A 115,343-nucleotide genomic window follows, 5' to 3' on the forward strand; every position below is an offset into this window, starting at 1 on the left:
TTCAGAACACTCAGCGCCTTCTTTCAAAACAACAAACGCTTTTACAGTTTCCCCTCGATACGGATCAGGAACACCGATTGTTACCACTTCTTGCACCTTTTCATGTTCATATAACACCTCTTCTACTTCACGAGGATATACGTTAAAACCACTAGCAACGATCATATCTTTCTTACGATCTTTCACATAGAAAAAGCCATCCTCATCCATGTATCCTACATCACCTGTATGAAGCCAGCCATCTTGCAGTACAGCTGCCGTTTCTTCTGGCTTATTCCAATACCCTTTCATAATTTGTGGGCCCTTTACAACAATTTCACCAATTTCACCTGGAGGTAATGACTCTCCTGTCTCAAGTGACATGATGATTGCCTCTGTATCCGGCCACGGTACCCCAATACTTCCCGGCACACGCTTTTCCCACAAAAAATTCCCATGTGTAACTGGTGATGACTCCGTTAATCCATAACCTTCTACTAATTTACCACCTGTAACTCTCTCAAACTCCTCCTGTACTTCTACAGGAAGCGGTGCAGAACCACTAATACAAGCCTGAATTGAAGAAATATCATATTCTTTTAAAAGAGGACTATTTAATAGAGCAATATAAATGGTTGGTGCTCCTGGAAATAGTGTGACTTTATGTTTCTTAATTGCTTCAAAAACCATTTTCATATCAAACTTCGGAATAAGCACCATTTTATACCCTTGCATAATACTTAAATTCATTACAGCTGTCATCCCGTACACATGAAAAAACGGAAGAACACCAAGAATTACCTCTTCTCCTTCTTTACAATTATATAACCAATGCGCTCCCATTAAAGTGTTCGAAACGAGGTTTTTATGCGTTAACATAACCCCTTTTGGAAACCCTGTCGTTCCCCCTGTATACTGCAAAAGGGCTAGATCATTTTCAGGATCACATGGAACTTCAACATCAGCATTACTTTCCTTTTCTACCGATCTCCAAAGATGAATCGTTTCGCTTTCCGACACATTCACAACAAGATTTGCCTGCTTTTTTTGTACAAATGGATAAAGTAAATTTTTAGGAAATGGTAAAAAATCTGCAATACGGGTTACGATAATGTGCTCAAGCTTTGTTGCAGTTTGAACGTTAGTAACTCTCGGAAACACTAAATCAAGGCAAAGAATAACTTTTGCCCCTGAGTCATGAAGTTGATACTCAAGCTCTCTTTCTGTATAAAGAGGATTCGTTTGTACGACAATACCACCCGCAAGCAAAGTACCATAATAACCAATTACAGATTGTGGACAATTCGGTAACATAATCGCAACTCTATCGCCTTTTTCAATACCAAGCCTTTGAAGGTAATTCGCAAATTTCTTTACCTTGTCATGGAAATCTGAAAATGTAACATCTTTCCCTAAAAAGTGAAGCGCTTTCTTTTCTGGATAACGAGCAGCCATTTTCTCTAAATATCTATGAAGTGGCTGAATATCATAAGAAATCGTCCCTGGAATTTCATCTGGATAACTCTGCAGCCAAGGTTTTTCCACTCTCATTCCCCCTTCCAATACTTGTGAAAATAAATAAATGAATGTTCATTCATGATGGTTATTTTCATTATATTATAGTCATAACAGTGTTACAATCATAATATTCTGACTTTTATATAACTATGCTTTACTTCGTTAACTTCTTATTTTATGTATAAACTCTCTTAATTTTAAAAGAATAAGAGAGTTCACGTTACTTAGCTTAATCTTATAATCGTTAAAACTGCACCAGGTGTAGTCGTTGATAATGTTGCAACAGCTAACAATCCAAACAACTGCAAACTAATTGCACTACCCGCCGCAAGAGTCGTAATAATTGTTGCACTAAATGAAGTCGTCGCTAATGCAGGAGAGTTGATAGTCCCAGCAAGCGGTGCACCATTAATTGTAATTCGCGAACTAACTAATAATGAAGCCGTTATATTAATTGTATATGAAATATAATAATTCCCCGCATTTGCGGCCGTAAATACTGTGTTTCCCCCAGATACTGTAATTCCAGGTCCTATATTTTGATTATTCGGAAGTGCGACATTTGTCCCACCAAGTAATACTGATATTGCCGTACCCGATGTATTATTCGCAAATGCATACGTCGCAGTTATACTTGTACCTGTTACTCCCGTTGCTCCTGTTTCACCTGTTGCTCCTGTTGCTCCCGTTGCCCCCGTTGCTCCTGTTGCTCCCGTTGCCCCTGTTGCTCCCGTTGCTCCCGTTGCTCCTGTTGCTCCCGTTACTCCTGTTGCTCCCGTTACTCCTGTTGCTCCCGTTGCCCCCGTTGCTCCTGTTGCTCCCGTTGCCCCTGTTGCTCCCGTTGCTCCCGTTACTCCTGTTGCTCCCGTTGCTCCCGTTGCTCCTGTTGCTCCCGTTACTCCTGTTGCTCCCGTTGCTCCCGTTGCTCCCGTTGCTCCCGTTGCTCCCGTTGCTCCCGTTGCTCCCGTTGCTCCCGTTGCTCCCGTTGCTCCCGTTGCTCCCGTTGCTCCCGTTGGACCTGTTGGACCGAGCTTAGGAACTGTCCCATCGCAACTAAAACAGCATGAATCAACATGTACACCATTTGTATTATTACACCCACAGTATCCATTTGTATTATTACTCCATAAAGACATGTTGACCCCTCCTTCTTGTTCAATCTTTTAAGTACAGCCAACTAATTAGAAATATTTTTCTAATAAAAAATCAGTTTTTATTTTCCTTATCAACTACCCGATCTGGAACAAACCTTTTATAAACAAAGGTTTATTCCTTACATTCTAATAATTATTACATGCAATGCGCTCCCCTTTCGCTTGTACTTTCGCCTTCCTTCTTAAACGAATTTCCTCTCCTTCAGTCTTGATACACATCTGCATTTCAATACGATATATCAAAATCCATATAAATCGTTATTTTTCGTCGAAATTTTAAAAAAATATTGACCCTTAAAATATCCTCATAGTATGATTTTGTTGTTGTAATTGATAACGATTTTCAATATCGTACATTGCAAATAAAATAATTTATTTGGGGGGCATAAGATGAAGAAAATTCTTAGCATTTTCATGGTAGTTCTTCTATTCGTTGTCGGATGCGGACAACAGAAAGAGGAGAAAAAAGAAACAAAGGCGGACAATAAAAATCAAGCTATAACAATTAAACATGCTGAAGGGGAAACAAAGTTAGATAAACCAGCGAAAAAAGTTGTTGTACTTGAGTGGGTATATGCAGAAGACTTATTAGCACTTGGTGTTCAGCCAGTAGGGATGGCAGACATTAAGAATTATAATAAATGGGTAAATACAGAAACAAAACCAAGTAAAGATGTTGTAGATGTAGGAACACGTCAACAACCAAACTTAGAAGAAATTAGCCGTCTAAAACCAGATTTAATCATTACAGCTTCATTCCGTAGTAAAGCGATTAAAAATGAATTAGAACAAATTGCACCAACAGTTATGTTCGATCCATCAACAAGCAATAACGATCACTTTACTGAAATGACAGAAACATTTAAACAAATTGCAAAAGCAGTTGGAAAAGAAGAGCAAGGTAAAAAAGTATTAGCTGATATGGATAAAACATTTGCTGATGCAAAAGCAAAAATTGACAAAGCAGGCTTAAAAGATAAAAACATCGCAATGACACAAGCATTTACAGCTAAGAACGTACCAACATTCCGTATCTTAACTGACAATTCTACAGCTTTACAAGTTACAAAAAAATTAGGTTTAACAAATACTTTTGAACCAGGTAAATCTGAGCCAGACGGTTTCAAGCAAACAACTGTAGAATCATTACAAAGTGTACAAGATTCAAACTTCATTTACATTGTAGCGGATGACGATAACATTTTTGACACTCAACTAAAAGGCAACCCTGCTTGGGAAGAATTAAAGTTCAAAAAAGAAAACAAAATGTATAAATTAAAAGGCGACACTTGGATTTTCGGTGGTCCTGAGTCTGCAAAATCTTTAGCAACACAAGTAGCAGATGTAATGACAGCGAAGAAGTGATTACACGATGAATAGCTTACAACATACACTTCGAGCAAGTCTTGTATTCGGAGGAGGAGCAGCTCTCTTGCTCCTCCTTTTCTTTATTCATATCGGGCAAGGACAAGCAAACATTTCCTACAGTATGATTATCGATGCTCTTATCTCACCGAATCAATCGCTAGAGCATCAAACTTTAATCATGCTTCGACTCCCTAGAGCTGTAATAGCCATTTTAGCTGGAGGTGCTCTTGCTGCATCTGGAGTCATTTTGCAAACTTTAACGAAAAATCCACTTGCTGAATCAAGTACAATGGGAATTCATTCAGGTGCATATTTCTTTCTAGTAGCGGCTACAATTTTCTTACCGAAAGGTTTGCAAATTAACTCCCTTCTTTTCACATTTATCGGTGGTGCAATTACTGCTTTATTTGTATACCGTATTTCTGGTGGAAAAAAGGGAACCCCACTTAGAATGGCACTAGCTGGTATGGTCGTTACATTAATGCTTTCTGCCTTTACCGGAACGATGCAGCTTTTCTATGAAAATGAAACAGCTGGTTTATTTTTATGGGGAGCTGGATCTCTTATTCAAAATAACTGGGATGGCGTTCAATTCACTTTTCCATTTATTGTTATTTCTTTCCTAGTTTTACTATTCATGTCACGTAAGCTTAATATCCTCTTACTCGGCGATGATGTAGCTGTTTCACTTGGAGAGAAAACAGCAGTAACACGGTTTATCGCGTTCATCGCTGCAATTTTTTTAACAGCAGTAATTGTAACTGTTGTTGGACCGATTGGCTTTGTCGGCTTAGTCGCACCACATTTAATGCGCCTTATTGGTTACCGTCAACACTTTACACTTCTTCTCTCCTCTTTCTTATGGGGAGCAATATTATTGCTAGGAGCAGACGTTGTTGGTAGATTAATAGATCCAACTGGTGCCGAACTTCCTGTCGGAGCAGTTACAGCAATGATTGGATCACCTTGGCTTATTTATTTAGTGTATCGAATGATGAAATCGAAACAATATATGAATGATAATGGAGCTAATGCAGCTGGAGCTAGTTCTCGCTATTACTCTTATAAAAAGGTAATCATTATATCTATCATACTTTGTATTGTTACGATTTCTCTTGGCGTTGCAATCGGTAGCAACTCTTATATCGAAAGCATTACAAATGTCATAACAGGACAATTAACACAATTTGATAAAAATATGATGATGAATCTTCGTTTACCAAGAATGCTCGTTGCCGCTATTGCCGGAGCATGTCTTGCGATAAGCGGACTTGTTTTCCAAGGCATATTACGAAATCCACTTGCTGATCCATCTATTATCGGAATTTCGTCTGGAGCAGGTGTTGGTGCTTTAACCATTATGTATGTCTTCCCTGCACTTCCTGGTTTCTTCCTACCAATTGGTGCATTTATTGGTGGACTACTTGCAGTTGGAATTGTCCTCTTCTTCTCATGGAAATCAGGATTTAGCCCAACAGCTCTCGCTTTAATAGGGATTGGAATTTCAGCGCTTGGATCAGCGATTATTCAAATCTTTATCGTTAAAGCGAATTTGAATGTGGCTGCTGCTTTAACATGGTTGTCAGGTAGTACTTATGCAAGAGGATGGAATCACTTAGAAAATATCATTCTATACCCATCACTCATTCTCGTACCCATTATATTTTTCTTAATGAAACAACTCGACGTTCTCGTACTTGGAGACGATTTAGCAACCGGACTCGGGCAACCAGTAAATAAAACGCGCCTTGCTCTAATTGTATTAGCGACACTACTTGCATCAGTCAATATTGCTGCTGTCGGTACTATCGCCTTTTTAGGCCTTGTTGCACCGCACTTAGCGCGAATCGTTGTTGGCATGAATCATCAAAGACTATTCGTTTGTTCAGCACTGTTTGGGGCAATCCTTCTTTCCGTGGCTGACTTACTCGGACGAACAATTGCATATCCGAAAGAAATTCCTTCTGGGCTTGTTGTTGCTGTACTTGGAGCACCTTATTTCTTATGGTTGATGAGAAAAAGTGGGAAGAAGGTTAATTAAAAAGGAGGCTTCTTGTATTGGAAGCCTCCTTTTTATATACTAAATAAATTACTCTGATCTCACTAATTTCACAGATTCACTATCTCCCATAAACTCATGATATACATTTAATGTGTTCTCCTCAAGTTTCAAATCAGCTTTCTGCTTTCTTTCTCCCACTAAAAATACAAGCTCTACAGAAATAATTCCTTTGTTTACACTTAATACTCGGAAATCCCCTATAGTAGTCCCTTTCCCAAAAATATTATGTTCCATAAATTCTCCACCTGTTTTCTCACTATTAAATTCTATTTCCAAACCAACTGGTCTGCCTGTACTTTCTTGTGACATCCAAGACCCCTCTAGCTTTCCAATATCAGCCTCTTTTTTCTTTTCATTTTTTAATTCTTCCTCTTTTTTCTTTGCTTCTGCTTGTTGAGTTAGTATGTCATCGATTTGCGTATTCAGCTCTTTGGCCCGTTGATTTTCCGAAATAAATTGTTGATTTTGACCAGTATCATTAATAATTTTATTTACTATTACTTTAGCCTCTTCATATTTTTTATCATTCTTTAACTTCTCTGCCTTTTCCAATTGACCTATATATTGACCTTTTAACTCTTTATTCTCCATGAGCAAAGCTTTTTGTTCTTTCGCTTGATTTTGAAGAGTTGTAGAACCATCTTTCATTTTTTCTACTTCTTGAAACAACTCTATTGCTTGTTCTATATTTTCACTCGATTTCTCTTTTATTGCACGTATCATCTTAGTAGTTTGTTCTTGTAATACTTTTGCTTCTTTATCATTCTTTTTCTCTTCTAATGCCAATTCAAATGATGCTTGTGCAGTGTCATATTCTTTACTCGCTAAAGCCAATTTTCCTTGATCCATTGCCTTTTTATAAGTCTCATTGCTACATCCTGCCATTAAAAATAGAATTATGATTCCTAAAATCAATCTTTTCATAATATCCCCCTTGATGCTGTAAAATCTATACACTAAATTAATATAATTCCATATACACTCAATAATATCATGAAATTTATATATAACTCTTAAATACCATTATTAAAATATAAAGGAAACTATCCATTTCCCCACGAACTTAATCTATGAACATAAATAGGGGGGATAACAACAATGTACCAAACAATTGAAGGCTTTTTACAATCATGGAAATATGAAGCTGAGTCTACTCAAAAGATGCTCGATGCATTAACAGATGAATCTTTGTCACAAGAAATTGCACCTGAACACTGGACGTTAGGAAGAGTCGCTTGGCATATCGTTACTGCAATTCCTGTTATTCTATCAGGGACAGGGTTAAAGTTTGAAGGTGAAACAAAAGATTATCCTGTTCCAACTTCTGCGAAAACAATTGCAGATGAGTACCGTAAAGTAAATGCAGCTTTTGTTGAGGCACTTCAAAGCGAATGGACTGATAAAGACTTAGCTACTATTAATGACTTCTTTGGTCGTCCTATGCCGAATTCTATATTTTTAATGACACTCATTAATCATCAAAATCACCACCGCGGGCAGATGACTGTTTTAATGCGTCAAGCGGGCTTAACTGTTCCTGGCGTATACGGTCCTGCAAAAGAGGAATGGGCTGCTGCTGGAATGGAAGCTCCTAAAATGTAATGACAGAAAAAGACAAGATGTTTGCGCACCTTGTCTTTTTCTGTCACTTGTTTCATGTGAAACTATTTTTGCTAAATGGTTGTTTTATGGAAAAAATAAGTTGAAATGAATACATATTATGAGGAGGGGCAACCAAATTGAATACAAAAAATAAAAAAATAGCTATGGGAACTGTTTTACTAACTTCTATTATTGGAGTTATCAGTGTATCTCTTTACTTCACAAGTTATGGTACCCCTTGGGAAAAACAAACAGCAATTACAGAATCAAAAAATTATATTACAAAATACTTTAATCTAGACGCGAAAGTCAAAAATACTTCTTACGATGCTAAAATGGATAGCTATGCAATCGCCTTTGAAACAATTGAAGATGGCGAGTTTACTATCGAATATAAAAGCCCTAATAACTTTAACATTTCTCCAGGAGTCCAAGAGTATTTAAGTAAACACTACAAATTTACAGAGTAGTAACGAAGCATACATATACAAAAAAGAGTTGGTGTAACGCCAACTCTTTTTTACTTATTTTTGTCACGTTGTTACATCTTCCCTCTCAATATTTTTAATTCCATAATAAGCAATCGCAATACCAATTGCTGCAAATGTGAATTGTAGAGGGAGAAAAGTCGCTATAGAAAATACTGGCTGGTTATTAATTGCGATTAATACAACGATAATAGAAGAAACGATTGTAGCTGGCACAGAACGTTTACGCATCCCGAAATATAGAGGAATTAAGCTTATTCCTGCCGTGGCAATGGCTAAAGGAATAAGCTTTATCCCTTCTTGAATCAATTGATCTACTGTGAATGAATTAGGAAGAATTGAAAAATAACTATCTATCCCAAAGAAAATTCCTACTACTAAAATGTTAGATACAATAACTGTTATAAATGTTAATGTTGCTGTAATGGCCAACTTACTAACCATCATTTTCTTTCGGTTAATTGGATAAGAAAACATGAGTAATATTGTTTTGTTTTTATATTCATCAATTATTAACTTGGCTATTAGTACGCCACCAAAAATAATAAATGTTGCTCTTACTAACGCACTAGCCATCGACAAAATTATCTGCGGATCTCTTATTTCTGAATCTCCTTCTATTTGAGCAACGAAACTAACGAAAATTAGTAGTGCCAGTATAATGATATTTGCAATAACTGCTCTCTTCACATACCATCCGAGCTTAAACTTCTTCAATTCTAGCTTCATAAGACGTAGCATGATAGTCCCCCTTTCATTTTAAATTTAATTGATATAAATCGCCCCTGTTTTACTTAAAATCTTCACTTCGTTTTTTGCATCACCGATGGTTCCTTCTTTTACCTTTTCTGTATTTTTATCTTTCTTAAGTCCGTTTACATTCACCATTATGTCAGACGAATTACTTTTAGCCATAAGTTTCAAAGAAGTCGGAATACCCTTATACCGTACGCCAATATCCCCTGATTTTGTTTCTACAAATAATGATTTTCCTTCTGTCATATCTTTCAGTAATACTTCACCAGATGTTGAAGTGATGTTCATATTTTCATTTTTTATATTTTTCACATAATTATCGCCAGTAGTAGAAGTTATATTTACTTCTTGTAATGAACTATCTTTTAACATTAAATCTCCACTTTCGGATGTGAACTCACCCTTATCTGCCAATAGTCCTACAATCATTTCATCTCCAGACTTTCCTTTTGTCACGATACTTTTTACTACTATATCGCTTATTTTCACATCACCCGATTTATTATTTAATACAATTTTATCTATTTCTTTCTTCGGAACAGCTATAGATATACTATTTTTCTTCTTAAATGTAAAACCATTAAAAAATTTGGTCACCTTTTGTTTTTGCTTAATCACAATTTTATTTTCGTCATTTTCTATTTTGACGGGATCTATCTCTTTATCTACTCGTTGACCTTGGGCGGAAACTACTATTTTGTTAGCGTCTGTACTTTTAAATTCAATATCCCAGTTTTCATTGTCCACTTCTATTTCTTTTATATTATTTATCTCAAAAGACTTTTCTTTCTTAAAATCTTTTCCTTGAAATTTCTTAACACCAAAAACCACACTAGTAATTGTAAGAAATAAAATTGCAATTACTATTATTTTTTTCACTGCTCATACCCCAGTTCGTTGTTGTTTTAAGCTTGCTTCACGCCACATCAATCTTGTCGATTTTTCGATACGACAGATAACTAATAAAAATCCCTACTAAACAGAGCACTATTGGGATAGCTATAAAATTATAAAAACTTACTTGATTGTTTCCAATGTTACTGTTCATTATCATCCCGATTATTACTGCAGAAGTAATCGTTGTCGGTGCCGATTTCTTTCTCATCCCAAAAAATAAAGGGATTAAACTTATACCAGATATCATAAATGCATTTATAAAAGTAGCTGGAACGGTAGCTATTATTTCACCCATCGTAACAGGCGTTTCAATTACTCCCATCATTGGATTCATAAAAAATATGAGCAAACTAATAGTGAAAGTAGCGATAATCATGCTCACAAAGCAAAAACTAAAAACAATTGTTAATTTCGCCCTCATTACCGTTTTCCTTTGCAATGGATACATAAACAATAGTTGCATTGTTTTGTTCTTATACTCATCAATTACTAAACGTGATAAAATGACCGAACTAAAAATAAGAAATGTCATCCTAATAAAGATGTTTGCTAAAGTCATATATTTTGTGAAATCAGTGAGCGCCGCATCTACTTCACCTTTCGCTCCCAACCCTAAAAGACTTACCGCAGCAAAAATTGCTATAATACAAATGGCTACCCCTTTAAAATAACTAGATAATTGATGTTTTTTCCATTCAAGCTTCATTAATTTAAACATATAGACCACGCCTCCATTCCTTATATAACTATCTCTACGCTACTAACATTCTAATTCCAGCAGTAACTACGCTTAACATTCCTATCACTAGTAAAATTAACAACCATTTCCGCTCTGGTTTTCTATAATATAAAATCCCAATTATGAACATTACGATTAATCCGCTTACGAGATTCAACAACAATCCATTAAGCATGAATGCCCTCTCCATCCATTACATTTAAGAAATACTCTTCTAAGGAACTATGTTTCTTATTAATACTTTCTATCTCTATATCGTTCATAATGAGTGCTTTTGAAATGGCTTGCTGAGTCGCTGCCATTTCATACACACGAATCATATTTCCACTCATTATTTTGTAATTTTTTATACCGAGTTTATCTTCTAGAATATAAGCTGCACGTTTTACATCAGGAACAGTGATTTCAATGTACTCTGTTTGTTTTCCATTAATACTCTTCATTGAAACTTCTTTTATTAGTTTCCCATTTTGAATAACACCAATTGTATCTGCCATTTGTTCCATCTCGCCTAAAATATGACTAGAAACTAATAAAGTAATGCCATATTCTTTGCAGAGCATTTTAAATAAATCTCGCAATTCTTTAATACCAATTGGATCTAAACCGTTAATCGGTTCATCTAAAATGAGAAGCTCTGGTTTTGTCATGATTGCTCTTGCAATACCGAGTCGTTGTTTCATCCCTAATGAAAAATCTTTTACTTTTTTATTATCAATGCCGTGCAGTTTCACTAAATTTAAAGCATGATTAATTGCATTTTTATCGTAATAGCCCATATATTCACAATGTAATTCTAAGTTTTCCTTTGCTGTTAGCTTCTCATAAAAAACCGGATATTCAATAATTGTTCCCATTCTTTTTAATACTTCATAAGAAGTGTCTGTTAACTTCTCGCCGAAAATTTCAATATCACCGCTCGTCGGTTTAATTAAATTCGTAATCATTTTCATAATCGTTGTTTTACCAGCACCATTTGGTCCTAAAAAACCATAAATCTCTCCCCTTTTCACGTGCATATTCACACCAGAAATTACCTCTTTCTCTTTAAACACTTTCGTTAACTGGTTCGTTTTTAATATATATGTCACGTCACTTTCCCCTTTCGTACTACTCTATATTTCTATAATAGACAATGGAAATCTCTTTTTTCTTACCCGTTCCTTACAAATTCCTTACGTTCAAAAAAAGCTTGTAGAATCTACTTCTCTACAAGCTAAAACTGCATCTTTGTTAATACAACTGTAAAAATTGTTTTTTCATACGGCTTACTAGAAAGATGAATTTCTCCATCCATCGCTTCCACAAGTCTTTTCGTAATCGTTAACCCTAGACCGCTTCCTTGGTACAATCTATTTCTCGAATCTTCAAGTGTGTACATACGCTCAAACACTTTATCAATATGAGATTCATCAATTCCTTTTCCTTTATCCCATACATCTATATACACACTCGTTTCATCATCTCTTAAAGTCATACCGAGTGCCTTTCCATCGTCTCCATATGTAATCGCATTGGATATTAAATTATTTAACACCCTGCCTAATACTTCTGCATTTCCAAGTGCATATATATTTCTTTCCGGTATATCAATATGGACATGAAAACCTTTCGTCATCACTAAATCATAGAAAGATAAAACCTTTTCACGACAAACTTCATTCATATTTACTTTTGTTATCTCAATTGCCTTGTCACCAGATTCTAATTTTGCTAAATCAAAAAACTTATGAATCAGTTCCATAACTTCTAGTGTTTTCACATGCACCTTTTCAAGTAATATTTGCTGTTCTTCTTTACTTATCGTTTTATCCTTATTTAACATTTCTGTATATCCAAGAATAACTGTTAGTGGTGTTTTTAAATCATGTGAAATATTTGAAAGCATTTTTCTCATCGAAATTTCCACTTTCGCATGATCAGCATTCGTTTTCTGTTTTGCATCTAACAAATGATTAATAGCCACTAATAACTTTTGCAATTCTGTATCATCCGTCATAATTAATAGCTTCTCACCAGTTTGTTCTTTTACAATTTGATTTAACTTCTCATACGTATAGCGTAAATTCCTACTACTATTTTTCCTAATTTTATATTGCACGTAAATAACGATAAGCAATATAATAATCACCACTGTTAAAAATACAACCACACTACATCACTTCCAACTTATAGCCGATGCCCCATAATGTTTTAATATATTCTGGATTAGATGGATCACTTTCAATTTTCTCACGTAATCTTCTCATATGAACATTAATAACATTATCATCACCATAATATTCTTCATTCCAAACAAGCTTATATATTTGCGCTTTCGTAAAAACACGATTTTGATTCTTCACGAATAGCTTTAAAATCTCAAATTCTTTTAAAGTAAGTTTAAGCTGTCTTCCCTTTTTCTCCACAGTAAAATTAATTGGGTCAATTATTAAATCACCAATCTGAATGGCCTCATCTTTTGATTCCACAGCTGAATACTTTGTAGATCTTCGAATAGCAGCTTTTACACGTGCTGCTAATTCAATCATAGAAAATGGTTTACAAATGTAATCATCCGCTCCAAGCCCTAAGCCAATCGCTTTATCAACATCTGTATCTTTTGCCGACATCATTAAAATCGGAACAGCACTTTTTTCTCGAATGATTCGCACAACCTCTAAGCCATCTAACTTTGGCATCATAATATCGAGAATAATCAAATCAAATGAACCTTTTAAAAATGCGTTAACTCCTTCTTCTCCATCAGATGCGATTGTAACTTGAAAACCTTCTTTTACTAAATATGTTTCAACCATCTCTTGAATTGAGATATCATCTTCAACTAATAAAATATGATATGACATATTTCTATCCCCTTTTCACAAACATTAACAATTCAATTGTATCGCAACTGCAAATTAGTTGGTACAATTATATGAATTTTCAAACCAACTTCCCTTCCTTCCTTAACAATGATATGATGAAATTCACTACTATTGTTCATAATTAACTTTATATAAAGGAGACTTATCATGTCAGAAAACAAAAAAGTAAGCTTAGCTGATTTAATGCGCGAACAACTTGCAAAGAAAAAGCAAGGAAATGGAAACGGCTCAAATAATGGAAGTCAAAGTCAAGAAACGAAAAAATTACAAAACCAACAAACGAAGAAAACAAACAACCAACGTAGACGTACAGGTGTATAAATGAGCGGGCAAAAACGATCTAACGTCGCGCCAGGTCTTGCGGTTGATATTGTGTTAAAACAAGATCAACGTACAGGCAAGCTAACAAGAGGAATTGTAAAAGATATTTTAACTAACTCACCCTCTCATCCGCACGGCATTAAAGTACGATTGCAGGACGGGCAAGTTGGCAGAGTCCAAAATATCATTCAATAAGAAAAGGAGCTCATTTAAACTTGAGCTCCTTTTTCTTTATTAACCTTTAATTTTCTCGATGAAAACTACTTTTAAATAGTCTCCTTCTTTAAATTGATCAATTGTACGGAAATCTTCTGGTAAAGAATGTTCTTCTAATATTTTATATTTACCGTTCATTTCTTTGAATGCTGTATCGATAAAGCCATTAAACTTTTTCATATCGAATGCGCTACAATTTGTAGAAGCAACGATAATACCGTTATTTTCTGTAATCGCAATTGTTTCTTTTAATAAGTTTTTATAATCTTTCGCCGCACTGAACGTATATTTTTTTGAGCGTGCAAAACTTGGAGGGTCAAGTACAACCATATCAAATTTCATCTTTTTCTTAGCAGCATATTTGAAATATAGAAATACATCTTCTACAATAATATCTTGTGCTTCGTAATCAATTTCATTTACACTAAACTGCTCGATCGTTTTACTTAAGCTACGATTTGCAAGGTCAACACTTGTTGTTTTACTTGCGCCGCCAAGTGCTGCAAATACAGAGAAAGCTCCAGTATAAGAGAACATATTTAAAACTGTTCTTCCTTTTGCATATTTATCACGAATTTGTTTTCGAACGTTACGTTGATCTAAAAATACACCAACCATCGCCCCGTCATTTAAATATACAGCAAAGTTTACACCGTTTTCTTTTACGATAAGTGGGAACTCACCGCGCTCTCCTGTTACGAAATCATCACCTTCAATGTACTTTCCTTTCGTATCAAAACGTTTTTTCTCATAAATCCCTTTGAAGTTTGCTACTTTTTGAAGCGCTGCTACAATCTCATCACGGAAAGTATAAATCCCTTCACTATACCAACTAATTACGTAATAGCCGTCATAATAATCGATAATTAAGCCACCAAGACCGTCACCCTCACCGTTTACCACACGGAATGCTGTTGTATCATTTGATTTATAAAAATCTTTTCGTTTATGTAAAGCAGATTTTATTTTACTTTCAAAGAAATCCTGATTTATTTGCTCTTTCTCTTTTCTCGTTAAAATCCAGCCATACCCTTTATTTTGTTTTCCATAATAGCCTTTTCCGATAAATTGGTTCTTCTCATCTACTACCTTGATGATTGTCCCTTCTTCACGAATATCGTTTAAATTTTGAATCGCATCTTTTAAAATAAGCGGATATCCACTTTTAATTTCTTTTATAAATTTCGGTTTTATTTTTATAGTTACTTCAGATCGCATGTAATGTCTTCCTTTCCATTTGAATGCTTTCTAATTAGTAGGAAGCAATGTAAAAAATGAGGCTGAAAAAAGCCTCGTTTCACTATACCATATTATTGCTTTGCTCGTACAACTAGCTCATCCTCTCGCTTAATCGAAAAAAAACTTATATATTTTATCATTACCATTGACAATGATAATGATTTTCACTATCATTTAATGTATATGAAACGATGAAAATAATGATAGATTTATAGGAGGAATAAAGAAATGATTATTGTTACAAATACATCTAAAATTACGAAGGGTGACGCACATAAATTAATTGAGCGCTTTAATAAAGTAGGTAAAGTTGAAACGATGCCTGGTTTCTTAGGACTAGAAGTTCTTCTAACTGAAAATACAGTTGATTATGATGAAGTAACGATTAGCACTCGTTGGAATGCAAAAGAGGATTTCCAAGGTTGGACAAAGAGTACGGCCTTTAAAGATGCGCATTCACACCGTGGTGGATTACCAGATTTTATTATCGATAATAAAATCTCATTCTATGATGTTAAAATTGTTCGTATGCCAATTGCTGCGGCTCAATAACTTCGGTTTTAATAATTGGTATAGAAGTATGAGAAGTAATATATCTTCTCTACTTCTATACCTTTTCTTTTTTCAATTTCTTTTCACCAACTTCGCGTGCACGACTAGTCTACCAGCCTCTGAATCCAGTGCATAATCACATGTAGAAAGTGTTAAAATTTGATCATCCGCTGTCACTTTTGTATCTGTTTGATAGAGTGATCTTTCCTTAATTTTTTCTAGAAAAGATGCATAGTCTTCATCGCTTCCAAAATTCGTTTCAATATAATAGAAATCAGTTGTCGTTGTATATACTGAAAATACTTCTACATCATATCCTTCAAACAAAGTATCGTAGTACAATTTGCGATGAGACATGAAGAAATCTTCTTCTAATATTTTTTTAAGACTCCCAAACATAGAGCCGTCTTTCATACGATGTCCGTATAGAATCGTATTTCGATTTTGAGATTTTACATCGTTACGATGATCCATAAAAATACTGCCTGCCCTCATGTCCTCACCTTTATAATTACGGTATAAATAGTAATCGTTGTCTTTCGCTTGAACAATCGGATAATTAATTTGCGTATCATCCATCGTAATCCAACCAACTATTTCTGGATTAATTTTTTGTAAGGCTTGGAACTGTGCACGTACTGCTCCATCTGATGATTTTTCTTCCATCGGACTCCTTTGATAAATATCTTGTGCTTCAGCCATTACTTTGCGATTTTCATAGTAATCCATGAACATCCCGCCTAATTCATACACGGAGTAGAAAAAGATACCTAAAAAAGCAACTGTAAGTATTCTTTGAAAAAAGGAATTCTTTTTCTTTTCTTTCTTGCCGCTCAAATTATCACCTCAAAACGGATTACCAAAGGGATTTAGTCGCCTATCAAATACCCATTGGCACCATATACAATCCTGTATCTTCATCGTGCTTTACAACAACGTCTACACCATATATCGTCTTGATCATATCTTCCGTTACGACTTCACCTGGCTTACCCTTCATCACAATTTCTCCATCTTTCATAACGATAATATGATCGCTATAACGGATTGCTTGATTAATGTCATGTAATACCATAACAATCGTTAAACCATGTACTTCATTTAACTCTTTCACTAACTCTAATATTTCAAGCTGATAGTAAATATCTAAATACGTCGTTGGTTCGTCTAAAAACAGCATGGGCGTATTTTGCGCTAAAGTCATCGCAATCCAAACACGTTGCCTTTCCCCACCAGATAATGCATGTATTGGCTTATCACGCTTATCTTGTAGTCTCGTACACGTCAATGCTCTTTCTATTGCTTCGCTATCCTCATCCGTTTGTGTAGAAAAAATATTTTTATATGGCATACGCCCAAAACTCGTCAATTTTTCAACTGTAATATCTGCTGGCGCCTCATTTTGCTGATGAACGACCGCTAGCTTTCTAGCAAACTCTTTCGGCTTATACTGGCTAATAGCTTTCCCATCTAGCATTACTTCTCCGCTACGGGGATCATGATTTCGCGACATAACACCTAGTAATGTTGATTTCCCACAACCATTTGGACCAATAATTGTTGTAATTTTTCCAACCTCTATCTCACTACTAACAGACTTTAAACGATCCGTTACATTATCATAAGAAAAGGTTACATTTTTAATTTCCATGAACTCGATCACTCTTTCTAAGCAAGAATATTAAGAACGGACCACCGATGACTGCCATAATCGTCGCCGCTGGAATTTCATTAGGCGGTACGATTAGCCTACCAATTGTGTCTGCCGTTAAAATTAATAACGCACCTGCAAGGGCTGAAAATGGAATAAGTACTTTATGATCTGATCCAACCAGTTGCCTTGAAATATGCGGGATAAGTAATCCAACGAAAGCGATAACACCCGCAATTGCAGTTGATACAGCTGCTAAAAGAACAGCAATGACAGAAATAATAAGGCGTACCCTCGTCACGTGAAGTCCAAGGTTTTTAGCCGTTTTATCTTGTAGAGATAATAAATTACACCACGCCCCTACAAACAGTGCAAGTATAAGGCCGATTGATCCATATGTAACAAGTACTTCCACATCGCCCCATGTCTTCATCGTTATATTAGATGTTGTCGTCTGCTTAATACTTTTAATGAAATATCCGCAAATCGTAACGAAAGATTCATTTAAACCAGTAAACATCGCATTTATCGCTATACCGATCAAAATGATACGCAGCGGACTTAAACCTGATTTCCAAGAAAACGCATAAACGAGATAACAAGCAAACGCACCGCCTAAAAACGCGAATAGTGGTGTCCAGAAAAAGAACTGAGGGAATAGCGTAATGATAACAAGCGTCATAAAACTGGCCCCTGAAGATATCCCGATAACCCCAGCATCCGCAAGTGGATTTTTCATAACTGCTTGGAAAAGCACACCAGAAACAGCAAGCGCCGCTCCAGTGAAAAGTGCAATAATGATGCGCGGGAAACGTAAATCTTTAATGACTTCAACTTCTTCATTTGTCCCTGTAAATATACCTTGAAAAAGATCAATGACACCTATTTCTAAACTACCTTTCACAGCGGATACAGTAGTCATAATAACTAGTAATACTGTGACGATGAAGAAACTCCAAATTTTTTTATTCATCTCAATCTTCCTTTATCTATACATGCATCATGGATACATCATTTTCTTTAATTCATCTAAGGCTTCAATAGCTGCTAAATTCCCCGTCGTTCCAAATAAGCGCTCTTCTAAATCGTACACTCTATTATTTTTAACTGCGGCAAAATGCTTCCAAATGTCGTTCGTTTTAAATTCCTTATCGAACATTTTCACAACTTCATCTGGCATACCATGCGCTGCACGTAAAATAATATCTGGATCAGCTTTTTTTAAGTACTCTGTATTAGAAGCTAAATATTCTACTTTCTCACCTTGTACGATATTTTTACCACCTAGTTGTTTTACTAAATCCCCAATATAGGAGTGTTCTGTCGCAACTAAATAACTTCCAGGTACTCCAAGTAAAATAAGGACTGTCGGTTCTTTCTTCCCTTCCACTTGTTTTTGAATGTCTGCAACTTTTTTATCGAACTTTGTTACGACTGCTTCAGCCTGTTTCTCACGCCCATATGTTTTACCCAAATCTGTAATTGAATTTTGCATGTTTTTTAAACTCGTTAAATTTAAAAAGTTTGCCTTAATGCCTGCTTCATTAAAAACTGGCTTCAACTCATATTCAAGCGTCGTAACAGATAATACTTCTGATGGTTTCATTGATTTTACTTTTTCCATATCAGGACTCATCGGATTCCCAACTTCAGGTAAACCTTTATAGCGCTTTGGCAAAGTTTTAGAACTTGTAGGAATACCTGCTAAATCTACTTCTAATGCATCCATAATTTCAGTCACAGCAACTGTCGTTGCAATAACACGTTCCTCACTACTGCTCTTTACCTTTTTTGCCGTTTCTTTTTTGGGTGATGAGCACCCAGCTATACTAAATAAAAGAATGATAGCCATGAATACACTCGTGATTTTCTTCACTCTCAATCACCACTCCTTTCGGTACAATATGAAACGAGTCTTGATGCATGAAACCATGCATCAAGACTCCAAATTTTACAGTCTACCTGCTCTATATTTACGAACTAAGAAAGCAAGTGATCCTAGTAATAGCAACATATACATTCCAATCTGTGCTGTATCTGCTGTTTTTGAGTTTTTCTCTTTTTTCACATCATTCTTCGCATTTTCATTTTGCTTCTTACCGTCTGCATTTCGGTTGAAATCAGGATTACCGATTGTTTTTGCATTGTCTACTTTCGGTGTAATCACTGGATTTTTCGGATCATTCTTCGGATCGTTTTTCGGATCCTCTTTAATAGTTCCTACTGCACCAATATTATTTGTATCAAATTGAATTTGCACGTCGTAGAAATGATGATAGTTCATCGAATCAATATCTACTTTTACTTTCGCATTTAATTTCGCAAATAAATCATCAACCTCAAACTCTATCACTCTCGTATCTGCATTTTTATCTTCACTCACTACTTTTGCATCAACAAATGCACCAGCATTTTCTGTTTGGAACTTCGTAATCCACGCACTATTTTTCAGTGTCATCGCAACATATTTCTTACCATCTTTCACTGTTAATCTAGCTGGATTTACAACATATTGATTCATCATTGAAATCTCATCCGTTTTATCTTTTAACACTTTAAAAGCAACATCATATTGACCGTCTTTTAAATTTTTCGGATCGACTGTTATGTGTCCATTTTGGTTATTATTTCCGCCTTGATTATTGTTTCCATCTTGGTTGTTACTTCCACCTTGGTTATCGTTTCCGCCTTGATTATTGTTTCCATCTTGGTTATCGTTTCCGCCTGGAATGTTGTTTCCATCTTGATTACCTAAAGCTTTAATACTACCTTTATCAAATGCAAATTGAATATCATAGAAATGATGGTAGTTCATCGCATCAATATCCACTTTCACTTTTGCATTTAACTTTTTCGATAAGTCGTCTACTTCTACTTCCACTACTCTTGTATCTTGCTCTTTATTTGTACCTAATACTTTCGCATCGACAAACGAACTATTCTTTTCAAACTCAAACTTTGTAATCCATGAGCTATTCGTTACTGTGAAGGATACATATTTCTTACCATCTTTCACTTTTAATACGCCTGGACTCTTCGTATATGTGTTCATCATTGAAATTTCGTCTGTTTTATCTTTTAGCACTTTAAAACCGATACTGTATTCACCATCTTTAAGAGCATTTGGATCAATTGTTGTGTTATTGTCTTGGTTATTATTTCCGCCTTGGTTATTGTTTCCACCTTGGTTGTCATTTCCACCTTGGTTATTGTTTCCGCCTTGGTTGTCATTTCCACCTTGGTTATTATTTCCGCCTTGGTTGTCATTTCCACCTTGGTTATTGTTTCCACCTTGGTTATTGTTTCCACCCTGGTTATCGTTTCCACCTTGGTTATCTACTGGCTGAATGCTATCTTTATCAAATGCAAATTGAATGTCGTAGAAATGATGATAATTCATTGAATCAATATCCACTTTCACCTTTGCATCTAATTTTTTCGATAAATCATCTACTTCTACTTCCACTACTCTTGTATCAGCCTTCGTATCTGTATTTAATACATTTGCATCAACAAACGCACCATTTTTCTCAAACTCAAACTTTGTAATCCATGAGCTATTCGTTACTGTGAAGGATACATACTTCTTGCCATCTTTCACTTTCAATACGCCTGGGCTCTTCGTATATGTGTTCATCATTGAAATTTCTTCTGTTTTATCTTTTAACACTTTAAAACCGATACTGTATTCACCATCTTTAATTGTGTCAGCATCCGGTTGTTTATCTCCGTCTGGTTGTTTATCTCCATCTGGTTGCTTGTCTCCGTCTGGTTGCTTGTCTCCGTCTGGTTGCTTATCTCCGTCTGGTTGCTTATCTCCATCTGGTTGCTTATCTCCATCTGGCTGTTTCTCTTCATTTTTAATTGGTTCAAGTTTTTCTTGATCAAATAAAAGTTGTACGTCATGCGTTTGCTTGTAACCTTGTGATGCCACCTCAATAAATACTTTTGTATTTATTTTTTTAGATAAATCATCCACTTCAAATTCTACGACTCTTGTACCTTTTTCTTTATCTTCACTCACTACTTTTGCATCAACAAATGCACCATCTTTTTCCGTTTGGAAGTTTTTAATTAATGAGCTACTTTTTAGTGTTACGATTGCTTTTTTCTTACCATTCTCTACTTTCAATACTCCTGGATTTTCCATGTAAGTATTCATTTTAGATTCTTCATCTGTTTTATCTTTTAACACTTTAAAGGGAATGCTGTACGCACCATCTTTAATTATTTCAGCATCCGGCTTTTTATCTTCATCCGGTTGTTTCTCTTCATTTTTAATTGGTTCAAGTTTCTTTTGATCAAATACAAGTTGTACGTCATGAGTTTGCTTGTAACCTTGTGATGCCACCTCAATAAATACTTTTGTATTTATTTTTTTAGATAAATCATCCACTTCAAATTCTACGACTCTTGTACCTTTTTCTTTATCTTCACTCACTACTTTTGCATCAACAAATGTACCATCTTTTTCCGTTTGGAAATTTTTAATTAATGAGCTGCTTTTTAGCGTTACAATCGCTTTTTTCTTACCATTTTCTACTTTCAATACTCCTGGATTTTCCATGTAAGTATTCATTTTAGATTCTTCATCTGTTTTATCTTTTAACACTTTAAATGGAATGCTGTACGCACCATCTTTAATTGTGTTAGAATTTGGTTGTTGATCTGAGTCAGGCTTTTGGTCGGGCTTCTGACTTGGATCCGGATTTTCATTTGGATCTGGCTTATTAGCTGGGTCCTCTTTTTCATCTGGTTTTTCTACATGAATTGGTGTAATGCTATTTTGGTCGAATGAAATACGAATGTCATAGTAATGATGATAATTAAAAGCATCAATATCAACTTTTACTTTCGCATTTAATATTTTCTCTACATCTTCTACATCAAATTCTACTACTCTTGTATCGCTCTCTGTATCTTCACTAACTACATTTACATCAACGAATTGACTACCTTTTTCTGTTTCAAACTTCGTAATCCATGAACTATGCGTTAACGTAAAGGATACTTTCTTTTTCTCATCCTTTACTTTCAAAGTCCCCGGGCTTATAGAATATTGATTCATCATTGATTCTTCATCTGATGTATCTTTCAAAACTTTGAAACCAATTGAATATTCACCGTCAGCTAAAGTTGTAGCTGCTTGAACTGCAAGTGGTTGTAGCGTTGATACGAATGTAAAAATCGTTAGAAACATTGCAACAACAATTTTAAAATACCTGTTCAATAGAATGACTCTCCTTTTTAAAATTTATTTACTTAACTTCACTTTACGAACTAAGAAAACACCTGAGATTAAAACTAACGCTGCAAATAATCCGATACGTGCTTCGTCGCCTGTTTTTGGATTATCTATTTTTTCAGCTTTTCCACTTTCATTTGTTTCTTTTTTTGTATCTTTATTTGTTTCTTTGTTATCTACTTTCGTTTTCTCTTCTTTTACTTGGCCATCTTTTTTAGTTTGATCATCAGTTTTTGTTACACCAGCTGCATTGTTATCGCCGCCTACAGCTTTTACATTCGCATCAAACGCAAAGCGAACTGTGTAATGATGGTCGTAGTTTGCACTTGGTACAACAACATGAATTTTTACTCCTAACGGTTTAGATAAATCATCAACTTTAAATTCAACCGTTCTTTTATCTGCTGCTTCGTCTTTGCTAATTACTTTTGAATCAACGAAATTACCATTCTCTGGTGCTTTAAATTCTGTAATCCAAGCACTATGATTCATTGGAACTTGTACTCTCATCTCACCATTTTTTACAATTAACTTAGCTGGTTTTTCAAAATAATCATTTGCCATTGAAGCTGAATCATCTTCCGCCTTTTTGATAACGTAGTTAATATCGTAAGTACCATCAGCTAATTTTGCTGAGGCTTGTCCAGATGGTATTACGAGAAAAGCTAGCATACATACTAACGTTATAATAAATGCGGGTAATACTGAAAACTTTCTCATTTTACTTACTTCCTCCTTGTTTATCTTTCGTTTTATAATTTGAAAATGATAATTATTCTCAATTTATAAGAAAAAAAATAATCTCTTCTACCTTTATTTCATTGTCATTACTTTATGTAATGTAAGTATCGTTGATTATCATTCTCACTAAAGGTCAAAAAATATAATATCCCTCTATATTCCCTATAAAAAGCACTCTAAAATAATTCAATCTCTTTACTGATTATCATTCTCAACAGACCACAAAAAAAATAAACTACCTAATTCTATTGTTCTATCACCTCTTCTTCCAAAAATGATATAGTCATAGAAAACCTCTTCCCCTGCTCCCCTCACTTCCCTTCCAATATTTCCACAACTAAGTCAATCTTAGCCTAATGCTAATTTTATTGTCAACTATATTACGTATAATTTTTTTAATATCTAAATTTTTTTATATACGGCTTTTTCTACAAAAAAAGAGGCTTCCTTTCATAGAAAGCCTCTTTTCTCTATTTTTCTACAGCAATTTCTTGCTTTTGAAACTTAGAAACTATATAACCAATTCCTATACCGATCATACCTGGAACTAACCAACCAATCCCTACGCTATATAATGGGATTTTATTTAAAATAGGTGTTAGTGCAGCAATTTGAAGATTCGCATTGTGCAATCCATCAAAGAAGCTAATCGCAAATGACCCTACAATACCACCTACATACATCGCTAACGGAAGACGAACGTAGTTTTCAACGAGTGATAATACGATCAGTACGATACCAATTGGGTAAATTGCAATTAAAATTGGCAATGCTAATGCATTTAACTGAGTTAAACCAAGATTCGCTACCATAAATGCTAATACACAAAAAATGAAAACGACTTTTTGATAAGAAAGCTTTGGTAATAACGAAGAGAAATATTCTCCACAAGCTGCAACAATACCTACAGAAGTCGTTAAACATGCTGCTGTAATTGCGATGCCAAGTAATAATGTTCCGTAATTACCAAATAAATGATTTACGGCGTTTGTTAAAATAATTCCTCCGTTTGCACCCATTCCAAGCGAAACACTAGAAGCTCCAAGGTAAGCAAGCGCTAAATAAACAAGAAGTAAACCAAGTGCTGCAATAAATCCTGCAAAGATTGTTACTTTCGCAATGCTGTTCTTATTTGTGATGCCTTTTGATTTTAAAGCATTGATGACTACATTTCCGAATACAAGTGCTGCAAGTCCATCTAAAGTTAAATATCCGTCGATAAAACCTTTAAAAAGAGGAGCACTATATGCTTCTGTCGGTGCACCAAATTCTCCAATTGGTGTAATAAGTGCTTTACCTACAATAATTGCAATAACAGCTAACAAAATTGGAGTTAACACTTTACCGATGCGTCCCACTAATTTCGATGGGTTTAAAGCTAAATAGAAAGTTACTGCAAAGTAAATAAGTGTAAAGATAACAAGTGGATATGATTGACCAGCTATTTCACTTGGTAAAAACGGTGCAACACTCATTTCGTAAGCAACTGTTCCTGTACGTGGAACACTTACGAATACGCCTAAACATAAATAAATTGCAGTGATAAAAACAAGTGCGAATACAGGATGTACACGTCCTGCTAATTCATTAATATCTCCCTTTAGAGCTATAACAATAACTCCTAATAAAGGCAGTCCTACACCTGTTACGATAAAGCCAAATAACGCGATCCATACATCTGTTCCAGCACCTTGTCCTAACGCTGGTGGAAAAATCATATTACCTGCACCGAAAAACAGTGCAAATAACATTAAGCTTATTGCAAACATCTCAGAAAACTTTAAAGATGATTTCATTTCTACTAACCTCCTAAATAATTATCTGATTAACAAAATATTCTGAATTAAATCCCGTCACATATCCTCTTTCAAGCATACTTCCCTATAAAATAACGCAAAAAACACCCGTCCCTAACAAAGGGACGAGTGTTGAAATCGTGGTTCCACCCTTATTCTAATAAAATGAATTTATAACGAAATAAGCTCATTTTATAGCTCGTGTAAATTGATAACGGTTTTATCCGCCAAGAATTACAATGCATCACGCAGTTCACTCTTGAAGTTTAGAGGTGGTAAGTTTGTCTTTCCGTATTAGGAAGCTCACAGCCTAAGGCTTCCCTCTCTGAGAATCGTCAAAAACAACTCATGTCCTCATCATTACTTTTATAAAATATTTTGTCGAAACTTGTTGTTTTTTATTATATGGGCTATTTTCTAAAAAATCAATAGTTTTATTTTTTCTGACAAAAAAATATAGGGAGAAAACTTTTCTCCCTATAACTGCCCTATTAATATTTCTAATTCGTCAGCTGTAATGTTTCGCCATTTTCCAGATTCTAGTCCATTCAGCTCTATATTCATAATGCGTACTCGCTTTAGCTTTGTTACAGTAAACCCGAAAGCACGGCTCATTCTGCGAATTTGCCTGTTCATTCCTTGGGTTAAAACGATGCGAACTGTTGATTGATCGACTCTTATCACTTTACATGGCTTTGTTATTCCATCTTTAATCTTTACACCACTGGACATCATATCAATAAACCAATCTGTAAAAGGCTTATCAACCGTTACAACATATTCTTTCTCATGCTCATAATCACCGTGTAGAATTCGATTGGCAATCGTGCCGTCATTCGTTAATAAAATGAGTCCTTCCGACGCTTTATCTAACCGTCCAACAGGAAAGATTCGCTCTGGGTAATTGATATAATCAATAATATTATCTTCAATATGATCAGCTGCTGTACAAGTAATTCCAACTGGTTTATGAAAGGCGATATACACCTTTTCCTTCTCTTCTTTTGCAATAACCTGTCCATCAATCGTTACAACATCACCATCGCTCACGATTGTACCGTGCGTGCAAATTTCACCGTTAATCGCGATACGTCCTGCTTTAATAAGACGGTCTGTTTCGCGTCTTGAGCAGGATTTTACTTCGCTTATGTATTGGTTGATTTTCATGTTTTATTCCTTTTCTTATAGATTAAAAGCGTCAATCCATGGCAATATCATTATGCCAAGATTGACGCTCCTTTACTTCGCAAAAACAACTAAATAAATTACCCCAATCACCAAAAATATTCCGCAACAAGCTAACAATACTTTTGCAAGTTTGTCCATAAACATATAATGGTTTCCCCTTTTGTTTGGTTGTTTGCTATTTTAATTCGACAACTGTTACGCCTAGGCCTCCCTCGCCCATATCACCGTAGCGGTAGGTTTTCACGCCGCGATGTTTCTTCAAGTAATCTTGTACACCTTGGCGAAGCGCTCCTGTTCCTTTACCGTGAATAATTGACACACGAGGATAGCTTGCAAGCTGTGCATCGTCTAAATATTTTTCAACGCGCATCATTGCATCTTCATAACGTTCACCGCGAAGGTCTAGCTCTAACGACACGTGATAATCTCTACCCTTCACACTTGCGACTGCTTTTTTCTCAGTTTGCTTCGGTGTATTAATGTATTCCATATTGGATTCTTTCACTTTCATCTTCAGAATACCAATTTGTACGCTCCACTCTGTATCACTTACTTTTTTAAGCAATTGACCTTTTTGACCGAACGTTAACACTTTTACTTCATCACCTGGTCGTAATTGTTGTTTCGGCGCTGTATTTTTCACATTTACTTTTTGTTTCTTCACAAGCTCTGGCGCTGCCCCTTCTAGACGGCTCTTCGCTTCAATAAGCTCATGGTCTTTCACATTTACAAGCTGCGCTTTACGCAATTGACGAAGTTCATGAATAATGCCTTCTGCTTCTTTCTTCGCAGCTTCGACTTTTTCTTCCCCTTCTTTTTGCGCTTTTAATAATTTTTCATCGCGCTCATCGTTAAATTCAATAATTTGACGCTGTAATTCACGATGAAGTTTTTCAGATTGCTTACGATGTTCTTCCGCTTCTTTTCGTTCGCGCTCTGCATTTTTTTGGCTTTCTTCTAGCTTTGCAATCATATTTTCGATTTTGTTCGTATCTGTACTAATATGGTTACGAGCGCGATCAATAACGCGATCAGACAAACCAAGACGCTTCGAAATTTCAAAGGCGTTACTACGTCCTGGTACACCGATTAATAATTTGTACGTTGGGCTTAATGTATTCACATCGAACTCAACGCTCGCATTAATAACTTGCTCACGATTGTATCCATATGCTTTTAATTCTGGGTAATGCGTCGTTGCAACAACGCGAGCACCACGGTTACATACTTCATCTAAAATAGAAATCGCTAGTGCAGCCCCTTCTTGCGGATCTGTCCCAGCACCTAATTCATCAAATAGGACTAAACTTTCAAAATCAGCTTTTTCTAAAATATCTACAATGTTTACCATATGAGAAGAGAATGTACTTAAATTTTGTTCAATCGATTGCTCATCACCGATATCAGCAAAGATGTTTTTAAATACACATATCTCTGATTCATCCATTACCGGAATATGAAGACCAGATTGCGCCATTAAGACACAAATACCGACTGTTTTAAGTGTAACTGTTTTACCACCTGTATTCGGTCCTGTAATAACGATTGTTGTAAAGTCTTTACCAAGCATAATGTTATTTGGCACGATAATTTCCGGATCAATAAGCGGATGGCGTGCTTGTTTTAAATCCATGTAGCGTTCATTATTTACGATTGGCTTCGTCGCTTTAATTCGCTTCGCATAAAGAGCTTTCGCAAAAATAAAATCAAGATTTGCAACTACTTCTACGTTTGATAGAACGATATCAGCTTCCACTGCTACTTCTTCTGTTAGCATCATTAAAATGCGTTCTACTTCTTGTTTTTCTTTCACACGTGCTTCTTGAAGCGCATTATTTAATTCCACGATTACTTGCGGTTCTATAAATAACGTTTGTCCAGAAGCAGATTGATCGTGAACAATACCACCATATACGCCGCGGTATTCTTGTTTTACTGGGATTACGTAACGTTCGTTACGAATCGTTACAATTGCGTCTGATAACATTTTTTGTGCGTTTGAAGAACGCGTCATGTTTTCTAATTTCTCACGAATACGGCTTTCCGCAGTACGAATTTGGTTACGAATACCACGCAATTTGTCACTTGCGCTATCGACTACTTCACCGCCGTCACCGATACAGTTTGTAATTTTCTTTTCTAAATCATATAAAGATACAATTTGCGCGACATGTCCTTCTAGAATTGGAAGCTCTACGCCATTCTCAGCCATGTCTTCAATAAATCGTTTCATCTGGCGGCTACCATACATCGTACTTGCGATTTCGATTAACTCATGCGGACTTAACATACTTCCAATTTTCGCACGCTTAACATTTGAGCGAATATCAGAAATCCCTCCAAGTGGTACATGTCCTTTTAAACGGATAACTTTCGCTGCCTCATCCGTTGTTTCTTGCAGTTCCACAATTTCTTCAAAATCTGTGCTTGGCACTAAATTCTTCACTTTATCACGACCAAGTGAAGATGCTGTATGTTCAAGTAATTGTTCTTTTACTTTATTGTATTCTAATACACGCAACGTTCTTTCTAACATGTTGCAGGTCCCCCTTGTGTTACTTATTACGTTTAATATAGTCTAATAAACGTTCAATATCCCATGTGTTAATCACGTTATCTTTTTGAATCCAACCTTTACGTGCTGCCGCTACACCTGTTTCCATATCTTCTAACATTTCAAGTGTATGAGCATCCGTATTAATCGCTACTTTTACACCAGCATCTTGTGCTTGTTTTAATAATTTCGCACTTAAATCTAGACGGTTTGGATTTGCATTTAATTCTAAAACTGTATTTGTTTCTTTTGCGAGCTGGATTAATAAATCTGTATCTACATCGTAACCCTCACGGCGCCCAAGAAGACGTCCTGTCGGATGGGCAATCATTGTCACATGTTTATTCTCAAGTGCAGTGCGAAGACGTTTCATAATCGTTTCACGGTCTTGTGAGAAGCTAGAGTGAATGGCTCCAATGACATAATCTAGTTCTGCTAATACTTCATCATCAAAATCAAGTGTCGCATCTGGTAAAATGTCCATTTCGATTCCGCGCAAAATTGTAATGTCTGGATACTTTTCATTCATACGTTCAATTTCTTTCGCTTGTTCACGAAGACGCTCTTTCGTTAAACCGTTCGCTACTTTCAAGTATTGCGAGTGATCAGTAATTGCCATAAATTTATACCCACGAGCACGACATGCTTGTACCATTTCCTCAATTGAAAAAGCACCGTCACTCCACGTTGTATGCATATGTAAATCACCCTGTATATCAGAGAACTGAATTAAGTTCGGATACTCTTTAATTAATTCAATTTCTTTTCCATCTTCACGCACTTCTGGTGGGATGAATGGAAGACCGAAATGAGCGAAGAAATCCTCTTCCGTTTCAAATGTTTTCACTTCACCTGTTTCTAAGTTTTCTACACCGTACTCACTAATTTTCTCGCCTCTATCTTTCGCAATTTGGCGCATTTTTACGTTATGGTCTTTTGATCCTGTGAAATGGTGAAGAGTTGTAATAAATTCTTCTGGTTTTACTAAGCGGAAGTCAATTGAAATATCATATTCATATTGAAGACGAACAGATACTTTCGTATCTCCACTTGCAATCACTTCAATCATATTATCAAATTGTAGTAAATGTTCACGTACTACTGCTGGCTCTGTCGTTGCAATGATGAAATCTAAGTCCTTCACTGTCTCACGAACACGGCGTAAACTACCAGCGCGTGAGAAACGAATTATTTCAGCAACATTCGACAATTTCTCCTCTATTTCCCCGGCAATAGGCAATACCATCGCAATTGGTAAACGCTCTGGACGAGAGCCTACTTGATCAATTGCTTCTAATATTTTCTCTTCTGTTTTCTTACCGAATCCAGCTAAAGCTTGTACTTTATTTTCTTCACAAACAGCTTTTAACGTTTCCATATCAACAACACCAAGTTCTTTGTATAACTTGGCCACCTTCTTACCACCAAGGCCTGGTAGTTTTAATAGTGGTAATAAACTGCTTGGTACTTCTTTTTCAAGTTCTTGTAGTACTTCAGATGTTCCCGATTCTATATATTCTTGAATAACTGCTGCCGTTCCTTTTCCGATACCTGGAATCTTTGTGAAATCTTCAATTTCAGAAAGACTACGGTCATCACTTTCTAGTGCTGCCGCCGCTTTACGGAATGCAGATATTTTAAATGGATTTGCACCCTTTAGTTCCATAAACAGGCCGATTGTCTCTAGTAATTTGATAACTTGTTTTTTATTCACTTTCATCATTGCCCCGCCTTTCTTTCATAGAAAAAAACTTCTCTTTCCGAAAAAAGAGAAGTTACACTCTGCTACCTGTCTGCCATAGTTCCTTCACCTTTTCAGAAAGAATCGGTGTATCGTCTACAATTATTTTGCTAATTGATGATTTTTGTAATGGTGTTTGTATTTGTTCAATTGGAAGAATTGATCCAACAATAATTAAGACAAACAGAATGATATACACTTCTAAAAAGCCAAGAAGTGCCCCAGCAACCGCATTGACTTGCTTTAAAACTGGGATTTCTGCAAACATATTCAGTAAATTACCAAGTAGTGAAAGTGCGATTTTTGTAATAATAAATAATACGATAAACGCAATTGCTTGATAGAAGACACCCTCAATATTATTCGCATCTATCCATTCTGGAACAGAAACATTCTTATCAAATGGATACGGAATAATTTTCGCAAGTGCTGGCGCTAAATCTTTACAATACCAGTATGCAACGAGGTATGCGATAATAAAGCTTGTTAACTTTACAAGTTGCAAAATAAATCCTCTGCGTAAACCGAGGAAGAATCCCATAACAAGCAATAAAATGATAATAATATCAATCATGTTTATTCAATTCCTTTTTGTGTCATACTTTCTTTCAATTTCTCATGTTCTTCTTTTAATTTTATGTAATCGTGTATGACGTTTACCGCCGTCAATACCGCTAGTCTACTCGTATCAAGCGAAGGATTCTTGGCATTGAGTTCGCGCATTTTATCATCCACAATCGCTGCTACCATGCGGATATGACTTGTACTTTCATCGCCAACAACTGAATATTGTTGACCATATATTTCTACATTAATTCGACTTTTATTTCCCTTTTGTTGTGACAACTCACCGGCCTCCAATCACGTACAGAATCCTAAAGTTTATCATACCATGAACCATCATAATATGGAAACAGAAAGAACAATCCGATATGATAAAAATAACAACATAAAAAAGGAGCGACCATTTTGTCAAATTCTATCGTAATACAAACAAGTTCTACAGTAATTGAAGACATGAAACAACAATACAAACAAGCACTTAGCCCCAAAATTCCGCAAGGCGGTATCTTTATGGCAAAGGTTCCATCTTGCACAATTACAGCTTATAAATCAGGGAAAGTGATGTTTCAAGGTGGACGTGCTGAAGCAGAAGCTTCTCGTTGGCAAACCGTCTCTCAAACACCAAAATCAGCTGTAAAAAAATCGGTCAATTCACATCGTTATGCGCCGCCCGCTTCCATCGGCACAATGTCTATTTTAGGATCAGACGAAGTAGGTACTGGTGATTATTTCGGACCGATGACAGTAGTTGCTGTATATGTGGATGCGAAGCAAATTCCACTTTTAAAAGAACTCGGTGTAAAAGACTCCAAAAACTTAAATGATGCTCAAATTGCTGAGATTGCAAAACAACTCCTTCACGTTGTTCCTTACAGCTCTCTCGTTCTTCATAATGAAAAATATAATGAGCTATTTGATAAAGGAAACAACCAAGGTAAACTGAAGGCTTTACTGCATAATAAAGCCATCACAAACTTATTAGCAAAAATCGCGCCTACAACACCTGAGGGCATCTTAATCGACCAATTTACACAGCCTGATACATACTATAAATATTTAGCGAAACAAAAACAGGTACAGCGTGAAAATGTTTATTTCGCTACAAAAGGTGAAAGTGTCCATTTAGCAGTAGCCGCCGCTTCTATTTTAGCTCGTTACTCATTCGTAAAACAATTTGACGAACTAAGCAAAACAGCTGGTATGCAACTTCCGAAAGGTGCTGGTAAACAAGTTGATATTGCCGCTGCTAAATTAATTCAAAAAGTCGGTAAAGAAAGACTACCTGAGTTTGTGAAAGTGCATTTTGCTAATACAGAGAAGGCGTTTCGGTTACTGAAAAAATAACTACTTTTTAGTATCGACAGGATATGGATGAACTAAACAAGGCGAAAAGAATTGAATTCTTTTCGCCTTTTATGAATGAAAAATGGATAAATAGGATCTCACACGTTCCTATTTTTGCCGCACTTCTTCTCCATATCTATATATTTAAATTTAATCTGATATATATTCATTTACTATTCACCTAAAAAAGAGAGTCTCCATGACTCCCTTTTTATGTTTAACTTCGTTTCTGCTTCTTATTTGATGAAGGTACTTTATAAGAACCCGTTTCATGCGTAGTCGTTCCTTGTCCTTCCACTTCCGGAGAACCTAAGCTTGATCTAGAATGGTCTGTTTTCACTTTCTTACTCATTACAATCACCCCCAAGATTACTTTTCACTTAAGAGTAAAAAACTATTCAGCATAACCATCTGAACATATACTGGCTACCCTTTTATCCTCCTGTCTGTTTTTCACTAATGTCCCATAGACGTTTTGCGGCATCCTTATCCAAGGCGGCTTCAGACATTTTTCCTATTTGCTTATCGGCATAGTAATAACCACTATGATCAGTAAATTCAGTTGATTCTGCTAGCCATATTAGAGTTTCAGCACCTTTCTCGGGTGTACGAGAGAAAGGTTTCATTGCTGCCATAGTTAAGCGAGCAACCAGACCATTGTCCTGGTTAAAATTCGTATTCACTAGCCCCGGGTCAAAGCTATAAGCACTAACACCCGTTCCCTCCAACCGCTGTGCCAATTCAAAGGTGAATAAAATGTTAGCTAGTTTTGTTTGCGCATAACGCATTGTAGGACCGCCCATGAACTTCTTAACACCACGATACAGTTGTTCTGCATCTAGATCACCGAAATCAATTCCCTTTTTAGCCATTTTGTGACCGTGAGATGCGGTGGTAATGACACGAGCAGGAGCACTTTCTTTTAAACGCTCCAACAGCAAATTAGTGATTAGGAATGGACCTAAATGGTTAACCGCCCAAGTCATCTCCAAATCGTCCTCTGTAAGCTGCCTTGTTTGAAATAAAGCACCAGCATTATTCACTAATATATCTATTCTCGGACACCTTTCTAAAATATCAGTAGCTACCCGGCGTATAGATTGTTGGGAAGCCATATCAGCTAAAAATAAATCTATCATCACATCCCCATTCGTTACATCCTTAATTTGAGCAATAGCAGCATTCGCTTTTTCCTCGTTACGTGCAATGATTCCTAGCTTGGCACCGCGCTCCGCAAATGCCTTAGCTGCCGCTAATCCAATACCACTTGTTGCACCAGTGATTACTATATACTTGTCACGCAATGTCCACTTTGTATGACTTGGAATTTCCCCCATTGTACAAAAACCCCTTCCCTTGCCCATAAATATTTCATTCGTTTTACTATATGTGAGATATGAACGAACCTATGAACAACATTTTTCCAAACAAAAAAAGCGAGAGCAGTTGCTCTCGCTTTTTTCTATCTTAAAACTCTGAAGAACCTGGAGTTCTTGGGAATGGAATTACGTCACGGATGTTAGCCATACCAGTGATGTACATTAGGAAGCGCTCGAAACCTAGACCGAATCCAGCGTGTTTTGTACCGCCGTATTTTCTAAGTTCTAAGTACCACCAGTAGTCCTCTTCGTTCATACCTAATTCTTTAATTCTGTCTACTAAAACGTCCATTCTTTCTTCACGTTGGCTACCGCCGATTAATTCGCCGATGCCAGGAACTAGAAGGTCAGTAGCTGCTACTGTTTTACCATCTTCGTTCATACGCATGTAGAATGCTTTAATGTCTTTCGGATAGTCAGTTACGAATACAGGGCGTTTGAAGATTTCTTCTGATAAGTATCTTTCGTGCTCTGTTTGTAAGTCAATACCCCATTCTACTGGGTATTTGAATTCAGCACCTGATTCTTGAAGTACTTTAATTGCTTCTGTATAAGTGATGCGACCGAAGTCAGAGTTGATTACGTTGTTCATGCGCTCTAGAACTGTTTTATCAACGAAGCTGTTGAAGAAGTCCATTTCTTCTGGTGCATGCTCTAGTACGTATTTCATTGCATATTTCAGCATATCTTCTGTAAGATCCATTACATCACCTAATTCAGCGAATGCAATCTCAGGCTCAACCATCCAGAACTCCGCTGCGTGGCGAGTTGTGTTTGAGTTTTCTGCACGGAATGTAGGTCCGAATGTGTACACATCACGGAATGCTAATGCATAAGCTTCAGCGTTAAGTTGTCCACTTACTGTTAAGTTTGTTTCTTTACCGAAGAAGTCTTTTGCTTCGTCAACTTGTCCGTCTTCACCTTTTGGTACGTTGTTTAAGTCTTGCGTTGTTACGCGGAACATTTCGCCTGCACCTTCTGTATCACTACCAGTGATGATTGGTGTATGAACATGTACGAATCCACGCTCTTGGAAGAATTGGTGAATTGCAAATGCTGCGATAGAACGCACGCGGAATGTTGCAGAGAATGCGTTTGTTCTTGGACGTAAGTGAGCGATTGTACGTAAGTATTCAAACGTGTGACGCTTCTTTTGAAGTGGGTAATCAGAATCTGATAAGCCCTCGATATCAATTTTTTCTGCTTTAATTTCAAATGGTTGCTTCGCTCCAGGTGTTGCAATTACTTTACCTTCTACTTTAACTGAAGAGCTTAGTGGAAGCTTTGCAATTTCTTTGAAGTTCTCTAATTCTGTATCGAAAACGATTTGAACACCTTTGAAGAAGCTACCGTCGTTTAATTCGATGAAACCAAATGCTTTTGAATCACGTAAGTTACGAATCCAACCCGATACTTGTACTGTTTGATCTGCGTATTTATCTGTATCTCTATACAGACTTTTTACTAATGTGTTTTCCATAGTAAAATTCTCCTTTACTCATATATTTAAATACAAAAAAACCTTTCATCCATAAAGGGACGAAAGGTTAAACTTCGCGGTACCACCCAATTTGTCATAAAGACCAACTTTAACTCGTATGTAATACATACTTCCCGGTTTGTAACAGGCCGGATTCCCGTCTAAGTCTACTCTTGAATACAAGTTTCAATTTCGGTTAGCAACTCCAAGGTGTTCTTCACATATACCGCCTCATCAGGCTCTCACCGCCCCTGACTCGCTTTAGATTATAGTATATACTACTTTTCCTTATCATCGTCTTTCGTTTTGTTAAACTAAAATTAATGTACTACATTCGAGGGAAAGATGCAAGACGCCAGAAAATATATCAGCGATTTTTGCAATATATCGACCGCAACTTCAAATATATCAGCGATTTTTATAATATATCGACCGCAACTTCAAATATATCAGCGATTTTTATAATATATCGACCGTAACTTCAAATATATCAGCGATTTTTATAATATATCGACTTACCAACAACTTTCGACAATCGCATCATAAAAAAAAATTGCCGGAATTAATCCGGCAATCTTTTATTACTTACGTAACTCCGCACCAAATTTCTCTTCTACCGCTGTTAATACACGGCTATGTGCTTCTGTTACTTCTTCGTCTGTTAATGTACGTTCTGCATCGAAGTAGTTCATAGAGAATGCAAGTGATTTCTTGCCTTCTTCCATTTTTTCACCTTCGTATAAGTCGAATAGTGTTACTTCTTTTAGAAGTTCTCCGCCAGCTTCAGCAATTACTTGCTTCATTTCCCCAGCTTTTGTTTCTGCTGTTACTACAACAGCCATATCACGTGTCATAGATGGGAAACGTGGAATTGCTAAGTAGTAAGTTTCCTCAGCTTCTGCACCGAATACTTTTGCAAGAGATAATTCGAATACGAATGTATTTTTCACATCTAATTGTTTTTCTGTTTCCGGGTGCAGTTGACCGATGAATCCGATTGCTTCACCATCTAATACGATGTCAGCTGTACGGCCTGGGTGCATACCTTCACGTTTTGCTGGTGCATAAGTGATTTGGTTTGCAACGCCAAGTACGTCGAATAATCCTTCTAATACACCTTTAACAACGAAGAAGTCTACAACTTTCTTCTCACCTTGCCATGCATGGTGAAGAGCAAGACCTGTCATAACACCTGCAAGATGTTGTTCTTCTTTCGGAAGTTCTCCTGCTTCTGTTGGTAAGAAGATAGAACCTACTTCATATAAAGCAACGCTATCGTTTTTACGTGCAACATTGTATGAAACTGCTTCTAACAATTGTGGTACTAAGCTTAAACGAAGTTGGCTACGCTCTTCGCTCATTGGAAGCGCAAGATTTACAGGAGCTTTTTCGTTTGGTTCAACCATGTATTGTTTCGCTTTGTCAGCACTTGTTAATGAATATGTGATTGCTTCATATAAACCAGCACCTTCTAGGAAGCGGCGTACTTTACGACGTTTCGTTTGTGCTGATGTTAATTTACCACGTGTCATTGTTCCAGATGGTAATGTAACTGGAATGTGATCATAACCATACAGACGACCTACTTCTTCTACTAAGTCTTCTGAAATTGTAATGTCAGGACGACGTGCCGGTACATTCACATGGAATGTTCCTTCTACTTCTGTGAATGGGAATTTTAAGTTTGTGAACATTGTACCCATTTCACTCGCAGCAATATCTGTACCTAATACACGGTTTACTTTTTCAGCAGTAACAGATACTGTACGTTCTTGCACTTGTAAGTTATCAGCTTCTACTACACCTTCAAGTGCTTCTCCGCCAGCGTATTTTGCCATTAAAGCAGCTGCATGTTGAATTGCTTCAAATGTACGTGTTGGGTCGATTCCTTTTTCAAAACGTGCACTTGATTCGCTACGAAGACCTAAGTCTTTTGATGTACGGCGCACTGTTTGACCTGCAAAGTATGCAGACTCAATTAGAACGTTTACTGTCTCACTATCAACTTCAGAATCCGCCCCGCCCATTACACCAGCAACAGCTAAAGCTTTTTCACCGTTTGTAATAACAAGGTGGTGGCTTTGTAATTTACGCTCTTGATCATCTAATGTTTGAATCTTTTCATCTTCTTTAGCTAGACGAACAACGATTTCCTTTGAACCTAATTTATCGTAATCGAATGCATGTAACGGTTGACCGTATTCCATTAAAATGTAGTTTGTAATATCAACTACATTACTAATTGGACGAATGCCAGCTGCCATAAGGCGAGTTTGCATCCACATTGGTGATGGACCAATCTTTACGTTCTTCACCATTTTCGCAATGTATAACGGGTTTTCTTCTTTCGCTTCTACACTTACAGAAATGTAATCAGCTGTTTTTTCTGCTGATTCTTGTAAGTTGATAGCTGGAAGTTTCACTTCACGGCCGTAAATAGCAGCCACTTCATATGCAACACCTAACATGTTTAAGCAATCTGCACGGTTTGGTGTTAAACCAAGCTCAAGCACTTCATCATGTAAGTTTAAAATTTCAAGTGCATCTGCACCAACTTCAGCATCACTTGGGAAGATGAAGATACCGTCTGCATATTCTTTCGCAACGAATTTCCCATCAATACCAAGCTCTTGAAGAGCACAAACCATACCGTGAGAAGCTTCCCCACGTAGTTTTGCTTTTTTAATTTTGAAGTTACCAGGAAGTACAGCGCCAACTTTTGCAACTGGTACTTTTAAACCTTTTGCAATATTAGCAGCTCCACAAATAATTTGAACTGGCTCTTCTTCACCAATATCGATTAAGCATTTGCTTAATTTATCAGCTTCTGGGTGTTTTTCACATTCTAATACGTGACCAACTACAACACCTTTTACACCTTTATTTAATACTTCAACACCCTCTACTTCAATACCACTTTTCGTGATTTTATCTGCTAGTTCTTGTGCTGTTACATCTTTAATATCTACATACTCTTGTAACCAACGATATGATACGAACATATTTATCCTCTCCTTCCCTTACGCTCGTTTGAACTGTTGTAAGAAACGTACATCATTTGTATAGAAATGACGAATGTCATCTACGCCGTATTTCAACATTGCGATACGCTCTGCGCCCATACCGAATGCGAAACCTTGATATTCTTTTGAATCATAACCAGCCATTTCAAGTACGTTCGGATGAACCATACCTGCGCCTAAAATTTCAATCCAGCCAGTCCCTTTACAAGTGCCACAACCTTTACCGTGACACATCATACAAGAAATATCCATCTCTACAGATGGCTCTGTGAATGGGAAGAAACTTGGACGAAGACGGATTTCACGATCTTCACCGAACATCTTTTTCACGAATACTTGCAGTGTACCTTTTAAGTCACTCATGCGAATGTTTTTATCAATTACAAGACCTTCAATTTGCATGAATTGGTGTGAATGCGTCGCATCATCGTCATCGCGGCGATACACTTTACCAGGACAAATAATTTTAATCGGTCCTTTTTCTTTATTCTTTTCCATCGTACGTGCTTGCACAGAAGATGTATGTGTACGTAGTAACGTTTCTTCTGTAATGTAGAATGTATCTTGCATATCACGCGCTGGATGATCTTTCGGTAAGTTTAATGCTTCGAAGTTGTAGTAGTCTTTTTCTACTTCTGTTCCTTCAGCTACTTCATAACCCATACCGATGAATACATCTTCAATTTGTTCAACAACTGCTGTTAACGGATGGTGACAACCTGTTTCAACAGGACGACCTGGCAGTGTAACATCAATTGTTTCAGTAGCTAATTTCGCCTCAATTACTGCTTTTTCTAAGTTGCCAATTTTGTCTTCTAGACGCGTTTGAATCGCTTCACGTACTTCATTTACTAATGCTCCCATACGTGGACGCTCTTCTGCTGATAATTTTCCCATGCCGCGTAATACTTCTGTAATTGGACCTTTTTTCCCTAAATACGCTACGCGTACGTCGTTTAAGCCCTTTAGCTCTTTCGCTTCTTCAATAAGCTCTAACGCTTTTTGCTTTAGCTCTTTTAAACGTGCTTCCATTTGGAACCCTCCTAATTTTAAAAATAAAAAAACCTCGCTCCCAAAAAGGGACGAGGTAAATTCGCGGTACCACCCTAAATTGACAGAACAAGTCTGCCCACTCATTAGTTATAACGATCAATTCTGACCGGAACGCCTTTACATATAAATGGTCCTGGCGCCAACTCCAGAGGTGAATTCACTTCCATCTACCATAAGAATGCTTTCAGTCTACGGCACTCTCTCCCTATATGGCGATTTTGTAAGCTACTCTTCTCTATCAACGTTTTTCGTTATTTAACTTTTATTGTATGTTCATTACGAACATATACTTCAACTTATTATAAGAAGTTTTTTATTTGTTCGCAACTGGGCTTTGTAAATAATACGTTAAAATCCCTGCTGCAACCGCAACATTTAATGATTCTGCCCCTCCATAAATCGGAATATACAAGTTTTGATCCGTTTTCGCAAGAATTTCTTGGCGTACGCCACTTCCTTCATTTCCTACAATTAATGCAAAACTTCCAGCCCGGGTTACTTCACCAAATGGAACTCCATTTTCAAGAGCCGTTCCATATACAGGGACGTTATTTTCTTTTAACTTGTCTACCCATTCTTCTAAATTCCCTTTTACAACCGGTAAATGGAAAATAGAACCCTGTGTAGAGCGTAGTACTTTACTATTATAAACATCAACGCACCCTTCTCCAAGCACAACGGCATGAATACCAGCTGCATCAGCTGTACGAATAATCGTTCCCAAATTACCTGGGTCTTGAAGGCCGTCTAATAAAAGAAATTTCCCATCAGTAAGAGCTACTTCTTTCTCATGTTTCTCACAAACAGCAAATACGCCTTGCGTTGTTTCTGTTTCGCGAAGTACTTTTACAATTGCTTCAGGCACAATATACATTTCAACATCATTAACTGTCCAATCTTTCGGAAGATCTGTCTGATCTGAAACGATAAGTTCTGTTACAACTCCTGCCTTTAACGCTTCCTCTACTAAATGGAATCCTTCTACAAAAAATAAACCTTTGTTATCGCGCTCTTTTTTCGTCTGCAGCTTTTTCCACTGCTTCACACGCGGGTTTTGTACTGAATCAATGTTTTTCATAATATGTATTTCCCTCTCTTCTTGTCTTATCATTATAGCCTATTTTTCATACATATTTACATAAAAAAGAACAAAAACTAACGTCAGTTTCAATTCTGAAGAAGAGGTGAAGATAATGAGTTTTAATTTACGCGGCGCTGTATTAGCGAATGTATCTGGAAATTCACAAGACCAATTACAAGAAACGATTGTCGATGCAATTCAAAGCGGTGAAGAAAAAATGCTTCCAGGTCTTGGCGTTTTATTCGAAGTCATTTGGAAAAATGCTGATGAAAATGAAAAACACGAAATGTTAGGAACACTGGAGCAAGGATTAAAAAAATAAACAATAAAAGGTCACCTTAGAAAAAAAACTAAGGTGACCTTTTATGTCTATAAAATTTTTCTTCTCCTAAACATTTCTACTTTACTAACGCTGATTGATGGAGTACAATGTTCAAAATACATTTAAACCGATCGATTTTCTTCATATACATCATTAGATAAAGTGAAACTTTAATCAGTGGGGTTTTGTTCATCCCCACTGATTATTAGTTGAACCAATCGGGCTTTTACGGGCAGTCGATCTCCTACCTAACTTCCTCGCATTCGCCAAATTTTGAGGTGGGAGTCTTACTGCCCGTTAAATCGGGATAAAAGGAGTGAATGTTTTATGCACCGTATTACGCTTGAACAAATTTTTAAACATCACATTACGCAAAAATATGTAAACCGTTCTGGAATGGTCCACGCGATTGCTGTCGCTTACCATGCGTTTCACTTAGCCAAAAAGCATCACGCCTCAGTCGATGCTGCGACAAAGGCTGGCTTCCTTCATGATATCGGACATCATACGTGGTACACAGGCGGCGAATGGGACTATGACTTGTATAAAAAGAATGATATACATGCGATTAAAGGGGCAGAAAGATCTCATAAATTGCTTATTAGATTAGGAGAACATCCGAAACTAGCAAAAGAAATTTCTGTTGCAATTCTTCTGCACACTGATTCTTTCCTACTAGAACAAACACTTGAAAGAACACCTCTACAAAACGTTATTAAGTGGGCGGATGAAGCCGATGAAGAACCCGGTGGCGCACATCATTATAGAACGATTTCTTATGAAAAAGCATTGAAAGCAATTCAGCAATTAGACCGATTGGTAGAGCGTGAATTACAAATAGAGCAAAAGAAATCGAATGACAAGGCAGAACATAGTTATCAATGAGAAAGAGGCATCACTACAGAGTGATACCTCTTTTTATTATTTTATAACAACTTCAAAAGAAGCTAAATGCTTCTGAATAATACTTTTTATAAGTCCGCCGTACTGGTCGATAATAAAGTATAGTGCTTTTTCATTCCTTTTCCTTAGCTGATTAGCAACGTTCTCTTCTGTAATTTTCATATGTCCCCTCCTCTCTAACGTTCTCTACATCTATTAATTCGTATCGTTACTTCTCATTTCTATCAATTTATACATATTCATTAATAATGTCCAAAATAAACCTCATATAGTAAAATATAACTGATTTCATAGAAGGAGATTATATATGTTGAGCTTACTTTGGGTTGTTTATATGCCACTTCTTGTTTTATGCGGATTTTTCGGTGGTATTTTTTTAATTATTACTAGCATTAAACATCGTAAATTATTTGTTGGTTTAATGGGACTACTTAGCTTCTCCTTTATCACGCTACCTTTTGTTTTTTGGAGCATGGGGGTTAATGCCGATACAATCCTCCCTATTTCAACTACTTCATATTGGATACTGTTTTCTTTAACTGGATTATTGGCAGGATTAAGTGGATTACAAGCAAAAATTAAAGGTATACGTAACATGGGATTCATTATTTTTATCACTGGAATATTAGGGGTTATCTTCTGGGAACTCATGTCTATAGGTGATTCATTCTATATCTAATATTTTTTAGACAGCCACAAATCGGAGGTAATACAGAAGTGTTTGGAATATTAACTTGGACTATTTTGGCTCTTACTTTGATGTTATGCGAATTCATCGTTGGTATTTTTTTAATTGTTGCTGGAATTAAATATCGAAATTTTTTTACATTCATAGCAGGATTGATTTGCATATTGCTTATCGTTGTTCCTATCATTTGTATAGGTTATGGAATAGACATAGAGCAGATGATTCCAATTTCAGGAACTTTATATTGGTGTCTCTTCTCTTTAGCTGGACTATTAGCTATTATAAGCGGAAGACAAATATCAAGTATTCGTTCTATGGGGACGATTTTGTTTATAACAGGATTATGCTCTGTGAGTGGTTATCACCTTTTATATCTCACTCTTTAAAAAGATAAAAAAGCAGGGAAATTAATTCCCTGCTTTTCTATTTCGTTTATTGCCTGATGGTAAGAAGAACGATAACACCCAAGCAATACCGGCTAATATTGTTGCAATTAAGAAGGCATCATTAATACCGTTAATTGCAGATAGCTTTGAAATTTGTCCGAATAATAGTTGCGTGCTCATCGCATCTCCTGCTTGAGCTGATCCGGCTAATGCCGCTAAGCTTTGGCCCATACCGTGTACTTTATCAACTAAAATTGGGTTTGATGTTGTTAACATGTTGCCGTAATCCGCTACGTGAGCAGTCGTTTGTTGCGTCATAAGTGTGATTAATATCGCTGTTCCAATTGAACCAGCTACTTGTCTTGACGTATTTTGCGTTGCTGTACCGTGAGAAATTAATTTCATCGGCAGTGCGTTCATACCAGCTGTCATAATTGGCATCATAATGAATGACATACCAATTGAGCGTATAATATAATCCGTCATAATAACGCTATACGGTGTATCCATCGATAACGTTGTAAATTTATATGTCGCAAATGTTGTAATGGCTAATCCGACAATTGCTAACGGACGAATACCATACTTATCAAATAGTTTACCTGCAACTGGTCCCATAATTCCCATAATTAATGATCCTGGAAGAAGTAATAAACCAGATTCCATTGGCGTAAAGCCGCGAATATTTTGCAGATATACAGGAAGTAATAACATACCTCCGAATAAGGCCATCGTTACAATCGCGTTAATTACTAATGTGAAAGTGAACGTCGGATATTTAAATACTTGTAAATCAAGCATTTTATTGTCCGTTGTTAACTCTCTCCAAATAAATACTGCTAAACCAATGACACCGATGATCATTGTTATAACAACTTCTGCACTAGTCCAGCCATTATTTCCAGCTTCACTAAATCCGTACAATAAGCTTCCTAGTCCAATACTTGAACTAATAACACCAAATACATCTAACTTTGTTTTAGACACCGGCTGTGCTAGTGTGAAGAATTTTAAAGATAAGAACGTAATAATTAAACCGATCACAAACATACCGTAGAACATTAAGTTCCAGCTATAATTTTCAATTACCCAACCTGTTATAGTTGGTCCGATAGCTGGTGCTAAAATCATCGCTACCCCTAGTAACCCCATCGCTGCTCCGCGTTTATGAGGCGGGAATAATGTCATGAAGATATTCATACCAACTGGCATTAAAATACCTGCACCGACCGCTTGAATAATGCGACCCGTCATCATCATTGTAAAGTTACCTGATGTAGCACAAATGATAGATCCTACCGTGAAAAATAACATTGCCGCTACGAATAATTTACGATACGTAAATCGTGAAACTAAAAAGGCACTAATCGGCACTAAAATTCCGTTTACAAGCATGAAGCCTGTAATTAACCATTGGGCCGTTGAAGTTGATACGTTAAATTCGTTCATTAACGGAGGCAATGCAACATTAATGATCGTTTGATTTAAAATAGAAATGAACATACCGAGAATTAATACAGTTACAACTGCCTTTACATTCACATTCTCTACCGGCAATTGTCTCTTCAGCATTTCTTTTTCCTGTTTTACTTGCTCTTGCTTCCCTGTTTCTAATTCCACTACGTTAGAAGCTTCTGTTTCTTGTTTTTGTTCAATTTCTTTCTCTTCTGTTTCTAACTTACTTACTTCTATTTTACTTACGGCTGGGACTTGTTCTTCTCCCACGTTCGTTTTTTTCTTTCGTAAAAGACGATTTACAAGGAAGAAGACGATTATACAAAATAGTGCATATCCTACAATTGCAATTGAGGACATCTCATCTCCCCCTTACTTATGAATACGAACTGACACATTCATTCCAGGAACAATATTTACTGATTTACTATGGTCTAAAGAAATTTTAACTGGTACAACTTGCTTTACTTTCGTATAGTTCGCTGTTGCGTTACTTGATGGTAACATTGAGAATGTATTTGCTGTTGTTAATCCAACTTGTTCTACTTTTCCTGTTAACGTTGTATCTGGGTATGCATCTACATACACATCTACTGTTTGGCCTTTTTGAACATCATCAATAGTTGTTTCTTCAATGTTTGCTGTTACCCATAAGTTATTCATATCAAATGCATAAGCAATTGGGCTACCCGCTCCAACGAACGCATTTGTTGTTGCGTTTGATTGTACAACTGTTGCATTTTGCGGAATCGTTACGTCTACTGTTTGCTCACCATTTGCTCCTGCTACAGTAACAGCACCTAATTTATCGTTCTCATTGTAGTTTTTTCCTACTTCTGCTTTCCAGTCAGTTAATTTACCCGCTACTGGTGATGCAATTGGAATTACCTTCCCGTCAATTTTTGCATTGTCTGTTTTTAAATAGTTTTCCGTTTGATTGTAATAGTAATAACCGCCGATACCGCCGCCAACTAATACAATTAATGTGATAATGTTGATAATTATCATTCTTCGAAACTGATTCATTGCATTCCTCTCCTTATATCGCATATAATTTTTTTCTAAACTATTTACATCCTTAGTGTTTATATTGTTTAATTGTTAATTATATTAACCTTTAAACAAAAAAAGCACACCTTTTACGACGCAAACTATGTTTTGTCTGCATCCTAGCGGTGCTGATTTCTAAAGGACTATCGTTTATAATTATAAATAATTATCCCGAATCTACAACCAACAATTTAAACCTATATGTTGTTTAAACAACATTACACTACGCATGTGTTGTTTAAGTTAAAAAAATTAAACGAGGTGAAGTAAAAATGTCTATTAAAAATACAAATGATCCACGTGTAAAACGAACAAGACAACTCATACAGGATGCTTTTGTCGCTTTAGTAGGCGAAAAGGGCTTTGAAAATGTAACTGTGCAACATATCGCGGAACGTGCTCCTGTAAATCGCGCTACATTTTATAGCCATTACCATGATAAATATGATTTACTAGAAAAAAGCATAGAAGAAATGTTAGAAAAACTAACTGAAGTAATTAAACCACAAAAACGAAATAAAGAAGATTTTCAGCTCACATTCGACTCACCACATCCAACCTTTTTAGCTTTGTTTGAACATATAGCGGAAAATGTGAACTTCTATAACGTGATGCTTGGTGATAAAGCCGCTGGAAATTACTCTTATAAAATGATGAAAACAGTCCAAACACATTTAACATTAAGCTTATCTATTTCACAGCCTGATGATGAAGAACTCATGGTTCCTCGTGACATTCTTATTAGTTATGTTACAGGGGCTCATATCGGAATGATTATGTCATGGTTAAAAAGAGGCATGATTTATACCCCGCATTTCATGGCAATGCAATTAACTCGCTTAATTATTTTAGGCGCCCATACTGCAGCAGGATTAGAAAGACCATTTTAAAAATGGAAAAAGCGAAGGAAATTACCCTTCGCTTTTTTCTATTAATTAAATGTAATGTTATGTACAGCCTCTTTATCAAGACGTTTAATAACTTCTACAATTAACTTCACTGCGTTTTCATAATCATCACGATGTAACATCGCTGCATGAGAATGAATGTAGCGTGTCGCAATCGTAATTGCCATAGACGGAATACCATTTACAGAAATGTGAATTGCTCCTGCATCCGTTCCCCCGCCCGCTACAGAATCATACTGATATGGAATTTGTAATTCATCAGCAACATCAACAACGAAATCACGTAAACCTGTATGACCAATAACAGAAGCATCATATAGAATGATCTGCGGTCCATCACCCATTTTACTTTGTGCTTCTTTTGCTGTTACACCTGGTGTATCCCCAGCAATACCAACATCTACAGCGAATGCGATATCTGGCTTAATATAGTTTGCAGATGTTTTCGCACCACGAAGACCAACTTCTTCTTGTACAGTCCCAACGCCGTATACAACGTTTGGATGCTTTTCATCTTTTAATTGTTTTAATACGTCAATTGCAATTGCACAACCAATTCGGTTATCCCATGCTTTTGCAAGTAACATCTTTTCATTCTTCATCACTTGGAATTCGAAGTACGGTACAACTTGATCTCCTGGTCTTACGCCCCACTCCATCACTTCTTCTTGGCTAGAAGCACCAATATCGATGAACATATCTTTAATGTCAACTGGTTTTTTACGAGCTTCTGGAGGTAAAATGTGCGGTGGTTTTGAACCAATTACACCTGTTACATCTCCTTTACGCGTTACAATCGTTACGCGCTGTGCAAGCATAACTTGCGACCACCAGCCACCAACCGTTTGGAAACGAAGGAAGCCTTTGTCATCAATTTGCGTAATCATAAAGCCAACTTCATCTAAATGACCTGCAACCATAATTTTTGGGCCGTTTTCTTCCCCAACTTTTTTCGCAACTAAACTTCCTAAATTATCAGTAGAAAGTTCATCTGCAAACGGCTCAATATATTTCTTCATTACTTCACGTGGTTCACGCTCGTTACCCGCAATACCGCGTGCGTCTGTTAATTCTTTTAGCATTGTCAATGTCTCGTCTAATTTTATCATTGCCAACACCCTCCTTTTTCTTCAGTCACTTTATTATACAAAAGGAAATTGAAATATTCAAAAATTAAATTAGTATCCTTGTGTTTGACGCTGATGATTTACTTTATTTTTATCTAAATATGCTTTTTCAATTTCTTCTTGTTCAAATTCAAGCGCTTGTCCAAGGCGAAGATAGCTTGTAAATAATTCAATATAGTTCGTGATAGAAGGTTGATCTGTAAAACGAATTACTTTCGCATATGTGTCTAAGAAAATTTCCACTTGTGTTTTATTCGTTTGCGCACATTTATAGAATAAGAAGTTTTTATCAATTCCTAAATCGATTCCGATTGATAAAATAAAATGCAAACCATCTACGTATTCTTCTAATATTACTTCACGTTCTGACGCTGGTTTATTGCTCCAATATTTAAAACAACGTGTTTCATTTGCAAGTTCTCCAATTTCTACAAGAAGAGCTAACATTTTTTCTTTTAACAATTTCTTCGGTTGTAATTCATGCTCTTTCACAATACGGTCATCTAACTCTTTTTGTAATTTAAATAGTTGTAGTAAGTCCATTCTATTGTCCTCCTCCAACATCGCATTTTCCGTAACAATGTTGTTTCATCTCAAAGTTCATTATTATTTTTCGTTTCTTATTAACAAGTCAGCTACCTACATCTTTATAAAGATAGCTTGTCCTTAATTTGCAAATACGTTTCAATCATCACTCATAGATTGTTCACTTGATGAAAGTTCCATATCATCTTTCCATTATAGCAGTGTCGTTTCTGCTAGGAAAGATACACTTCCTCACGAATGAGTTCAAATAAAAAAAGTCAGGAGGATTCTCCTGACTTTATATGTATATTCTTTTATATCGCTATAGCTTTTATATTGATTTTGTCATATCTATAACGACACGTCCGTTAATCTTTCCTACTTTCATGTAAACGCTCCCTTGTTATCGTTACAAAAGTTCTTACAAGCACATCTTAATATACTAGAGAGAATTAACTCATTTAATTGTGACGACACGAAGCGGGAAATTTTACAAGTTATTGAATGGTTATGATGAATACAAATAAAAAAACCTTAGAAGAAAGATCTTCTAAGGTTTTAAACAATTAGTTAATGTTGTTTTTTGCAACTGTTGCTAATTCAGCGAAAGCTTTTTCGTCATGAACAGCTAAGTCAGCAAGCATCTTGCGGTTAACTTCGATGCCAGCATTTTTTAAACCGTGCATTAAGCGGCTGTAAGAAAGACCATTCATACGAGCTGCTGCGTTGATACGTGTAATCCATAATTTACGGAAGTCACGTTTCTTTTGACGACGGTCACGGAATGCATACATTAGAGATTTCATAACCTGTTGGTTAGCAACCTTAAATAATGTACTCTTAGAACCGTAGTAACCTTTTGCTAATTTTATAACTTTTTTACGACGTTGACGAGTAACTGTACCACCTTTTACTCTTGGCATAATATTACCTCCTAGTTTGTTCTATATATCAGCCGAACTTATTTTAAGTTGTCAAGCATTTGACGAATGCGTTTGAAGTCACCAGCGCTAACTACACCAGCTTTACGTAGTTTACGTTTAGCTTTTGTAGATTTGTTAGCGAATAAATGGCTTGTGTAAGCGTGAGAACGCTTCAGTTTACCAGATCCAGTCTTTTTGAAACGCTTTGCAGCGCCGCGATGAGTTTTTTGTTTAGGCATAGGTATTTCCTCCTCTATCTATTACTTATCGTTTTTCGGTGCTAAAACTAAGAACATACTGCGTCCTTCCATTTTAGGCTTAGATTCAATTGTACTAACTTCAGCACAAGCTTCTGAGAAGCGATCTAAAACACGTTGACCGATTTCTTTATGAGTAATGGCACGTCCTTTAAAGCGAATTGACGCTTTAACCTTGTCGCCTTTCTCTAAAAACTTGACAGCATTACGAAGTTTTGTGTTAAAGTCATGTTCATCAATTGTTGGACTTAAACGAACTTCTTTCATGCTAATTACTTTTTGATTTTTGCGCTGTTCTTTTTCTTTCTTCTGTTGCTCAAAGCGGAATTTACCGTAGTCCATAATGCGGCATACTGGCGGTTTCGCATTTGGAGCAACCAATACTAAATCAAGATTAAGACCTGCAGCTAAGTCTAAAGCGTCATTACGAGACTTGATTCCAAGTTGATCGCCGTTTGCGCCAACTAAGCGTACTTCACGTGCACGAATTTGCTCGTTAATCATCATATCCTTGCTAATAGTAAGCCACCTCCAAGGTTTTCTTAGAATACGTTTTGCAATTGTAGAACCCGAACAAAAAAAGTGCGGGCACACGGCACCCACACTTGTAATATCTTTAGTAAGAAATACATTTACCTGCTAACTGCGAATGCGTCCATCAGGTGAGAAGCGGGTGCTTCTACTTGTCAAAACCATATTCTATTATCCTTGATGAGTTTATCATAGGACATGACGTCTGTCAAGAAGACGCGATGTGTTTTACTAACAACAAGAAATATTGTAACAAACAACCAGCATACTTGCAATACTTTTTTATGATAAGTATCGTTTGGTTATTTTTTCTAGATTTTCTTTTTTATAATACATAAAAAAGCCGCGGTATACCGCGGCTTTTTCTTATCGTTTTCCTTCTACTTTAATCATGTCAACAAACGCATCTAATGCGATTGTTTCTGATTTTTGTTCACCATATTTACGTACGTTAACGCCATTTTCAGTAACTTCATTGTCACCTACTACAAGCATGTACGGAATCTTTTGCATTTGTGCTTCACGGATTTTGTAACCAATTTTCTCTTCACGAGTGTCTAATTCAACACGGATACCAGCACGTCGTAATTCATCTTGTACTTTCTTCGCATAATCTAAATGTACTTGCGGAGAAACTGGAATTACTTGTGCCTGAACTGGAGCTAACCAAGTTGGGAATGCGCCTTTGTATTCTTCAATTAAGAAGGCTACGAAACGTTCCATAGTTGATACAACACCACGGTGAATTACAACTGGACGATGTTGTTTACCGTCTTCACCAACGTAAGCTAATTCAAAGCGTTCTGGAAGTAAGAAGTCTAATTGTACAGTTGAAAGTGTTTCGTCTTTTCCAAGAGCAGTACGAACTTGAACGTCAAGTTTCGGACCATAGAATGCCGCTTCACCTTCAGCTTCATAGTAATCAAGACCCATTTCATCCATAGCTTCTTTTAACATACCTTGTGCTTTTTCCCACATCTCATCATCAGCATAATACTTTTTAGTATCTGCTGGGTCACGATAAGATAGACGGAATGAATAGTTTTCTAAACCGAAATCTTTGTACACTTCTAAAGTTAAGTTTACAACACGTTTTAATTCTTCTTTAATTTGATCTGGACGAACGAAAATGTGCGCATCATTTAAAGTCATTCCGCGTACACGTTGTAATCCAGATAATGCTCCAGACATTTCATAGCGGTGCATTGTTCCAAGTTCCGCAATACGGATTGGTAATTCACGGTAGCTGTGAATATCATTTTTATAAACCATCATATGGTGAGGGCAGTTCATTGGACGAAGAACTAACTCTTCATTATCCATTTCCATTGATGGGAACATGCCATCACGGTAATGGTTCCAGTGACCAGAAGTTTCATAAAGCTCTCTACTTCCTAATACTGGAGTGTATACGTGATCATAGCCTAAGCTTGCTTCTTTATCAACGATATAACGCTCGATAATACGGCGAATTGTTGCACCTTTTGGTAACCAAAGTGGTAAACCTTGTCCTACTTTTTGGCTATTAGTAAATAGTTTTAACTCTTTACCTAATTTACGGTGATCGCGCTCTTTCGCTTCTTCAAGCATACGTAAGTGCTCATCTAATTCTGCTTTCTTAACGAATCCAGTACCGTAAATACGTTGTAACATTTTATTATTGCTATCGCCGCGCCAGTAAGCACCTGCAACGCTTAATAATTTAAACACTTTAATCTTCCCTGTAGATGGAAGGTGAACACCACGGCAAAGGTCGAAGAATTCGCCTTGCTCATAGATTGAAATAACTGCATCTTCTGGAAGATCGTTAATTAAATCTAATTTTAACTCATCGCCGATTTCTTCAAAGCGACGAAGTGCTTCTGCACGTGGTACTTCATGACGAACGATTTCTAAGTTTTCGTTCACGATTTTTTGCATTTCTTTTTCGATTTTCTTGAAGTCTTCAACTGTAATTGCTTCTTCCATATCAATATCGTAGTAGAAGCCATTTTCGATTACTGGACCAATGCCAAGCTCAAGCTTAACATCTTTATATAAACGTTTTAACGCTTGTGCTAAAAGGTGAGCTGTTGAGTGGCGTAAAATATATAAGCCATCTTCAGAATCTAATGTAATAATAGACACTGCACCATCTTCTTCGATTGGTGTAACAAGATCGATCATCTCATCGTTTAATTTTCCAGCCACAGCTTTTTTCTTTAAGCCTGGGCTAATAGAAGCTGCGATTTCTTCAGTTGTTACTCCTTTTGGAAACTCCTTCACAGCTCCATCAGGGAAAGTAATTTTAACTACATCTGCCATCACTGGTCACTCCTCTTTTTTTTCAAAATAAAAAACACTCATCCCATAAAAAGGGACGAGTGTTGAATTCGTGGTTCCACCCTTGTTCCAATTAACCTTATTGTTAATTGCTCAAGTTCAACATAACGGTGTTGTCCGTTAGCAATTACTAGAAAAACGTTCACTGCTAAAGTTTAGAGGTGGTAAGTAATTATCCCGTACTAGGAAGCTCACACCCTAAGGCTTCCCTCTCTGAAAATCGTAGAAAACTACCCATGTCCTCATCATAACATTTCGATATATTTCATTTATGTAGGTAATTATATGCTCAAAAACTTAGAAAATCAAGGGCGTTACCTTTATTTTTTAAATTTTTCACGTTGCGCTCAAATTCATGTAATCCATGTAGTTGCACTCGTTCCTGAAATACATTTCGCAAAGTAATAATCATATTATGATCTTGTTCTTTCGTATATAAATAAATCTTTTTCGGCGAAATAGAAAGAAGTGGTGCAATTACTTTCGTATCAATATATACATCCTGTTTCTTTAATAATTCTTCATCTATATATTGAACCAATTTATCCTGTTTTAAACGTCTACCTTTATCATCATAGAAAATAAAACTTTCATCAAAAATAAGATGCACACAGGACAAACGTGATTTCCGGCTACTTACTTGTTGGCGAAGTGTCTCAATGAACATTTGATATTCCTGCTCCATCTTATACTCATCAATTGCAACTTCAGCAAGCCTAGCTATCATTTCCCTATATGTACGAAGACGAAAACGAACGTATGATGAAAACGAGAATGAGAGCGGATCACAAAGCCAATCATTCAAAGACGACGCAATATAAGATTCAAATTTTTGACGTGTTAAATCACGGGCTACTCCTTTTCTTCTTTCCTTTAAAATCTCATGTGCCATATGCAATATTTGATGACACTCTTCTTGTTCTTCATAAAAAAACTTTTCCTTTAAAATGGTATGAATCCATTCATTTTGTTTCACATTCATAATGAAATATAGTAATACTGGCAATAAAATCTTTTCAATATAATTCGATTCACATAATGGTATATGAATAACAACCTTTTGTTCGTTTAAATATACACTTGTTTCCTTATATAAGGATTCCGTTCTTTTCGTTAGTTGTCTGTATACGTGCACAGCATCATTTTTTTCTTCGAAGCAAATTTCAATCACTTTTGTCCCCCCTTTTATCCCCGCTCTAAAGGATTGCATCTATACGTTACAAATCCTATAAGAGTCCGACCTATGGAAGTTCACTCTTAGTAGAAACCTATCTCCCATTGTTAGAACATCCACTCGATATGGCTTGCTAATTTTATATATATTAAGGGAGGGAGAAAAAAATGATACAAGCTACTCTGAAAAAATGATTAAAATAAAGTGAAACTTTAATCAGTGGAGGTTTTGTCCATCCTCCACTGATTATTAGTTGAACCAATCGGGCTTTTACGGGCAGTTGATCTCCCACCTAACTTCTTTGTTTTACAGCCGAATTTTGAGGTGGGAGTCTTACTGCCCGTTAATGCGGGATAAAAAAGAGCAAGCTTCTCAGCTCGCTCTTTACTTATTACGACGGTTCTTCCCGCCAATTGGGATTGGCTTCGCTAAATATTTAATTCGTTCCATAATACGGGCCGCTTTCATCTCTTCTGCTTCACCGCGCTGTGTATACGTTAAATGATGTTCCAACTGTTTGAAATCAAAATTAGATGTAAAGAACGTCGGTAAGTTTTCCAACATACGGAACTGTAAGATTGCACCGAGTACATCATCACGTACAAAACTTGACATCGCTTCTGCCCCGATATCATCTAACATTAATACTTGTACACGTTTGACAGCATCAATCTTTCCGCTAATCGAATTATCTTGAATCGAACTTTTGATTTCACGTAAAAATTCAGGGAAGTATACGAGCATCGAACTAATTTTCTTTCGCGCAAGCTCATTTGCAATTGCCCCTAAAAGATACGTTTTCCCTACACCAAATTTACCGTACAAATATAAACCTTGTGCTTTTTTACCTGGTTCGTATGTGTTTAAAAATTCATTCGTTGCACCTATTGCATCAATACGTGCATCTAAATCTGAAGGATCTAAATTTTCCATAGTTGCCTGCAAAATGTCAACTGGCATATATACACTTTGAACAAGTTTTTCATATTTTTTTCTCTCATCATATGCTACTTTTCTAATACAACGATCATATTGAATATCAATCATCTTACCTTGGATGACGAGCTTCGGCTCATATCCTTGTAGCATATTTTTACATGACCCTAAATCTGGACAATCCGCACACCCTACACTTTGTCCAATATATTCATATAACTTCACAAGACTTCGTTCAATCATAGAAGTCGTTACTTCACCTTTATGTTCGTCTATAAATTCTTTCACACGAGGGTGCGCCATCACTTCTGCCTTTAAGACTTCATATCTATTTTTAAAGTTTTTATTTTCCATTAATTTCGTAAATGAATTTTGAATATGCTCCATTTTCTCACCTCAAAGAGCGTTCATTTTCTTTTATTAATCACGCTTATATTTTTTCAATACTTCTTCTAATCGTTTCCGTTCATCTTCTAACGTACTTGCATCTTTTTTCGCACTTACGTCATTTTTTACAGGTTCTTTCTCTTCTTCTTTCGACTCTTCTTTAAGCCAATCTGGTACCATTTCTTTTCGCACTGTTTTCTTCGCTGTACGACCTTTTTTCTTCGTCTCAGCCCACTCTTGATATTGACGATTCTCTTCTTTCGCTAGCGCCATCGCCTCGCCTACTGTACCGACCTTTTTTCGCGCCCAATGTCCAGCAATCTTCTCGACATACGTTTTAGCAAGCTTCATATCTGAGCGTAGCATAACGTAATAAATAAGTACATTCACAACCCCTGGCGTTAACTTTTGGTTTATCATTACATCCTCAACGATTTGCAAGTCCGCTTTCGTCGCCTCTGCACCGCCTGAAATCTCTTTCAATAGTTGTTTTGGCGAGATTTCCTCTAACTGCTTCATTAGCATCTCTTCTTTCGTAGATGGCTCTTTCTCTTTCATTGTACGAGCAGCATGAGGTTGCACTCTTTCACTTAATACAGGTAACGCTTGACCATTTTCGAATTGATACCAATCGCGTGCTCCCTTCCGAAGCCTTTCGATATCAATTGTTTGTATCTCTGTCACTGCGCCAAGAACGATATTTTGCATCGATAACACATCCACACCGTACACATAAGCGAGTGTAATGACACATTCTCTCACTTGATCTGTAATCGCCTTTTTAGGAACAAGCGCTGATAGTCCGTCTACAAATAAAGAGAAATCAAAGAAATCATTCCAAACTTTCGGAGCATCCCCATTCTCGTTACTTGGCATAATTGTCGTTTTCGGGATACGCAGTTCTTCTTGCGCATATTCAAACTGACCTGGGTTAAACGAATCAAATATATCGTTGAAGGAGCGCGTAACATTTTCATAAGAAGCAAAATCGAATTCTTCTTCTAAGAAATATTGTTTTACTTGGTTGTATTTTGTCCGACTCAAGCGATTATATAAAAAGATACTTAAAACAATATCATCAAAAAACTGCTTCGGAGATAAAGGTGGTTGCAATTCATATATAAACATTCGAATATCTTTTTCTTTCTTAATATATACATTTAAAAGACCAATCGCTTCTAATTTTACTCGTTCCCCATATATTTCAGGAAGTTGCATTTGCATAGTCACCATAAGGGAGTGATGTGTATTCTCTTTTCCAAATACACGATCTTGCTCTAACTCTCCCCATAGTGTCATGTATAAGCTAAAAGCTCTACTACCTATTAACGGCTGATACAACATCGTTAATACTTTCCGGTCGTAATTATGTAACAACCCTTTCGCACTTACTTTATAACGATCAATCGGCAATAGCTCCATCCATGACTGTTTTTCCATTCTTGCCTTTCCTTTCTCTCATCCAATCTAACCTACATTTCACTCGTTCTATCTTTATTATATAATTTATTAGCGAAAAAGAGCTATTAGCTTCCGCTTCTAGCTCTCTTATCTCGTTTACTTACAGTATATAAAGAGATTCCTTCTACTCTCTCTCTTTTTGCAGTATATCTTTTAATTCTTCAATAAATACATTTAAATCTTTAAACTGACGATACACAGAAGCAAAACGTACGTAAGCAACATCATCAATATCACGAAGTTCTTCCATAACAATTTCACCAATCATATCACTTTTCACTTCTGATATACCTAAGTTACGAAGTTCACGCTCCACACTTTGTGTTACTTCCTCTAACTGCCTTAAAGATACAGGTCTTTTTTCACACGCTTTAATTAAACCGCGTAAAATTTTCTCTTTATTAAACTCTTCTCGTGTTCCTTCTTTTTTAACAACGATAAGAGGTGATTCTTCTACTCTTTCAAATGTCGTAAAGCGACTTAAACAACTTTCACACTCTCTTCTTCTTCGAATAGAGCGCCCCTCGTCTACCGGACGCGAATCTAACACTCTTGTGCCATTATGAAAACAGGATGGACAACGCAATTCATTCACTCCTTTACACTATAATCTTTATTTCTTCGCTACTCATCTACATGTGAAAATATATATACAATATTATATAACTCATTCTTCTACACTGACCACTATAAGTTCATACATAGCATGGTCCTATTTTATATAAACTAAAAAAGAGGTGCATTATACACCTCTTTACATTTTAAATCAATTATGTTCTTTTTTAAAGAGCTTTTGTTTCTCTCTGCTTAATTTCGAAGCTACCAGTGCCTCGAGGAAGCTCGATGCTCTCACGCGTTTTCGCGTTTAAACCTTCTGCAATATATTCTGCAGCAACATTTGGATCAATACGATCCCCACAAGTATAAACATCAATACTTGCGTAACCGTGCTCCGGAAAGCTATGAATTGTTAAATGTGATTCCGAGATAATTACTACTCCACTTACACCTTGTGGTGCAAATTTATGAAAAGCAACCTCACGTACTTCAGCACCAGCTCTTAGTGCTGCATCCACAAATAATTGTTCAATATACGGCATGTCATTAAGCTTGTCGAAATCGCAATCCCAAAGTTCAGCGATTACGTGACGACCCATCGTATCCATAGTATCCATTCTACAGTTCCCCCTTGTAAATTTATTCTAACTGTTCGAATTGAAAACTAATTTGCAATTTGGCTTGCTCCACTACCACGGGGGAAAGTTAGTCCAGAGAGGTCCTAACCCTTTAAGTAGTGACTACGTACCTCAGCTCTTAAGTTTACGAGTGTTAGTATACTTTGTTTATTTTCATTTTGCAACAACAGTTTTTTCGATTTTCTGTCATAATTTCCTCTTTACTTTTCCCTAAAAAAAATAAATGATTCACAAATACAGTAATCACAACGTTTTTGGTCTGTCCACTATTTGAAAATATACCCATATAATTTTTTTCTTTTCAGAAAAAAATAAAAAAAGAGAGCAAATATTCACTTGCCCTCCCTCTATTTCACTTAAATATGTTGTACATTTTCTTGTTTTGCTAATTCATCAACAACTAACGTTACAAGATCTACAACACGACGAGAGTAGCCCCACTCGTTATCATACCAAGCAAGTACTTTCACTTTACGCTCACCCATTACCATTGTAGATAAACCATCAATAATAGCTGAGTGTGTATTTGTATTAAAGTCGATAGACACTAAAGGCTCTTCGCTGAATTCTACAATTCCTTTTAACGCACCGTTTGCAACAGTTTTGAATGCTTCATTAATATCTTCAACTGTTACATCACGTTTTACGTCTACTACTAAATCAACAAGAGACACGTTTGGTGTTGGTACACGAAGTGCCATACCATGGAGTTTTCCGTTTAAGTGTGGAAGAACTTTTGCAAGCGCTTTCGCGGCACCCGTCGTTGTCGGAATGATAGACTGTCCGCAAGCACGCGCTCTTCTTAAATCTTTATGTGGGTTATCAATATTTTTTTGGTCATTTGTATAAGCGTGAACAGTTGTCATTAAACCATTTTCAATTCCGAACTGCTCATCTAACACCTTTACAACAGGCGCTAAACAGTTTGTTGTACAAGATGCATTTGAAATAACGGTATGTTTTGTAATATCTAATTGGTCTTCGTTCACACCAACTACGATTGTTACATCTTCATTTTTACCAGGTGCTGTTAAAATAACTTTTTTCGCTCCAGCTTCAACATGAAGAATTGCTTTTTCTTTCGAGTTAAATTTACCAGTTGCTTCAATTACAACTTCAACACCTAGATCTTTCCAAGGCAATTCCTTTGGATCGCGGTTGTTTAAAAGGCGAATCATTTTCCCATCTACTAATAAGTGATCTTCAAATGCTTCCACTGTTCCGGCAAACTTACCGTGTACTGTATCATATTTAATTAAATGTGCTAACGTTTCGGACGGATAGCTTGCATTGATTGCTACAATTTCGAATGCGCTTTCTTTTATTGCTTGACGAAACACCATTCTCCCAATACGTCCAAATCCATTAATTGCCACACGAGTCATAATATGTTTTCCCCCTTGAATGCGTTATACTATTTATCTCCAATCCCAATAATAGTATAACACAAAAAGGAGATATGTCACTAAGCATTTTCATTAATTTCACAATTTTTTAATCAATAATGTTCCACTTCTTTAAAATCACCTGTAATTGTGTTTTCGTTTCCATAATTGTGCCATCATTATTTATCACTTCATCTGCATTCTTCACTTTTTCTTCTAATGGCATTTGAGATTGAATACGCACCGTTGCTTCTTCTTCTGAAAAGTTATTTCGTTTCATTAAACGTTCCAATTGCGTATTCGGTGTGACTGCTACAACTAAAACACGATCAACAAGATTTGTTAATTTACTTTCAAACAAAAGAGGGATATCTAACACAACCGCTTGCATACCTTCTTTTATGTACATTTCCTTTTGTGCATTCATTTCTTCACGCACTGCAGGGTGAACGATTTTGTTTAACTGCAATCGTTTTTCTTCATTATAGAAAACGACACTTCCAAGCTTCGGGCGATCCAGCTCCCCATCTTCTTGTAACACTTCCGTTCCAAACACCTCTACAATTTTGTTATATGCTGGTTTTCCTCGTTCTACAACTTCTCGCGCAATAATATCTGCATCAATAACCGGTATACTCATTTCACGAAACATTTCTGATACCGTACTTTTTCCGCTTGCAATGCCTCCTGTTAATCCAATTATTACTGTCATAATAATCCTCCTCATAATATCAAAGGCGCGAAACTAATGTTCCACGCCCATACTTACATTTTCCAAATTCCAATAATAATGAGTAATACTCCAGGCAGGAATGTAAATTTTTGTAACCATTTCATATTCGATAAAATCGTACCAAGCTTCATTCCAATAAATAAAAATAAAGAACTCATAACCGCGACTAATATCGCCATCATCGCCGGTGCATAACCTAATAAAGATGCACCGATTCCAGCACCAAACGAATCTACAGAAAGAGCGATGCCGAGAAGTAGCGCTTCTCCTGCAGAAATAGTTCCTGATTTATCAAAATCGGCAACAGTCGGCTTCCGCAAAATTTGAATCACTAACCCTAGAGAAGCAATTTCTAGTTTCCAAACCTTCTCTTCTTGCTTCGGTTCTTCTTTTTTATCACTTCGAAAAAATTGGTATAATACCCAAATCCCGATTCCAATAAGAACAAACCCACCGATACGCGTTGCGATAACAGGTGAAAATATTTTCGCGATCATATGTCCAATTCCCATGGAAACGAGCATGACAGCCGCTGAACAGATTCCGATAATTATAATTGATTTTAGTGGAATTCTTACACTTCTTAATCCGTATGTTAGCCCCACACTACAGCTATCTAAGCTTAATGTAAAAGCTAATAAAATAAGAGACAAATAAAGATACATCGGTAAGCTCCTCCCTTATACATAGCTCTGCTCTATGTATATGACAAATGCCTATCCGATGTTATCCCTTTTCTATATTCTAGGCTGACAAATTGGGCAGTAATGCGTTCCCCTTCCGCCAACAACTGTTTTTTCTAATAGCGTACCGCAAGTCACACACGGTTCTCCTTTTTTTCCATATACATTTAGAAGTTCCTGGAACGAACCAATTTGTCCTTGCGAATTAATATACGTTCTAATTGTACTTCCGCCACGCTTAACCGCTTCACCCAGCGTTGTAACAGTCGCCTCATAAATTCTTTCTACTTCTTCTTCTGTTAAAGATGCAGCTTCTCGTTCTGGATGAATTTGCGAACGGAATAATACTTCATCTACATATATATTTCCAAGCCCCACTAAAAGACGCTGATCTAATAATACAACTTTTATTTTGCGATTTGTCTTTTGCAATCTTTCTTGTAAGTACTGCGGTGTCAATTCAGCATCAAATGGCTCTGGTCCTAAATCAGCAAGAGGCATTTGAGCAAACTCTTCACCTTTCTTAAAGAGATGCATCGTACCAAACTTTCTCACATCTTTATAATGCAATTCAGTTCCATCTGTAAATAAGAAACGTACGTGTGTATGTTTATCAATTGGCTCATCCTCTTGATGAAGTAAAAACTTACCTTCCATACGCAAATGTGAAACAATTACATAGTTTGTTACATACAAAAGCAAAAACTTACCTCTTCGCTTTATATTCTCGATCATCTCGCCTCTTAGCATGTCTTTAAAGATTTCTGCATCGTCCGGTCGTTTCACTATTTTTGGGTAAGTGATAATTACATCTTCAATCACTTTCCCCGTTACAAGATTTTCAAGTGTCCGTCTAACATTTTCAACCTCTGGTAATTCCGGCATTTTATCACTTCCTTATTTCGCGTCGTACCAAGTTGGACCGTAAGAATAATCAACTTTTAACGGAACTGCTAGTTCAATTGCATGCTCCATTACTTCAGGTACAAGCTTCTCTAATTTTTCCACTTCTTCTTTTGGCGCTTCAAAGATCAATTCATCGTGTACTTGCAGAAGTAAGCGAGCTTGTAGGCCTTCTTCTTCTAAGCGATCCGCCATAATAATCATAGCCTTTTTAATAATATCCGCCGCACTACCTTGAATTGGTGTATTCATTGCTGTACGCTCTGCAAAGCTACGTAAATTAAAGTTACGGCTCGTAATTTCCGGAATGTAACGACGGCGATTTAATAACGTTGAAACATATCCTTTTTGCTTCGCATCTTTTACAATGTCAGCCATATATTCTTGTACTCCAGGGAAGCTTTCTAAATACCTTTCAATAAATTCCCCTGCCGCTTTTCTCGTGATTCCTAAGTTTTGTGAAAGGCCGTAATCACTAATACCGTATACAATGCCGAAGTTTACAGCTTTTGCTTGTCGTCTCATATTAGATGTCACTTCATCTTTTCCAACACCGAATACATCCATAGCTGTTTTCGTATGAATATCCATGTCATGTTGGAACGCTTCAACTAAACCTTCATCTTTTGCAATGTGAGCAAGCACACGAAGTTCAATTTGTGAATAATCGGCCGCGTACATAATCCATCCTTCTTCTGAAGGAATAAACGCCTGACGAATCTTCCTTCCCTCTTCTAAGCGAATCGGGATATTTTGCAAGTTTGGTTCCGTTGAACTTAGTCGTCCTGTTTGCGTTAACACTTGGTTAAAGCGAGTATGAATTTTAGATGAATCGTCATGTACAACTTTTAGTAACCCTTCAATATATGTAGAGTTTAGTTTCCCTAATTGACGGTAGTGTAAAATCTTCGGAATGATTGCATGATGATCCATAAGCTTGTCTAGTACATCAGCAGATGTAGAATAACCTGTTTTCGTCTTTTTAATAACAGGTAAATTTAAGTTTTCAAACAGAATAACCCCAAGCTGCTTCGGTGAATTAATATTAAATTCCGTTCCTGCAAGCTCATAAATCTCTTGTTCCATTTCCTTTAATCTACCCGCAAGCTCTTCTCCCATATTACGAAGACGATTCGTATCAACTGTAACACCTTTCACTTCCATGTCAGCTAATACACGAGCAAGAGGTAATTCTAACTCTGTAAATAGTTCATATTGCTCATTCTTTTCTAATTCTTCTACGAATGTTTGCTTCACATCGAATAATACATGCACTTTACGAGCGACATGCTCAGCTACTACCTCTTGCTCAGGAACAGCACGTTTCGCACCTTTCCCGTAAACTTCTTCGTCAGATTTTACCGCATGTGTTTCTTTCATTTTCGCAACAGCACGGAAATCTTTATCGGTATCAGCTGGATCAAGTAAATAAGCGGCAATTAATAAATCAAAGTCAATCCCTTGAATATCTACACCTTTCCACTTTAGGGCAACGATAGCACGCTTCGCATCAAATGTATGTTTTCTCATTTCTCCATTTGCAAGCCACTCTTTAAAAGCATCTGATTTAAGAGCAACATCGGCCGGAATGAAGTAACAACCATTTTCATTTTGAATACCAAAACCTTGAATATCGGCTTTATGATAGTTATCTTCTTGCACTTCAACAATAAGCGCACTATCTTGCTGAAGCATTTCTTCTGTAACTTCTTCTACAATATCAAATGTAATATCATCTAATTCAGCTGGAGCCGTTTCCTCCGGCGTAACACCTAATTTATTTAAAAGGGATGTAAATCCTAAATTCTCGAACATTGGAATCAAATCGCTTGGTTCATACCCTTTATATGCCATATCATCTACATGCACAGTAATCGGTGCGTCTGTAATAATAGTCGCAAGTTCTTTACTCATAAGGGCTTGTTCTTTATTCGCTTCTAACTTTTCTTTTAATTTCTTTCCACTCACTTGATCTAAGTTTTCATATACTGCTTCTACCGTTTCAAATTGCGTTAATAATTTAATGGCTGTCTTCTCACCAACACCTGGTACACCTGGAATGTTATCTGATTGGTCTCCCATTAAACCTTTCATATCGATAATTTGCTTTGGTGATAAGCTATATTTCTCAAATAAAGCTTCTTTCGTATATTCATCTACTTCTGTAATCCCTTTGCGAGGAATACATACGAGTGTATTATCTGAAACAAGTTGCAGTAAGTCTTTATCTCCTGAAATAACTTTCACATGAAACCCTTGCTCACTCGCTTCTTTCGCTAAAGTCCCCATAATGTCATCCGCTTCATAGTTTTCTAATTCATAGCGCGGAACATTAAATGCATCAAGTACTTCGCGAATAAATGGGAATTGCTCTGATAGTTCAGGTGGCGTCTTTTGACGCCCTCCCTTATAATCACTATACGTTTTATGACGGAACGTTGTTTTCCCCGCATCAAACGCCACAAGCATGTGCGTCGGTTTTTCTTCCTCTAATATTCTCATTAACATCATCGTAAAACCATAAATTGCGTTCGTATGTATACCTTTGTCGTTATTTAAAAGCGGTAGTGCAAAGAAAGCACGATACGCGATATTATTACCATCTACTAATACGACTTTTTTTTCCAAACTACAAACCTCCCCATACAAATTTGAAACGATTTTCCCACAGAAAAAAAACCGTTCCTATCCTCTCTCTATATTAACATGACTAATAGAGAGAAGAAAAATAACGGTTTTTTTCTATCATATATAAACAGACTTACATTGGCATAAAAGGGAAGTGACGAGAATAGCATAACTACTCTCGTCCAAAATTACTCCTTGGATGAAGGGGTTTTCATATATTATATTAACAGAGCTTTATTAATATTTAATTAAGCCATTGTTAATATATTGTAAATATCCTTCATCCTATTTTTCAGTAGCTGATTTTGGTAAAACAACTGTAAATGTTGTACCTTCTCCAACCTCACTATCCACTGTAATCGTACCTTGATGTGCTTCAACTAAATGCTTTACAATTGATAAACCAAGACCCGTTCCACCCGTATTTCTACTTCTCGCTTTATCAACTCGATAAAAACGTTCAAATATACGAGGGATTTCTTCTTTACTAATACCAATTCCAGTATCCGACACTTTTATATACGCATTATATTTATCCTCTAATAATTCAACTGAAACAACGCCTCCAGCCGGCGTATATACGATTGCATTATTAATTAAATTAATAAAGATTTGTTTTAAGCGGCTCGGATCTCCAATAACGGAAACTCGTTTCAATACATTCACTTGTAAAGAGATTTCTTTTTCACCCGCTTTATTATCAAGCACCATGTGAATGTCTTCAAGAAGCCCCTTCATATCAACCGTACCCATATTTAATCTAAACCCTTGCTGCTCGATTTTTGACAAATCTAATAAATCTTCAATTAATCCTTGCATACGCTCACTTTCTTTTAAAATGATATGCAAGAAATGTTCGCAGAATTTTTTATTATCCATCGCTCCGTCCAAGAGTGTTTCTGAAAAACCTTTAATAGAAGTAATCGGTGTCTTCAATTCATGAGAAACATTCGCTAAAAAGTCTTTTCTCATTTGTTCTAATTTCTTTAACTCTGTAATGTCATGGAATACGAGAACAATCCCTTTCCACTCATGGTTTGTCCCAATAATTGGCGCTCCGTATACTTCGAAATGCTTGCGCTCAATACCTAGCGGCAATAACATTTGTTTACGCACTTTCACTTCTGTCATAAAAATTTCTTCCACAAGCTCAATAATTTCCGTATGGTGAAACGATTCATAATATAAACGGTCTAAATATTCTTCATCTGTTACGTGGAAAGTCTCCTTATAAGAACGGTTTACAAGGTTTATATAACCACGGCTATCAATTAAAATCATTCCGCTTCCCATATTTTCAATTAATGTGTGCAAACGATCTTGTTGCATTTCTTGTTCGAGTGTCATCTCTTGTAAATTACGAGCTAAAATATTAATTGCTTTACTCAGCATTCCTGTTTCATCCGAATGACTTTCATATGCACGCGCTTTATAATTACCCTTCGCTAATTCAATCGCAACTTTCGTAACTGATTCAATCGGCCTAATATATTGTCCTGTAATTTTGGCACCTAGGAATACAACTACGAGACAAGCAATGACAAATCCGATAATTAATAATCCCCACGTTTTTTGGTGAACGTCCCTCAAAGTATCAATTGTACTTTTCACCAAAATGTATCCTTGTTTCCCTTCTACATCCTGGACGAACACAGCATGATAAAATTCATTCTTTTGATCTGTTTCTTTCGTAATGACTTTATTTTTTTGTTTTCCCGCTTCAGAAGAAAGTCCTTTAATCATCTCTTGATTAAATGCAGATTGTTTCCCTCCGCTATATTGAACTTTCTTTTTTTCATCCACAAATATAATAGAAGCTGGTATTTGTTCTTCTAACTTTTCAAATACATACGGCTTTTTTAAAACAGAATCAAACCCTTGCTCCTCTGCTAATACAGCAACATACCTTGTCTCTTTTACCATTCTTTCTTTAGCATGATCTATATAGTAATTTTCAAATACGGTTTCTAATAATACACCTAGTCCAACTAAAATAAAAACGATAAGAGAAACAAAAGTAAAAAGAAGCCTGGAACGAAATTTATTCATCCCCTTTTGGCTCCTCTAATTTATAACCTAAACCACGTATCGTTTTAATGTACGTCGGTTTTTTCGTATTTTGTTCAATTTTATCGCGCAAATGGCTAATATGGACATCAACAATTCTTGTATCACCGGCAAAATCATAATTCCATACAGCACTCAATAATTGGTCACGAGTTAATACACGACTTTTATTTTTTGCAAGATAAACAAGTAACTCAAATTCTTTCGGTGTTAGTTCCAGTTTCCTACCTTGGAAGTACGCTTCATAAAACTCCGGTAAAATTTTAAGCTCTGCAATTATGATACTATCTTCATCTGGCGTTTCCGAAACTTTTTCTTCTTGCTGTAATTTCGTGCGGCGCAAAATCGCTTTCACACGAGCAACAACTTCCCTTGGGCTAAACGGCTTCGTCATATAATCATCAGCCCCAAGCTCAAGACCCAGTACCTTATCAAATTCATCATCTTTTGCTGTTAGCATTAAAATCGGCGTCATAACACGCTGCAATCGTAATTCTTTACAAACTTCCATACCATCCATTTTCGGAAGCATTAAATCTAATATAATTAAATCCGGACGTTCTGTTGTCGCTTTTTGAAGCGCCATCTCTCCATCCATCGCTGTTATAACTTCAAAACCAGCTTGTTGTAAATTAAATTCAATTAAAGTTAAGATAAATTCCTCATCATCAACTACTAAAATACGATTGTTCATTCTTTTCCTCCAAGTTATAGACTTGAAACCTTCTTCATCCTAGTATTTTCCCCGTTATTCTCATCATACTAGAAAACAAGGTCTCCCTCAATATAATTGTCTATTCATGGAGCTCGTTTGTACTAGAGTTTCGGAAAATAAAAGCAATCGTAACTTCATTCCCTCTATCCGGTCGCTATCCAAACTTTATAGATGAATCTATCTTTTTTAAACTCTTTTTCCGTATGAACTATAAACTCTCGATTTTGCGCTAGGAAAAACGAAAGAGCATACGCTATTTTATAATCTGGTGTTTCATATCCATCAAATACTTTCCCGTACATTTCATTCGCGATTGAATCGGCCCACACTTCAGCTTCTCTTATCGTTTCAAAAATAATGTCTTCCCTTTCCCATTTCAAAGTTATATCACCCTTTCCAAACAAAAAGTAGCGCTAGCATACCCTTAATAAGAATATGACTAGCGCTACTTTTATATCATTCTAACTTTCATTTTTTAAAAATTATCTAATGCTTTTTCCATAATGGAAACAGATTTAAAAGGTGGTGTTACTGTTAATGAACCTTTTACAACAGCTTCTCCTTTTTCATCATGAGCAAATACAAGCATATCAATTGTATGTTCCTCCTCTGAAACAGCCACAACTTCAAAGTGGATTTGTAACGTTTCGTAATGGTGAACATGTTTCACGAACGTAAGGTCCTTCCTAGTAATATGACTACCTGGACCTGGTAAATATTTCGTAACCGCCGTTGTAATCAGCCCCGTTAGCATAATGCTTGGGACAATCGGCTTTTCATACGGAGTTTGGGATGCGTAATCATGCTGAATATATAATGGATTGGCATCATTCGTTAACCCTAAATACAATAACAAATCTTTATCCTCAATTTTTTCAGTGATAGATAATTTCTCTCCTACTGTAATTTCATCCATTTTACGACCAATTTGAACTTTTTTCTTTAACATGTTACAACCCCCTCCGATTTTTTCACCTTATTATCCTACTAAAAGCGATACCTTATCCGAAATTTACTATGATGAGGGCAATGTATAGTATAAGTCTATAGTTTCATTATAGGATACACCTAATGATAGCGTTTTCATATTATTTCAAAAAAACATTTCAATATATAGTAGAAAAAGATTCGGGGCCCCGAATCTTTTTCTACTATATTTAATTATTAAACAAGAACTTTCATAACGTTACGTACAGATTCGACAGAGCGATCTAACGCTTCTTTTTCATCTGCAAGAAGTTCTAATTCAATAATTTTTTCAATTCCGTTACCACCTAGAATTACTGGTACCCCTAAATAAATGTCACTATAACCATACTCACCTTCAAGGTATGCAATAGCAGGTAATACACGGCGTTGATCTTTCAAGATTGCTTCTGTCATTTCAACTAAAGAAGCTGCTGGCGCGTAATATGCACTACCGTTTCCTAATAAACCTACAATCTCGCCGCCACCTTTACGTGTACGTTCTACAATTGCCTCTAAACGCTCTTTCGGAATTAATGTTTCTAACGGAATGCCACCTGCATAGGAATAGCGTACAAGAGGAACCATATCGTCACCATGTCCACCAAGAACAAATCCTGTAATGTCTTTCACAGAAAGGTTTAATTCTTGTGAAATGAATGTACGGAAACGAGCTGTATCTAATACGCCCGATTGACCGATAACACGCTCTTTCGGGAATCCTGCTTCTTTAAATACAGAATATGTCATTGCATCAACTGGATTTGTTAATACAACAATAATCGCATTTGGTGAATGTTTTGCAATGTCGCGCGTAATACTTTTCATAATTTTAGAGTTTGTTGCTACTAAGTCATCACGGCTCATACCAGGCTTACGCGCAATACCTGCTGTAATAACGACAACGTCAGAATCAGCAGTATCTGCGTAATCAGATGTACCAATAATGTTAGCATCAAAACCTTGTACTGGGCTCGCTTCTAACATATCTAACGCTTTCCCTTTTGTTGGATTTTCCAGCTGTGGAATGTCCACTAATACAACATCTGCAAGTTCTTTTTGTGCTAATAAGAATGCTGTTGTTGCTCCTGTAAATCCTGCACCGATGACTGAAACTTTCTTGCGTTTGATTGTCATAATTTACCCCCCGCTTTAATTATGCGTTTTTGATTATCGCTACATCCATGTTTTTAATAAGTTCATTAGCGAACTCAGAACATTTCACTTCTGTTGCACCTTCCATTAAGCGTGCGAAATCATAAGTTACTACTTTTGATTCAATTGTTTTCTCAACTGAATCAGTTACTAAATTCGCAGCTTCGTTCCATCCTAAGTGCTCTAATAATAATACACCAGAAAGAAGAACAGAAGATGGATTTACTTTATCTAAACCTGCATATTTTGGAGCTGTACCATGTGTAGCTTCAAAGATAGCATGTCCAGTCACATAGTTAATGTTTGCACCAGGTGCAATACCAATTCCACCTACTTGTGCAGCAAGTGCATCCGAGATGTAGTCTCCGTTTAAGTTCATTGTTGCAACAACATCGAACTCACGTGGACGAGTTAAAATTTGTTGTAAGAAGATGTCTGCAATAGAATCTTTTACGATGATTTTCCCAGCAGATTCTGCTTCTGCCATCGCTTTATTCGCTGCATCTTTACCATCTTTTTCAACGATACGATCATATTCAGCCCAAGTAAATACTTTGTCGCCAAATTCTTGTTCAGCTACTTCGTAACCCCAGTTTTTGAAAGCACCTTCTGTAAATTTCATAATGTTTCCTTTATGAACTAATGTAACAGAAGAGCGTTTTTCGTTAATTGCATATTGAATCGCAGCACGAACCAGACGCTTTGTCCCTTCCTCTGAAATTGGTTTAATACCAATCCCTGATGTTTCTGGGAAACGAATTTTATTAACACCCATTGCTTCTTTTAAGAATGCAAGAACTTTTTCCGCTTCTGGAGAACCTTGTGCATATTCAATACCAGCGTAAATATCTTCTGTATTTTCACGGAAAATAACCATATCAGTATCTTCCGGACGTTTTACAGGTGAAGGAACACCTTCAAAGTAACGAACTGGACGTAGACATACATATAAATCTAATTCTTGACGAAGCGCAACGTTTAGAGAACGAATACCACCGCCAACTGGAGTTGTAAGTGGACCTTTAATTGCGATTAAATATTCACGAATTAAATTTAAAGTCTCTTCTGGTAACCACTCGCCTGTTTGGTTGAATGCTTTTTCCCCTGCAAGCACTTCTTTCCAAACAATTTTCTTCTCACCATCATATGCTTTCTCAACTGCTGCTTCTAGTACGCGAGATGCTGCAGCCCAAATATCAGGACCAATTCCATCTCCTTCGATAAATGGAATAATCGGATTGTTTGGTACATTCATAACACCATTAGTTACAGTAATTTTTTCACCTGTCTTCAATGTGATAACCCCCATGTTTGAAATTTCATATGTATGAAACTGAGGGAATAACCCCTCAGTTCAAACCGTTAGTCAAATTAAAATATTCTAATCATTATATCTTTCCGAAAAAATCAGACTTTTGAAAGCGTATTTTCACTATCAAAATAGTGTTTTTCACTTATCGTTGCGCAATCGGAACATACACTTGATGCGTAGGTCCATCATAATCAGCACGCGGACGGATTAAACGGTTGTTTTCATATTGTTCTAGAATATGAGCTAACCAGCCTGACATACGGCTAATCGCAAAGATAGGTGTAAATAGGTCATGGTCAACTCCTAAACAATGGTATACAGAAGCTGAATAGAAATCAACATTTGGTGGAAGACCTTTTTCTTTTGTTACAATGTCTTCAATTTTGATAGACATATTATACCATTTGTCTTCTCCTAAAAGCACGCATAATCTCTTAGACATTTCGCGTAAGTGTTTCGCGCGTGGATCACCATGCTCATATACGCGATGACCAAATCCCATAATTTTCACTTTATTTTGAAGAGCATTATGAATATATGATTCTACATTTTCTTCTTCGCCAATTTCAGTTAACATCTTCATTACATTTTCATTTGCCCCGCCGTGAAGAGGACCTTTTAATGCACCGATTGCTGCTGTAATACCAGAATACACATCTGAAAGTGTAGCTACGCAAACACGTGCAGTAAATGTAGAAGCGTTTAACTCATGATCTGCATGAAGTACAAGTGCCTTATCAAAAGCCTCAATTTCAACTTCATTTGGCTCACGATCATTTAACATGTACAAGAAGTTTGCAGCTAATGATAGATCTTTTCTTGGCTCAACAACATCTAAACCTTTGCGAATTCTTGCATAAGCCGCAATTAAAGTTCCGACTTGAGCCTGTAATTTAACCGCTTTCAAATAATTAGACTTTCCATCCATTATTTCAGCGCTCTCATCATATAATGATAGCATGGAAATCGCAGTTCGTAAAACCGACATCGGGTGCGCGATTTTTAAATCTACTTGTTTCAAATATGTTAAAATTTCACCTGGTACTTTATAGTATTCAGATACAGTTTCACTAAATTCCGCTAGTTCTTTTTCGTTAGGAAGCTTGCGGTGCCATAATAAGTACACTACTTCTTCGAACGTAGCATTCTCAGCTAAATCATCAATATTATACCCAACATAAGTTAATGTATCATCAATAATAGAGCTCACAGATGATGTTGTTGCTACTACCCCTTCTAAACCTCGAATAACAGTCATGACATTCTCTCCTTTTCCTGAAAATTCTCCCAACCTTGCTCCTTATATCTATTTGCTCCCCTTATAAATTATGAACGCTCGTTCACTCTTTAGGCAAGCAAAATGCACGTTCATGCAAATTTGTTGCGATGTTCCCCTCTAATTGTCCATTACTTACAGGGAAAGCATGAGCGTGAATGTCTCTCCGAATCCTCACGCTCAGAACAACAAGTTAGTGAGGAAAATGAATTCCGAAGAGTTTATGATAAAAACAACATAAAACAATATCATTATAAAATTGTTTTATGTTGTTTTTATTTTATCTGGTGTAAAGTCTCTGCTGTTATGTAACTTTTCAAAGTTTCTAATCCTATTATAAACAATTATCTGACTTTTGTGAACAGGAAGAATTCAAAATTTTTATATTACTATAAAATTCCTTATTTAAACATTTGTATAATACTCATAACTGCATAGGCAATTCCAGCCCCAATTAACGGACCTACAGCAACTCCATTAAATAAAGCTACAGCTATAATTGTCCCAAAAACAAGTGCGGTTGTAATATGAGGATCAGTCGTTAATAATTGCACCCCACCTTTCGCCAATAAAGCAACCGCTACTCCTGAAGCTAAAGCAATCCATGCATAGTATGATTTCGCCGCTTCTCCAAGCTGTTTAAACCCTATTTCCCCCGTCGCAATTGGGACAAGCACCGCAATTGTAATAACCGTCACACCGAGGTTAATTCCTTTCGTTTGTAAATAAGGAAAGACTTTATCGCCTAAAAACGTAAACTTCAATAAAAATAACACTCCAACAGCTACAGTAAGCGATTGGTTTTTAGCAATAAGTCCTATAATAAGTAGTATGAATAAAAATAACGTTGACTGACTAATCATGATTGCACTTCCTTTCTGAAAATAATGAACTTGTTTCCAAACAAAAATACCCTTAAACCTATCGTTATACATGCTATACCGATGCATATTTGACAATTATAATAAAGAAAAAAATTGATTTTCATATACATTCCAAAATTACAAACAAGACTTTAACCAGAAAAAAATAAAGCATGCATATACATTTAAAAGCGGATGTCTCTCCTTTCTTTTATAATAAGAAACAGGTAAAATAAAAAAGAGAGAAAATGAAGTTTTTACCATATAGTAGAAGCGTCACCAACAAGCTTCTGTAGTCATTAATCCGCTGCAAAAGCAGGCTAAATCCATCATTCCACTATAACATAAAGTGCAACTTTGATCAGTGAATCTCACTAGTTATAAGTTGAACGAATTAGGATAATCCAAATTGGAATGGGAGGTATACATCTTTGAACCGAAACTTACTATATATGATATTACGACTCATATTTGTCATTGCAGCAACGGTAGTTGGGTTCTATGCATTGCTGCACATGTCAGGCCTGATCTACCCTTTTATTATCGCTTTTGCATTCGCTTATTTGATTAATCCTGTCGTCAATTTCCTTAATCAAAAACTACAATTCCCTCGCGCATTAGCGGTACTCGTTAGCTTAATTCTCGTATTCGGAGCTATCGTCGGACTCGTTACATACCTTGTAACTGAAGCAATATCTGCCACAACATACTTACTACAAATTGTCACAGTGAAGTTTCCAGATATCGTTGCATTCGCCCAAGAATTTGCACTTAATCATATTATGCCTCTCTATGATGATTTAATTTCTAAATTTAATCATCTTGGAGAACCACAGCGATACACTATTACACAAAACATTCAAAACTTAGGCACCGGAGCAACGACACAAATGAAAGAACTTTTAACCGCCATTATAAGCGGATTAACAAATTTCATTAGTGCATTACCAACAACTTTAACTGTCCTTGTATTCGTCTTATTAGCCACCTTCTTCATTAGTTACGATTGGCACCGTCTTGCTCATAAAGTAAGAAAACTTCTACCTAATCGTGTACACGGATACGGAAAAACTATTTTTGTCGATTTAAGAAAAGCTTTGTTTGGTTTTGTTAAAGCGCAACTTACACTCGTATCTATGACAACTATCATTGTACTAATCGGCCTTTTAATATTACGCGTGCCATACGCAATTACTATCGCGATTATTACAGGGGTTGTAGATTTACTCCCGTATTTAGGAACTGGAGCCGTCTTCGTTCCTTGGGTTATATACGTATTTTTCACAGGTGATACTGCATTCGCCATCGGTCTTCTCATCCTATACATCGTCGTGATTGTCCAAAGACAAATCATGGAGCCAAAAGTACTTTCATCTAATATTGGACTCGATCCATTAGCGACACTCATCGCTCTATTTGTCGGCTTTAAGCTCTTTGGTTTTTTAGGATTAATCATCGGTCCAGTCATATTAGTACTACTTAATACATTACACAAAGCTCATGTATTCCACGATTTATGGAAATTCATTAAAGGCTCACCATCAAAATAATGTTTTCTAACTCATACACAACAAAAAATCAACTGTAATCAGTGGGAAATTCCCACTGATTATTCACTGTACTTTTTGCACTACTACATTTAAAAGGGGATTTCCTAAAAAAGGATAATTCTCTTATTTTTTTGCATAAAAACGCATATTTCAGGCCGGAAATACATTTTTATTCTATTTATTCTATAATTATTACTTACATTTATTACTTTTTATGTAAATGAATAAATATACAAAGCAAGGCAGGTGAACCCTTTAATCAGTAATTTTTCTTCTCCTATCTAACTTCTGCTCACTAGTCGAATCTTACTACATGCAAGAACATCACCCTAATGTAACACTTTTCATTCACAAGAACCCTCTGTATCCTATCGTTTAATAACTAACAATAATCCACCCCCAACAAGAAGCTAACAATTGACTATAAATAGCAAACAAAAAAAATAACGCGTAGATCGCTATAATCTACGCGTTATTTCTGAACAATAATAGTAGTTCTCTTTCTAAATTTCCAATCAATCCACTTCATAACAACCGGCTTCAATAAAGCCCTCGTTACAGGAACAACAAAGATAAAACCTATTATATCCGTCACATATCCAGGCAGTACTAAAAGAATACCTCCTACGAATATAAAAATACCATCTAGAACCGTATCACCGGGCATTTCTCCTCTATTTAACCTAAATTGAATCTCTCTAAGCACTTTAAACCCTTGTCGTTTCGCCAAATATACACCAACAATACCCATAAATACAATCATAGCGAACGTAGACCATAAACCTATTACATGACTCGATCCTATCAATACCGCAATCTCGATCGCCGGTATTACAATAAGTAAGAATAGTAACCACTTCACAGCTCCACACTCCTTCATATTTCATTCAAAAGGTGAAAGCATCACTTTCCACCATCCACCTTACAAAACCCCTTATGAGCCTCTTAAAACACTCATACAAGCTTTACAAAGGACGAATAACCCCCTTCCACTAAACATTATAATAAACGTTTTTCAAAGCGATTTCAGGCATTTAAAGCTAGCTCTATACTTTTTTGTGTAAAAAAAAAAGAGAAGGACTCCGATCCTTCTCTCCGTATTACTTCTTATAGCACTTCCGCATGTCCATTATAAACAATTCCGCGCGCTGCATCAACTGTTACTTCTTGGCCACTTTTTAAAGTTGTTGTTACGCCGTTTACACCAACGATAACAGGAATACCGATTGATACACCTACAACAGCTGCATGGCTTGTTAGACCGCCTTCTTCTACAACTAGAGCTGCAGCTTTTTCAATTGCAGGAATCATATCTTTATCAGTGCTTGTTGTAACAAGGATATCACCTTTGTTTACGTTCGCTACAGCTTCAGCAGCTGTTTTCGCTACAACTACTTTACCTTTTGCAGCTTTACGACCGATTCCTTGTCCTTTAGCAACTTCTTCACCAACAACGTGGATTTTCATTAAGTTTGTTGTACCAGTTTCAGCAACTGGAACACCAGCAGTGATTACTACAGTATCTCCAAGTCCGATTAGACCCGCATCCATACCTGTTTGAATTGCTGTATCTAACATTTCGTCAGTAGAAGCTGCACGTTTTCCAGCCATAAATGCTTGAACACCCCAAACAAGTGCAAGACGACGTCCTACTTGCTCGTCAGATGTTACAGCTACGATTGGAGATTTCGGACGGTATTTAGAGATCATTTTCGCAGTATGTCCACTTTCTGTTGGAGCTACGATTGCAGCTACATCAAGAGCAAGTGCTGTGTGCGCAACAGATTGGCTAATTGCATCTGTAATTGTTGGAGTGAACTCTTTAATACGTTTTTTGAACATATCTTCATATTGTAATGATTTTTCAACACGTACCGCAATGTTAGCCATCATTGTTACAGCTTCTACAGGGTATTGACCCGCAGCAGTTTCACCTGAAAGCATGATTGCATCTGTTCCATCAAAGATTGCGTTTGCTACGTCACTTGCTTCCGCACGAGTTGGACGTGGGTTACGTTGCATAGAATCTAACATTTGTGTTGCAGTAATAACTGGTTTGCCTAATACGTTACATTTTTTGATTAGACGTTTTTGTACTAATGGTACTTCTTCTGGTGGAATTTCTACACCCATATCACCACGAGCAACCATTAAACCGTCAGAAACTTCTAAGATTGAATCGATGTTGTCGATACCTTCTTGGTTTTCGATTTTTGGTACGATTTGGATGTATTGAGCGTTATGCCCTTCTAATAATTCACGAATTTCTAATACGTCAGATGCTTTACGTACGAAAGATGCTGCGATGAAATCAACTTTTTGCTCGATACCGAAAACGATATCTTGTACGTCTTTTTCAGTGATACCAGGAAGCTTAATGCTTACGTTTGGTACGTTAACACCTTTTTTATTTTTTACAGTTCCGCTGTTTAATACTTTTGTACGGATGTCTCCGTCAGCTTTCTCGATTACTTCTAGTTCGATAAGACCGTCATCGATTAGAATACGAGAACCTGGATCAACATCATCATAAAGACCAGCATAAGATACAGAGAACTTCTCTGCAGTTCCTAATACTTGTTCAGTAGAAAGAATTACTTCTGCACCTGTTACAAGCTCAGCTTGTCCGTCTACGAAGTCATGTGTACGGATTTCTGGACCTTTTGTATCAAGTAAGATACCAACTGTTTTACCAGTTTTCTTTGAAGCTTCACGAATATTTTTAATACGAGCTCCATGCTCTTCATGGCTACCATGAGAGAAGTTTAAACGAGCAACGTTCATACCCGCTTCCATTAATTGCTCTAATTTCTCAATACTTTCACTAGCAGGACCTATAGTACATACAATTTTAGTTTTACGCATATTGCACCTCCGAAAATTATGAAACCGTTCCCAAATACAAGGCATTAAGCCGATTAGATAGATAATTCTTTAGATAATTGATACATATCTTTATCGATTGTATGCTTTTGAGCTAACGCTTCGATAATGTCATGATCAACAAGTTTATTATTTTGAATACCAACACAACGTCCGCCATTACCAGCAATTAACAATTCAACTGCTCTTGCGCCAAGACGACTAGCTAATACACGGTCTTGTGCACTTGGTGATCCACCACGTTGCACGTGACCTAATACAGTTACACGAGTATCAAAGCTTGTTGCTTCTTCAATGTGCTTACCGATGTCAATTGCACTTCCAACACCTTCAGCTACAACGATAATACTGTGCTTTTTGCCACGTTCACTACCTCGTTTCAGACGAGCGATAACATCTTCCATGTCATACTTTTCTTCTGGAATTAAGATAGTTTCTGCACCATCAGCTAAACCAGCCCATAATGCGATATCTCCAGCGTGGCGTCCCATTACTTCGATAACATATGTACGTTCATGAGATGTAGCTGTATCACGGATTTTATCAATTGCATCAATAACAGTATTTAAAGCTGTATCGAAACCAATTGTGAAGTCTGTTCCAGGGATATCATTGTCGATTGTACCTGGTACACCTACACATGGGAATCCTTGCTCAGTTAATTTTTTTGCGCCTTGGTAAGAACCATCTCCACCAATAACAACAAGTCCTTCAATACCATGTTTCTTTAATTGCTCGATTCCTTTTAGTCGTACTTCTGGGTCTTTAAACTCAGGACATCTTGCTGTATATAATTTTGTACCACCGCGGTGGATAATATCGCCAACAGAACCAAGTTCTAATTTTTCAATATGACCAGAAATTAAACCAGCGTATCCATGGTAAATACCATATACTTCAATATCATGGAAAATCGCTTTACGAACAACTGCACGAATGGCAGCATTCATACCAGGTGAATCTCCACCACTCGTTAATACACCAATACGTTTCATTTGTACTCACCTCATAAAGATTATTTGCCTTATAATAAAATAACACGAAAAAATACAAAAACACAATGGAGAAGATGTGTCTTTTCATAATAAAAACGTGCATTCGCGAAGAGGAACGCACGCTTTTCTTATTTTATCCCAATGGAAGCGTTTGAAAACGAAACTTGCCCAATTTTCATATATTTTTCATAACGTTTTTCGATTAATTCATCTTTCGAAATTCCGCTTAATTGTTCAAAAGTTTTCTTAAGCATTAAATCTATATTTTCTGATTGTTTCAAAACATTACGATGCGCTCCGCCTTTTGCCTCTGGAATAATTTCATCAATTACACCTAATTCTTTCAAATCTAATGCTGTAATTTTCATCGCTTCTGCAGCTTCTTTTGCTTTACCAGCATCTTTCCAAAGAATCGCCGCCGCACCCTCTGGTGTAATAACAGAATAAGTGGAATTTTCTAGCATATGAATGTAATCTCCTACTCCAAGACCTAACGCACCACCGCTACCACCTTCACCGATAACAATGCAAATAACAGGTACAGTTAAACCCGCCATTTCAAATAAATTACGAGCGATAGCTTCACTTTGTCCACGTTCTTCAGCTGCTTTACCAGGATAAGCTCCCTTCGTATCGATGAAACAAATAATGGGACGATTAAACTTTTCCGCTTGTTTCATTAGACGCAGTGCTTTTCGATATCCTTCTGGATGAGGCATCCCAAAATTACGACGAATATTTTCTTTCGTATCTTTTCCGCGTTGGTGCCCAATTACAGTTACAGGCATCCCCTTATATTTCGCAATGCCGCCGACAATCGCTGCATCGTCGCCAAATAGGCGATCTCCATGACATTCAAAAAAATTAGTAAATAAGTGCTCAATATAATCGAGCGTTGTCGGTCGTTCTGCATGACGAGCAATTTGAACACGGTCCCATACTTTCATATTGCCGTATATATCTTCCTCTAGTTTTTCTAGCTTGTCTTCCAAAATACGAATCTCCTCACTGAAGTCCATCTGGCTGTTTTTCGTATAGTCTTTCAGTTCACGAATCTTATTTCTTAGCTCAACAACTGGTTTCTCAAATTCTAGCTCTGCCATACAGCCATTTCCCCTCCTTGATGAACTTCTAAAATCTTACGGAGTGATTCTCTCATATCATCACGATGCACCACCGCATCTAATTGACCGTGCTCTAGTAAAAATTCTGCCGTTTGGAAATCTTCTGGCAGTTTCTCACGCACTGTTTGTTCAATTACGCGTCTACCAGCAAATCCGATAAGTGCACCTGGCTCTGCAAGATTGTAATCACCAAGTGAAGCGAAACTCGCTGAAACCCCGCCCGTCGTCGGGTGAGTCATAACAGAAATAAATAACCCTCCTGCATTACTATGCTTTTTCAAAGCTACGCTTGTTTTCGCCATTTGCATTAAACTTAATATCCCTTCTTGCATACGGGCACCACCCGACGCAGTAAAGATAATAAATGGAACCTGTAAGTCGTATGCCTTTTCAACCGCACGAGCAATTTTTTCTCCTACAACAGAGCCCATGCTGCCCATTCGAAAACGAGAATCCATTACTGCAACAACAACAAGCATGTCATCAATTGTTCCTTCACCAGTTACAACCGCTTCATACAATTCAGTCTTCTTACGATCGTTTTCTAGTTTCTCTTCATATCCCGGAAACTCAAGTGGATTTAGTGAAACCATCTCTTTGTCATACTCACGAAATGAACCTTCGTCCAATATACTATCAAGGCGTTCCCATGCATTCATCGGATGATGATATCCACAATTCACGCATACTTTTAAATTTTTAAGAAGCTCTTTCGTATACATGATTTTTTTACATTTCGGACATTTTGTCATAACGCCATCTGGTACATCTTTTCGTATTTGTTCTGAAGGTATTGCAGCGTACTTTTTCTTTTTCACGAATAAATCTCTTAGCACAATTTGACCCCCTTCGTTGAGAGCTAAGGTTAGCGTAAGAAGAAAATGGGGCTAACACCAATGTTTGATGTTAGCCTTATCTTCTCAATCTGTCTAATAACCTCTCTCTTTACGTTTAACTTTAACCGCTATGCGGTAGAATGTTTGTCATAACGTGTCATGGTCATTTCGACAAATTTTATACATTACGAGTGAAACTGTATATTCTCTACTAATTCATCGTAAATTTTTAACGCATCATTTTCTTGTTTCACTTCCAAAGTAGCATAAAGCTTTCTATAGATTTCGATAGAATCTCCTGAAACTTCACAAGAAAGAGTTGCAACGTAATCATTTACGATCATCCAAATGCGATAGAGTAAATAATTATCGAATTGTTCAATAAGTGTTTTAAAGAACGTTTGATGAAGCACCGGAATTGAGCTTTCATTTTCTTCAAGCACTTGGTGTAATTTACTTAGTACTTCAGAAAACGTTTCTTTCGGTAAATTACATACAAGTCGAATCATATCTTTCTCAAGCAATCGTTTTGTTTGTAATAAATCACGAATTGTTTTCTCATCTTGCAGTAGAAACGGAGCAATTAATTGTACAAGACCGTTATCGTAAAAGTTTCGAATAAACGTCCCCTCACCACGTCTCGTTTCAATTAATCCTACCAGTTCTAAAGCACGTAATGCTTCTCTTACAGAGGAACGTCCAACATTTAAGCGTGAACTTAACTCACGCTCAGATGGCAAACGATCCCCTGCTACTAAACAATCCTCTTCCATAATGGATCGGATTTTTTTTACAATTTCGAGATATACTTTTGTATTTGATGATGTCAATGGAAATTCCTCGCTTATTCTTTACCAATCAGCGCTAATTGTTTTGTTTTCTCAGCGACTTCATTTGGATCTACTTGACGGCGAGCTACTCCTGTCTCCATTGCTGCTTTCGCAACGTAAGCCGCTACTTGAGGCGCTACACGCGCGTCAAATGGCGCTGGAATGATATGGTCTGCATTCAACTCATCCTCTGATACAAGCTCTGCAATGGCTTGTACAGCTGCCATCTTCATTTCTTCATTAATTTGTGTCGCATGTACATCAAGTGCGCCGCGGAAAATACCTGGGAACGCTAGTACATTATTTACTTGGTTCGGGAAGTCAGAACGACCTGTTCCAACAACAGCTGCGCCCGCTGCTTTTGCCAATTCTGGCATAATTTCTGGAACCGGATTCGCCATTGCAAAAATAATTGCATCGTCATTCATTGTACGAACCATCTCTTCATTTAATGCACCTGCTGCAGATACACCAATGAATACGTCCGCACCTTGTAAAACGTCAGCTAAAGAACCTTCGATACGATTCTTATTTGTATATTTTGCAACTTCATCCTTCACCGGATTCATACCGACAGGACGACCTTCATAGATTGCACCTTTACGGTCACACATAATAACGTCACGTACACCATAGCGATATAAAAGTTTAATGATTGCAATACCTGCTGCACCTGCACCATTTGCGACAACTTTAATGTCGGACATTTTCTTTCCAACTAACTTCAGCGCGTTCACAAGACCTGCTACTGTTACGATAGCTGTTCCGTGTTGATCATCATGGAATATCGGAATGTTTGTCTCTTTTTTCAAACGTTCTTCAATAACGAAGCAGTTTGGTGCTGCGATATCTTCTAAGTTTACACCGCCAAAAGTTGGCTCCATTAATTTTACAGTTTCAACAATTTTATCTACATCGTTTGTATTTAAGGCAATCGGGAATGCATCTACGCCAGCAAAGCTCTTGAATAATACAGCTTTACCTTCCATTACTGGAAGAGATGCTTCAGGTCCAATGTTACCAAGACCAAGTACAGCCGTTCCATCTGTCACAACTGCTACCATATTTCCCTTCATTGTATATTCATATACCTTACTTTTATCGTCATAAATTTCTTTACAAGGCTCTGCAACCCCTGGAGAATATGCAAGACTTAAATCTTTTGCATTTTCTACTTTTACTTTTGATACAGTTTCTAATTTTCCTTGATGCACTTTATGCATATGAAGTGCTTCTTCACGAAGTGTTGACAAACTATCCACTCTCCTCAAATTATTCTGGCTGATATCAACTTCTCCAAGTGGTCTGACCACGAACACTACTACTATAATAATCGAAGTGTAGGGAAATTGTCCATTATATTTTCACAACGACATTTTCGTCCCCGACAATTTCACGAAGTGCTCCTAAGCATTCTTCACTTGGATGAATCGATAAACTTCGAGATAATTGTACCATTTTATGTTCCTTTTCATAATAAATTAGTACTTTCGTAAAACCTGAATAGTCAAACAATATTTTCGTAACTTGATTTACAAGCTTTTTTTCATATTGAGACGGCAATTTCACGTAAACAGATGCTTCTTTCATTCCTTCATAAACATCCATTTCTTCTAGCGGATATAGTCCATTCACGATCCATTGCAACTTATGATTTCTTTGCTCAATCGTACCATCAACTAAAACAATTTCCCCTTCTTGTAACCTGTGTGAAAAATGTATATACGTTTCTGGAAAAATGACGGCTTCCATTTCATCATTTTGATCACAGAATGTAATAAACGCCATCTTTTGCAACTTTTTCGTACGAATAACTTTCACACTTGTTATATATACGATTGCTCTTTGTACTTTTTTCTTATGTCGCATCGCCTGAGCAAGAGATGGGATTTCTAATTCTTTTCCTAACTCCGCATACTGCGCTGTCGGATAGCTAGATAAATAAAAACCGAGTGCTTCCTTCTCCTTATTTAACTGTTCAATAAAGGATAGCTCTTCTCCTTGTACATATTTTGATTTCGGAACAGCATCCCCTAAATCAAAGTCACGTGCAAGATTTGCATACTCTAACGCTCCTTTAAGACTTTTCCATAACGTCGTCCTCGAAACACCAAAATCGTCAAAACATCCAGACCAGACAAACGCTTCTAAATTTCGCTCTGTTACAAATTTTGATGGCATACGAAGACAAAACTCAAATAAATCTTCGAACATTTTTTTCTCTCGTTCTTCGAGTAGCGCAGTCACGGTAGCCATTCCGATATTCCGAATCGAAAGTAAACTATATCGAATCGCATTCCCTTCTATTTGGAAGTTGTAACCACTTCTCTGAAGAGACGGCGGTAAAACGTGAAAACCTTTCCGCTTCGTTTCTCGTACATACTGCACAATCTTATCTTCATTTCCAATTGCGCTTGATAATAACGCAGTCATAAATTCCAGCGTATAATTCGCTTTTAAATATGCAAGCTGATATCCGATCATACTGTAAGCTACAGCGTGACTTCGGTTAAAACCGTAATTCGCAAATCTTACAATTAAATCGTAAATTTGTTCTGAAGATGTCTCATCGTATCCGTTTTCCAAACAACCTTGAACAAAGTGCTTGCGTTCTTGATCTAAAATATCACGATTCTTTTTACTCACAGCACGGCGCAGTAAATCCGCTTCTCCAAGCGAAAATCCAGCTAACTTCGATGCGATTTGCATTATTTGTTCTTGGTATACGATTACGCCGTATGTTCGTTCTAAAATGGGCTTTAAATCCTGATGTAAATATTCAATTCGTCTTTCCCCATGCTTCGATTCAATAAAGGTTGGAATTTGTTCCATCGGTCCTGGTCTGTATAAAGAGTTAACAGCAACTATGTCTTCAAATTCATTCGGTTTTAACCCGCGAAGTACATTTCGCATACCACCTGATTCAAGCTGGAATACACCTGTTGTATCCCCTCTTCCTAACAATTGAAACGTCTTTTCATCTTGAAGAGGTAAATTTCTTATATCAATTTGTTTCCCAGTTTTTTTAACAATAAACTTTATAATATTTTCAAGTAACGTTAAATTACGTAAGCCTAAAAAATCCATCTTGAGCAAGCCAAGTTCTTCTAGTGCATCAGCTGGATATTGCGTAACATAAACATCGTTATGCCCTTCTTGAATCGCTATACTTCCCGTTAACGGTTCTTGGCTCATTATAACGCCAGCTGCATGAATAGACGTATGACGCGGTAATCCCTCTACACGTTTTGCAATTTCAAACACACGCTCATGCAAAAGATTCCCTTGTATAAACTCACGGAGCGATTGCGATTCCTCATATGCATCTTTTAACGTTATACCAAGCTTTGATGGGATAAGTTTTGAGAATATGTCGATATCTCTTGGCGGGAGCCCCATTACACGAGCAATGTCTCTAATTGCGGCTTTCGCTGCAAGAGTTCCGAACGTTACAATTTGAGCGACACGAAGCTGACCATATTTATCTTTCACATATCGAATCATCTCATCACGTCTTATATCTGGAAAATCAATATCAATATCTGGAAGTGTCACACGTTCAGGGTTTAAAAACCTCTCAAATAATAAGTCATATTCAATTGGATCAATATCTGTAATTTCCAATACATAAGAAACGAGTGAACCCGCTGCCGATCCACGGCCTGGCCCAGTTAAAATACGATTTTCATGTGCATATTTCATAAAGTCCCATACGATGAGGAAATAATCGCTAAATCCCATACGAGAAATCACATGTAATTCATGATTCAAACGCTGTATATGCACTTCTTTTGGCGTACCATATCGTTTACTTAAGCCTTCTTCACAAACACGGCGCAAATACGTATCATTCGTCTCGTTAGATGGAACAGGAAACTTCGGTAGTTGATTTACATGGAAAGGAATTTCTACTTGGCAACGTTCCGCGATTGTTATTGTATTTTGAACCGCTTCCTCAGCATGAGAAAAGAGTGCTTCCATTTCATCCGATGACTTTAAATAATACTGATCCGTTTTCATTCTCGGCCTATCTGGATCAGTCATTTTCGTTCCGCCTTCAACAGATAATAAACATTCATGAACAAGTGCGTCACTTTGATTAATATAGCGAACATCATTTGTTGCAACGACTGGAACGTTTACCTTATTAATAAATTCAGGCAGTTTTTCTTGTAAAAGCAGTTCATCTTGAATCGCATGATGCTGCAAACTTATATAAAAATTGCTGAACATATTTTGATACGTATGAGCTACTTCTTCAGCCTGACTCTCTTTGTCTTCTAATAATAACTGTTCAATTTCTCCGTCTTTCCCTGGTGAAATTGCAATTAATCCTTTCGCATAATGAGCAAGCCACTTCTTCGGAATACCTTCTTTTGACTTCGTCATAATGCTGCTAGAAATCTTTAATAAATTTTGATAGCCTAGTTCATTCTCAGCAAGTAAGACGAGTGGATAAGACCTTTCTTCTTCTTCACTAAAAATAGAAGCTGTTAAGCCGATAATAGGCTGTATACCATTTTTCTTGCATGCTTTATAAAACGGAATAACTCCATACATAACATTTTCATCTGTAATGGCCAGCGATGAAAATCCAAGCTCTTTCGCCCGAATGACAAGCTCATCAATTTTGCAAGCACTTTTTAATAAACTAAAAACGGTTTGACATTGTAAATGCACAAACTTCACTGTTGTACCCTCTCTTTACCTATTTGACTACTTTTATTATAGGTGATGAGGAAAGCGGAAATCAAAACATACTTCTCATACTTTGTCCATATATATGAAGAAGAAAGGGGAATGACGATGGATGTAAGAGAACATACTTTTTTCTCTCTGCTTATTATTAGTTACTTTATTGCTTTTGGAGTTATACTTGGTGGTTCATTAATTGGCGGATTTGGTGCATTTCTCATCGGAAAACCAGCTCTAACTTATATTAGTCAATTTGCTCAAAATTTAAGGATTTGGGCACTCGTTGCAGCAATTGGCGGAACGTTCGATACCTTCTATAGCTTTGAAAGAAGCTTCTTTGGCGGAGATATGAAAGATATCGTAAAACAAATTCTCCTTATTTTTTTCGCAACTGGTGGTATGCAAACTGGTCTTATTATTATTAAGTGGCTTACACAGGAACATGTATGAGAGTACCGAGTGCCAATACAGCCAAAAGGTGGTATTTAGTTTTAGCTGGTGCTGCTGTTGGAGGGATTTTGAGCTGGTTTATTTTTTTGTACATATACGGTGTTTTTCAGCAGGAACAAGCTAGTAAAATAGCAGAACAAAAAGAAATCATCGAAAAACAAGAAGCAAAACTCCACGTCCTTCTCGAAGACCAAGAGAAATTGAACACAGAAAATAAACGACTCTTAACAATTCAAGAAATCAAAATAAAAATTATAAATCGAAAAAAATATGATTTAGACAATCTTACACTTGAAAACATGACCACTTCTATCCATAATGATCTCCAGCATCTTTTAACGAAAAACATTCAAAGCATCGCAAAAAATAAAGACCTACTCAAAAAAGTCATCGAAAATAAAACGTACAAACATTACGATCGTATATACCGCTTTAAAGTAGACACAGTCTCTTTTGATACCGTACTTGAAATTAGTATTGATATAGAGAAAGAAAAATAAAAAAAGGAGGGCCTCAGCGCCTCTCCTTCTCTTTCGTTCAACATACAACTTCTTATTTACACAGCTCACGTAAATCAGCAAAAAGGCGATCCGCTTCTTCCCAAGAAGATGCTTTTGCACCAGAAGCCATCGGATGTCCTCCGCCATTATATTGCATTGCTAATTTATTAATAACTGGTCCTTTTGAGCGAAGACGAACACGAATAACATCATCTTCCTCTAAAAATAGAACCCATGCCTTTAATCCATCAATATTACCAAGCGCCCCGACAACACCAGATGCTTCAGTAGAAAGTACATCAAACTCTTCTAGTACCTCTTTCGTTAATTTAATGTATGCTGCGCCTTCTTCTACCATCGTGAAATTTTGTAAAATATAACCGTTTAAACGAGCAATCTTTTCTTTTGTCTTATACATTTCATTGTATAAATCTGTGAATTTCACGTCCATATCAACAAGCTCACTTACGTAACGAAGTGTTTTCGCTGTTGTATTTGGGAATAAGAAACGACCTGTATCACCGACAATACCCGCTAAAATAAGGCGAGCTGCTTCTTTTGAAATCGTTAATCCTTTATCTTTTCCATAAGAATAAAACTCATAAATCATTTCACTTGTAGAACTAGCTGTCGTATCCACCCACGTAATATCTCCGTACGGGTCTTCATTCGGATGATGATCAATTTTAATTACCATCTTTCCTTTTGCATAACGCTGATCACAAACACGCTCTTGATTTGCTGTATCACAAACGATAACAAGTGCATCTTCATATACACTATCTTCAATATCATCCATTACTCGTAAAAACGATAAAGAAGGCTCGTTGTACCCAACCATATAAATATTTTTCTCTGGAAACGATTCTTGCAGAATTGTACCAAGTCCGCACTGAGAACCTAACGCATCTGGATCCGGACGTACATGACGATGAATAATAATTGTATCAAACTCTTTAATTGCTCCTAAAATTTGCTCATGCATATGTATAATCTCCTTTTTATTCAACTTCTTCATTTTATCCCACATTAACGTGTAGTAAGACTCCCACCTCAAAAGTATTAAAAACAATGGGGCAAAATTAATTTGGAGCCCGGATGCACGTAAAAGCCCGATTGGTGAGGGCTAATAATTAGTACGTGGGATCTCCCCACACTAATTAAAGTTTCACTTTATCCCCCATTATAACGGAAAACATTTCATACATGCGAACAATTGCTTTATAATAAAAATTAGAAAGTTTAGATTTTTCTTTTTTCTAAATTGTTATTTTTATACCAATCGATGGGAGCGTGTATTATGCCAGTATTCGTCTTTTGTATTATCATCTCATTTGTGTTGTACCTCTTCTACAAAACAAAATTCTTTCGTACAAACCGTCCAATGGAGAAAGGTTGGCTCTCAGGAAAATCCGCAATGGCACTCGGCTTATTCGTCCTATTCTTTGGGATAAACCAATTCTTTTTAGAACTTTCAACTGCACGCATTATCGTTGGTGTTTTGTTTATTTTACTTGGCAGCGCGAGTACATTTAATGGATTCCGCCAATATAAACATTTTTTACCATTAGCAGTCAAAGAAGCCGAATCTTATAAAACAACGTAAAAAAAGCATCAATATTGTGATGCTTTTTTACGTCCCTTCACTTTCAAAATCGTATATGCAACAAACGCAGATGGTATATTAAAGAGATTACCTTGCACGTGAAAATGTAATTGTTCTTCTTCAAAAGACATCTGTTTGTATAATTCTTGTTGAGATAATCCTGTTCTTTTCTTTTTTTCATGCAATCCTTGTAAATATAAATATTGAATTGGTATCATCACAAGAAAGTAAAAGAGTGCGATACCACCAAAAAAGAGTACTTCTGATGACATATGGTATACCACCTTCCGACATCTATTATCTTATAATACAGTTATAACATAGTATAAACTGAAATTAAATTAATATTCTGTTTTTTAACCATATAATTACGTCTCCGCATATATATCCTGCTAAAACTCTTCCACATCTTTAGCAACAGCTTCAAAGCCCAATAAAACAAAAAAGATGGAACAAACCAAAGCGATTTGTTCCATCTTTTTATTTATCGATCAATTGCACCATAAGTAACGCTTTCCCGACAACATTACCTTCATGATGCACTTCTACATCAACTTTACCAAATTTACGGCCAATTTCTAATACTTTCGGATGAACCGATACAACATTATCAATTTGAACCGGCTTTACGAAATAAATTGTTAAGTTCTCAACAATTGAATCGCTCTTCTTCTGCGCACGAATGACGCGGTTTGTTGCTTCTGTCACAATTGTTGTGAATACACCGTAAGATAACGTCCCGATTGAATTCGTCATTTGTGGTGTCACTGAAAATTGATATAAATGCTCATTTTTTGCTTCTTTCGGCGTCATAAATTGATTCGTTACAATGTCATCAATCGTTTCACCAACTTGTGGTTGACGCTGAATCATCTGCAAGGCCTGAAGTACATCTTGACGACTAATGATACCTTGCAATTTATTTCCATCCTCCACAACAGGAAGTAATTCAATACCTTCCCACACCATCATACGTGCTGCAGCTGCGACAGACATTTTTCCATTTACCGTAATAGGGTGTTTCGTCATCACTTTATCAATCGGTGTATCTTTCGCAACACCAATCATATCTTTCGAAGTTACGATACCTAACACCTTTTTATTTTCATCCACAATTGGATAGCGTCCATGCATCGTCTCTTCATTGTACTCATGCCATTTCTGCACTATGTCACTAGGCTTTAAATATAGTGTTTCTTCAATTGGTGTTAAAATATCTTCAACTAGTACAATTTCTTTCTTAATAAGTTGATCATAAATTGCACGGTTAATTAACGTTGCGACCGTAAATGTATCATAACTACTCGAAATAATTGGCAATTTCAATTCATCTGCTAACTTTTTCACATGCTCTTCTGTATCAAATCCACCTGTAATTAATACAGCAGCCCCTGTTTCTAATGCTAATTGATGTGCGTTCGTACGGTTACCGATAATAAGTAAGTTCCCCGCTTCTGTATAGCGCATCATCGCTTCTAATTTCATAGCCCCAATAACGAATTTATTTAACGTTTTATGTAGTCCTTCTCTGCCCCCAAGTACTTGGCCATCGACAATGTTAACGACTTCTGCATATGTCAGTTTTTCGATATTCTCTTTCTTCTTTTGCTCAATTCGAATTGTTCCGACACGTTCAATTGTACTAACATACCCTTTATTTTCTGCATCTTTAATTGCACGGTAAGCGGTCCCTTCACTTACACTTAAATCTTTCGCAATTTGCCGCACAGAAATTTTATGCCCTACTGGCAGGCTATTAATATGTTCTAAAATTTGATTATGTTTGGTAGCCAAATGGTTTCACCATACTTTCTTTTCCCTAAATTCTTCATGTGTTGTATTTTCAGTATACTATATTTCCAAAACTGTTACACTCTCTCTTTGTATGTCTGTACTATTTTTTTTATAACAAAATGCTCCTTACATTACACCAGTCATTCTATTACAACAATGTAATGGTATTGTCATCTCGTTCGATGGTTTGTCCACACGCTTCAATATACAATTAAGACAAGAAATGAAACAAAGGAGTGGATACATTATGAAAAAATTTTTAGAGGTTGTAGGTGCTGTATTTTTAGCTTTCGTAGACGGGAAAAAAGTTGCAATGGAGTTGAATGAAACACCCGAACAGCCACGTACAAAAAGAAAAGAATTACCTAAACAAATACAAACTTTAAAAACTGTACTACACACATAAAAAACCCTTCACTTGTCGTTTCAAATGAAGGGTTTCTTTTTTATAGTGTAATACTTTCTCCAGCTTCTAATACTTTCCCTGTACAATTTTGTAGCTTTTCTACAAATTGATATGGATCTTGTTCAATAACCGGGAACGTATTATAATGCATCGGTACAACTGTTTTCGCACCAGTCCATTTTGCAGCTAAAACAGCATCTTCTGGCCCCATTGTGAAATTATCGCCAATTGGTAAAAATGCTACATCAATATTATTAAGTTCTCCAATTAACTTCATATCAGAGAATAACGCAGTATCTCCTGCATGATATACCGTTTTCTCCTCTGCCGTAAACAAAATACCAGCTGGCATACCTGTATATGTAATCGTCTTATTTTCTTCATCAATATAACTAGATCCGTGGAATGCTTGTGTGAATTTCACTTTACCAAAGTCAAATACATGTGAACCTCCAATATGCATTGGATGTGTATTTACACCTTGCCAGCCTAAAAATGTCGCTAATTCAAATGGTGCCACAACGACCGCATTATTTTTCTTTGCTAACGCTACTGTATCCCCAACATGATCACCGTGTCCGTGCGATAAAATAATCGCATCAACTTTTACATCTTCAGCCTTTAAATCTGTTTTCGGATTTCCTGTTAAAAACGGATCAATTAAAATAACTTTTCCATTCGTTTCAATCTTTACAACTGAATGCCCGTGATAAGATACTTTCATCATTACATTCCTCCCCTATTCACATTCTCACTTTTTATTCTACATGATTTCTCAATTACCTGTCTTTTCTAACATCTATTTACTTGTCATAACGCTTTCATCCGATGTAAAGTTATATTTGTAATTAAATATCTCGGGGGTGCCAATCGATGAATGCTAGATTAGAAAATTTAATGCAATGGCTAAAAGAAAAAAACGTAGAAGCTGCGTTCTTAACTTCTACACCGAACGTTTTCTACATGACGAACTTCCACTGTGAACCGCATGAAAGACTACTTGGTATGTTTGTATTCCAAGAAAAAGAACCTATTTTAATTTGTCCTAAAATGGAAGAAGGTCAAGCGCGTAACGCTGGCTGGGCACATGAAATCATCGGATTTACTGATACTGACAGACCATGGGATATGATTGCAAAAGCAATTAAAGATCGTGGTATTGATGCAAATGCAGTTGCAATTGAAAAAGAGCATTTAAACGTAGAGCGCTACGAAGAATTAACAAAATTATTCCCAAATGCAGCTTTCAAATCAGCTGAAGAGAAAGTTCGCGAGCTTCGCTTAATTAAAGATGAAAAAGAACTTTCTATTTTACGTGAAGCAGCTAAAATGGCAGACTATGCTGTTGAAGTTGGTATAAATGCAATTAAAGAAAATCGTAGTGAGCTAGAAGTATTAGCAATTATTGAGCATGAATTAAAAACAAAAGGCATCCATAAAATGTCATTTGATACGATGGTATTAGCAGGTGCAAACTCTGCTCTTCCACACGGTATTCCAGGTGCAAACAAAATGAAACGCGGCGATTTCGTACTATTTGATTTAGGTGTAATCATTGAAGGTTATTGCTCTGACATTACACGTACAGTAGCATTTGGTGATATTTCTGAAGAACAAACTCGCATTTACAACACTGTACTTGCTGGACAACTACAAGCAGTTGAAGCATGTAAACCAGGCGTTACATTTGGTGCAATTGACAACGCTGCTCGCTCTGTTATCGCAGATGCAGGTTACGGAGACTTCTTCCCACACCGCCTTGGTCACGGACTTGGAATTAGCGTACACGAATATCCAGATGTAAAAGAAGGCAATGAGTCTCTATTAAGAGAAGGTATGGTCTTCACAATCGAGCCAGGTATTTACGTACCAAACGTAGGCGGTGTTCGTATTGAAGATGATATTTACATCACAAAAGACGGATCAGAAATTTTAACGAAGTTCCCGAAAGAATTACAATTTGTGAAATAATAAAAAAGGTAGCTTGATCGCTACCTTTTTCTATTTCTCTACTAGTTCAAATTTCTCTACAATCATTTTTGCTGGGTAGCTTTCAAGTATTTGAGAAGACCATACATTTATTTTATCCCCTGTTTTTAATTGATCATATGCGTTTTTATCCTTAAAGCTCAAGACTGTATCTGATGGATGCTCTTTATTCATTTGTTGTTCCATATAATTTTGCAACTCTACTTTTGTTTCAAACGTTTTATCACCGACAAAAAACACCGTGTCATTTCTTAATATGACATACCCTTTATATTGCCCCGTCCGATTTTTGCTCTCTCCAGAAAAAGTAACATACGAATTCGAACAACTTCCTAAAAAGAAAATACTAATAAAAAAGAATAATGCTCTCTTCATAATGACTCTCCATTCAAAAGCACTTATTTCTTGTCTATTCCTTCCTCTCATTATACTATTAATATACAGAATTTTCTAAATTAGGAGGATTTATATGTTACAACAACAGTTAGAAGAAATTCGTACTAATAATTACATAATGGCTAACACAATTCATATTGATTCCTTAAGTTCCAGTATGCTTCAACATATCGGTGTTACCGATAGCTATTTAAGAGACAAACTCATTTACTCTACTTTTTATCATCTAATCAAGAAGGACTATATTTCACACACCCACTTACAGAAACTATTATCAGAAAGCATCAGTGAAAACTATTTATTCTATAAAATTCATACAGATGACGATGACGATGACGCTGTATTTACCCGTGCATTTACAACATTATTAATCGCCCTCATTATAGATGCGGATACAAATCATAATTTCTTATCACAGACTGATATTTCAAATGTAAAAGATAAATTAATTCTATATATGAACAAAGAGCATGACTTACGAGGCTATGTCCAAGAACGTGGCTGGGCACATAGTGTCGCTCATGCTTCAGATACATTTGAAGCGCTTGTTAATAATCCTAAACTGGAAACTTTACATCATGAAGAAATACTACAAACTTTATTAAACAAAGTTTGTGTCCATTCCATCTATTACAAATATGAAGAAGATGAGCGTATCGTTTATCCGATTGTCGCAATGCTACAAAATGGTCTAGAGGAAGAGGTACTCATATTAGCCCTTCATAATTTAGTAGCTCAATTACAAGTTCAAAAACCAACACTACATATTAAATCGTACGAATTTCTATACGGAAATATAAAATCTTTCTTGCGCAGCTTATTTTTCAAATTACGTACAATGTCTATATGTAAAAAAACTGAACGTGAAATTGAAAAATCACTACAAGAACTTCATAAATATTATTACTAAAAAAGAAGGCCACTCAAAAAGTGCCTTCTTCTATTTCACTAATATTTATTTGAAATTTCACGATCCAAACTGAGAAAAGGTGGACAAGAAACGCAATCACCATACATGCTCCGCTCAAAAAGGTTAATACAGGATGCGAATACACATGCCCTAAACCATAAGATGCTCCTACGAAAAATATTGTTATGTAAATATAAATTGCTCCATGTATTTGCCTCATATAAGCCTCCTTTTCCCATATTATAACACGAGTTTTCTGATTATTCATATTAATTAATTGTAATCAATATTTCTCAACTGTTACGCCTCTTACAGCCGCCTTAATATATGGTGCTCCTTGTAAACCTTGTAAATCCTCTGTTTTCCCTGTTACGACTACACCATATATTGGTAAATCTTTTGGGTTGGTGTTTTTTACTTCTTTATAATATTGTTCAAAATAATCACTTGGTATACCTTCACTATTTTTTGCTAAATACTTCATTTGGTACAGAAACTCTTTTGAATTTATTGTTAAATCGTTTTTCACATCTTCTTTTGCCTTTGCATAACTTCCTGCAAACCCAAAAACATTACCAGCCATTTCAGCATTTAGTATTGCACCACTTTTAGGATCTTTTAACCCTACATAAGAATCGCTTTTCTTTTCATTGTATGTATCTACCCAAAACCAAACTGTTTGTATATCTTTTGGAAGCATCTCAACAATTTGTTCAGTTGAATATGGTTTATCAAAAGATAGGGCCACTTCTGCAACCTTATTTTGCAACTCCCCGATATTTTTCAGATCATCTACATAATTTTTATAAGTAACAAAAGGTAGATAAAATCTCATCTCCCTTTGCATTGTTTGTACATTATAATCTGGTATCGCAATAGCCTCTTCATCCCTTTTCTCCTCATCTAAACTAACAAGTTCACCATTATAGTGCTTCATACTATAATCCCAGATACCTGATTCGTATATATCATTTATCCATTTTACTGGTTGACCGGCTATATTTTTATAAGAATTATATATTACCGTACTTCCTGTCACACCGAGACTTAAATACATGCTCCCACTGAAACGAATATTAGGGCCTTGAACCTTATGTAGTGCATTCATTTCTCTTTCCATTTTTCTAAACGTTTGTTGAGAAAAATACGTTGCTCCCAAAAACAGACCTACTATAACAATCATGGACGCACAAATAGAAATAAGCCAGTTTCGCCAAAACTGCTTCCTCTTCGCTCTCTTCATCAAAGTCTTCATCTGCTTATCATCCATATTCAAATCAAAGTCCTTCCGACTCATCATTTCTCCTCCTATACAATTTTTTAAATTGATTTCTTGCACGGTACAAACTTGTTTTTACTGTTTCTTCTTTCATACTTAATAAAATGGCAATTTCTTTATAAGATAGTTCATACTCATATTTCAGCAATAACATATGACAATAATCCTCTGTCATCGTCTCCAATATTTCCTGTACCTCTCCTTGTAGCTCACTTGTTAAAAGCACTTCATCTAATGACTTTTGACCAATAAGAACAACAGATTCAATCGCAATTGGATTTAGTCTTTTTTCTTTCCGGTGTAAATCTCGGTGCTGATTGATCGCAACTCTAAATAACCATGGTGTTAAATGCTCTAACGGTATTTCCTCCATAAGTAGTAAAGCTTTATACAACGTATCTTGCACAATATCTTCCGCTTCTTTTCTATCTGCCCCAATCTTAATTAAGTATCCAAACACAGCTTTTGATTTCTCTATTAATAACGATTCAAACGTATCATGGCTCATTCTGCTCTCCTTTCTATATACTCAACGTTTGAGAGCGTAAAATGTATACAGCTTTTCTAAAAAAATTTCATAATAATAAGCACATCCATTTTGATGTGCTCCTCTCAAAAATACTATTTTATTATTTCATCGCTTCCTTCACAACATCTTGAATCATAACGACTTCTGTTTTCATATCAACAGACGGCGCTTCCTCATCAATACATTCATACCAAAACTCCAAATGCCTTTTATCAATTTCATGATGAGAATTTTCGACAAGAGTCCCGCCTTCTCCTTGCACAGAATACCAATATAAGTACTCTTCTCCATCTCTTATTTCCCGGAAAATTGTCTCTACATACATCTTTTCGTCGTTTAATGTCAAAAGCACTTCTTTCATATTGTCATTAAGAAGCTGCATCCATTCATCTACACGATGACTTTTACCTTGTTTCACTTTAAATCTCGTTAACTCCACATTCATTTTTATTCCCCCGTTCTCTTACGTACAAACAAACTATATTCTATTGGATTATGAAAACTTAATTTACTAGCTAATTTTTGCGAAGGAATATTGTCTACATTACAATCCCAGCACGGTGTAATATCGTTTTGCATGCAATGTTCAATGAAATGTGTTGCGACAGCTTGGGCTAACCCTTTCCCTTGATGCACTTCATGCGTTGCAATATCAATTTCAGCAAAACTATTCCCTCTAAATATTGAGACGCATTCAGCTATAATTATCCCATCTTGTTCTATACAAAATCCAAAGCCATTATTCAAAAACACTTCTTTTGATCCCCAATATTCTTTGTAATAATCCTCTGTAAATTCATTACTTCGTTCTATATCACTTTTATCAATACGTTTAATTTCATATGTATTTTTGTTTAATTCTATTTTTCTATCTTCAAAAACTTCTCTTTGAAATTGAAATGTCGTTCGTGGGATGTTCCGAAATGCATTACTAAAGTATTCTTCAATCATCATTTCCCACTCTTCACTCGAAGTGAACAGTGTAAATCGTTTCTCTGTTTTTTCAATGGCTGTTTTTATATACGAAAATAAATCTTCGTTATAACTTTGGTCTTGAGTGTCACCAAACAAATAATAAATACCATTAGTGGTGACGATTAGTCCTGCTGTTAACTTCTCATTTATAAAAATCTCACCATTTATGTTTTGATCACAAACTGAATAAGCAAAAGTTGTTGTTCGTTGATTCTCTTCTAAAAGTGAACTTACTTTATCGTATTCTTCAATCTGTAACCTTCTCATACGACCTCCACAATTACTGTATCCGCCTCTACATTTTCAAAACAAAGATTTACCGTTCTCTTCAACGCTCTCGTTCTATGAATTGTACATGCTGGAATTAAAATAGAATCATTCGGCTTTAAAACTGCTGTCTCTCTATCTTGAAAATCGATAAGTAATTCTCCCTCTAACACAATGAATAATTCATCCGAATTAGAATGATAGTGCCAATCATATTCACCAGTAAATATGGCGATTCGTAAGCAATGATTATTTATATTTGAAACGACGAAGTTTTTATGTTGGTCTTGAATGTCCTTTGTTAATTCTATTAAGTTCACAGTTTCCATATTTCGTCCCATCCTTTCATTAGTCGTTCTTCTGAAAAAACTAATTTAGTCTCCACCACCCCCGCAATCTCCTCCACCGTCACTTGAGCTGCTACAATCGTTGCTACTGTAGTCACCAAATCCACTTGATGAACTTGAATAATAAGACGAATATCTTTTCTTTTTTTGTATTTTCTCTCCACCATTCTTATTAGTTGATAGTAACTTTCCAAACACTAAAATATATACGGAAATGGCTAAAATTAAAAAGAGAATAAGTACAAACACATATAAAGATAAAGTTGAAATTTTTAACTTTATTAAGTTAATAAAAATAATACCCATTACAATAAAATACATAGTACTCGCTGCATCTATTAAACCACTTTCAAATTTAGACCTATGCCTCTTTTTCGTAACTACTAGCTTAGGTTTACTCCTTATTATTCCCCTTTGTTTTTTGTGCTTTTTCCGCTTACTTTTTCTTCCCATCCAATCCCCCTCTTTAAAGTTTATATAATTCTAAATTATCATAATTACCATTCGTTAACAGTAATCTACAACAAATTTTTACGATTTATTCCCCCATAAAAAAAAGACCTTCCTCATAAAGGAAGGTCCCGAATGTATCTCTATTATGATAAAGCAGGAGCTTTTTCAAGAAGCTCTTTCGCATCAGCGTATTGTAAGCCGTGCGCTTCTGCAACTGCTTCGAATGTTACATAGCCATCTAATGTGTTAATACCTTTTAATAATGCAGCGTTGCCTAGGCAAGCTTCTTTGTAGCCTTTGTTAGCAATTTGTACTGCATATGGTACTGTTACGTTTGTTAATGCAAGAGTTGATGTACGTGGAACCGCACCTGGCATATTTGCAACTGCATAGTGAACAACACCATATTTCTCATAAGTTGGGTTGTCATGAGTTGTAATACGGTCAGTTGTTTCGAAAATACCACCTTGGTCAATCGCAATATCTACAACGACAGAACCTGTTTCCATTGATTGAATCATTTCTTCTGTTACAAGTTTTGGCGCTTTTGCACCTGGGATTAATACTGCACCGATTACAAGATCAGATTCTCTTACAGCTTCTGCAATGTTGTACGGGTTAGACATTAACGTTTTTACTTGGTTTCCAAAAATATCATCTAATTGACGAAGACGTTCTGCACTTAAGTCGATGATTGTTACATCTGCACCTAAACCTACTGCAATTTTCGCTGCGTTTGTACCAGCTTGACCACCGCCGATAATTGTTACTTTACCGCGTTTAACCCCTGGAACACCTGCAAGTAAAATACCTTTTCCGCCTTTGTTTTTCTCAAGGAACTGTGCACCGATTTGCGCAGACATACGACCTGCAACTTCACTCATTGGTGCAAGTAATGGTAAAGAACGATTGTCTAACTGTACTGTTTCGTATGCAATTGATACCACTTTGTTATCAATTAATGCTTTTGTTAATTCTGGCTCTGGAGCTAAGTGTAAATATGTGAATAAAATTAAACCTTCACGGAAATAACCGTATTCACTTGCAACTGGCTCTTTTACCTTCATAACCATATCTTGCTTCCATGCTTCTTCAGCAGTTTCAACAAGTTTCGCACCAGCTTGTACGTATTCTTCATCTGTAAAGCCTGATCCTACACCTGATCCTTTTTGAACAAAAACTTCATGACCATTTTGTACTAAATGTACAGCTCCCGCTGGCGTCATTGCCACGCGGTTTTCATTGTTTTTAATTTCTGTTGGAATACCGATACGCATTATTAGTTCCCCCTTGAGTTATGAAATGACCCCTGAATCATTTTTTTAAAGCGCTTTCTACGCTCTTATATTCTAACATAATATCTCAATATTTGACAAAAAATAATACAAGTTTTCCGATAGATTTAATCTTACATTAAAGGACAGTATTATCCGTACCTCTCAGTATAAAGGATAAACTGTCCAATTATTCGAAACTTCACTTTATTTAATTCTATCGATGTCTATGAATAACATCAACAGCGCCGGTTACTTCAATAATCGTACCAGTAATCATATCGGAATCTTCTTCACATAAAAACGAAATGGTTCTTGCAATATCTTCGCCTGTTCCAGATCTACCAATCGGTGTGTTACTACCTTTCAGATTTCGCGCTTCTTCAATCGTTGCTTCTTTCATTTCACCAATTATATCACCAGGGCAAACCATATTCGCAGTAATACCATATTCCGCCTCTTCGTAAGCTACTGTTTTCGTTAATGAAACAAGTCCTACTTTCGCAGCCGCAAAGGCTGAACGATAAATCCATCCAGGTGCGCTATCTGCCCCTTGAAATCCATAGTTAATAATACGGCCAAATTGCTGGTTTCTCATAATCGGTACGACAAGTTTTAATAAATGAAACACCGCTGTTAAATTACCCTGGATCATTTCATTCCATTCGTCTTCTTCGTAATCGACTAATTTTTTCCTTTCAAATACGTAAGGACCAGCATTATTAATTAAAAAGTCAATTTTGCCAAAACGGCTCATCGCTTCTTCTACTATTTTATGTAAATCTTCCTTTTTCGTGACATCAGCTTGCACGAACTGTAGACGGTCTTCCATATTTTTATATGTTTCTTTCATCGTTTCCATAGCACATATATCGCTATGATACGTTACTGTTACTGAATATCCTTTAGCCAATAGCTTTTCTGTTACTTTCTTTCCTAAACCTTTCGTACCGGCTGTAATGAGCGCATGTCTCACAAAACTGCCTCCTTTTAAATTGCCATACTTCATATGTAACAAGTTCTCGCTCCAATTACAACTAAAATGAATTGAAACAAAGTTTTCAAAATTCTGTAACGTTTTAACAGGCACATTACCATAATTTGTTTTATAATTAAGTTGTAAACAGTTATAAAAATGATTGGGAGGAATTTACTATGAATAATACATATACAAATATTTTAATCGCGGTGGACGGTTCTAAAGAAGCAGAAAAAGCCTTTAAAAAGGCAATTCAAGTCGCAAAACGAAACAATGCAACATTAACAATTGCTCATATCGTTGATGTAAAAGCATACTCAGCAGTAGAGGCGTATAGCCGAGCAATTGCTGAACGTGCAAATCTATTTGCAGAAGACTTATTAGAAGACTACAAAAAAACTGCGCTTGAAGCTGGCCTTGAAAACATTGAAACTGTATTAGAATTCGGTAATCCTAAATCTAAAATTTCAAAAGAAATTGCTCCAAACAATAAAGTAGACTTAATTATGTGTGGTGCAACTGGTTTAAATGCTGTTGAGCGTTTCCTAATTGGTAGCGTCTCTGAACATATTATTCGCTATGCGAAATGCGATGTCCTTGTTGTTCGTGGTGATGAGGAGCAAGGTGATCTTTAATTTATAATAAAAAAACACCAAGTCCACATGGGCTTGGTGTTTTTCATTTCACATATTTCACTACAAATACGAAACAAGCTACAACAACAATGACAACTGCAAACACATAAGGCGGAAGGAACTTCAAAGACCATAGCGCCATCATTAACGTCGCTATCGCTAAGTATGCTTGCTTTGCATCTTCTGTCATTTTTTTGCGAAGCAAGAAAACATACAAATAACCAATTGGCGGCGTAATAAAACAAATAACATATATGATTTTAGATTTTAAATACCACTTTTGTTCCCCAAGTTTCTTTATTTCCTCTTCTATTCTCTTATGCTCTTGTTCTCTCGCTTCTTCTTCAATAGGATCTTCCTCTTCTCCTCGCTTTTCTTTCATATAAGGAAGAAAGTGCATGAAAAAATAACATGCAAATACAATTGCCCAAAATTCAATATCCAATCTTTCTAGTGGAATATGCTCACTAAAAAATGCAGCAGCAATCACTAAAGAAAAACAATACGTTGTCATCCAAAATGAACGTTTTCTCTTTTTCCGTTCTATTTCTTTTTTATCTTTTACTTCTTGTACTTTCTTTTTTCTAGAAAGCCATACAGAAATACAGCAATCTACTACAAATAAAGTAAAGATAAATATTGCTATATGTATTGTTTTTACATTCTCAAATGTAAATATTTTTGGGAATGCAACGTGTAATACAATTAGCGTATACAAAATTAACCCTACAAAATAAATACGTCTCATTTTCCATTCCTTTCTTATTTTCTAACATTACACTAACATACATTTTTTAGTAATAGACGGACAAAATATATGTGTTTAGAAAAGGAGGGTGCTACATGGATGATTATGAACGTATTATTTTAGATGTGAATGGGAAAGAAATCGAAATGTTAGATACGATCCGCACACATTTTAAAGAGAAACATGGTGTGGAAGTAAGTAATGGTGCATTACTTAGAGATTTGATGGATATTGAGTATATTCGAATTACGGAAGGTCGACATAAGTATGATTAATCGATGAAACTTTAAGCCTAGAACATATTGTTCTAGGCTTAATTAAATCCATACGAAAAATGTTATAATTAGGAAAAAGAATGGAGGATACCAAAATATGCAATCTGAAAATATCTCAAAACATTTTCATACATTACATGTGCAAAGAAACCAGTTCCTTCCTAAGCTTCATTCACTTTCACACGAACAACTATGGTACAGGAAAGAGGACGGAAAATGGTCTATTGGTGAACACTTTTATCACTTATATTTAATTGCAAGAATGCTAAAAGTAGCGATTAAATTCTCTTTCACTCTTATCCCTTATGCCAAACTAAGAAAAAACGCCCCATTTGCAACTGACATACATGATATTTATGCCGAATATAAAGAAAAACACGGCAAAGGAATGAAAGCTCCTTGGATTTTAATCCCTTCAAAAAAAGTCTATTACTCTATGAATGTAAACGAATTAGAAGAATTACTTTCAAGTGAAACAGATGAAATAAAAAAACTAGTTCAAAATATAGAAGAAAATATTGCAGGACATATCGTATTTTTAGATCCAATTGCTCACTACCCTAACCTTATTCAATCTATCCAACTATTAGCGATTCATGAGAAGCATCATTTTATGATTATGAAAAACAATTATGAAATGATAGATACATACCTAAAAATCTAAATACAAAAAGGTAAGGTACTTTCTAAAAAAGCACCTTACCTTCTATATCATACATCATTTAACTTCCAACAAACTCTATGGCTAACCCCTTCGCCTTCTCCAAAGCTTTTTCAATTTGTTCAAACCCTGTCCCGCCAGCACTGTTACGACGCTTTACAGCTGCATAAGGTGAAAGAACTTCATATAAATCTTCTTCAAATAACGGACTCATTTCTTTATACGTTTCAAGTGATACATCTAATAAATAAATTCCTTTTTGTGTGCAATGTAGAACTAACTTCCCAACAATTTCATGAGCTTGACGGAACGGTAGTCCCTTGCTTGCTAAATAGTCAGCAATTTCTGTTGCGTTAGAGAAGTCTTGCGTCACAGCTTGCCCCATTTTTTCTTTGTTTACAGTCATCGTTTCAAGCATGCCTGCCATAATATGAAGGCATCCTTCTACTGTTTTCACTGTATCAAACATGCCTTCTTTATCTTCTTGTAAGTCTTTATTGTAAGCGAGCGGCAATCCTTTCATTACTGTAAGTAAGCTAAATAAATTGCCATATACTCTGCCTGTTTTTCCGCGAATAAGTTCCGCCATATCCGGATTTTTCTTTTGCGGCATAATGCTGCTACCTGTCGCGTATTGGTCGCTCATTTCAATAAATTGAAACTCTTGACTACTCCATAAAATAAGTTCTTCGCAAAAGCGTGATAAGTGCATCATAAGCATAGATGAGTTACTTAAAAACTCCAGTATGAAATCACGATCGCTTACCGCATCTAAACTATTTTCATAGATTCCATTAAATCCAAGAAGCTCCGCACTATATTCTCGGTCAATCGGGAATGTTGTACCAGCTAGCGCTCCTGCTCCTAATGGTGAAATGTTAATACGCTTTAACGAATCTTCATAACGATTCACATCACGCTCTAACATCCAAAAGTAGGCCAGGATATGATGAGCAAACGATATAGGCTGTGCGCGCTGCAAGTGCGTATAACCAGGCATAATGGTTTCAATGTTATTTTCCGCTTGATGAACAAGAACAGTTTGCAATTGTTTTGTAGCTTTTATAATATCTTCTACTTTTTCTTTTAAATACAAGTGCATATCTGTCGCTACTTGATCATTACGGCTTCGGCCTGTATGAAGTTTCCCTCCTACTTCACCGATTCTTTCAATTAACATTTTTTCAATGTTTAAGTGAATATCCTCAGCTTCTACCGAGAAATGAAGTTTATTCTTTTTCGCTTCTTCTAATAAATATTGAAGCCCTATCTTGATTTTCTCTGCTTCCTCTTTCGTAACGATGCCTTGCTTTGCTAACATCGTAACGTGTGCAATACTCCCTTTTATATCTTGGCTAACCAATTGCTTATCAAAGGAAATAGAAGCTCCGAATTCTTCTACCCATGCTTCCGCTTCTTCTGTAAAACGTCCGCCCCAAAGTTTGCTCACGCTTCCACCTTCTTTTGATTCACTTGGCTGTATACTTTTGTAGGTAAACCGAATAATGAAATGAAACCAACTGCTGCATCATGATTAAATTCATCCTGGGCAGTATACGTTGCAAGTTTTTCATCATATAAAGAGTACTCAGATTTACGTCCTTCTACAATCGCATGACCTTTAAATAATTTCACACGCACTGTACCTGTTACATTTTTTTGCGTTTCTTGTAAGAAAGCATTGAGTGCTTGTTTTAAAGGTGAGAACCATAAACCGTTATAAATTAATTCTGTTAGTTTTTGCTCAATCATCGGTTTGAAATGAGCGACCTCTTTCACAAGTGTTAAATCTTCAAGTTCTTTATGCGCTGTTATTAATGTCATTGCCGCTGGGCATTCGTACACTTCACGAGATTTAATACCGACAAGGCGATTTTCTACATGATCGATACGTCCAACGCCATGTTTTCCAGCAAGTGCATTTAACGTTTTAATTAATTCTGAAAGTGAATATGCAGTGCCGTTTAAAGTCGTCGGTACTCCTGCTTCAAAACCGATTTCTACAAACTCTGGTTTATTCGGTGTATCTTCTAATGCTAATGTCATCTCGTATGCTTCTTCTGGCGGTGCTGCCCATGGATCTTCTAAAATTCCACATTCGTTGCTGCGTCCCCATAAGTTTTGATCGATTGAAAACGGGCTATCTAAATTAATTGGAATCGGTATATCATTTTCTTTTGCATACGCAATTTCTTCTTCACGTGACCATTTCCATTCACGTACAGGCGCAATAACTTCTAAATATGGATTCAACGCTTGAATAGAAACTTCAAAACGAACTTGGTCATTCCCTTTCCCTGTACATCCATGTGCAACTGCCGTTGCGCCTTCTTGTTCTGCAATTTCCACTAATTTTTTCGCAATAAGCGGACGAGATAATGCAGAGACAAGAGGATATTTCCCTTCGTATAACGTGTGAGCTTGCATCGCTATCAATGCATATTCATTCGCGAATTCTTCTTGAACATCAATCATATATGATTTAATTGCACCTACTGAAAGTGCTTTTTCTTTTACAAACGCTAAGTCTTTACCTTCCCCTAGATCTAAGCAAAGCGCGATAATATCATAATTCTTCTCTTGTAACCATTTAATTGCAACGGAAGTATCAAGACCTCCGGAATATGCTAATACAACTTTTTTCTTCTCCATTTTGCATCCCCCTAAAGAATAAATATTCATCTTTTCTTATAATAATTCAAACTTTATCACCTTTCATAAAATGAATCAAGGGGAATTTATAATTTTTTTCAAACAATTCCGTCGAACTTCTTTCTTTTTTTATGTAAAATAGAGGCAGGAAAATGGAGGGGTGTCTATGAAAAAGTATTTTATATACAATGAGCATCTAGGAATTGAAGTGCCGAACATACAAGAAAAATGGGAAGACATCTCTGAACAAGCGCAGCATTCTATTTTATTAAAATGGGAGCAGGTTCGCGGAAAAATACCTGATCGTATAAAGGAACTTGAGCACCATATTAACGCTAAACAACACCACTTAAATAACGAAGAAGACTTCGAAATTTCTTGCAAGCTAAATTCAGAAATTGCCGATCTTGCTTCAATTATTAACGATCTTTGGCTTTGGTATCGTCTAACCCAAAACGTATCTGAGGGAAAAGCACACCAATGAAAAAAGCATGCCCCTCATTTACTTTGGGTCATGCTTTTTTATCGTAACAAGCTTTGCAATATATTTCTTGCGCCGTTTTTGCTAAACATACATCAAACGGGCCTACTAATATACTTCTTTCTTTCGGCAACTTCACAAAAGCAACAAGTTCTTCTTCATATTGAATCTTTTTCTCGCAAATTGCACATACTAATTCCTTTCTCTTGAACATATCTTTGAACATGATTCATCATCCCCTTTTATCTATTTATATTAATATAATCTCACAACAAGTAATCCTTGTAAAAAATGACACATCACAAATCATCTCGTTCATATACTAATGAAACGTATTTATGAATGAAAGGAGGCCTTTAATGTATGCGAGCTTTCATTATTATCGCTTTAACTTTTTTAAGTGTTATTAGTTGGGATGCATTTTTTAAAGATAAAAGTGACGAAAAAAATACAACTGAATAAACAGCTATCTTTTCTTACTTATTGGACAAACTTCTAAAAACTGCCCAATCCTACAAAATAACTTAGGCTTTTCTACAAAAATATTTAAACATAACAATTTTTGTAGATTCCCTCCGGTTATTGTCGGTTTCCATCCGCATACATTTTTTGAAAGTATGATATAATAATATAAATCTTGAAGGAAGGGATTTTGATATCATGATCGCTCGAAGGAGCATGTGGCATCGTATTGACGAATCATACACGTAGCGTATTTTTCAGCTCAGATACTTTAGTCTAGCGAAAAAAATACGAGAGTGGGGAAATTATGATTGCCCGAAGGATAATTTGGCAAAAAAAAGACTCTTCTTACACATAGCGTTTTGTTTAGGACTTAATTGTTACTAGCTAAACAAAACAAAGAAGAGCAGGATTGCTAAATGAAGAATTCTACTCCACGTTTTGTTTAGTCGCTTTAAGACTTAAACTAAAACGAAGGTAGGGAGAATTGATGGACGAGAGGATTATTCGTTATTTCTTCAGCGACATATAGCGTAGTTAGTTTTACGTAAACTAACTGAAAGCTACATGTGAGCTCGTAGTTAGTTTACAACACCAAAAGGACTACTAACTACGGAAAGAAGGAATAACGATGAGGAACATCCAAAGTCGACAAATTATTAAAGAAGTTTTTATGGTTTTAATCGGTTCATTTATTTTAGCAGCAGCGCTATATCACATTCACTTCCAAAACCACTTAACAGAAGGTGGCTTTGTAGGTATTGCACTATTTATCCAAAATTTTTATGATATTTCACCATCTATTTCAACTGTAGTAATGGATATCCCTATTATTTTACTATGTGCTTCATTTTTAGGTAGAAAAATGGTTGGCTATTCATTCTTAGGTTCACTTTCATTCGGAGTATTTTATTCCCTTATGGAAAATTATTCTCCTTTTACGGTAGATTTATCAAATAATTTATTTGTAGCTGCAGTAGTTGGCGGTGCGTTAGCTGGTATTGGACTCGGTTTTATATTGCGATTTGGCGGTGCAACCGGTGGAGACGATATTTTAACAATTATATTAAGTAAACGAACTCGGTTTACAATTGGGCAAATTTTCTTCGTCTTTGACGCGATTGTTCTTGCGCTTTCATTATATTATTTAAATTGGACAGAAATTGCTTTTACTATTCTTTCGATTGCCGTACAGGCAAAAACATTGGATTTAATTTACTATCCAAAAACAGAAAAGAAAGCAGCAAAGCAACCCGTTTCTATTCCAATGTCCAAAAAACATGCGACAAACTAAAAAGCGAAAGGCTTCGGCCTCTCGCTTTTTTTCATGCTCTCTTTTCTTTTTCTAATATGTAGCGTACTTGATAAAACTTATTTGCAAATTCAGTAACATTCCTCGTTAAGCGATAGTTCACTGTAGATCCAATTGCCATTCCAAGTACAGGAATGCCTTGGAATAATTTGCGACGAAGAGCATAAATCGAAAATGTCTTCAAAATTTGTTTTAACACAACCTCAGTAGAAGCTGGCTTTAACACCTCTTCGTCTCCTTCATAAAAGAATGAATCTTCTTGCTCAAGTTCTCTCAGTAAATTGTACCATGCATATTGCTGAAGTCTCGCCGGCAATAATGCTGCATGGAATACCTTTAACGCAAGCATCATTTCATACGGCTTGTTCACATCATGCCCAAATGATGTCGCAATAAGTTGTACAGCCTTCACATTTAATGCAATCATAACCGGAAAATCAGCCGTTAATAATAATAGACCGCCAGCACCTGTTGCTCCGCCTTGTACGAATGAATATAGACGATGACGTGCTGTTTGCTGCTCTGCTATGTATGTTAATTGATCAATAGATAACGCCTTCAAATCTTCAAGTTGCTCAATGGATTCATCAAATAATCTCGACGTTCCTAAAATACGATTACGTGCATCTAACTGTGATTGTGAACTTTGAATAAGTGCATGCAAATGAAAGAGCCATCCATCTGCTTTCGTAAAAAAGTCTTTTCGTTTTTTCTCAGGTAGTTTTGCAACTGTAGTATGCAACCACTTATCAAACATCTTTTGAAAATCGGTCGCTTCTTGCTCTACTAATTGCCCTTCCCACTCTTTTATATTTTCTAAAATGGCTTGTTCTCGCTTCGATCGCATCGCAACAACCACCTCGTTCGATTTTTTTCTATTGTATCATATTTGCAAATATGCTTGTACATGGCATGTTCTTTATTTACAGCCTAAGTCCAAACATCTATCCGAATATATGTTATCAATTTCTACTTAGCTACACTATAATCATCCTTATACAAAACAAATAAGGAGCGATTATACATATGTATCCACGTGCAAAAGCTTTTGGCATTGCTATACATCAAGAGCGACTTCTCGTACAAGAATATCGTACAGGCGACGAAACATATTATCGTCCTCTTGGCGGTTCAATTGAACTTGGTGAGAAATCAGCAGATACCATTATTCGAGAATTTAAAGAAGAGCTTCATGCAGAAATAGAAGTTACCGATTATTTAGGATGCTTAGAAAATATTTTTTATTCGGGTGAGGAAATTGGTCATGAAATCATTCAACTATATTCTTTACGCTTATTAGACACATCACTATATGAAATAGAGATACTGAATATAAAAGATGAACAAACAGCCTCATATGCAAAATGGATTCCCCTCACTGCATTCATTCAAAAGGAAAAAATACTATATCCAGATCGAATTTTAAAATATATACAAAAAAAAGACGAAATCCTTTAGGATTTCGTCTTTTTCATGCATATATTAACCAATATCTCCAAGACGTAATACGTCACGAGCAATCATAACTTCTTCGTCAGTTGGAATTACGATAATTTTTACTGGAGAGTGTGGGAAGCTGATGAATGCTTCTTCACCGAATACGTTATTGCGTTTTACGTCGAAGTATACACCCATGTACTCAAGGCCTTCTAATACGCGCTCACGAATAACTGCACTGTTTTCACCTACACCAGCTGTAAAGATGATAGCGTCAACGCCTTTCATACGAGCTGTGTAAGAACCGATGTATTTATGGATACGGCTTACGAACACGTCAAGTGCTACTTTCGCACGGTGGTCGCCTTCTTCTTCTTTCGCAATGATGTCACGTAGGTCACTAGAGTAACCAGTAAGACCTAACATACCACTCTTCTTGTTTAATACGCTAACTACTTCTTCTACAGTTTGGCCTGTTTTTTCCATGATGTATGGAATTAACGCAGGGTCAATGTTACCAGAACGTGTACCCATTGTTACACCAGCAAGTGGAGTGAAGCCCATAGAAGTATCGATAGACTTACCGCCTTCTACTGCTGCGATACTTGCACCGTTACCTAAGTGACAAGAAAGTAGGCTTAAGCCTTCAATTGGACGACCTAATAATTCAGCCGCACGCTCAGTTACGTATTTATGAGAAGTTCCGTGGAAACCGTATTTACGGATGCCAAATTTCTCATAGTACTCATATGGTAAGCTGTATAGGAATGCAGATTCCGGCATTGTTTGGTGGAATGCTGTATCGAATACTGCTACTGCTGGTACGTTTGGTAGTACTTCTTGGAATGATTTAATACCAACAAGGTTTGCTGGGTTGTGAAGTGGTGCTAAATCGCTTAAGTCTTCGATATCAGCTAATACTTCATCATTAATTAAAACAGAATCAGCAAATTTTTCGCCGCCGTGTACAACACGGTGACCGATACCGCCAATTTCATCAAGAGATTTTACGATTCCGTTTTCAGTTAATTTCTTAAGAAGCATGTTAACTGCTACTGCATGATCTGGGATGTTTGTAATTTCTTTTTGTTTTTCGCCATTTACAGTAATTGTGAAGACACTATCTTCTAAACCGATACGTTCTACTAAACCTTTTGTTAATACTGTTTCACTTGGCATTTCAAATAATTGGAACTTTAAGGAAGAGCTTCCTGCGTTAATCGCGATGATTTTTGACATCTAGTCTTTCGCCCCTTTTTCTCTTGGTAGTTGTGTGGATCATTCCACAAACCGCTCGATTTTATCTAATTAAATTCACTCATTATGAAAACGTTTCATCATTAGTAAATTTTATACTCACGATTTTAATTTAAACATCGTCCGACATATATTTCAAGTGAAAAAATTGTAACACCAAGAAAAAAAATATATTACAGATTTCAAAAAGATTCAGTTAAATCTTGTATATATTAAAAAATATTCCATATTATATACAACTGTACTACATTAATCACTAACCCTGTTACATATATCTGGCATTACTTATGTGTTGCAAACCACGTATTTAGTTGATCCATCATGTTCTCCATAGCCTTCATGTTGGAGAATTTAGGTAATTCTACTAATAGTGCCTGTTTCGGCATTATTACATCCTGACCTTTCTTTTGGAGAACAAATATACTTTTTGCATTTTTCTCGTTTTTAAACATGGAAACAGGTAGCTGTAACAATCCTTGAATAAAGCATGTTTCTTTAATGAATGCATGTAGCTTTGGCGCTTGATCACTTTCAAAAATGAAGTTTGGTACTAAGAAGAATAAATACCCGCCTTCTTTCGTATGTTTCACACTTTGTTCAATAAATAAGTGATGCGCATATGACATTCCTTCATCTGCTTTTAATGTATATTCACTTGCACCGATTTCATTTGGATAGTAACCAATTGGCAAATCTGAAACAACTGCATCAACTGGATCAATATAAAGTGGCGCTAGTCCATCTTGATGGAAGAATTCGATTGCATGCTTTTGTAAATTCGCATTTACTAAAGCAAGTTTAATTAGCACTTCATCCACTTCTACACCAAATCCACTCATTGCTAGTTCTTCTTTGGCGCTATTAAACACTGTAGTCATTAAGTTACCCGTTCCAATTGCAGGGTCTAAAACTGTAATTTCTTTTTGACCTTGCATAAATTTATGGAATAAGTAGCTCACGAACATTCCAACTGCATCTGGCGTCATTTCATGATTCGCTTGCACGCCTTCTTTCATTCCTTTTAAAATGGCTAGCTGAAATGCTTTACGAATTTCTTCCCCTTTATATGTTTCTTCATTAAACGTACTATATTCACGATTCAACCTTTCAATTGTTGATTCGGATAATTCCTCTTGTAAAATCGCTCCCTCAAACAAGTTATCACCTGTTTCTACAAGCGCCTCTAAATATGTTACATCTAATTCTTTACGTAAAACTACCGTAGAAGAATCAAAAATAGAAAATAATGTTTCTACTGCCTGACTCACGTACATTCCTCCTTCTCTCATTTACACATAACTTATATCATACCACAAAGTGATTTTTTCCAAAAAGAAAAAGCGACCTCCTGTAAAGAGCTCCCTTTTAAGTTATATATGATATAACGTTTTTTCTCATATATTGGTACCATTGAGCAGCAATATATGAGAAAAAACGACCTCTTTATAAGAGGTCATTTCCTTCACATTATTACTTTGCAGATTTAGCTGCTTCTAATGCTGCTTCATAGTTTGGATGGCTTGTACCTTCGCTTACGTATTCTACGTAAACTACTTTGTCATTGCTATCTACTACGAATACTGCACGAGCAAGTAAACGAAGTTCTTTCATTACTAAGCCATAAGCTTCACCGAATGAAAGGTCACGGTGATCAGAAAGTGTCGCAACATTTTCTAAACCGTTAGCTGCACACCAGCGTTTTTGAGCGAATGGTAAATCAGCACTAATTGTTAATACTTTCGTATTTTCAATACCTGCTGCATCTTCGTTAAAACGACGAGTTTGTGCATCACATACACCTGTGTCGATTGAAGGTACAACACTAATTAATTTTACTTCACCTTTGTATGTTTCTAAACTTACTGGAGATAAGTCATTTGCTAATACTTGGAAGTTAGGCGCTTGATCGCCAACTTTAACTTCTGTTCCAACTAAAGTCATTGGGTTACCTTTAAAAGTTACATTTGCCACTTGAAAATCCTCCCTTATTTAAACAAAATATGTACAATGTAAATGATAGTTTGTCCCTATCGATAATGCAAATAAAATCGCTTTATTTACAAAAAAATAAAGAAGCTAATCCATTGATTAGCTTCTTTACTCGTTAAATTTGAAATTCCGGATCATCTTCTTTTCGTTTATCCATCATTTCTTTCACTTTATCAACAGCTTGTGGCGCTAATTCAATTATTTTGTCAATGACATGTGTTTGTTTATCTAAATGTAAAACTTTCACACCATCTCCATTTATAACGAGAAAGGCAACAGGATTAATGGAAACCCCACCACCGCTACCTCCTCCAAATGGATGACGGCCTGAATGCTCTACTTTGCCAAATTCACTTCCACCAGCAGCAAATCCAAAACTTACTTTCGAAACGGTAAGAATTACACTTCCATCTGCCGCTTTAATTGGATCACCAACAATTGTATTTACATCAGTCATTTGTTTTAAATGCTGCATTGCGGTTGTCATTAAACCTTGAATTGGATGGTCCATTCTATATCCCCCCTATGCTTGAACAGATTTATCTGTCATACCAGACTTTTGTTTTCTCATAAACATGAGTAGTTTTACCGCTGTTTTCACAGTACGAAATATATGAAAGGAAGCTGTTAATTCACATCTTGATGCAAATCCCTTTCCTTGAAAAACAGGTGTAATTTCAAATTCTGGTACGTCGACAATATGCATATATTGTCCTACAACTCCAGCAGCCATTCCTTTTGTCCCCCATGCATATCCAGTGACAATTCCAGTACTAGCTGCGTCGCCTGCTCCAATTTGTGAATGCCATTTCCAACCATTGATTTTCACTCGTTTGAGAAAATCTTTAACAATAGTATGAACTTCTTGAAGCTTTTTTATCAGTTCTCCAATGCTATCAAGTTGGGCCATAATTTTATTATCTATTCCGCCATCTTTCTCAGCTTTTTCGATTTTCTGCCCTGTCTTTTTCTGCTGTTTTTCAATTCTTTCCAATACATCAAACGTATATCGAATCATCCATATTTTCACTTGAAATAAACATTGCTTTTCCATTTCTGAATATAAAAACGTCACCTTAAGCGATATTTTCGATAATAGTATTAGCAAAATAAAAAGTAGAAGAATTATCATTCCAATTACGAGCCATTTCATTCGTACCATCCTTTCACTCCATACCCATTATCGACAAGTTTATTCATCATTAAACAACCTTTGATAAAATTGAATATAAAAATTTTTCTAAAAATAAAAAGGGATTTTGACATTTCATATCGAAATATACTATTTGAGCATATTATTCAGAATGAAATCTGATGATATGCAGCACTAAAACTAGAAAATTTAACTGCAGTGGAGGGATACATAATGGCAAATCGTCGCAATTTATTTTTCTTTTATGGTGATGACAAAGTAACACTCGTTGAAAAAATGAAACCAGTATATCGTATTTTAGAGGAGAATGGATTTACCATATTAGATCATCCAAAAAATGCAAACGCTATCGTCAGCGTTGGAGATGATGGAACTTTCTTACAAGCCGTTCGTAAAACTGGCTTTAGAGAAGATTGCTTATACGCAGGTATTTCTACGAAAGATGAAATTTCTTTCTACTGCGATTTCCACATCGATCACGTTGATACAGCCCTTCAAGAAATTACAAAAAACGAAATTGAAGTGCGAAAATATCCAACAATTAAAGTAGATGTAGATCACGGTACATCTTTCCATTGTTTAAATGAATTTTCATTACGCTCTAGCATCATTAAAACATTTGTCGTAGATGTACACGTCGACAATTTACATTTTGAAACATTTAGAGGTGATGGATTAGTTATCTCCACACCAACAGGAAGTACCGCTTACAATAAATCATTACATGGTGCCGTTGTCGATCCACTTATCCCATGTTTCCAAGTAAGCGAACTAGCATCTTTAAATAACAACACATACCGTACACTCGGATCACCGTTTCTTTTAAATCACGAGCGTACGTTAACTTTAACACTTAGACCAGATGGCAATGATTACCCTGTTATCGGAATGGATAACGAAGCACTTAGCATTAAACAAGTGGAGAAAGCCGTTGTTCGTTTAAGCGATAAACAAATTAAAACTGTTAAATTAAAAAACAATTCCTTCTGGGAAAAAGTACAGAGAACGTTTTTATAGTAATAAAATAACCGTCGAATTATGGGATTTCCATAATTCGACGGTTATTTATTTCCCCCGATTGGTGTGGGCAGCCATCTCTTACTATGCAGTCGCCATTATTGTCAGCTTTTGTCGGTAAATCGATATATTTTAAAAATCGCTGATATATTTTGAATTGCGGTCGATATATTTCAATAATCGCTGATATATTTCGAGTTGCGGTCGATATATTCCGAAAATCGCTGATATATTTTCACACGTCTTTTCTATAAACAATCTCCCCATCAATGACGGTCATTTCTGCCTGTACTTCTTTTATTTCTTCCGCCTCAATTTCAAAAACATTACGGTCTAATATCGTAAAGTCTGCTTCATATCCTTTTGTAATTTGCCCTCGATTTGCTTCTTTTCCAATTGCATACGCACTTCCTGTTGTAAATAAAGAAACAGCCTCATATACCGTTAATCTTTCTTCTGGCATATAGCATACGCCGTCAATAAAGCTTCTACGTGTAACAGCACTATATATACCTAAAAACGGATTCACTTGTTCAATTGGAGCATCAGATCCACCGTTGCAGTGCAATCCTGCGCCAAGTAATGTCTTCCAAGCGTACGCGTAACGAAGACGATGCTTTCCTAGTTTTTCAATCACTGACGGAAAATCCGATGAAACAAAGACGGGCTGAATATCAATAATTGCTTGCAAACTCTTCATTCTTTCAATTAATTCTTCACGGGCAAGCTGGCAATGAATAATGCGGTCACGTAATCCTTCTGCTGGTGGATATAATTCAAGCGCATCAATGACATATTCTAGTGATAAATCACCGATTGTATGAATCGCAACTGGCATATGTAAATCACGTGCTTTCTTCACTAACCCTGCAAGCTCTTCACGTGAGAAAATCGCAACTCCATTCGTTTCCTGCGCATCTTCATACGGCTCACTTAATAAAGCTGTTCTTCCGCCAAAAGAACCGTCAGAAAAAATCTTCATCGCCCCAAATTCAATATAGTGCTCATTTTCATATTCTTTTCGCTCATTCGCTACTTCATGATGAACGAGCAAATGTGCTTTAAATGGCATTTCTTTTATAACGTGTGAAAACGCATTGTACGTTTTTTGAAAGCCACCATAATAATTTAAGTCTTCCGTGTGCCCGCCAACTAATCCGTATTGCCAGCAGTCTGAAATCGCTGTTTGCAGAGCCCTTTGCAAATACACTCCATCTATTTCAGGCTGAACATGTTTAATTAACTCTTGTCCTTGCTCATATAAAAGTCCTGTTAATTTATTTGATGAGTCACGACCAATTTTTCCGCCCTTTGGATCTTGCGTCGCTTCCGTTATGTTCGCTTCTTGCAATATGTATGAATTCACCCATGTCACGTGACGACAAACGCGCTTTAATAAAATCGGATGTTCTTTAGAAATCTCATCTAAATCACGTATATGAACATGTTTTGTATCTGTAAAATTATTTTCATTCCATCCTTCTCCGATAATCCAAGAGCCTTTTGGTGCTTCTTCTACTCGATTCTGAACAAGGGTAAGCACTTCGCTATAAGATTTGCAATTTGATAGATCTAGACGAAGTAACCTCTCCCCATGCCCAATAAGGTGCATATGGCTATCAACAAGCCCTGGAATCATCGTTTTCCCTTGTAAGTCACACGACTTCACTTCCGAATATCGATTTTCTAATTCATCTTTATTCCCCACATCAACAATGATGCCATTTTCAACGTAAACGGCGTCCACTTTTTCATTCTCTTCTCGCATCGTATAAATGCTTCCACCATGCCAAATTTCTCCCATATACTCATCCCCTTTTTACTTTAGTCTACGAGATTAAAGTGTATAAAAAAAGCACCATTTCGATTAAAAATGGTGCTTTTCTAAAAATTATTTTTGTTCAGTAGGGTTCGTTGTAACTTGCCATTCAATATTAAATTTATCTTTCAATTGTCCGTATGCTGGGCTCCAAAAAGTTTCTTGAAGTGGCATGATAACTTCTCCACCTTCTTGTAACTTATCAAATACTTCTTTCGCTTTTTCTGCGTTATTAATTCGAATTGCGATTGTTACTTGAGATCCGATCGCATGCCCTTGACCTGGGAATGTATCAGAAATCATAAGTTCCGTATTACCAACTTTTAAATGAGCATGTAAAACGCGCTCTTTTGCTTCAGCTGGAATCGGGTATTCTGGATTTTCAGGCATGTCACCAAAAGTTTGCATCACTTCTACTTTTGCATCTAACGCCTCTTTATAAAATTGTACAGCTTCTTGCCCACTACCATCTAAAACTAAGTAAGGATTAATACCTAAAATCATACGGACACCTCTTTTTCAAATTTATAAAATCGAACTTAT

At 36.3% G+C, this 115,343-nt stretch carries 116 protein-coding genes, 1 pseudogene and 5 other annotated features (1 of these 122 only partly in view); of the genes and pseudogenes, 27 read left to right on the top strand and 90 right to left on the bottom strand.

Annotation, left to right across the window (positions count from 1 at the left end; all coding sequences use genetic code 11):
• On the bottom strand, positions 1-1,524 hold the 5' portion of the coding sequence (locus MHI07_RS21210) for a long-chain-fatty-acid--CoA ligase (RefSeq protein ID WP_340826094.1). It extends 162 nt beyond the left edge of the window; 1,524 of the gene's 1,686 nt are visible here — the first part of the coding sequence; its start codon is at positions 1,522-1,524; its stop codon lies beyond the left edge, outside the window.
• 197 nt (positions 1,525-1,721) lie between these two features.
• Complete coding sequence (locus MHI07_RS21215; protein ID WP_340826096.1) at positions 1,722-2,633, bottom strand: BclA C-terminal domain-containing protein; 912 nt, start codon at positions 2,631-2,633, stop codon at positions 1,722-1,724.
• Positions 2,634-3,041: 408 nt separating this feature from the next.
• Here MHI07_RS21215 and MHI07_RS21220 point away from each other — a divergent pair, with 408 nt between their 5' ends.
• Positions 3,042-4,016, top strand: a complete 975-nt coding sequence (locus MHI07_RS21220) for an ABC transporter substrate-binding protein (protein WP_340826098.1) — start codon at positions 3,042-3,044, stop codon at positions 4,014-4,016.
• Between the two features lie 7 nt (positions 4,017-4,023).
• Positions 4,024-6,060 carry a Fe(3+)-hydroxamate ABC transporter permease FhuB gene (fhuB, locus tag MHI07_RS21225; RefSeq protein WP_340826100.1) on the top strand — a complete coding sequence of 679 codons (2,037 nt, stop codon included), beginning with the start codon at positions 4,024-4,026 and terminating at the stop codon, positions 6,058-6,060.
• A 48-nt stretch (positions 6,061-6,108) separates the two neighbouring features.
• On the opposite strand, the gene MHI07_RS21230 is transcribed toward fhuB, so the two are convergent.
• Positions 6,109-7,005: a hypothetical protein gene (locus tag MHI07_RS21230; RefSeq protein ID WP_340826102.1), complete on the bottom strand. Its 897-nt coding sequence runs from the start codon at positions 7,003-7,005 to the stop codon at positions 6,109-6,111.
• Between the two features lie 174 nt (positions 7,006-7,179).
• Between MHI07_RS21230 and MHI07_RS21235 the strand changes: the two genes are divergently transcribed.
• Together MHI07_RS21235 and MHI07_RS21240 are read left to right on the top strand one after the other, a co-directional pair.
• A complete protein-coding gene (locus MHI07_RS21235; protein ID WP_340826104.1) occupies positions 7,180-7,683 on the top strand; it encodes a DinB family protein in 504 nt (167 codons plus the stop codon).
• A 137-nt stretch (positions 7,684-7,820) separates the two neighbouring features.
• The gene (locus MHI07_RS21240; RefSeq protein ID WP_340826107.1) at positions 7,821-8,153 is read left to right on the top strand and encodes a YfjL-like protein; all 333 of its coding nucleotides are present in this window, start codon (positions 7,821-7,823) and stop codon (positions 8,151-8,153) included.
• A gap of 63 nt (positions 8,154-8,216) precedes the next feature.
• On the opposite strand, the gene MHI07_RS21245 is transcribed toward MHI07_RS21240, so the two are convergent.
• The 7 genes from MHI07_RS21245 to MHI07_RS21275 form a co-directional block, all read right to left on the bottom strand.
• Positions 8,217-8,912 carry an ABC transporter permease gene (locus tag MHI07_RS21245; protein WP_340826110.1) on the bottom strand — a complete coding sequence of 232 codons (696 nt, stop codon included), beginning with the start codon at positions 8,910-8,912 and terminating at the stop codon, positions 8,217-8,219.
• 24 nt (positions 8,913-8,936) lie between these two features.
• Complete coding sequence (locus MHI07_RS21250) at positions 8,937-9,806, bottom strand: DUF4097 family beta strand repeat-containing protein (RefSeq protein ID WP_340826111.1); 870 nt, start codon at positions 9,804-9,806, stop codon at positions 8,937-8,939.
• Between the two features lie 37 nt (positions 9,807-9,843).
• Positions 9,844-10,542, bottom strand: coding sequence for an ABC transporter permease (locus MHI07_RS21255; RefSeq protein ID WP_002199230.1), 699 nt, complete (start codon positions 10,540-10,542; stop codon positions 9,844-9,846).
• A 34-nt stretch (positions 10,543-10,576) separates the two neighbouring features.
• The gene (locus MHI07_RS21260; protein WP_340826114.1) at positions 10,577-10,738 is read right to left on the bottom strand and encodes a hypothetical protein; all 162 of its coding nucleotides are present in this window, start codon (positions 10,736-10,738) and stop codon (positions 10,577-10,579) included.
• A complete protein-coding gene (locus MHI07_RS21265) occupies positions 10,731-11,654 on the bottom strand; it encodes an ABC transporter ATP-binding protein (protein WP_340826117.1) in 924 nt (307 codons plus the stop codon). The genes MHI07_RS21260 and MHI07_RS21265 overlap by 8 nt, the downstream gene beginning before the upstream one ends.
• 125 nt (positions 11,655-11,779) lie before the next feature.
• Positions 11,780-12,715 carry a HAMP domain-containing histidine kinase gene (locus MHI07_RS21270; protein WP_340826119.1) on the bottom strand — a complete coding sequence of 312 codons (936 nt, stop codon included), beginning with the start codon at positions 12,713-12,715 and terminating at the stop codon, positions 11,780-11,782.
• Position 12,716: 1 nt separating this feature from the next.
• The gene (locus tag MHI07_RS21275) at positions 12,717-13,409 is read right to left on the bottom strand and encodes a response regulator transcription factor (protein WP_002112137.1); all 693 of its coding nucleotides are present in this window, start codon (positions 13,407-13,409) and stop codon (positions 12,717-12,719) included.
• 168 nt (positions 13,410-13,577) lie between these two features.
• On the opposite strand from MHI07_RS21275, the gene MHI07_RS21280 reads away from it, so the two are divergent.
• Both MHI07_RS21280 and MHI07_RS21285 read left to right on the top strand, forming a co-directional pair.
• Positions 13,578-13,751, top strand: a complete 174-nt coding sequence (locus MHI07_RS21280; protein ID WP_002015431.1) for a hypothetical protein — start codon at positions 13,578-13,580, stop codon at positions 13,749-13,751.
• The gene (locus tag MHI07_RS21285; RefSeq protein ID WP_002160297.1) at positions 13,752-13,946 is read left to right on the top strand and encodes a YwbE family protein; all 195 of its coding nucleotides are present in this window, start codon (positions 13,752-13,754) and stop codon (positions 13,944-13,946) included.
• 39 nt (positions 13,947-13,985) lie between these two features.
• Here MHI07_RS21285 and MHI07_RS21290 read toward each other — a convergent pair whose 3' ends face one another.
• Positions 13,986-15,185, bottom strand: a complete 1,200-nt coding sequence (locus MHI07_RS21290; RefSeq protein ID WP_002112143.1) for a class I SAM-dependent rRNA methyltransferase — start codon at positions 15,183-15,185, stop codon at positions 13,986-13,988.
• 249 nt (positions 15,186-15,434) lie between these two features.
• Here MHI07_RS21290 and isdG point away from each other — a divergent pair, with 249 nt between their 5' ends.
• Complete coding sequence (gene isdG / locus MHI07_RS21295) at positions 15,435-15,758, top strand: heme oxygenase (RefSeq protein WP_002112144.1); 324 nt, start codon at positions 15,435-15,437, stop codon at positions 15,756-15,758.
• Between the two features lie 72 nt (positions 15,759-15,830).
• Here the strand turns inward: isdG and srtB are convergent, their stop codons facing one another.
• The 12 genes from srtB to zapA all read right to left on the bottom strand — a co-directional run bounded on the left by srtB (position 15,831) and on the right by zapA (position 31,520).
• Entirely contained in the window at positions 15,831-16,595 is a 765-nt protein-coding gene (gene srtB / locus MHI07_RS21300) for a class B sortase (protein ID WP_340826122.1), read from the bottom strand.
• A gap of 43 nt (positions 16,596-16,638) precedes the next feature.
• Positions 16,639-17,409 (bottom strand): ABC transporter ATP-binding protein, encoded by a 771-nt coding sequence (locus MHI07_RS21305; protein WP_002199223.1) that lies wholly within the window; start codon positions 17,407-17,409, stop codon positions 16,639-16,641.
• Positions 17,399-18,382, bottom strand: coding sequence for a FecCD family ABC transporter permease (locus tag MHI07_RS21310; RefSeq protein ID WP_340826124.1), 984 nt, complete (start codon positions 18,380-18,382; stop codon positions 17,399-17,401). Before MHI07_RS21310 ends, MHI07_RS21305 begins: the two co-directional genes overlap by 11 nt.
• Before the next feature lie 27 nt (positions 18,383-18,409).
• A complete protein-coding gene (isdE, locus tag MHI07_RS21315; RefSeq protein ID WP_002160292.1) occupies positions 18,410-19,291 on the bottom strand; it encodes a heme ABC transporter substrate-binding protein IsdE in 882 nt (293 codons plus the stop codon).
• A gap of 69 nt (positions 19,292-19,360) precedes the next feature.
• Positions 19,361-22,639, bottom strand: a complete 3,279-nt coding sequence (locus MHI07_RS21320) for an NEAT domain-containing protein (RefSeq protein WP_340826127.1) — start codon at positions 22,637-22,639, stop codon at positions 19,361-19,363.
• 24 nt (positions 22,640-22,663) lie between these two features.
• Positions 22,664-23,374 (bottom strand): heme uptake protein IsdC, encoded by a 711-nt coding sequence (gene isdC, locus MHI07_RS21325; protein ID WP_340826131.1) that lies wholly within the window; start codon positions 23,372-23,374, stop codon positions 22,664-22,666.
• A gap of 491 nt (positions 23,375-23,865) precedes the next feature.
• Positions 23,866-25,191, bottom strand: coding sequence for a branched-chain amino acid transport system II carrier protein BrnQ6 (gene brnQ6 / locus MHI07_RS21330; RefSeq protein WP_002160287.1), 1,326 nt, complete (start codon positions 25,189-25,191; stop codon positions 23,866-23,868).
• 118 nt (positions 25,192-25,309) lie between these two features.
• Positions 25,310-25,561, bottom strand: a binding site (T-box leader).
• 107 nt (positions 25,562-25,668) lie between these two features.
• Positions 25,669-26,358 carry a 23S rRNA pseudouridine(2604) synthase RluF gene (locus MHI07_RS21335; RefSeq protein ID WP_340826134.1) on the bottom strand — a complete coding sequence of 230 codons (690 nt, stop codon included), beginning with the start codon at positions 26,356-26,358 and terminating at the stop codon, positions 25,669-25,671.
• A gap of 196 nt (positions 26,359-26,554) precedes the next feature.
• Positions 26,555-28,915 carry an endonuclease MutS2 gene (locus MHI07_RS21340; RefSeq protein WP_002160284.1) on the bottom strand — a complete coding sequence of 787 codons (2,361 nt, stop codon included), beginning with the start codon at positions 28,913-28,915 and terminating at the stop codon, positions 26,555-26,557.
• Positions 28,916-28,934: 19 nt separating this feature from the next.
• Complete coding sequence (gene polX / locus MHI07_RS21345; RefSeq protein WP_070129045.1) at positions 28,935-30,653, bottom strand: DNA polymerase/3'-5' exonuclease PolX; 1,719 nt, start codon at positions 30,651-30,653, stop codon at positions 28,935-28,937.
• A 55-nt stretch (positions 30,654-30,708) separates the two neighbouring features.
• Positions 30,709-31,248: a CvpA family protein gene (locus tag MHI07_RS21350; RefSeq protein WP_002015450.1), complete on the bottom strand. Its 540-nt coding sequence runs from the start codon at positions 31,246-31,248 to the stop codon at positions 30,709-30,711.
• A gap of 2 nt (positions 31,249-31,250) precedes the next feature.
• Positions 31,251-31,520: a cell division protein ZapA gene (zapA, locus tag MHI07_RS21355; RefSeq protein ID WP_002112165.1), complete on the bottom strand. Its 270-nt coding sequence runs from the start codon at positions 31,518-31,520 to the stop codon at positions 31,251-31,253.
• Positions 31,521-31,643: 123 nt separating this feature from the next.
• On the opposite strand from zapA, the gene rnhC reads away from it, so the two are divergent.
• Positions 31,644-32,582 carry a ribonuclease HIII gene (gene rnhC / locus MHI07_RS21360; protein ID WP_002160282.1) on the top strand — a complete coding sequence of 313 codons (939 nt, stop codon included), beginning with the start codon at positions 31,644-31,646 and terminating at the stop codon, positions 32,580-32,582.
• Between the two features lie 217 nt (positions 32,583-32,799).
• Here rnhC and MHI07_RS21365 read toward each other — a convergent pair whose 3' ends face one another.
• The 6 genes from MHI07_RS21365 to MHI07_RS21390 all read right to left on the bottom strand — a co-directional run bounded on the left by MHI07_RS21365 (position 32,800) and on the right by MHI07_RS21390 (position 40,628).
• Complete coding sequence (locus MHI07_RS21365; protein ID WP_002112167.1) at positions 32,800-32,934, bottom strand: YuzL family protein; 135 nt, start codon at positions 32,932-32,934, stop codon at positions 32,800-32,802.
• Positions 32,935-33,016: 82 nt separating this feature from the next.
• A complete protein-coding gene (locus MHI07_RS21370) occupies positions 33,017-33,919 on the bottom strand; it encodes an SDR family oxidoreductase (RefSeq protein ID WP_215579796.1) in 903 nt (300 codons plus the stop codon).
• Positions 33,920-34,049: 130 nt separating this feature from the next.
• A complete protein-coding gene (gene asnS, locus MHI07_RS21375) occupies positions 34,050-35,441 on the bottom strand; it encodes an asparagine--tRNA ligase (RefSeq protein WP_016106310.1) in 1,392 nt (463 codons plus the stop codon).
• Between the two features lie 52 nt (positions 35,442-35,493).
• Positions 35,494-35,745 (bottom strand) — a binding site (T-box leader).
• Between the two features lie 277 nt (positions 35,746-36,022).
• Entirely contained in the window at positions 36,023-38,443 is a 2,421-nt protein-coding gene (gene pheT, locus MHI07_RS21380) for a phenylalanine--tRNA ligase subunit beta (RefSeq protein WP_340826142.1), read from the bottom strand.
• 18 nt (positions 38,444-38,461) lie between these two features.
• Positions 38,462-39,496 carry a phenylalanine--tRNA ligase subunit alpha gene (gene pheS / locus MHI07_RS21385; RefSeq protein WP_002015457.1) on the bottom strand — a complete coding sequence of 345 codons (1,035 nt, stop codon included), beginning with the start codon at positions 39,494-39,496 and terminating at the stop codon, positions 38,462-38,464.
• A gap of 43 nt (positions 39,497-39,539) precedes the next feature.
• Positions 39,540-39,768: a binding site (T-box leader), on the bottom strand.
• Between the two features lie 62 nt (positions 39,769-39,830).
• A complete protein-coding gene (locus MHI07_RS21390; RefSeq protein ID WP_340826145.1) occupies positions 39,831-40,628 on the bottom strand; it encodes a TrmH family RNA methyltransferase in 798 nt (265 codons plus the stop codon).
• A gap of 82 nt (positions 40,629-40,710) precedes the next feature.
• On the opposite strand from MHI07_RS21390, the gene sspI reads away from it, so the two are divergent.
• On the top strand, positions 40,711-40,920 hold the full coding sequence (gene sspI, locus MHI07_RS21395; RefSeq protein WP_000009511.1) for a small acid-soluble spore protein SspI: 210 nt from the start codon (positions 40,711-40,713) through the stop codon (positions 40,918-40,920).
• Positions 40,921-41,247: 327 nt separating this feature from the next.
• Positions 41,248-41,805, top strand: a complete 558-nt coding sequence (locus MHI07_RS21400) for an HD domain-containing protein (RefSeq protein ID WP_078179653.1) — start codon at positions 41,248-41,250, stop codon at positions 41,803-41,805.
• A 45-nt stretch (positions 41,806-41,850) separates the two neighbouring features.
• Here the strand turns inward: MHI07_RS21400 and MHI07_RS21405 are convergent.
• Positions 41,851-41,985 (bottom strand): annotated as a pseudogene (locus MHI07_RS21405) (DNA replication protein); the annotation flags it as partial.
• A gap of 145 nt (positions 41,986-42,130) precedes the next feature.
• Between MHI07_RS21405 and MHI07_RS21410 the strand changes: the two are divergent.
• Both MHI07_RS21410 and MHI07_RS21415 read left to right on the top strand, forming a co-directional pair.
• Positions 42,131-42,502, top strand: coding sequence for a DNA-binding protein (locus tag MHI07_RS21410; RefSeq protein ID WP_340826149.1), 372 nt, complete (start codon positions 42,131-42,133; stop codon positions 42,500-42,502).
• 38 nt (positions 42,503-42,540) lie between these two features.
• Positions 42,541-42,897: a hypothetical protein gene (locus MHI07_RS21415; protein WP_016106316.1), complete on the top strand. Its 357-nt coding sequence runs from the start codon at positions 42,541-42,543 to the stop codon at positions 42,895-42,897.
• Positions 42,898-42,918: 21 nt separating this feature from the next.
• On the opposite strand, the gene MHI07_RS21420 is transcribed toward MHI07_RS21415, so the two are convergent.
• Together MHI07_RS21420 and MHI07_RS21425 are read right to left on the bottom strand one after the other, a co-directional pair.
• Complete coding sequence (locus MHI07_RS21420; RefSeq protein WP_002160272.1) at positions 42,919-44,712, bottom strand: DHA2 family efflux MFS transporter permease subunit; 1,794 nt, start codon at positions 44,710-44,712, stop codon at positions 42,919-42,921.
• A 12-nt stretch (positions 44,713-44,724) separates the two neighbouring features.
• Positions 44,725-45,378, bottom strand: a complete 654-nt coding sequence (locus MHI07_RS21425) for an HlyD family secretion protein (RefSeq protein WP_002112181.1) — start codon at positions 45,376-45,378, stop codon at positions 44,725-44,727.
• A 296-nt stretch (positions 45,379-45,674) separates the two neighbouring features.
• Between MHI07_RS21425 and MHI07_RS21430 the strand changes: the two genes are divergently transcribed.
• Positions 45,675-46,292: a TetR/AcrR family transcriptional regulator gene (locus tag MHI07_RS21430; protein ID WP_002160271.1), complete on the top strand. Its 618-nt coding sequence runs from the start codon at positions 45,675-45,677 to the stop codon at positions 46,290-46,292.
• 41 nt (positions 46,293-46,333) lie between these two features.
• Here the strand turns inward: MHI07_RS21430 and MHI07_RS21435 are convergent, their stop codons facing one another.
• The 24 genes from MHI07_RS21435 to MHI07_RS21550 form a co-directional block, all read right to left on the bottom strand.
• Positions 46,334-47,419 carry a M42 family metallopeptidase gene (locus MHI07_RS21435; RefSeq protein WP_002160270.1) on the bottom strand — a complete coding sequence of 362 codons (1,086 nt, stop codon included), beginning with the start codon at positions 47,417-47,419 and terminating at the stop codon, positions 46,334-46,336.
• A gap of 69 nt (positions 47,420-47,488) precedes the next feature.
• A complete protein-coding gene (locus tag MHI07_RS21440; protein WP_002160269.1) occupies positions 47,489-47,980 on the bottom strand; it encodes a dUTP diphosphatase in 492 nt (163 codons plus the stop codon).
• Positions 47,981-48,528: 548 nt separating this feature from the next.
• Positions 48,529-48,885 carry a 50S ribosomal protein L20 gene (gene rplT / locus MHI07_RS21445; protein WP_001138364.1) on the bottom strand — a complete coding sequence of 119 codons (357 nt, stop codon included), beginning with the start codon at positions 48,883-48,885 and terminating at the stop codon, positions 48,529-48,531.
• Between the two features lie 38 nt (positions 48,886-48,923).
• Complete coding sequence (gene rpmI / locus MHI07_RS21450) at positions 48,924-49,124, bottom strand: 50S ribosomal protein L35 (protein WP_001125945.1); 201 nt, start codon at positions 49,122-49,124, stop codon at positions 48,924-48,926.
• Between the two features lie 21 nt (positions 49,125-49,145).
• Positions 49,146-49,649 (bottom strand): translation initiation factor IF-3, encoded by a 504-nt coding sequence (gene infC, locus MHI07_RS21455; protein WP_002015470.1) that lies wholly within the window; start codon positions 49,647-49,649, stop codon positions 49,146-49,148.
• 63 nt (positions 49,650-49,712) lie between these two features.
• Positions 49,713-49,833: a sequence feature (ribosomal protein L20 leader region), on the bottom strand.
• A gap of 206 nt (positions 49,834-50,039) precedes the next feature.
• Positions 50,040-51,977 (bottom strand): threonine--tRNA ligase, encoded by a 1,938-nt coding sequence (gene thrS, locus MHI07_RS21460; RefSeq protein ID WP_002160268.1) that lies wholly within the window; start codon positions 51,975-51,977, stop codon positions 50,040-50,042.
• Positions 51,978-52,025: 48 nt separating this feature from the next.
• Positions 52,026-52,253, bottom strand: a binding site (T-box leader).
• A gap of 31 nt (positions 52,254-52,284) precedes the next feature.
• Positions 52,285-53,166, bottom strand: a complete 882-nt coding sequence (gene ytxC, locus MHI07_RS21465) for a putative sporulation protein YtxC (RefSeq protein WP_002112187.1) — start codon at positions 53,164-53,166, stop codon at positions 52,285-52,287.
• Between the two features lie 387 nt (positions 53,167-53,553).
• The gene (gene dnaI / locus MHI07_RS21470) at positions 53,554-54,492 is read right to left on the bottom strand and encodes a primosomal protein DnaI (RefSeq protein ID WP_002015473.1); all 939 of its coding nucleotides are present in this window, start codon (positions 54,490-54,492) and stop codon (positions 53,554-53,556) included.
• Positions 54,493-54,525: 33 nt separating this feature from the next.
• Positions 54,526-55,932 (bottom strand): replication initiation and membrane attachment family protein, encoded by a 1,407-nt coding sequence (locus MHI07_RS21475; protein WP_340826162.1) that lies wholly within the window; start codon positions 55,930-55,932, stop codon positions 54,526-54,528.
• A 145-nt stretch (positions 55,933-56,077) separates the two neighbouring features.
• Complete coding sequence (nrdR, locus tag MHI07_RS21480) at positions 56,078-56,539, bottom strand: transcriptional regulator NrdR (RefSeq protein WP_001203686.1); 462 nt, start codon at positions 56,537-56,539, stop codon at positions 56,078-56,080.
• Between the two features lie 196 nt (positions 56,540-56,735).
• Positions 56,736-57,119 (bottom strand): adenosylmethionine decarboxylase, encoded by a 384-nt coding sequence (gene speD, locus MHI07_RS21485; RefSeq protein WP_002003660.1) that lies wholly within the window; start codon positions 57,117-57,119, stop codon positions 56,736-56,738.
• A gap of 386 nt (positions 57,120-57,505) precedes the next feature.
• Complete coding sequence (locus tag MHI07_RS21490) at positions 57,506-58,534, bottom strand: glyceraldehyde-3-phosphate dehydrogenase (RefSeq protein ID WP_204208451.1); 1,029 nt, start codon at positions 58,532-58,534, stop codon at positions 57,506-57,508.
• A gap of 109 nt (positions 58,535-58,643) precedes the next feature.
• Positions 58,644-59,246: a dephospho-CoA kinase gene (gene coaE / locus MHI07_RS21495; RefSeq protein ID WP_340826166.1), complete on the bottom strand. Its 603-nt coding sequence runs from the start codon at positions 59,244-59,246 to the stop codon at positions 58,644-58,646.
• A gap of 53 nt (positions 59,247-59,299) precedes the next feature.
• Positions 59,300-59,932, bottom strand: a complete 633-nt coding sequence (gene ytaF / locus MHI07_RS21500; RefSeq protein ID WP_002160264.1) for a sporulation membrane protein YtaF — start codon at positions 59,930-59,932, stop codon at positions 59,300-59,302.
• A gap of 72 nt (positions 59,933-60,004) precedes the next feature.
• Complete coding sequence (gene mutM, locus MHI07_RS21505) at positions 60,005-60,835, bottom strand: DNA-formamidopyrimidine glycosylase (protein WP_204208454.1); 831 nt, start codon at positions 60,833-60,835, stop codon at positions 60,005-60,007.
• A gap of 12 nt (positions 60,836-60,847) precedes the next feature.
• A complete protein-coding gene (gene polA, locus MHI07_RS21510) occupies positions 60,848-63,481 on the bottom strand; it encodes a DNA polymerase I (RefSeq protein WP_340826170.1) in 2,634 nt (877 codons plus the stop codon).
• Between the two features lie 285 nt (positions 63,482-63,766).
• Positions 63,767-65,530, bottom strand: a complete 1,764-nt coding sequence (gene phoR / locus MHI07_RS21515; protein WP_340826171.1) for a sensory box histidine kinase PhoR — start codon at positions 65,528-65,530, stop codon at positions 63,767-63,769.
• On the bottom strand, positions 65,523-66,242 hold the full coding sequence (phoP, locus tag MHI07_RS21520; protein ID WP_002112195.1) for a two-component system response regulator PhoP: 720 nt from the start codon (positions 66,240-66,242) through the stop codon (positions 65,523-65,525). The genes phoR and phoP overlap by 8 nt, the downstream gene beginning before the upstream one ends.
• Before the next feature lie 164 nt (positions 66,243-66,406).
• Positions 66,407-66,643 (bottom strand): hypothetical protein, encoded by a 237-nt coding sequence (locus MHI07_RS21525; protein ID WP_002034283.1) that lies wholly within the window; start codon positions 66,641-66,643, stop codon positions 66,407-66,409.
• Between the two features lie 95 nt (positions 66,644-66,738).
• Positions 66,739-67,212 carry a MaoC family dehydratase gene (locus tag MHI07_RS21530; RefSeq protein ID WP_340826174.1) on the bottom strand — a complete coding sequence of 158 codons (474 nt, stop codon included), beginning with the start codon at positions 67,210-67,212 and terminating at the stop codon, positions 66,739-66,741.
• A gap of 215 nt (positions 67,213-67,427) precedes the next feature.
• The gene (mdh, locus tag MHI07_RS21535; protein ID WP_002160261.1) at positions 67,428-68,366 is read right to left on the bottom strand and encodes a malate dehydrogenase; all 939 of its coding nucleotides are present in this window, start codon (positions 68,364-68,366) and stop codon (positions 67,428-67,430) included.
• A gap of 19 nt (positions 68,367-68,385) precedes the next feature.
• On the bottom strand, positions 68,386-69,678 hold the full coding sequence (gene icd / locus MHI07_RS21540; RefSeq protein ID WP_215579807.1) for an NADP-dependent isocitrate dehydrogenase: 1,293 nt from the start codon (positions 69,676-69,678) through the stop codon (positions 68,386-68,388).
• Between the two features lie 160 nt (positions 69,679-69,838).
• Positions 69,839-70,987: a citrate synthase gene (gene citZ, locus MHI07_RS21545; RefSeq protein WP_002112199.1), complete on the bottom strand. Its 1,149-nt coding sequence runs from the start codon at positions 70,985-70,987 to the stop codon at positions 69,839-69,841.
• Positions 70,988-71,373: 386 nt separating this feature from the next.
• Complete coding sequence (locus MHI07_RS21550; RefSeq protein ID WP_002112200.1) at positions 71,374-71,835, bottom strand: DUF441 domain-containing protein; 462 nt, start codon at positions 71,833-71,835, stop codon at positions 71,374-71,376.
• Between the two features lie 431 nt (positions 71,836-72,266).
• Between MHI07_RS21550 and ytvI the strand changes: the two genes are divergently transcribed.
• Complete coding sequence (ytvI, locus tag MHI07_RS21555; protein WP_002160259.1) at positions 72,267-73,385, top strand: sporulation integral membrane protein YtvI; 1,119 nt, start codon at positions 72,267-72,269, stop codon at positions 73,383-73,385.
• Between the two features lie 472 nt (positions 73,386-73,857).
• Here ytvI and MHI07_RS21560 read toward each other — a convergent pair whose 3' ends face one another.
• The 8 genes from MHI07_RS21560 to dnaE form a co-directional block, all read right to left on the bottom strand.
• On the bottom strand, positions 73,858-74,247 hold the full coding sequence (locus MHI07_RS21560) for an FxsA family protein (protein WP_340826185.1): 390 nt from the start codon (positions 74,245-74,247) through the stop codon (positions 73,858-73,860).
• 245 nt (positions 74,248-74,492) lie between these two features.
• Positions 74,493-76,250 (bottom strand): pyruvate kinase, encoded by a 1,758-nt coding sequence (pyk, locus tag MHI07_RS21565; RefSeq protein WP_002160257.1) that lies wholly within the window; start codon positions 76,248-76,250, stop codon positions 74,493-74,495.
• Between the two features lie 53 nt (positions 76,251-76,303).
• Positions 76,304-77,263 carry a 6-phosphofructokinase gene (gene pfkA, locus MHI07_RS21570; protein WP_002034288.1) on the bottom strand — a complete coding sequence of 320 codons (960 nt, stop codon included), beginning with the start codon at positions 77,261-77,263 and terminating at the stop codon, positions 76,304-76,306.
• Positions 77,264-77,391: 128 nt separating this feature from the next.
• The gene (accA, locus tag MHI07_RS21575; RefSeq protein WP_000818787.1) at positions 77,392-78,366 is read right to left on the bottom strand and encodes an acetyl-CoA carboxylase carboxyl transferase subunit alpha; all 975 of its coding nucleotides are present in this window, start codon (positions 78,364-78,366) and stop codon (positions 77,392-77,394) included.
• Positions 78,354-79,223: an acetyl-CoA carboxylase, carboxyltransferase subunit beta gene (accD, locus tag MHI07_RS21580; protein ID WP_002160256.1), complete on the bottom strand. Its 870-nt coding sequence runs from the start codon at positions 79,221-79,223 to the stop codon at positions 78,354-78,356. Before accD ends, accA begins: the two co-directional genes overlap by 13 nt.
• Positions 79,224-79,408: 185 nt before the next feature.
• Positions 79,409-80,053 carry a FadR/GntR family transcriptional regulator gene (locus tag MHI07_RS21585; protein WP_002160255.1) on the bottom strand — a complete coding sequence of 215 codons (645 nt, stop codon included), beginning with the start codon at positions 80,051-80,053 and terminating at the stop codon, positions 79,409-79,411.
• A gap of 14 nt (positions 80,054-80,067) precedes the next feature.
• On the bottom strand, positions 80,068-81,276 hold the full coding sequence (locus MHI07_RS21590) for an NAD(P)-dependent malic enzyme (RefSeq protein WP_179117546.1): 1,209 nt from the start codon (positions 81,274-81,276) through the stop codon (positions 80,068-80,070).
• 133 nt (positions 81,277-81,409) lie between these two features.
• On the bottom strand, positions 81,410-84,742 hold the full coding sequence (dnaE, locus tag MHI07_RS21595; protein ID WP_340826191.1) for a DNA polymerase III subunit alpha: 3,333 nt from the start codon (positions 84,740-84,742) through the stop codon (positions 81,410-81,412).
• Positions 84,743-84,784: 42 nt separating this feature from the next.
• Between dnaE and MHI07_RS21600 the strand changes: the two genes are divergently transcribed.
• Both MHI07_RS21600 and ytrI read left to right on the top strand, forming a co-directional pair.
• Positions 84,785-85,198: a YtrH family sporulation protein gene (locus tag MHI07_RS21600; RefSeq protein WP_078172708.1), complete on the top strand. Its 414-nt coding sequence runs from the start codon at positions 84,785-84,787 to the stop codon at positions 85,196-85,198.
• Positions 85,195-85,698 carry a sporulation membrane protein YtrI gene (gene ytrI / locus MHI07_RS21605; protein WP_002112211.1) on the top strand — a complete coding sequence of 168 codons (504 nt, stop codon included), beginning with the start codon at positions 85,195-85,197 and terminating at the stop codon, positions 85,696-85,698. Before MHI07_RS21600 ends, ytrI begins: the two co-directional genes overlap by 4 nt.
• Positions 85,699-85,750: 52 nt before the next feature.
• Here ytrI and MHI07_RS21610 read toward each other — a convergent pair whose 3' ends face one another.
• Positions 85,751-86,683, bottom strand: a complete 933-nt coding sequence (locus MHI07_RS21610) for a DHH family phosphoesterase (RefSeq protein WP_340826196.1) — start codon at positions 86,681-86,683, stop codon at positions 85,751-85,753.
• 315 nt (positions 86,684-86,998) lie between these two features.
• Between MHI07_RS21610 and MHI07_RS21615 the strand changes: the two genes are divergently transcribed.
• Positions 86,999-87,304: a YtpI family protein gene (locus tag MHI07_RS21615; RefSeq protein WP_002088950.1), complete on the top strand. Its 306-nt coding sequence runs from the start codon at positions 86,999-87,001 to the stop codon at positions 87,302-87,304.
• Positions 87,305-87,312: 8 nt separating this feature from the next.
• On the opposite strand, the gene MHI07_RS21620 is transcribed toward MHI07_RS21615, so the two are convergent.
• Together MHI07_RS21620 and MHI07_RS21625 are read right to left on the bottom strand one after the other, a co-directional pair.
• The gene (locus MHI07_RS21620; RefSeq protein ID WP_002112213.1) at positions 87,313-87,576 is read right to left on the bottom strand and encodes a DUF3949 domain-containing protein; all 264 of its coding nucleotides are present in this window, start codon (positions 87,574-87,576) and stop codon (positions 87,313-87,315) included.
• 208 nt (positions 87,577-87,784) lie between these two features.
• Positions 87,785-89,098: a DRTGG domain-containing protein gene (locus MHI07_RS21625; RefSeq protein ID WP_000201581.1), complete on the bottom strand. Its 1,314-nt coding sequence runs from the start codon at positions 89,096-89,098 to the stop codon at positions 87,785-87,787.
• A 247-nt stretch (positions 89,099-89,345) separates the two neighbouring features.
• Between MHI07_RS21625 and MHI07_RS21630 the strand changes: the two genes are divergently transcribed.
• Positions 89,346-89,504: a hypothetical protein gene (locus tag MHI07_RS21630; protein ID WP_002112214.1), complete on the top strand. Its 159-nt coding sequence runs from the start codon at positions 89,346-89,348 to the stop codon at positions 89,502-89,504.
• A gap of 40 nt (positions 89,505-89,544) precedes the next feature.
• Here MHI07_RS21630 and MHI07_RS21635 read toward each other — a convergent pair whose 3' ends face one another.
• Positions 89,545-90,228, bottom strand: coding sequence for a metal-dependent hydrolase (locus MHI07_RS21635; RefSeq protein WP_088079588.1), 684 nt, complete (start codon positions 90,226-90,228; stop codon positions 89,545-89,547).
• Between the two features lie 149 nt (positions 90,229-90,377).
• Here MHI07_RS21635 and pepQ point away from each other — a divergent pair, with 149 nt between their 5' ends.
• Positions 90,378-91,475 (top strand): Xaa-Pro dipeptidase, encoded by a 1,098-nt coding sequence (pepQ, locus tag MHI07_RS21640; RefSeq protein WP_002160249.1) that lies wholly within the window; start codon positions 90,378-90,380, stop codon positions 91,473-91,475.
• Between the two features lie 30 nt (positions 91,476-91,505).
• On the opposite strand, the gene MHI07_RS21645 is transcribed toward pepQ, so the two are convergent.
• On the bottom strand, positions 91,506-91,868 hold the full coding sequence (locus MHI07_RS21645) for a DUF3221 domain-containing protein (RefSeq protein WP_016106333.1): 363 nt from the start codon (positions 91,866-91,868) through the stop codon (positions 91,506-91,508).
• Between the two features lie 94 nt (positions 91,869-91,962).
• On the opposite strand from MHI07_RS21645, the gene MHI07_RS21650 reads away from it, so the two are divergent.
• Positions 91,963-92,799 carry a DUF2785 domain-containing protein gene (locus MHI07_RS21650; RefSeq protein WP_340826200.1) on the top strand — a complete coding sequence of 279 codons (837 nt, stop codon included), beginning with the start codon at positions 91,963-91,965 and terminating at the stop codon, positions 92,797-92,799.
• 13 nt (positions 92,800-92,812) lie between these two features.
• Here MHI07_RS21650 and MHI07_RS21655 read toward each other — a convergent pair whose 3' ends face one another.
• The 9 genes from MHI07_RS21655 to MHI07_RS21695 form a co-directional block, all read right to left on the bottom strand.
• The gene (locus tag MHI07_RS21655; protein WP_016106335.1) at positions 92,813-93,019 is read right to left on the bottom strand and encodes a hypothetical protein; all 207 of its coding nucleotides are present in this window, start codon (positions 93,017-93,019) and stop codon (positions 92,813-92,815) included.
• 63 nt (positions 93,020-93,082) lie between these two features.
• Positions 93,083-94,096: an anti sigma factor C-terminal domain-containing protein gene (locus MHI07_RS21660; protein ID WP_340826201.1), complete on the bottom strand. Its 1,014-nt coding sequence runs from the start codon at positions 94,094-94,096 to the stop codon at positions 93,083-93,085.
• The gene (locus MHI07_RS21665; RefSeq protein WP_340826203.1) at positions 94,077-94,586 is read right to left on the bottom strand and encodes an RNA polymerase sigma factor; all 510 of its coding nucleotides are present in this window, start codon (positions 94,584-94,586) and stop codon (positions 94,077-94,079) included. The genes MHI07_RS21660 and MHI07_RS21665 overlap by 20 nt, the downstream gene beginning before the upstream one ends.
• 121 nt (positions 94,587-94,707) lie before the next feature.
• Positions 94,708-95,052: a DUF6176 family protein gene (locus MHI07_RS21670; RefSeq protein ID WP_016106338.1), complete on the bottom strand. Its 345-nt coding sequence runs from the start codon at positions 95,050-95,052 to the stop codon at positions 94,708-94,710.
• 2 nt (positions 95,053-95,054) lie between these two features.
• Positions 95,055-95,849: a GNAT family N-acetyltransferase gene (locus tag MHI07_RS21675; RefSeq protein ID WP_340826205.1), complete on the bottom strand. Its 795-nt coding sequence runs from the start codon at positions 95,847-95,849 to the stop codon at positions 95,055-95,057.
• The gene (locus MHI07_RS21680) at positions 95,846-96,178 is read right to left on the bottom strand and encodes a cupin domain-containing protein (protein WP_340826207.1); all 333 of its coding nucleotides are present in this window, start codon (positions 96,176-96,178) and stop codon (positions 95,846-95,848) included. The genes MHI07_RS21675 and MHI07_RS21680 overlap by 4 nt, the downstream gene beginning before the upstream one ends.
• 45 nt (positions 96,179-96,223) lie before the next feature.
• On the bottom strand, positions 96,224-96,649 hold the full coding sequence (locus tag MHI07_RS21685) for a hypothetical protein (protein WP_340826209.1): 426 nt from the start codon (positions 96,647-96,649) through the stop codon (positions 96,224-96,226).
• 143 nt (positions 96,650-96,792) lie between these two features.
• Positions 96,793-97,926, bottom strand: coding sequence for an alanine dehydrogenase (ald, locus tag MHI07_RS21690; RefSeq protein WP_340826212.1), 1,134 nt, complete (start codon positions 97,924-97,926; stop codon positions 96,793-96,795).
• 214 nt (positions 97,927-98,140) lie between these two features.
• Positions 98,141-98,932 carry an SDR family oxidoreductase gene (locus MHI07_RS21695; RefSeq protein ID WP_340826214.1) on the bottom strand — a complete coding sequence of 264 codons (792 nt, stop codon included), beginning with the start codon at positions 98,930-98,932 and terminating at the stop codon, positions 98,141-98,143.
• A 146-nt stretch (positions 98,933-99,078) separates the two neighbouring features.
• Between MHI07_RS21695 and MHI07_RS21700 the strand changes: the two genes are divergently transcribed.
• On the top strand, positions 99,079-99,537 hold the full coding sequence (locus MHI07_RS21700) for a universal stress protein (RefSeq protein WP_002112239.1): 459 nt from the start codon (positions 99,079-99,081) through the stop codon (positions 99,535-99,537).
• A 43-nt stretch (positions 99,538-99,580) separates the two neighbouring features.
• On the opposite strand, the gene MHI07_RS21705 is transcribed toward MHI07_RS21700, so the two are convergent.
• Positions 99,581-100,285, bottom strand: coding sequence for a hypothetical protein (locus MHI07_RS21705; protein WP_078179673.1), 705 nt, complete (start codon positions 100,283-100,285; stop codon positions 99,581-99,583).
• Between the two features lie 95 nt (positions 100,286-100,380).
• Between MHI07_RS21705 and MHI07_RS21710 the strand changes: the two genes are divergently transcribed.
• Positions 100,381-100,560: a hypothetical protein gene (locus MHI07_RS21710; RefSeq protein WP_002112241.1), complete on the top strand. Its 180-nt coding sequence runs from the start codon at positions 100,381-100,383 to the stop codon at positions 100,558-100,560.
• 97 nt (positions 100,561-100,657) lie between these two features.
• Entirely contained in the window at positions 100,658-101,224 is a 567-nt protein-coding gene (locus tag MHI07_RS21715) for a DinB family protein (protein ID WP_002167577.1), read from the top strand.
• Between the two features lie 58 nt (positions 101,225-101,282).
• Here the strand turns inward: MHI07_RS21715 and argH are convergent, their stop codons facing one another.
• Both argH and MHI07_RS21725 read right to left on the bottom strand, forming a co-directional pair.
• On the bottom strand, positions 101,283-102,671 hold the full coding sequence (gene argH, locus MHI07_RS21720; protein WP_340826218.1) for an argininosuccinate lyase: 1,389 nt from the start codon (positions 102,669-102,671) through the stop codon (positions 101,283-101,285).
• Positions 102,668-103,873: an argininosuccinate synthase gene (locus tag MHI07_RS21725; protein WP_131232605.1), complete on the bottom strand. Its 1,206-nt coding sequence runs from the start codon at positions 103,871-103,873 to the stop codon at positions 102,668-102,670. Before MHI07_RS21725 ends, argH begins: the two co-directional genes overlap by 4 nt.
• A 166-nt stretch (positions 103,874-104,039) precedes the next feature.
• On the opposite strand from MHI07_RS21725, the gene MHI07_RS21730 reads away from it, so the two are divergent.
• Complete coding sequence (locus MHI07_RS21730; protein WP_063218482.1) at positions 104,040-104,357, top strand: hypothetical protein; 318 nt, start codon at positions 104,040-104,042, stop codon at positions 104,355-104,357.
• A 28-nt stretch (positions 104,358-104,385) separates the two neighbouring features.
• Here MHI07_RS21730 and MHI07_RS21735 read toward each other — a convergent pair whose 3' ends face one another.
• A complete protein-coding gene (locus MHI07_RS21735; protein WP_002112246.1) occupies positions 104,386-104,580 on the bottom strand; it encodes a hypothetical protein in 195 nt (64 codons plus the stop codon).
• 867 nt (positions 104,581-105,447) lie between these two features.
• Between MHI07_RS21735 and MHI07_RS21740 the strand changes: the two genes are divergently transcribed.
• Positions 105,448-106,110, top strand: a complete 663-nt coding sequence (locus tag MHI07_RS21740; RefSeq protein ID WP_002112250.1) for a YitT family protein — start codon at positions 105,448-105,450, stop codon at positions 106,108-106,110.
• A 31-nt stretch (positions 106,111-106,141) separates the two neighbouring features.
• Here the strand turns inward: MHI07_RS21740 and MHI07_RS21745 are convergent, their stop codons facing one another.
• Positions 106,142-106,975, bottom strand: a complete 834-nt coding sequence (locus MHI07_RS21745; protein ID WP_002112252.1) for an EcsC family protein — start codon at positions 106,973-106,975, stop codon at positions 106,142-106,144.
• A 179-nt stretch (positions 106,976-107,154) separates the two neighbouring features.
• On the opposite strand from MHI07_RS21745, the gene MHI07_RS21750 reads away from it, so the two are divergent.
• Entirely contained in the window at positions 107,155-107,586 is a 432-nt protein-coding gene (locus MHI07_RS21750; RefSeq protein ID WP_016106346.1) for an NUDIX hydrolase, read from the top strand.
• 24 nt (positions 107,587-107,610) lie between these two features.
• Here MHI07_RS21750 and ackA read toward each other — a convergent pair whose 3' ends face one another.
• From ackA to MHI07_RS21775, 5 genes are all read right to left on the bottom strand, one after another.
• Complete coding sequence (gene ackA, locus MHI07_RS21755) at positions 107,611-108,804, bottom strand: acetate kinase (protein ID WP_002160234.1); 1,194 nt, start codon at positions 108,802-108,804, stop codon at positions 107,611-107,613.
• 299 nt (positions 108,805-109,103) lie between these two features.
• Positions 109,104-110,090 (bottom strand): class I SAM-dependent methyltransferase, encoded by a 987-nt coding sequence (locus MHI07_RS21760; protein WP_340826228.1) that lies wholly within the window; start codon positions 110,088-110,090, stop codon positions 109,104-109,106.
• 202 nt (positions 110,091-110,292) lie between these two features.
• Positions 110,293-110,793, bottom strand: a complete 501-nt coding sequence (tpx, locus tag MHI07_RS21765) for a thiol peroxidase (RefSeq protein ID WP_002112256.1) — start codon at positions 110,791-110,793, stop codon at positions 110,293-110,295.
• A gap of 133 nt (positions 110,794-110,926) precedes the next feature.
• Positions 110,927-111,322 carry a GerW family sporulation protein gene (gene ytfJ, locus MHI07_RS21770; RefSeq protein WP_000350003.1) on the bottom strand — a complete coding sequence of 132 codons (396 nt, stop codon included), beginning with the start codon at positions 111,320-111,322 and terminating at the stop codon, positions 110,927-110,929.
• A gap of 12 nt (positions 111,323-111,334) precedes the next feature.
• On the bottom strand, positions 111,335-111,973 hold the full coding sequence (locus tag MHI07_RS21775; protein ID WP_071748320.1) for a DUF2953 domain-containing protein: 639 nt from the start codon (positions 111,971-111,973) through the stop codon (positions 111,335-111,337).
• 204 nt (positions 111,974-112,177) lie between these two features.
• Between MHI07_RS21775 and MHI07_RS21780 the strand changes: the two genes are divergently transcribed.
• Positions 112,178-112,981, top strand: a complete 804-nt coding sequence (locus MHI07_RS21780) for an NAD kinase (RefSeq protein WP_002112266.1) — start codon at positions 112,178-112,180, stop codon at positions 112,979-112,981.
• Between the two features lie 235 nt (positions 112,982-113,216).
• On the opposite strand, the gene MHI07_RS21785 is transcribed toward MHI07_RS21780, so the two are convergent.
• Together MHI07_RS21785 and MHI07_RS21790 are read right to left on the bottom strand one after the other, a co-directional pair.
• Positions 113,217-114,785 (bottom strand): amidohydrolase, encoded by a 1,569-nt coding sequence (locus MHI07_RS21785; RefSeq protein WP_340826236.1) that lies wholly within the window; start codon positions 114,783-114,785, stop codon positions 113,217-113,219.
• Positions 114,786-114,872: 87 nt separating this feature from the next.
• Complete coding sequence (locus MHI07_RS21790; protein ID WP_002160231.1) at positions 114,873-115,304, bottom strand: VOC family protein; 432 nt, start codon at positions 115,302-115,304, stop codon at positions 114,873-114,875.
• Positions 115,305-115,343 lie beyond the last annotated feature (39 nt).

It is taken from the genome of Bacillus sp. FSL H8-0545 (genome assembly GCF_038006105.1).
Taxonomy (GTDB): domain Bacteria; phylum Bacillota; class Bacilli; order Bacillales; family Bacillaceae_G; genus Bacillus_A; species Bacillus_A cereus_U.

Coding starts and splice junctions, on each gene's coding strand:
- pheT (WP_340826142.1), bottom strand. CDS start 38,443: ATGTTCGTATCATATCGTTGGTTACAAGAGTATGTAGATATTAAAGAT.
- ackA (WP_002160234.1), bottom strand. CDS start 108,804: ATGTCAAAAATCATCGCGATTAACGCAGGAAGCTCTTCCTTAAAGTTC.
- MHI07_RS21435 (WP_002160270.1), bottom strand. CDS start 47,419: ATGATAAAATTAGACGAGACATTGACAATGCTAAAAGAATTAACAGAC.
- asnS (WP_016106310.1), bottom strand. CDS start 35,441: ATGGAAAACACATTAGTAAAAAGTCTGTATAGAGATACAGATAAATAC.
- MHI07_RS21285 (WP_002160297.1), top strand. CDS start 13,752: ATGAGCGGGCAAAAACGATCTAACGTCGCGCCAGGTCTTGCGGTTGAT.
- MHI07_RS21290 (WP_002112143.1), bottom strand. CDS start 15,185: ATGCGATCTGAAGTAACTATAAAAATAAAACCGAAATTTATAAAAGAA.
- MHI07_RS21335 (WP_340826134.1), bottom strand. CDS start 26,358: ATGAAAATCAACCAATACATAAGCGAAGTAAAATCCTGCTCAAGACGC.
- MHI07_RS21635 (WP_088079588.1), bottom strand. CDS start 90,228: ATGAAAGTATCTTATCACGGGCATTCAGTTGTAAAGATTGAAACGAAT.
- MHI07_RS21340 (WP_002160284.1), bottom strand. CDS start 28,915: ATGTTAGAAAGAACGTTGCGTGTATTAGAATACAATAAAGTAAAAGAA.
- MHI07_RS21615 (WP_002088950.1), top strand. CDS start 86,999: ATGCCAGTATTCGTCTTTTGTATTATCATCTCATTTGTGTTGTACCTC.
- isdG (WP_002112144.1), top strand. CDS start 15,435: ATGATTATTGTTACAAATACATCTAAAATTACGAAGGGTGACGCACAT.
- MHI07_RS21735 (WP_002112246.1), bottom strand. CDS start 104,580: ATGTTCAAAGATATGTTCAAGAGAAAGGAATTAGTATGTGCAATTTGC.
- ytaF (WP_002160264.1), bottom strand. CDS start 59,932: ATGTATCTTTATTTGTCTCTTATTTTATTAGCTTTTACATTAAGCTTA.
- MHI07_RS21390 (WP_340826145.1), bottom strand. CDS start 40,628: ATGATAAGACAAGAAGAGAGGGAAATACATATTATGAAAAACATTGAT.
- thrS (WP_002160268.1), bottom strand. CDS start 51,977: ATGGCAGATGTAGTTAAAATTACTTTCCCTGATGGAGCTGTGAAGGAG.
- MHI07_RS21245 (WP_340826110.1), bottom strand. CDS start 8,912: ATGCTACGTCTTATGAAGCTAGAATTGAAGAAGTTTAAGCTCGGATGG.
- MHI07_RS21700 (WP_002112239.1), top strand. CDS start 99,079: ATGAATAATACATATACAAATATTTTAATCGCGGTGGACGGTTCTAAA.
- MHI07_RS21655 (WP_016106335.1), bottom strand. CDS start 93,019: ATGAGGCAAATACATGGAGCAATTTATATTTACATAACAATATTTTTC.
- MHI07_RS21260 (WP_340826114.1), bottom strand. CDS start 10,738: ATGCTTAATGGATTGTTGTTGAATCTCGTAAGCGGATTAATCGTAATG.
- MHI07_RS21365 (WP_002112167.1), bottom strand. CDS start 32,934: ATGAGTAAGAAAGTGAAAACAGACCATTCTAGATCAAGCTTAGGTTCT.
- MHI07_RS21695 (WP_340826214.1), bottom strand. CDS start 98,932: ATGAAGTATGGCAATTTAAAAGGAGGCAGTTTTGTGAGACATGCGCTC.
- MHI07_RS21370 (WP_215579796.1), bottom strand. CDS start 33,919: ATGGGGGAAATTCCAAGTCATACAAAGTGGACATTGCGTGACAAGTAT.
- pfkA (WP_002034288.1), bottom strand. CDS start 77,263: ATGAAACGTATTGGTGTATTAACGAGTGGTGGAGATTCACCTGGTATG.
- MHI07_RS21745 (WP_002112252.1), bottom strand. CDS start 106,975: ATGCGATCGAAGCGAGAACAAGCCATTTTAGAAAATATAAAAGAGTGG.
- fhuB (WP_340826100.1), top strand. CDS start 4,024: ATGAATAGCTTACAACATACACTTCGAGCAAGTCTTGTATTCGGAGGA.
- MHI07_RS21750 (WP_016106346.1), top strand. CDS start 107,155: ATGTATCCACGTGCAAAAGCTTTTGGCATTGCTATACATCAAGAGCGA.
- ald (WP_340826212.1), bottom strand. CDS start 97,926: ATGCGTATCGGTATTCCAACAGAAATTAAAAACAATGAAAACCGCGTG.
- MHI07_RS21490 (WP_204208451.1), bottom strand. CDS start 58,534: ATGACTCGTGTGGCAATTAATGGATTTGGACGTATTGGGAGAATGGTG.
- MHI07_RS21350 (WP_002015450.1), bottom strand. CDS start 31,248: ATGATTGATATTATTATCATTTTATTGCTTGTTATGGGATTCTTCCTC.
- MHI07_RS21425 (WP_002112181.1), bottom strand. CDS start 45,378: ATGAATCAGTTTCGAAGAATGATAATTATCAACATTATCACATTAATT.
- rplT (WP_001138364.1), bottom strand. CDS start 48,885: ATGCCAAGAGTAAAAGGTGGTACAGTTACTCGTCAACGTCGTAAAAAA.
- MHI07_RS21255 (WP_002199230.1), bottom strand. CDS start 10,542: ATGTTTAAATTAATGAAGCTTGAATGGAAAAAACATCAATTATCTAGT.
- MHI07_RS21725 (WP_131232605.1), bottom strand. CDS start 103,873: ATGGAGAAGAAAAAAGTTGTATTAGCATATTCCGGAGGTCTTGATACT.
- MHI07_RS21710 (WP_002112241.1), top strand. CDS start 100,381: ATGGATGATTATGAACGTATTATTTTAGATGTGAATGGGAAAGAAATC.
- MHI07_RS21420 (WP_002160272.1), bottom strand. CDS start 44,712: ATGTCCTCAATTGCAATTGTAGGATATGCACTATTTTGTATAATCGTC.
- rpmI (WP_001125945.1), bottom strand. CDS start 49,124: ATGCCTAAACAAAAAACTCATCGCGGCGCTGCAAAGCGTTTCAAAAAG.
- MHI07_RS21680 (WP_340826207.1), bottom strand. CDS start 96,178: ATGGAAACTGTGAACTTAATAGAATTAACAAAGGACATTCAAGACCAA.
- ytfJ (WP_000350003.1), bottom strand. CDS start 111,322: ATGGACCATCCAATTCAAGGTTTAATGACAACCGCAATGCAGCATTTA.
- MHI07_RS21775 (WP_071748320.1), bottom strand. CDS start 111,973: ATGGTACGAATGAAATGGCTCGTAATTGGAATGATAATTCTTCTACTT.
- MHI07_RS21730 (WP_063218482.1), top strand. CDS start 104,040: ATGAAAAAGTATTTTATATACAATGAGCATCTAGGAATTGAAGTGCCG.
- MHI07_RS21670 (WP_016106338.1), bottom strand. CDS start 95,052: ATGAATGTGGAGTTAACGAGATTTAAAGTGAAACAAGGTAAAAGTCAT.
- MHI07_RS21715 (WP_002167577.1), top strand. CDS start 100,658: ATGCAATCTGAAAATATCTCAAAACATTTTCATACATTACATGTGCAA.
- MHI07_RS21685 (WP_340826209.1), bottom strand. CDS start 96,649: ATGGGAAGAAAAAGTAAGCGGAAAAAGCACAAAAAACAAAGGGGAATA.
- MHI07_RS21740 (WP_002112250.1), top strand. CDS start 105,448: ATGAGGAACATCCAAAGTCGACAAATTATTAAAGAAGTTTTTATGGTT.
- phoR (WP_340826171.1), bottom strand. CDS start 65,530: ATGAATAAATTTCGTTCCAGGCTTCTTTTTACTTTTGTTTCTCTTATC.
- speD (WP_002003660.1), bottom strand. CDS start 57,119: ATGGATACGATGGGTCGTCACGTAATCGCTGAACTTTGGGATTGCGAT.
- mutM (WP_204208454.1), bottom strand. CDS start 60,835: ATGCCGGAATTACCAGAGGTTGAAAATGTTAGACGGACACTTGAAAAT.
- phoP (WP_002112195.1), bottom strand. CDS start 66,242: ATGAACAATCGTATTTTAGTAGTTGATGATGAGGAATTTATCTTAACT.
- MHI07_RS21230 (WP_340826102.1), bottom strand. CDS start 7,005: ATGAAAAGATTGATTTTAGGAATCATAATTCTATTTTTAATGGCAGGA.
- isdC (WP_340826131.1), bottom strand. CDS start 23,374: ATGAGAAAGTTTTCAGTATTACCCGCATTTATTATAACGTTAGTATGT.
- MHI07_RS21650 (WP_340826200.1), top strand. CDS start 91,963: ATGTTACAACAACAGTTAGAAGAAATTCGTACTAATAATTACATAATG.
- sspI (WP_000009511.1), top strand. CDS start 40,711: ATGAGTTTTAATTTACGCGGCGCTGTATTAGCGAATGTATCTGGAAAT.
- pheS (WP_002015457.1), bottom strand. CDS start 39,496: ATGGAAGCACGTTTAAAAGAGCTAAAGCAAAAAGCGTTAGAGCTTATT.
- MHI07_RS21785 (WP_340826236.1), bottom strand. CDS start 114,785: ATGGGAGAAATTTGGCATGGTGGAAGCATTTATACGATGCGAGAAGAG.
- MHI07_RS21215 (WP_340826096.1), bottom strand. CDS start 2,633: ATGTCTTTATGGAGTAATAATACAAATGGATACTGTGGGTGTAATAAT.
- coaE (WP_340826166.1), bottom strand. CDS start 59,246: ATGACAGTAATAATTGGATTAACAGGAGGCATTGCAAGCGGAAAAAGT.
- MHI07_RS21610 (WP_340826196.1), bottom strand. CDS start 86,683: ATGCATGAGCAAATTTTAGGAGCAATTAAAGAGTTTGATACAATTATT.
- MHI07_RS21440 (WP_002160269.1), bottom strand. CDS start 47,980: ATGGACTTACTACAACTATTTAAATTACAAAAAGAGTTAGATGACCGT.
- MHI07_RS21475 (WP_340826162.1), bottom strand. CDS start 55,932: ATGGAAAAACAGTCATGGATGGAGCTATTGCCGATTGATCGTTATAAA.
- MHI07_RS21305 (WP_002199223.1), bottom strand. CDS start 17,409: ATGGAAATTAAAAATGTAACCTTTTCTTATGATAATGTAACGGATCGT.
- MHI07_RS21530 (WP_340826174.1), bottom strand. CDS start 67,212: ATGTTAAAGAAAAAAGTTCAAATTGGTCGTAAAATGGATGAAATTACA.
- MHI07_RS21705 (WP_078179673.1), bottom strand. CDS start 100,285: ATGAGACGTATTTATTTTGTAGGGTTAATTTTGTATACGCTAATTGTA.
- MHI07_RS21410 (WP_340826149.1), top strand. CDS start 42,131: ATGTTGAGCTTACTTTGGGTTGTTTATATGCCACTTCTTGTTTTATGC.
- pepQ (WP_002160249.1), top strand. CDS start 90,378: ATGAATGCTAGATTAGAAAATTTAATGCAATGGCTAAAAGAAAAAAAC.
- MHI07_RS21400 (WP_078179653.1), top strand. CDS start 41,248: ATGCACCGTATTACGCTTGAACAAATTTTTAAACATCACATTACGCAA.
- MHI07_RS21235 (WP_340826104.1), top strand. CDS start 7,180: ATGTACCAAACAATTGAAGGCTTTTTACAATCATGGAAATATGAAGCT.
- mdh (WP_002160261.1), bottom strand. CDS start 68,366: ATGACAATCAAACGCAAGAAAGTTTCAGTCATCGGTGCAGGATTTACA.
- pyk (WP_002160257.1), bottom strand. CDS start 76,250: ATGCGTAAAACTAAAATTGTATGTACTATAGGTCCTGCTAGTGAAAGT.
- MHI07_RS21550 (WP_002112200.1), bottom strand. CDS start 71,835: ATGATTAGTCAGTCAACGTTATTTTTATTCATACTACTTATTATAGGA.
- ytrI (WP_002112211.1), top strand. CDS start 85,195: ATGAGAGTACCGAGTGCCAATACAGCCAAAAGGTGGTATTTAGTTTTA.
- MHI07_RS21630 (WP_002112214.1), top strand. CDS start 89,346: ATGAAAAAATTTTTAGAGGTTGTAGGTGCTGTATTTTTAGCTTTCGTA.
- MHI07_RS21590 (WP_179117546.1), bottom strand. CDS start 81,276: ATGCATAAAGTGCATCAAGGAAAATTAGAAACTGTATCAAAAGTAAAA.
- polX (WP_070129045.1), bottom strand. CDS start 30,653: ATGAAAGTGAATAAAAAACAAGTTATCAAATTACTAGAGACAATCGGC.
- MHI07_RS21790 (WP_002160231.1), bottom strand. CDS start 115,304: ATGATTTTAGGTATTAATCCTTACTTAGTTTTAGATGGTAGTGGGCAA.
- infC (WP_002015470.1), bottom strand. CDS start 49,649: ATGATGATTAACGAGCAAATTCGTGCACGTGAAGTACGCTTAGTTGGC.
- MHI07_RS21275 (WP_002112137.1), bottom strand. CDS start 13,409: ATGTCATATCATATTTTATTAGTTGAAGATGATATCTCAATTCAAGAG.
- brnQ6 (WP_002160287.1), bottom strand. CDS start 25,191: ATGAAATCATCTTTAAAGTTTTCTGAGATGTTTGCAATAAGCTTAATG.
- dnaI (WP_002015473.1), bottom strand. CDS start 54,492: ATGGAGCATATTCAAAATTCATTTACGAAATTAATGGAAAATAAAAAC.
- MHI07_RS21220 (WP_340826098.1), top strand. CDS start 3,042: ATGAAGAAAATTCTTAGCATTTTCATGGTAGTTCTTCTATTCGTTGTC.
- MHI07_RS21645 (WP_016106333.1), bottom strand. CDS start 91,868: ATGAAGAGAGCATTATTCTTTTTTATTAGTATTTTCTTTTTAGGAAGT.
- MHI07_RS21780 (WP_002112266.1), top strand. CDS start 112,178: ATGGCAAATCGTCGCAATTTATTTTTCTTTTATGGTGATGACAAAGTA.
- MHI07_RS21310 (WP_340826124.1), bottom strand. CDS start 18,382: ATGAATAAAAAAATTTGGAGTTTCTTCATCGTCACAGTATTACTAGTT.
- MHI07_RS21665 (WP_340826203.1), bottom strand. CDS start 94,586: ATGAGCCATGATACGTTTGAATCGTTATTAATAGAGAAATCAAAAGCT.
- MHI07_RS21280 (WP_002015431.1), top strand. CDS start 13,578: ATGTCAGAAAACAAAAAAGTAAGCTTAGCTGATTTAATGCGCGAACAA.
- MHI07_RS21675 (WP_340826205.1), bottom strand. CDS start 95,849: ATGAGAAGGTTACAGATTGAAGAATACGATAAAGTAAGTTCACTTTTA.
- MHI07_RS21430 (WP_002160271.1), top strand. CDS start 45,675: ATGTCTATTAAAAATACAAATGATCCACGTGTAAAACGAACAAGACAA.
- MHI07_RS21660 (WP_340826201.1), bottom strand. CDS start 94,096: ATGAGTCGGAAGGACTTTGATTTGAATATGGATGATAAGCAGATGAAG.
- accA (WP_000818787.1), bottom strand. CDS start 78,366: ATGGCAGAGCTAGAATTTGAGAAACCAGTTGTTGAGCTAAGAAATAAG.
- MHI07_RS21620 (WP_002112213.1), bottom strand. CDS start 87,576: ATGTCATCAGAAGTACTCTTTTTTGGTGGTATCGCACTCTTTTACTTT.